Here is an 89,284-nt window from a genome sequence, read left to right as displayed (position 1 = left end):
AACACCACCGCATTCGCCCAGTTTTACGACCCGAGGTTTCCGACCGGCAGGCTTAAACCTATTAATTCGCGTCGGTGTGGCATATATTGCACACCGGCGCGGGTAAATAGTTTTTATACCCGCTATTTAGAGAAGCACAGGGCACTGTCAGCGTGTTTAACTCGGGGTATTTGGGCTGTAGCTGCAAATAATGGCCGCTACAGCCCAAATCCCCCTAGTTAACCACGCTGACAGTGCCCTGAGCTTCTCTAAATAGCTGGGATAAAAACTATTTAAACGCGTCGGTGTGCCATATATGGCACACCGACGCGAATTAATAGGTTTAAGCCTGCCGGTCGGAAACCTCGGGTCGTAAAACTGGGCGAATGCGGTGGTGTTCGCTGATGGTGAACAGTGTGCGGGTGGGCTTGGCGGCAGTGGTGGAGCCGTGTGTGCCACCAAGTGGGAGGGTGGAGGCGTTAAGAAACGGCGCGGTGTGCCGTTTTAGCCGTAACTCATATCAGTGCTGTCGTACCTTGCTTCCCGGTTCGGTGTGGTGTTCGCTGGTGTGTCGGTAGCACCGGCGGTGGCTGGTGAGTTTTGGTGCATGAGCGTTTGGCTGGCCCGTCTGGGGTGGAGACGTCTCTAGCGGTAGCGAAGCATACGTGGGGGACTGATTGGAAGGTTGTGTATGTGGCGTCTAATCGTAATCCGGTGGATGCCCTACCAGCGGCGACTATCGGGGACGGCCCGGTGGTGTTGACTGATGGTAAGAGTCTGAATCTGGGTGGGGTGAAACCCGGCAAGGTTGTGTTGCTTGGTGGTGTGGGTGCGGTGCCTCAGGCTATCGAGGACCAGGCCAAGGGGCAAGGTGTGGAAGTGGTTCGTTTGGCGGGTGCGGATCGTAATGCTACGGCGGTGGCTATCGCGAAACAGTGGGTGAAGGTTAACGGCACCCCGAAGAATGTGTATGTGACGAAGAATGTGGGTTCGGGTTCTCCGGACGCGGTCACAGCGAGCGTGTTGCGTGATGGCCCGATTTTGACGTTTACGTCTGAGGTGTCCGCGGCAGCTTTGCCCGGAGTCGTCTCCGAGCTGAAAGCCAGTAAGGTTACCGCCCTGGGTGGTACGGCTGTTGTGCCGGATTCCATTCTCAACATGGCTGCTGGTGGGAAAGCGACGGCTCGCCTGGCGGGGGCGAACCGGTATGAGACCGCGTTCACTATCGCTAAATACGCGAAAGCCCAAAAGTCCGGCAGTGTGGTGTATTTGGCGTCGGGTACGGCGTTGAAAGACGCGATGGTTGCTGGTGCCGCCAAAGACGGAGTTATCCTACTCAGCCCATCTAACGGGGAGGGCGTGAAAACGAAAGCCGACGCCCTGGGTGCCAGCAAACTGATGATTATCGGCGGAACCGGTGTCATGCCCGATGCTACCGTCCAAGCCGCTGCCACCGGAGTAATCCCCAAACCGAAACTGGAAGACATGACCCTCGCAGAAATGCGCGCCAACTACCCATTAGCAGGCGAACCCGAGCACTTACCGAGCGACATCGCTTCGTATTCGTACTGCCTGGACGATGGAGACGAATTCCGTATTTTCTACGATGCAATTGGGATGCCGATGATTTTTAAAGCCGAACCTTACACTGCCACGACACCGCAAGGTTACCTAGAAAAGTATCCTGGGTGGTTTTTTAAGGATTTGAGCGACGCGCAACGCTGGTTCACCGATCCGAATTACAGAGATTACGGTAATGACACGGATCCATCAATTATCAACGGATGGGGAGGCACTATGGCAGCTCAGGAACATGACCCTCTCAGGTTCTATCCTTCCCAGTGCCGCCCTGGTGCTGAACATCCCGAATGGACCAAACCGTTCCCCATTGGCAAACGGTTGGAACGTACCACTGATGAGGGGGCAAACTACAGCTGTGCAGCTGATGGTGAGGTTCTGAAGTGCTTCTGGTGAGGTAAATATGTGCAAACTGACACTCAGGGGCAGGATGAGAACAACCCATTGTGGTTCACTGCAGAATACAAGCCGGATGAGGAGTAACTGCACCTAAATCAGTTTCATACTGTAAAAAAACAGTGTGGCGGGGAGCGCAAACTCCCCGCCACACTACAGCCGGATACTGTTTAGACCCGCATCTCTGAGTCTTGTTACCAGATATGACGCAAAAGCGCGGATTCAGCTCAATTTGGACACCTGCGTGGAGGAAAGGAATATAGCCTGCGCGATCCTGTGCGGGCGGTGCTCAGCTCGGGTCAGCCTCGCGCAGCATCTTGATATGGGGGATATTGTCCTCCAAGTAGGGCTCAGAAATCTGGCGAAACCCGAGGTTTTCATAGAACCCCTGGGCATAGACCTGTCCCTCCAGATAGATGGCTTCAGCGTGGAAACGCTCTTGGGCCACGCGTATTCCCGCTTTCATGATTTCAGAACCCAGGCCCTGGCCGCGGCGCGCGGCAATGACCCGGCCGATTGCGACATATTCGCTCTCTACGCCGCGATCCAAGACGCGCAGGTAAGCCAGAATTTCGCCGTCCTCTTCCAGCCACACGTGCAGAGAACCCTCATCGCGCCCATCAATTTCCGGGTAGGGGCAAGCCTGTTCGACTACGAAAACATCAACCCTGAGTTTCAAGATCGCATACAGTTCCGTGTTACTAAGCTGTGCAAAAGTCTTAACCTTCAGCTCCAAAGGTGACGCCTCCTGTGTCGTGGGTTTCATGCCTTATCGGCTTTTTAGTCTACCAGCGGTTTACCTGTACCACACAGAGCGAAAACCGAGAGCACGGGGGACAAAAAGCGGGACGCTCGGCAAGGCAACCTGAAACGCGGCGCCGCTATGCATAGGATATAGCCCGTGGTTACAGCAAAAGATGTCTCTGATTACTCCGCCCACCACCTTTCCGTCTTGGAGGGGCTGGAGGCGGTGCGCAAGCGTCCCGCTATGTATATCGGTTCGACCGACAGGCGTGGACTCATGCACTGCCTGTGGGAAATCATCGACAACTCGGTTGATGAGGCTCTGGCGGGGTTCTGCGACCACATCGAAGTCGTGCTTTATCCCGACCATTCGGCGGAAGTGCGCGACAACGGACGCGGGGTGCCGATAGACGAAGTACCCGGCACGGGCTTGAGCGGTGTGGAAGTCGTGTACACAAAACTGCACGCGGGCGGCAAATTCGATGCCGGGCTGTACAAGGTCGCGGGAGGCCTGCACGGAGTGGGAGCCTCGGTGGTCAACGCCCTGTCCGCCCGTATGGACGTGGCGGTAGACCGGGGCGGTTACACTCACGGTCTGCAGTTTCGCCGGGGCGAACCCGGGGTGTTTAGCGACACGGAGGAACTGAACCCCAACAACGCTTTCCAACCTTTCGAGCACTCCTCAAAGCTGACGAAACTCGGCAAGGTTAAGAAAGGCACCACCGGGACGCGGGTCCGCTTCTGGGCGGATTATCAGATTTTCCCCAAGGACGTTGACTTCAGTTACGAGGACCTGTCCAACCGGGCGCGCAAAACGTCGTTCCTGGTTCCCGGATTATCCATCACCGTCACCGACCTGCGCGGGGAGGAAACCCTCACCGACACGTTCTTGCACAAGGGCGGTACGGTCGACTTTGTGGACTATCTCGCGCCGGACCGGGCCATCACTGACACTTGGCAGCTACAGGGGAGCGGCACTTTTACGGAAATCGTGCAAGTGCCGAATCAAAAGACGGGTCACTTGGAACCCAAAGAGATGGAGCGCACCTGCGAGGTCGACGTGGCGTTGCGCTGGGGAGTGGGCTACGACACCGTGGAACAAAGCTACGTGAACATTATCGAGACCCCGGTCGGCGGCACGCATCTGGCTGGCTTCGAGGCGGCACTGGTGAAAACCCTGCGCGCGGCAGTCCAAGCCAACTCGCGGCGCCTAAAGCTGGGCGCTAAAGAATCCAAAATCGAAAAAGAGGACATCCTGGCGGGCATGACCGCCGTCATCACGGTGCGCCTGCCCGAACCCGAATTTGAGGGACAAACGAAAGAAGCCTTGGGCAGCGCAAAAGTCAAGCCAATCGTGACCAAAGTCGTGACTGAGGAGCTGGAAGCAAAGCTAAACTCCCGGAAACGCGAGGACAAGAACCAAGTTTCTGCACTTCTGGACAAAATCGTGGCCGAGATGCGTTCGCGCCTGTCCGCCCGGCTGTCCAAAGAAATTACGCGGCGGAAAAACGCGCTGGAAACCTCGACCCTCCCGACGAAACTTGTGGATTGCCGCAGTGACGACGTCGAGAAATCCGAGCTGTTCATTGTGGAGGGCGATTCCGCGCTCGGCACCGCGAAAGCTGCCCGGAACTCCGAATTCCAAGCCCTGTTCCCGATACGCGGCAAAATCCTCAACGTGCAAAAGACCGGCACCGCCCAAATGTTGGCTAATGCGGAGTGCGCGGCGATTATCCAGGTGCTCGGGGCCGGCTCGGGGCGCACTTTCGACATTTCACAAGCCCGGTACGGCAAAGTCATCATGATGACGGACGCTGACGTGGACGGGGCACATATCCGCACGCTGCTGTTGACCCTGTTCTTCCGCTACATGCGGCCCATGATTGCTGCAGGCCGGGTCTTTGCAGCCGTCCCGCCGCTGCACCGGATTCAGGTCAACGCGAAAGGCAAGACGCCGGGCGAGTTCCGCTACACCTATTCCGAGGACCAGCTCCATAAGGAACTGGGGAAACTGGAGCGGACCGGGCGAACCTATAAGGAACCAATTCAGCGCTACAAGGGCTTGGGCGAAATGGACGCTGACCAGCTGGCGGAAACAACCATGGATCCGCGCCACCGCACGCTGCGGAGAATCCGTTTAAGTGATGAAGCCGCTGTCAACCGGGCGGAAGAAGTCTTTGAACTGTTGATGGGTTCGGCGGTGCCGCCGCGGCGGGAATTCATCATCGAGGGAGCCTCCAAGTTGGACGCCGAGATGATTGACGCCTAGAATCGTCAGATAGGCTCCAGGTTGATATGCGGTTTTTCACCGGTCACATTAACCAAGCTCACGGCAACGGCTCCTAACAAGCGAGGGAGAGATTTGGCTCAACTTTTTGCGTATCCAGCTGCCACTCCAGGCATCACCTGGAAACCGCTGGAAGCCGCGCATAAGCAGGACCTGATGCGGCTCATAGTCGATATGGAACGTATCGACAATCCACCCTATCGCACTTCGCAGGCAGAAGTTGATTCGATTTTTCAATCCGAGTTTTGTGGCCTGAGCGCCTGGGATCAGGACTCGCGGATGGTCGCCTACGCCATCGTGCGTGTCGAGGAAACCGATGGATTCCAGGCGGTTTGCTCCGGGGGCGTGGAGGCGAGTTGGCGGAATCGCGGAGTCGGTTCCATCATTTTCCAATGGGAAGTTCAAACCGCTCACGCCATGCTGGCGGATAAGCCGCGACCAGCCCAGATTGTGTGTTTCGTGGATCGAGCGGCGAGAGATGCTGCGCACCAACTGCAGGAAAATGGTTTTCAGCCCGCCCATACTTACCTGGAACTGCGCCGAGATTTGGCAGCACCGGGGGAACTGGTGGCACCCGGCCAGTATCTGGAAATTATCCCGTGGTCTGCGGATTTCGATGACCATGTGCGCCGGGCTCACAATGAGCTGATGGCTCTGGCGACGGGGGCTCCCGCCCAAGATCTGCAAACGTGGCAGTCGAATCGGCCTTTCTTTGCTCCACAGTGGTCTTTTATCGCCTTGGACAAATCCAGCGATGTCGCCGAGGTCGCGGGTTATCTGCTTTCCGCTCGCTACGAGCAGGACTGGGAGGCGATGGGGTTCACCCAAGGCTATACCGAAATCCTGGGAGTCCTGCCCGATTATGCGGAAACCCAGGTCGCCGCGGCACTGCTGTCACACGCCATTGCGGCTTACCAGGAATCGGGAATGCAGTTCGCGGCGGTGGGGTTGGATCAAGAAAACCCGACTGAAGTCGCAAAACTTTATACTGATTTTGGGTATGAAGTTACGGGAGGCTCGACCGAATGGGTGGTGAACCTGCCTGCCGAGGAACAACAACCCCTGGACCCTACAGTTTTACGCGAAGAAGTCGCCCAGATGAACCGTCAGTCAGCCGCCGCGCTGCCGACTAGAAAAAGAGAGAAATACGGGGCGTAAGACTCCCTAAACTCCGTCGCGAGCGTAACGCTACCTCCCTAGGCGGACTCCACCAGGCCGAAAAGAAAATATATTAAAATCCGGTATCAACCGAAATAGGCGATGTTAGATTTTAAGTTCGAGCCGGAACCGTCGCGGCGTTCATCCAGTTCCGGCAGCTTGACCGGCTTTCCTTTGGCATCTATGGCATGAATCGGATCCGGACCGACAAAGGCCATATCGAGCGCGTACTCGCCCTTGAGGAAACGCTGCACTCGCACCCCTTGTGCGCCCCGCCCCTTCACGGGATAGCAATCTAAAGGCGTGAGCTTAATGGAACTTTGATTTGCTCCGGGCATGGCGTTCATGATGGCGGCGACGGTAGCCACGGTGGTGGCCGCAACCAACTCATCAGGGACGATAGCTCCGGCAATGACCTGCGTATGGTCTTTCAGGCTCATGCCCGCGACCCCGCCCGCGTTGCGGCCTTGGGGACGAACTTTATTTGCTGGGGTGCGCAATAGCTGAGCATCCGTTGAAATCATCACGATTTGGGCGGCGTCCGGGCAAGCTCCGGCGTAGACCAGCTGGTCCGTGCCTTCCAGATTGATGATGGTGAAGCGGTTTTGGGTACTGGGATAGTCTGGCCGCATCCGCTTCACGATGCCCTGTTCGGTCATCATTCCTACCGTTTCATCTTCATCCAAGGTGAGGATGCCGACCACGGTTTCCCCATCCTCCAATCGAGCTGCGGCTGACAGTTGCGGAGCGCCGTCAAAAGACCAGGGGGGTGAGCTTTCTGCGAGGCTCTCCACAACGTTGGCCTCCCCGCTCGCGGTTTGAGCCGAATCTGTGGACCCGGCATCGCCGGAGCTGGCAGAGCCAGCCAGCGGGGACTTTTCCCCCGGAGGAAGATTCAACACGTCCAGACGCACCACAAAACCCGATGAGGTGACGACACCGAAAGACCCGCGTGTATGGGTCAGGATAGAGCCGGCGACTGTGCTGTTGAATCCCTCCAAGCGCGTAACGGGACCGGTATGAGCCAAGCGGATAGCCCGTCCGTCGGCACCCAGGACAATCCGGCACGGCACATCGGGGACCTCCAAGGGCACATCCGTAACCGTCATCGCCCCCAAAACCGGCAGCGCGGCATCTTCGGAGGCCGCCACAGCCGAACCGTCCTCTTCCATCAACACGGTACGCCGCGGCGTGGACAGCTTCGCAGCGGTCTGACGCAAATCAGTTCGCACCACGTCATGCAGTTTTTCCGTGGAGGCCAAAATCTGTTCCAGATCGGTAATCGCTTGGCGCAGCTCGTCAGCTTCCGCCTCCAGTTCCAGCCGGGAAAACTTGGTTAAGCGGCGCAACCGCAACTCGAGGATGAACTCCGCTTGGGCTTCGGACAAATCGAATACCGCCATCAAACGTTGGCGGGCCGCGGTGGAATCATCCGAAGTCCGAATGACCTCGATGACTTCATCCAGGTTCAGTACGGCAATGAGCAACCCATCGACCAGATGCAGGCGTTCTTGCTTTTTCTTTAGGCGGAATTCGCTGCGCCGCCGCGTGACCTCGATACGGTGGTCGACGAACACTTGCAGCGCTGCTTTCAGACCCAGCGTGCGCGGCTGACCATCGACCAAGGCGACTGTATTGATGCCGAAAGATTCCTGCAGGGGAGTGTACTTGTACAGCGAAGCTAAAACAGCTTCGGGATGAAAACCGTTCTTGACTTCGACCACCAGGCGCATTCCGTGAGTCCGGTCGGACAAATCCTGCCAGCCCGAAACGCCTTTGACCTTGCCGGAGCTGACGGTTTCTTTCAGCTTTTCCGCGACCCTTTCGGGGCCGACCTGGTAAGGCAGTTCAGTAATGACAATGCCACGCTTGCGGGCAGTGACTTGCTCGATTGTGGCCCGGGCACGAGTGGTGAAGATACCTCTGCCGGTTTCGTAGGCTTCGCGGATTCCGTCCAGGCCCACAATAATTCCGCCGCCGGGAAGGTCCGGGCCGGGGCAGTATTTCATCAGTTCCGCGGTATCGGCTTGCGGATGATCCAGCAGGTAGATAGCGGCGTTGATGGTTTCGCCTACATTGTGGGGTGGAATGTTGGTGGCCATGCCTACCGCGATACCGTTCGCGCCGTTGACCAGCAGGTTCGGGAAAGCGGCGGGGAGTACCGCGGGCTGGGTCAGCTGATTGTCATAGTTCGGCACAAAGTCGACAACGTCCTCGTCCAAGTCATCCACCAGAGCCAGGGCGGCGGGAGCCAGACGAGCCTCGGTGTAGCGCGCGGCGGCAGGACCGTCATCCAGCGAACCAAAGTTGCCGTGACCATCGATAAGCGGTACGCGCATGGTGAAAGGCTGTGCTAGACGCACCAGGGCATCGTAGATGGCTGAGTCTCCGTGCGGGTGCAGTTTGCCCATGACGTCGCCCACGACGCGCTGCGACTTCACGTGCCCCTTGTCCGGGGTCAAGCCCATCTGTTTCATCTGGAACAGGATGCGGCGCTGGACCGGTTTCAACCCGTCTTTCGCATCGGGCAGGGCGCGCGCGTGAATGACTGAATAGGCATATTCCAGGAAGGAGTGCTCCATTTCCTCGTTAATGTCGATGTCTTGGATGCGTTCGAGGGAGGAGTCAGACATGACACCAATTCTTACGAAGTTTCCAGCTCTTGCGCCGCTTGCCACACCGGCGAGGCCAGAAATGATTGAATGGAAGGGTGAGCGAGACGGAATTTCACACCGAAATCGTGGCTGCGAACGATCCTGATTTATGCCTCGATGCCCTGCTGGAAAGCGAGTTCGCGGCTGCCGGCTGGTCTCCCTTGCCCCAGGGGCTGCCTGTGGAACCCGATGCGGCTGTCAGCCCCGCTGGTGCCCCAATCGTCCTCGTGTTGATTGACGGACTGGGGTGGTGGAACCTGAACGAATATTTGGGACACGCGCCGAACTTACGCGCTTTGGTGAAAAACGCCGCCGCCTCAGGGCAGCCTCCGACTGGCCGCAGCGTGTGCCCCTCCACTACCGCAGCCGCTATTACTTCCACCCTGACCGGGCTGGCCCCCGGACGTCACAATATGTTGTCCTATCAGCTGATAGACCCGGTAGCACGGGCGAAATTCAGCTTGATTACTTTCGAGGAGTACCCGGGAAGGGTGGAGGAATTCCAAACCGAACCGACTTGGTTTGAACGCCTCAACGCCGCGAAAATTCCGGCTTTTGCGCTGGGGCCGAAAAAATTTATCGGCGGTGGACTGACACGAGCTGCCCTGCGGGGCGCCACGTATGTGGCTTCGGAAAACTTGGATGCGCGAGCCCGTGACGCCGCAACCGTGTCCAAGCAGGGCGGACTGACATATTTCTATATGGCAGAAGTCGATCATGCCGGACATGGTTACGGGGTGGGGTCGGATAAATGGGTGAAAAACCTGGAAAAGGCTGATCGCGCCATTGGAATCATGCTGGACAGTCTGGCTCCTGGCGTGAGGGTCATCGTTACCGCGGACCACGGCATGTTAAACACGTCCCCAGAGGTCACCGTGGATTTGGCGAACACTGCGGCGGCAGAATTCATTGCGGACGCCAGCGGAGAGGGACGCGCCTTGCATGTCCACGCCAAACCGGGAGCCGCCGCGGCGCTGCAAGTTAGTCTGCAGACGCTGTTGGGGCCAGCCAAAGTGTTGAATCGCGGCGAAACTGAGACGTTATTTGCCTCCTATAACGGCACCACGGTGCGCCGGGCGGAACTGTTGGGAGACGTGGTCGTATTCGCTGCGGGGACGGGTCAGACCTTGGACTCACGCTTTTTCAAAAGTCAGGTATTCCAGATGAAAGGCCTGCACGGTGGCTTGAGCGAAGCGGAAATGCGCGTCCCGATGCTGCGTTATTGCAGCTGAGAGTCTATCTCAGTCGGCTTTAGAGCCGAATAAAATTTCGTCCCAAGAGGGCATGGCGGCACGTCCCCGACGCGCGGTGTGTTTACCGCTGTCGGCGGGGGCTGAAGCTGGCTTCGGCTGCAAATCTTCCATCCCCGGCAGGACGCCGGTTTCTGTGGGCTGCGCGGGTGGCTGAGCAGATTTGGAGGACTGGCGCTTCGCGGCATCGAGGGGTAGAACGTCTGCATCGGGCTGGGACGAAGCGACGTCTGAGTCGGGGGCGGCTGGCGGCGCGGCCTCAGCATCGGGGGCAAACCCGGAGGCAATAGCGGCTTCCATCGCGGAAACATCGTCCTCTTCATCGCCGGTCACTACGGAAAGACGGGTTCCCCGGGCGGCATTGAGCTCATCGAGCAAGGCTTCGGTAGCGCTGGTTTCCGTAGACTGTGCCGGGACGGGTTTCGTAGCCGTGGTGGGGTGAGCCTCGGCCTCTGGGGTGGAACCGAAATGAAAATGTCCCCGGCTCAACAGAGCGTCAGAACCGGCCGGGGTGGCTGTCTCGGTCAGCCAGCGCGCCTGTTCGTCCAACGCCGTCAACGTGCGGTTTTCGTGGTCAAAGTCCCAGTTCGCCTCCAGCGCTTTGGCATCCTGGACAAACTCCAGGTGGACCAGCCAATTTTCGCCGGGCTGCCGAGTCGCATCCCAAATTAGTGAAGATGGGCTGACCCCGCGGGTGGCCAGGCGGTCTATCACCAGTTCGCCCAAGGCCGGAGCATCTTTGTCCGGAGCTACACGAGTTTCCTGAGCCTGACGGGCGGCATAAATCCGTTCCGCCATAACCGGAGCTTCGTAGCGTTTGACCTGATCCAAGTCCAGACCGGCGCTGGTGGCGACTTCCTGGGCGGTGGCGCCGCCGCGAATCAAGGTTTGGATGTCTTTGGGACGCAAGTCCTGAGTGTCAGAGGCAGACAGGGCTGCCACCACTTTACGTCGCTGTTGGCGCACAATGGAGCGCAGCTCTTCGTCGAGGGGTAAAAGGAAGCGCTCACCGTCTGTGTCAACCAAGACAAGGTGTTCGCCGTCCGTGTGAATTCCAAGCAAAGAAAGACTGCGCATATTTCCTCCTAAACTAAACATTGCCAAATTCATAGGCAGTTTTCACGTCAACCCGCCGTAGCGTTGCCGAGAGGTCGCAATTTCCTTAAAGTAGTGCTAATATCGCGACGCATCAAAACTATTATTTTAAGGGAGTGCAATGGCTACCGATTACGATGCCCCGCGCAAACGAGACGAGGAAAACCCCGAGGAATCTATCGAGGAGTTAAAGACTCAGCGCAAGAACACCGAAGACGCTTCAGTTGATGAGGATGAAAATGAGGCAGCAGATTCCTTCGAGTTACCCGGCGCGGATCTCTCCAATGAAGAACTCTCCGTTCGGGTAGTCCCCAAACAAGACGACGAATTCGTGTGTTCGCAATGCTTTATTGTGCATCATGCGTCCCAGTTGGCCGGGGAAGAAAACGGCCAGCCGGTGTGCATGGATTGTGCGGGTGTAGCCTGATGGGACTGTTCTCTAAGAAACGCAAAACGGATAAAGCCCCCAGTGAGCTCGAGGACGATTCCGCTAGCGAGGTAAAAACGGATACATCCGCCTCGGTGTCGACCGCGTCTGACGCTCCGGGGACAAAAGAACAACCCGCAGGACCTCTGGACATCAAACAACTTGCTGACCAGGACACCTCCCAGTATGCAGACTTTGGAGTGTTCTTGCTGCCCCAGATTCCTGGGTTGGCGGTTCATCCCGAATCCCCCCTGGACGAAAAATCTTTTGGCTCCCTGACCATGCAGTTCGGTAAGGCGGCGGTAGAGCTGCTGGCGGTAGCCGCACCTAAGTCGAAACGCTTGTGGCCCGAACTGCGAGCGCAGGTACGCGGAGAAACCACCGCGGCGGGCAACACTTGTGACGAACGCGAGGGCAGTTTCGGCACCGAACTGTTCGTGCAGCTAGCGGCGCAAGACGCCCAAGGCAACCGGGGGCGCGTGCAGGTTCGCTATTGCGGAGTGGACGGCCCGAACTGGTTTGTGCGCCTGGTCTTTAACGGCATGGTGCAAGCCGATGACCCGGATTTACAAACCCTGGAACAGGCTGTCCGTCAGGTCGTGGTGGTGCGTGGTTCCCGGCCGATGAGCCCCCGCTCGGTCATTCCCGTGGTTTTGCCCGACGACTTGGCACGTCAGCTGGCGGCTCTGCGCGATCAGCAGGCCTAGCCGCAGCGCAAACAAAGCGAGTTCACCATGTCACCGCGTCAACAGATAACCCGGGTCGGCACCGTGCTTTCCAGGTCTTTCCTGTCTCCTTCTGACGTGCCGTCTTTCCGGATTTGCCTGGAGACCGCAGGAGGGTTCATCAACGTGAGCTGGTTGGGACGTATGGAAGTTCCCGGAGTAACCTTGGGACGCCGCCTGCAAGTGTGTGGAATCCCGCTGCAGGGCGAGGACGGGGTGGAACTGATCAACCCTGATTATCACCTTTTGGGAGACAAATGAGCGAGGAAAAAGACCAGGAAGCAGTTACAGCCGGACTCAACGAATTCAAGGATGCCCTGGGTCGAAACATGGGGGGCAGACTGGACGCCGAAGAATTCTCCCTGCGCCAAGCGGTAGGAGGGTGGCGTGGCATAGTCGAGTCCATCGGGCCCACGCTGGTATTCGTGGTGGCGTTCGTGGCTGGCTGGGACGTCATGAAGGCCGGGGCGGTTTCCCTGGGATTTGCCGTGGGCTTGATTATCGCGCGGCTCATTGGGCATTCCTCGATTATGCAGGCGTTTGCGGGATTCTGGGTCGTCATCGTCGGCGTGCTCTGGGCTATGTTCAGCGGAAAAGGTGAGAACTACTTTTTGATGAGCCTGATAATTAACGCGGTTTATGCCAGCGTGATTCTGGTCTCGATTTTAGTGCGTTTTCCCGTTATCGGTCTGCTGGTAGGGTGGTTTCGCTCCCAAGGTTTGAGCTGGCGGACAGATTCGAGACTGAAAGCAGATAAGCAAGCATACTACGCTGTGACCGTCATCTGGCTGGGCGTTTTCCTGCTTCGTCTGGCTGTAAAAACGCCTCTCTACTTGCTTGGAAACGTACCTTGGCTGGGAACTTTCCAAATTTTGTTGGGCTTGCCGCTATTCGCTTTGGCGCTCTATCTCAGCTGGCTCCTGCTGCGCCGCACCCACGGGAAGTTCCTCGACTCAGGCCTTCCCGACATCGACACCCCCGACAGTGCTAGCTGAATCCGTGGTATCCGCGGCCGTCAATAGTTTTCCGACCTGTTCAACGGTATCTTCATTTTGCTCGGGGAACAGGAACAGCAACTTATCTGAGGCGTGTAAGTTCGCGACCTCGTGGGGAGCCAGCGCTTTCCCGTCTTGAATAACCGCAGTCAACAAAACCCCCATCGGCCACTCCAGGTCGCCCGCGGGCCGGCCCAAAACCGGGGAATCAGCGGAGAGGACTATCGAGAACAATCCGTTGCGGGAGTTAAAGAACCGGAAAATCGGCACCAAGGTACCTACGCTCAGAGCCTCCTCGACCAGGGCAGTCATCATCCGGGGGGTAGAAATCGGCACGTCCACGCCCCAAGACTCATTGAACATCCACTCGTTCTTGGGATTATTAATCCGTCCGACCACGCGGGGCACCCCGAACTGAGTCTTGGCCAGCAGCGCAATGACCAGATTAGCCTGGTCATTGCCGGTAGTTGCGACGACCACATCAGCTTGCGCCCCGCCCGCTTGCTCCATCGTTTCGGGAGTGGATAAGTCTCCCAGGATCCAGTTCGCTTCCGGCACGGAGGAAACTTTCATTGCCTCGGGGCTCGAGTCGGCTATTGTGACCTCATGTCCCCTGGCTAGCAGTTCCCTGGCGATGGAGCGGCCGATTGAGCCCGCCCCGGCAATAACAATCAGCATCTTTACTCCTTGAAATTCCGGGACAAACGGGAGGCAACCACTTTGCGTTGAGACTCGGAAACAAAATAGAACAATTCGTCGTTTTCCTGTAACACAGTTGAGGCCTCAACCATCAAAACTTTAGAAAAACGCAGCACATAAGCGACCCGAATCTCCAGTTCAGTCTCTAAGGCAGAAACTTCCTGACCGACCCAGCTGGGTCCCACAGGAACACGGCACAGGCTCAAGTGCCCGGTATCCTCGGTAAACACGACATCTGGGGGTAGCGGTAACACCCTTGCCAGCAATAATGCGGCGGTGCGATCCACAGAACCGACGGTGGGGATACCCAACCGTTCATAAACCTCGGCGCGCCGAGGATCGGAGATGCGTGCCACCACCTTCTTTACGTGATAAATCTCGCGGGCTACGCGTGCCGCCAGGATATTAGCATTGTCATCATCAGCCACCGCCGCAAAAGCGTAGGCATCTTCGATACCGGCCTGCAACTGTGTATTGCGGTCGTAGCCTTCACCAGTCAGCTTTTGCCCTTGAAAATTCTTGTACAATCGGCGGAAAGAATCCGTGTTATTGTCGATAATTGCCAGGGTGTGTCCCCGGTCCTCAATCGCTTTCGCCAGCGTGGTTCCGACGCGGCCACAGCCCATGATTACAAAATGCACCCTTAAAACATAACCTGAAAGGCACAAATTCGGCTACATTTCACGGGTTGGGGAGGGAAATTCTTTCCGGTTTGAATCCGAGCGGCTAAAGTTGAGACGTGCTGAAGAATCTGACTCCGAAGGAGGGTTGGCTGGAGACCTTTACCCAGCTGGCTTTCTTCGCACCAAAATTTTGGTTTCCAGCCCTCATTGCAGCCTCGGTTTTTCCGTCTCTGATTGCGTATTCGGGACCGATTTTTTCCGCGGTGGCCCTGTGGATTGTGGCGTTTGTCCTGATAGCCGGGTTGATAACAACGCTGGCCCACGGGTATTCCCTGGGGCAAACCCACCGTTTAGATTCCACGGCTGCCCTGGTGCAAGCCTACTTGGGGTCTTTCCTCGGAGCTCTCACCGCTGCGGCCTCGCTGCTGGCGATGGTCGTCGCCGTAGCAGCCCTGGTCTCTACCGCTACCACCTTTATCGTGGTTTCCGCGGATTTGCCCGAAAACTATCGCGTGTGGATTCTCATTGCCGGTTTCGTCTTGCTGCTACTGGCGCTGTTTTTCCCCGAACCTATCCGCAGGGCGATCCCGTGGCTTACCCTGGTGATATTCGTAGTGGGTTTCCTGTTGCTGGCCTACGGTTTTTGGCACTACCTGCATGACGGAGCCAAGCCTGGTTTGTTGGAACTGCTTAGTTCCACTACGAAAGCCAAGAACGCGGTCGCCGATGCCAACCTGCAGTCCGGTTGGAAAGCTGCTGCCGTAGCGGCGCTGCTGCTGGTTCCGGTGATCCCGGCGGTGACGCTGTTCCGCAACGAAAGCCGCCAGCCGCTTTCTGGTCTCATGTTCAGAGTTCTGGGCGGTTCCGCCGCCGCCATGTTTGCCGCTACGGTCTATCTGTCTTTTACGGTCGCCGGATTCCATTGGACCCGCCTGGATACGGTCATTCAAGGGCCGGGCAACCTGGCTTTATTGCTGAGGGTTTTGCTGGACGAGAACGGGTGGCTGGTCGTCCCAATCATGTCTCTGTTCGCGCTGGGATGCCTCATCAGCGCCTATATCTATGTCTCCAGTGTCTCCACTTTGCTAACGGATTTGAGCGGTCACGACTTGGCGGTCCATCAGGTTCCCGTGTCTTGGATGCGCCGAGGGCGTTCGGCTTCGATTTTGACGTTCATGATTGTTACGTTCGCGGTGGCGCTGACGGTACACAGCCGTATGGGGGTGGCAGCACTGACCTGGGTGACTTTCGTGGCCATCTCCAGCTTCTTGGGCCAAGTCGCCCGGATGCGCATGTGGCGTTCCCGATTCCACAGAGGGGCAACGTATGTGCAACGTCGCCAATCCAAGCGGTACTACCGCATCGCCATCATCAGCGTCATTATCAGCCTAATTATCCTGATTGTGGTTTCGGTGGCATTCAATTCCATTTTTGAACTTTATGTGCTGGCCGTCTGGGCCGGACTGGGATTGCTGATTTATTGTCTCAACTTATATTACCGGAGGGTGCAAAACAAAATGTCGCAGCTCGAACACGCCGAAACCCCGGTGAAACATACTCTCGCCCTCGTGATGGTGCCGCGTTTTGACGCCTCTGCCCTAAAAACTATTCGTTACGCGTGGGCCGCGCACCACCCTAATGTCGAGGTCGTGCACGTGCTTGAACCAGATGAGGACGAAACTGAGGTCCGCCGCCAGTGGCAGGAGTTGGGAATCACCGCTACGCTGACCCTGATTCCTGACGGGGGAGGCAATCACCTGGGTTCGGTTCAAAAATACCTCAACGCCAAACTCGATATGGATCCTCTGACCTCTATCTCGGTCTATTTGGCGCGGTACGTCCCGAAATGCAGGGCTCTGGGATGGCTGCACAACGCGGCTGAACGTACTTATGCCCGCCATTTGGCACGCCTAGAACGAGTGACGATTACCTGGGTCAGCTTGACGGCTTGAAGGGAAATGTATGCAAACTGAATTAATCGAACTGGGTGGGCCGGCTCACGGCGGATATTGCGTGGGCCGTTTGCCATCAGGAAAAGTCGTTATGGTGCGGGGAGGACTGCCGGGCGAAACCGTCGAGGTCGAGGTCACCTCGGAGCGTTCCAAAGTTGCCTACGGGCGGGTTGTGCAGGTGAAAACAGCCAGCGCGGACCGGGTCGCACATATCTGGCCCGAAGGTGAGGTGAAGGATTTGGGCGGGGTGGAACTGGGACACGTTGCCTATCCAGCCCAGCTGCGCTGGAAGCGTGACGTGGTGCGTGACGCTATCCGGCGAAATGGTAGCCCGGAACTGCTGGAACAGCTGGACCAGGCTCATCCCGGTTGGGAAGTGGAATCGTTGGGACCCGAGCCGGGCCGTACCCGCGTGAGTTTTACGGTCAGCGAGGGCGGGGGACTGGGGATGTATGAAGCTGCGGCCCACAATGTCCATATGGTGCGTTCTTTTCCGCTGATGGTGCCCGAGTTGGTCGACTTGGATTTGTTCCGGCGGCATTGGGAATTTGCGCCGGGAACTCGTCTGCGGGTCATTGCCCCGTCCAGTTCAGCGTCCGTATTGTTCGTTGATGGCCAGACTTTCAGCGTGGACGGCGAGCCGACAACGTCGCGGGTGCGAGAAACGGTCAGCGTCGGGGACCGGACTTTCACGTACCGGGTTTTTGCCGGGTCGTTTTGGCAAACTGACCGGCGAGCTCCCGCGACTCTCGCGTCCGCACTGTTAGGTGCCGTCGGGGAGGTCGAGGGGTTTGAAGCGTGGGAGCTGTATTCCGGTTCGGGGTTGTTTTCGCTGTTCCTGGCTCAGGCCGTGGGTGCAAAAGGGCGTTTTACCACGGTGGAGGGTGACGGTCCAGCGACGAAATCGGCTGCCTATAATTTGGCGAAGGCCGGTTTCGATTGGGTTGAGGTGCGGCGCGGTAACGTCTCTCCGCAGTTGTTGCATGACTTGCCGCTGGGTCAGATGGTCAGTGCCGGCACGTTGGTGGTGGCTGATCCGCCGCGCTCGGGGTTGGGTAAAGCGTTGGCACGAGCGATTTGTCAGCAGAATCCGGATTTGGTGGCGCTGTTTTCCTGCGACCCGGTTAGCTGTGCCAGAGACCTGGAAACCATGCGCCAGTTGGGTTACCGGGTTAAGACCTGGCGAGCTTTCGACCTGTTCCCCTACACCAGCCACGTGGAGACGATGGCCTTGATGTCGACGAGATAACTCAAAATTTGTAAAGAGAACTTAGGAGAACAATGAAGATCTATATTATTGGAGGGTCGGGAAGCTGGGAGACATTTCTTGTGGGAAAGCTTTCCCAAGAATTTAGATTTCGGCATTACATTGGATTGTCGCAAAACAGTGTCGCTTATTAGCGCACTGACAGAGACCCAATAAGCAGGTGATATTGGATGAACAAAGACCCGTTCAAAGAATATATTAGGGAGTCGGAGCCGAACAAACGAGACAAGGGGTATGCGTGGTATACGGCCATCGGTCTGCAGGCTGTTGACGGTCTGAAGACGTCGGACTATCTGGTGCATACGGCTGTACGGAACATCGAAGGCGAGATATCCTTCGAGGAGGCCAATGCGCTCCTGCAGAGTTATTACGAAGAGAATCCTGTGCGTGACGCAGACGACCGCACAGAAGAAGCGGATAAGGTTTCTGCCCGAATTGCAGCGCTTCTTTCTGAGCAGGCCTTCAGCTTCACTCCGAATGAATACCTGTCAATCCATAGAAAACTATTCACCGGCATCTATTCCCACGCTGGACGAGAGTCGTCCGCTTCATAACCGGACATTGCATATCAGAGGTACGTTCAAAGAAATGGTAAAACCGGACATTGAAGAACTGAAAGCGGACATTGAGGGGATGCTTCAGCCCAAAACCGTGAGCCATATACTAAAGCTCCGCGAGGCATTTCCCGGTCAAACAATCTTTGGTCGGTCTAATGTGATGAGTACCATTGGTATTAAGTCGTCCAGAGCATCGGAACTTCTGAAGGAACTAGTCGATAAGGGGATCATTGAACCGGTATTAGGTCACGGAAAAGGGAAATACTGTTTCCGGCAGAAGGGTTGAGGCGGTGGATCTTTTCACCATAACTGCAGTAAATAGTCGGGTGGACGCGCCAATAGAATACATCGAAGATCATCAGTTAGATTCACGGACTCACAATAAGGTAATAACGAAAGCTCGTGAAAGTAACCGCATTACACCGAAACAAAATGAGTATTTACAGTCACTTAAACGATAACATTTTTTGTATGCGGCTGGAAACCCTTACGGTGTTAAAAACTGGATTAAGAGCTCGTTTACAGTATAATGTAGGCAATTGGGAGGTGCAGTAAACTGGATTAATGCCTTTGAAATTATATGCTACCTGCTGACCGCTCTGTTGCTGGGAGACATTGCCAAGCAGCGAAACCGTGTTGAACTGCGTTTATTCCTGGCGGCAACTTTGGCGGGATTTATCCTTGAAATTCTGGCTGTGAGAACCACCGATATCTATCACTACAGCAACGACTATTTTCTCAGCATCGGTGCGCCGCCCAATCAGTTTCCTGTTTTTGGTGGATTGATGTGGGGCGCGTTGGCCGTCTGTGGTTTCAGGATCGCGAGGAAATTTACCGAAAGCTATTTTTGAAATCAGCCTTTTTACTGGCTGGCTGGTCGTTTCGATGGATTTATTACTGGATGTGGCCGCCATCCGACTCAATGGGGGGTTTCTGGATCTGGGACGGACGTGTTCTTTCCTGGGACATCAATCACCATGTGTTCATGAGTGTGATTTGGGTAAACTTCCTGGGCTATCTGTTCGAAACTCCTGCAGTCGTTTACCTAACATTGCGTCTGAATAAACTCGCAGAAAAGTCGCGGCTGATGGCAATCCTCGCCCTCCTCGGCGCCGGGTTGGGAGCAGTGATTACCGTAGGCGTGGGCAGCAGTTTGTCTCTGCTGCTAAATAAAAACAGTGATGAGTGGTTTGCTGTCGTTGCATTTCTGGTACTTTGGGCGGCCATTTTGGTGAAGCTGCTAGCACAGATTGCAAAACGCTGGCACACTTTGACGTTACGAGCGAATCACGACTTCGTTCTGGGGTTTTTTTGGGCCGTAATTTACGGTTACTGCTTGGTTGCGCTGTGGTCTCTGGGCGCGTTCCATACGAACATCGTTTATGCTCTTTTCGCTGCTTTCATAGCATTAGCTACGTTATTAATGTCTTTTGTCAGCACGAATGCCTACACAGAATCAGATTGATTCTTCTGGATGCAACTGCCGACAAGGACGCTGTCTGACAATTACCAGGTTGTCGTTGGAGAATTCCTGAGGTGCATGGGATAGCGAAGAACAAAGGATTAGGATTTGCGCAACAGAAGTTTTGCGAATTGCCCACGTTAGAGAACCGGCAAATCGGCACGCAACGCCCTTGCGAATTCGAGGTGCAGTCAAGCAGTGAGCCATTTTAGGACACATAATCCCAGGTGGAACCCTATTTGCGGTAAGTTCCGGGCTGGAAAACGAAACAATGTCCGCGGCGCAACCTCTAATGTGTTGAGAAATGACGAAATAAAATATATCTTGATGTCGAGATAAATCTTTGTGGCGTTGTTGCCACCCTTTAGGAGGTTATTTATGGCCAGTTTGAACAGCTTAAATGCTCGCAAGACTTTGCAGGTGGGAGGTAAATCTTACGAGATTTTCTCTCTCGATGCCGTGGAAGGCTTAAAAAAGCTTCCTTACGCGCTGCGCATTTTGGGCGAAAACCTGTTGCGTAACGAAGACGGTGCTAACATCACTGCCGACCAAATTAAGGCTCTGGCGGCGTGGAATCCCGATGCGCAGCCCAACACGGAAATCCAGTTCACGCCGGCTCGCGTGGTGATGCAGGACTTCACCGGCGTGCCTTGCGTGGTTGATTTGGCCACTATGCGCGAGGCCGTGAAAGACCTGGGTGGGAACCCGGAGAAAATCAACCCCTTGGCTCCGGCAGAGATGGTCATCGACCACTCGGTCCAGATTGATTACTTTGGCCGCCCTGACGCGCTAAAACTCAACACGGATAAGGAATACGAACGCAACTCGGAACGTTACAAGTTCCTGCGTTGGGGCCAAGGTGCCTTTAACAACTTCCGCGTAGTGCCGCCGGGGACCGGCATTATCCACCAGGTCAACATCGAATACCTGGCGCGTTCCGTGTTCACCAAAGAACTGCCCGACGGCACGGTGCAGGCTTACCCCGACACCTGCGTCGGCACCGACTCCCACACCACGATGGTCAACGGTCTGGGCGTGCTGGGCTGGGGCGTCGGCGGTATCGAAGCCGAGGCCGCTATGCTCGGTCAGCCGGTGTCCATGCTGATTCCGCGCGTGGTCGGATTCAAACTCAAGGGTTCCATCCCTGCCTCCGCTACCGCTACGGACGTGGTGCTCACCATCACCCAGATGCTGCGCGAGCATGGCGTGGTCGGCAAGTTTGTGGAGTTCTATGGCGAGGGTGTTACGCAGGTGCCGCTGGCTAACCGCGCCACCATCGGCAATATGTCTCCCGAATTCGGTTCGACCGCCGCCATCTTCCCGATTGACCAGGTCACCGTGGACTACCTGCGCTTGACCGGACGTGACGAGGAACGTTGCGCTCTGGTGGAGGCTTACGCCAAGGAGCAGGGCTTGTGGCACGATCCGAGCTTCGAGCCCAAGTACTCGGAGTACCTGGAACTCGACCTGTCTACTGTGGTGCCTTCCATTGCCGGTCCGAAGCGTCCGCAAGACCGCATTAAGTTGAGCGAAGCCAAGCAGACCTTCGAGCAGACCCTGGTGCCCACCTATGCTCCTGAAGCGCACAAGGTCGTGGATTTGACCACCGCTGACGGAACCAAGACGAACCTGGATCATGGCCGCGTGGTCATTGCTTCCATCACGTCTTGCACGAACACTTCCAACCCCTCGGTGATGATGGCTGCCGGCATTCTGGCTCGCAACGCTCGCGCCAAGGGACTGAAGTCAAAGCCGTGGGTAAAGACATCGGTGGCGCCCGGTTCCCAAGTCGTCACGGACTACTTTGACCAGGCCGGTCTGTGGGGTCCCCTCGATGAGTTGGGCTTTAACCTGGTGGGTTACGGCTGCGCGACCTGCATCGGTAACTCCGGTCCGGTTCCGCCCGAAATCTCGAAGGTTATTAACGACAACGACCTGGCCGTTACAGCGGTGCTGTCGGGTAACCGTAACTTCGAGGGGCGTATTTCTCCCGACGTTAAGATGAACTACCTGGCTTCACCGCCTCTGGTTGTGGCCTACGCCCTGGCCGGTACTATGGACTTCGATTTTGAGACGGAGCCCCTGGGGCAAGACCTTGACGGCAACGACGTGTTCCTGCGTGACATCTGGCCCGACCCTGCCGAGGTGCAACGGACTATCGACGAAACCATCAACCGCGATATGTACACGAAGGATTATGCAAACGTGTTTGCCGGTGATGAGCGTTGGCAGTCCCTGCCGACTCCGGAAGGCAGCCGCTTCACCTGGGACGATGACTCGACCTATGTGCGCAAGGCACCGTTCTTTGACGGAATGAAGATGGAGCCCGAACCGGTGCGGGACATCCGCGGAGCCAGGGTTTTGTTGAAACTGGGTGATTCCGTCACGACCGACCATATCTCTCCGGCCGGCGCTTTCAAGCCCGAAACTCCTGCGGGCCAGTACCTGATCGGCAACGGGGTGCAGCCCAAGGACTTCAATTCATACGGCTCCCGCCGTGGCAACCATGAAGTCATGATGCGCGGCACCTTTGCCAACATCCGTATCCGCAACCAAATCCTGGACAACGTCGAGGGCGGTTTCACCCGCGACTTTACCCAGGAAGGCGGCCCTCAGGCCTACGTCTATGACGCCTCCATGAACTACCAGGCCGCCGGGATTCCGCTGGTCGTGCTGGGCGGCAAGGAATACGGTACCGGCTCCAGCCGCGACTGGGCCGCAAAAGGCACGCGACTGCTGGGCGTGAAAGCCGTTATCGCCCAGTCCTTCGAGCGCATTCACCGTTCCAACCTGATTGGCATGGGTATCCTGCCGCTACAGTTCCCGGAGGGGCAGTCGGCGGACTCGCTGGGTCTGGACGGGACGGAAACCTTTGACATCAGCGGTGTAACCGCTTTGAACGAAGGCAAGACTCCTGAGACGGTGAAAGTCTGCGCCACCAAGACGGACGGCTCCAAGGTCGAGTTTGACGCGGTGGTACGTATTGACACCCCAGGAGAAGCCGACTACTACCGCAACGATGGCATTCTGCGTTACGTGCTGCGTAACCTGGTGAAAGCCTAAGCGTTAGCGGCTCAACCGTTCATAGCTCCCCGAATTGCCCTCTGGTCAGTTCGGGGAGCTATTTTTACGGTAGACCGACCAAACCGCTACGTGACCACCGCTCCAAACTGGCACGACATGAAAGAAAACGTAAAAACTGGATAGAATAGGACAGTATCTTCATGAGGAGTTTTACGATTTTATGTCCCAACTTGAACCCGTAAGCGCGCAAAACGCTGACTTGATGTCGCTGCGCCTATTGCCGACGATTTCTTCGCCGCGCGATTTGCGGAATCTAAATCACCAGGAAATCAATCGCCTGGCGGAGGAAATTCGTCATTTTTTGGTGCAATCAGTAGCAAAGACCGGGGGACACCTGGGTCCGAACCTCGGCGTGGTCGAACTGACCATCGCCCTGCACCGCGTGTTTAATGTCACCCGAGACACTTTCGTTTTTGACACGGGACACCAAACTTACGTCCACAAACTCCTGACCGGACGCCAAGATTTTTCCCGGCTGCGTCAACGCGGCGGCCTGTCTGGGTATCCCTCGCGGGCGGAATCTGATACGGATGTGCTGGAAAACTCCCACGCTTCAGCCGCGCTGTCCTGGGCGGACGGGATTGCCCGGGCAAACCGCCTGACCGGCAAACGAGGCTGGGTCGTAGCGGTCATTGGCGATGGAGCGATGACCGGCGGTATGGCTTGGGAGGCTCTAAACAACATTGCCGAAGAAAACGAAGGTCGGCTAATCATAGTCTTGAACGACAACGGGCGTTCCTACGCTCCGACCATCGGCGGGCTGGCACATCACCTGGATGCCCTGCGGGTTACACCCCAGTATGACAAAGCCTTGAAGTGGGGCAAACAAACCCTGAAAGGCGGCGGGCCGGTGGGAAATCTGGTGTATTCCGGGTTGCACGCCGCGAAAGCCGGGTTGCGCGACATGGTCGCCTCCGCCGAAGGGGTCCTGTTTGACGAGTTGGGCATTACCTATACCGGCCCCATTGACGGACACGACATTGCTGCCTTGGAGTTTAGTTTCACCAGGGCGAAGGCTGCGAAGAAGCCCGTATTGATACACGTCATCACCCAAAAGGGCCGCGGCTACACCCCGGCGGAAGAAAACGTTTCCGACCACTTCCACGCAATAGGACGGATTCATCCCGAAACCGGCCTGCCCATCGAGCCGGAACGCTTTGAATGGACTCAGGTTTTTGCCGAGGAAATCTGCAGCCTGGCGCGTGAGAACGAAAAAATCGTCGCCCTGACCGCCGCGATGCTTCGCCCCGTAGGGTTGTGCCCGATGCAACGAGAATTCCCCGACCGGGTTTTCGACGTTGGTATCGCGGAAGCGGATGCCCTGGCCACTGCCGCCGGCTTGGCATACGGCGGGATGCACCCGGTCATCGCCCTGTATTCCACGTTCTTAAACCGGGGTTATGACCAGTTGCTGATGGATATCGCGCTACACCGGGCTGGGGTGACGATTGTCGAGGATCGTTCCGGTATTACCGGCAGTGACGGCGCCAGCCACAACGGTATGTGGGACATAGCTCTGGCTGGGACGGTGCCCGGTCTGCGCCTGGCCGCGCCGCGCGATGCCGCGACATTGCGCGAAGAACTGCGGGAGGCTCTCGAAGTTGAGGACGGACCCACCATCGTGCGCTATCCGAAAGGCTCGCTGCCCAAGCCTTTGCCGGCACTGAAACGTGCCCACGGCAGCGATGTGCTGTGGGAATCGGCTGACTTCGTGGCACCATCAGCACCGACCCGCGAGGCAACGGCCAGCTCAAACCGACCCCAGAACCTTTTGATTGTGGCGACCGGAGCGTTTGCCCACCTGGGGGTGGAGGTCGCGAACGAACTCCAGGCCCTCAACAATCTGGTGGTGCGCGTCGTCGATCCGCGGTGGCTCATTCCCGTGCCCGCCGACTTGGTGGCGGCGGTAGGAGCCTACGACCGGGTCGTAACCCTAGAGGACGGCCTGGTGGAAGGCGGTTTTGGGTCTCAGCTACGCAACGCCGCAGCGGCGCAGGACATCTTTACTCCCGTGCTGTCTTACGGGATTCCGCGACAATTTCTGCACCACGCCACGCGCGACGAAATCCGGGAAGAACTGGGGCTGACCCCCCGAGCACTGGCTGATTCCATTAATTCTCGGATTTAAGGGCTTTCACCAGCGAATCCAAAGTATTTTCAATCTGCCAAGGCCGCGCCTGACTGGCCTGCAGTACTTCCAGGACCTGGGACTCCGGAGCATCGTCAGGCAGCACCCAAGCCAGCCGACGGATAGTTTTCGGTTCCAGCATGACCTCGTAGTGGACATCTAACTGGGTAGCCACCGTGGCCACGGTTTCACGCAAACGCCGCCACCGATCGGCCTCCAGGGGGTGATTGTGCGTAAAAGTGCGCGAATCTGGAACCTCCCCGGGGATACGCGGGGCGCGCCGCGGGGGAAGTTCCTTGGCAGACAGTTGATAGGACCTGCGCAAAGCCGCAAACCAGCGGTCGGCTCGTTTCCGACCGACCCGGTCGTGGCGAAAATCCTCCAAAGCCCCCATGTAGCGTTTGCCCTTTGGCAGCCCCACCGCCAAGGCAATCATCGCCGCGTTCGTCAGCACTTTGGTAGGTGCTAGATCCTCGTCCTGGGCCAGTTCATCGCGGGAATACCACAGCTCCCGCAGGGCGGCGAGATTGCGCGGGGCGTGGACTTTTCCAGAACCTGGGACGTGACGCCACGGATCGGGTTTGGGCGCAGGGGGCTGAAAATCCAACAGATAGTCGAATTCTTGCTCCGCCCAGTCGTCTTTATCCTCGTCTTGCAGCCTTAGCCACAGCTCATTGCGCAGGTCAATGAGGTAATCCACGTCCAGGGCGGCGTAGGTCTGCCAATCGGAGGGCAGGGGGCGGGTGGACCAATCCGCCGCGGAATGTTCTTTCGCCAGAGTGATGCCCAGCACCTGCTCCATCACCGCGGCCAGGCCAAACCCCTCAAAGTTCAACAGTTTCGCCGCCAGTTCCGTGTCGAACAGCAGCTGCGGGCGCATTCCCAGTTCCGACAGACAGGGCAAATCTTGGGTAGCGTCGTGCAAAATCCACTCCGCCTTGCCAATAGCCCGGCTTAACGGCTCCAAATCGGGAAAGGCTATCGGGTCGATGAGGACAGTGCCCACGCCCTCGCGACGCAATTGCACCAGGTAGGCACCTTGTGAATAGCGAAACGATCCGGCACGTTCAGTATCGAGCGCCACCGGGCCCGTGGCAGCGGCGACGAGTTCACAGACGTGTTGCAGAGCTGCGGGAGTGTCCACAATCGGAGCTAAAGGCTCGCGAGTACGGGTGACCAGCCGTGGAGATTGCGGTTTTGAGGTAGTGCTCGACATAACGGTTCTATGTTATAACCTGGTGCGGCTGTGCTCGTCCTGCCGCACCGTAGGGGTGCTACCGGTGGGATATCTGTGAGCGCACAAGGGCGGTCGGGAAGGTTCTAATGACGCAGCTGAGTGACGTTTTCCTCGGGGGAGAGCCCGGTCGCCTGCAGCATCGTGTCCAGCCAGGCCAGGAAATGAGCGCTCAAATCGGGACTGCCAGGGGTCCAAGAAGCGCGAATCTCGAGGGTAGCGGAGGTGGCGCGAAGCGCGAAGCCCTCAAAAGAACGGTTGATGGTCGTGGTGGCGGTACCCACCAAATGTCCGTAATCAGCGTCTCGGCTCGCTAAACACTCGCGCAGCCAAGACCAGGCGACTTCCCCGGCTAGCGGATCTTCGCCCAAAGCTAACTCCGTATCGGTCGCCACCAGAGCAATAACCCGAAACTCGCCGCCCCAACCTTCTTGGGTCTGCGGATCATAGAGACACACAAACCGACCGGTAGCGGGAGCCTCCGCCTCCACGTGCAGCGCCGTCTCCGCGCTAATCGCCACTGCATAAGGGGCAATTTTCACCGGGGCAGGCACCTCGTGAATGGAAACGCGGGGCGGTACCGAGGCTTGGCGCAGCGACAAAAGAGCGAGTTCCCACGCTGGGGGTACCTGCGTCTGTGCCGTTGAACTTGCCTCGCTCACCCTCTCAGCGTAAGCGAGAGGGAGGGAAAACCGGCCTTACCACGCCCTGCAGACCCGAAATACCTTTTCGGACTGCCCGTCGCCCAATACTAGAGAGAGGGGTCCGCCAAGGGGGAGGCCAAAACCACAATGGAACGCGAACGTACCGTAACGGTCTCGGGGGAACCCAGCAGCTTGGCCCGCTCGAAATCCGTCTCAATTGGCTGTTCCGCGGTCGTGTCGATGACCCGATACCACTGCAAATCATGAGCCCACTGGGGCATAGTGAACTCCAAGTCCTTTTCGGAGGCGTTGAACATGAGGATAAAATCATCATCTTCCACGCGCTCACCGCGTTTGCCCGGCTCGTCAATAGAAGCCCCGTTTAGGGAAATGGTTAGGGCTTTAGCGTAAGCGGTCGTCCATTCTTCATCGGTCATATGTTCGCCGTTGACGCTAAACCACTCGATGTCGCCACGATCCGATTCTCCGCCGCGAGCCGCGTCCCCAGCCAGGAACCGGCGCCGGCGAAACACCGGGTGCTCGTTGCGCAGGTGAATCAGAGCTCGGGTAAAGTCGAACATCTTATGGTCACGCGCGTCTTCGTTCCAATGAATCCAGGTGGTTTCGTTGTCTTGGCAATACCCGTTGTTGTTACCGCCCTGAGTGCGCCCCAACTCATCGCCGTGAGAAATCATGGGCACGCCTTGGGACAGCAGCAGGGTGGTGAGGAAGTTGAAACGTTGGCGGCGGCGCAGTTCATTAATGGACTCGTCGCTGCTGGGACCTTCCTCCCCGTGATTCCAAGATTTGTTGTTATTGTCTCCGTCAACCCCGCCTTCACCATTGGCTTCATTGTGTTTATCGTTATAGGAGACCAGGTCAAGCAAGGTAAATCCGTCGTGGGCGGTCACAAAGTTGATGGAGGCCACCGGCAGTCGGCCGGTATGGGCATAGAGGTCTGCCGAACCGCTGAACCGGGATGCGAACTCACCCAGTTTTGCTGGCTCGCCACGCCAGTAGTCCCGCACCGTGTCGCGATACTTCCCGTTCCATTCCGACCACAAAATCGGGAAACCACCCACGTTGTAGCCGCCTTCGCCGACGTCCCAAGGCTCGGCAATGAGCTTGACCTGGGAAATAATCGGATCTTGGTGGATGATGTCAAAGAACGCCGAAAGTTTGTCGACTGAGCTGAGTTCCCGGGCCAGGGTTGACGCGAGGTCAAACCGGAAACCATCGACGTGCATCTCGGTAATCCAATAGCGCAGCGAATCCATAATCAGCTGCAGTACCGCGGGGGAGCGCATCAGTAGGGAATTGCCGGTTCCGGTCGTGTCGAAGTAGTGTTCCCGGTCGCCTTCCACCAGGCGGTAGTACACTTCGTTGTCCAAGCCGCGGAAAGACAGCGTCGGTCCCATCTGGTTGCCCTCGGCGGTGTGATTGTACACAACGTCGAGGATGACTTCGATACCGGCTGAATGCAGGTCTTTGACCATCTGTTTAAATTCTTCGACCTGACGGTCGCCCCGGCGATCCGAACAGTAGCCATTATGCGGGGCAAAGTAGCCGATAGTGTTGTAACCCCAATAGTTTTTGAGGCCTTTTGCCTCCAGGGAAGGATCGGTGACGAATTGGTGCACCGGCATGAGTTCCACGGCGTTGACGCCCAAGTGTTTCAGATAGGAAACGTTGTTCGGATGTCCCATTCCCGCGTAAGTGCCCCGCAGCGCTTCGGGAATGGCAGGGTTCAACATGGTCATCCCCTTGACGTGAGTTTCATAGATGACTAGGTCCGGGTAATCCAAGCGGGGATGACGGTCGTTGCCCCAATCAAAGAAGGGGTTGATGACGACTGAATGCATTGTGTGCGCGGCCGAGTCTGCCTCGGAATAGCCGTCTGGATTCCCGGCCGGATAGGCAAAAATGGACATGTCGCCGTCTAAGTCGCCGGCGATGGCTTTGGCATAAGGGTCCAGCAACAGTTTGCTCGGATTGAAGCGCTGCCCATTGGTGGGGTCGTAAGGGCCGTGAACCCGGTATCCGTAGTGTTGCCCGGGACGGAGGTTCGGGATGTAGCCGTGCCACACGTGGGCATCGACTTCTTCCAAAGAGAAACGTTCAGTTTCCCGTCCGTCGTCCTCTACTAAACAGAGTTCCACTTTTTCAGCGTTGGCTGAAAAAAGTGCAAAGTTTGTTCCGCTCCCATCATAAGTTGCCCCCAGCGGATAAGGTTTTCCTGGCCAAATTTCCATAATCCAAATATCTCATACTCCAGCGTGGTGTGCTGAATGTGGGTTATGAGGGCTGTTCCTCGCCGGGTGGGACATCGTCTATTTCGGAGGAATTGAGTTTCAGAAGTCCGCTCAACGGGTTGGAACGACTGGCCTCCGTTTCATCAGGCAGCGGGGGAACTATGTCAGCAGTCGAGGCTTGCCACCAGCCGCGTTCCTGCAGAAGCGGTTCGGCCATGCGCACAAACTCGGCAGCAATCTGGCGATAGGTGTCGGTGTTGGGGTGGAAACCGTCCTCGGCACGAATCATGAGGGTTCTCCACAGAGGCACATCTCCTAAGTGGCGCATGGGAACCAAAATGTGGTCCGACTCGGAAACTGTCTGGATGACGATGTCATTCATCTCGATGGCGCGTTTATCTGCGGGGAGGGGTTTCGCCGGGGGAACCTCAGAAATAAAAGCGCGAGCAGGCAGGCTTTTCAGGATAATTTCCATCTGTTGCTGGAAATCTTCGGCGCTTTGCCCCTCGGAGGCAAACACATCGTTACCGCCAATGTCCAGGGTGATAATGTCCGGCGTTAAGCCCGTGGCCAGCAGCTGCGGAATTTGCGTGTTGACTACGGTCGAGGCGATGGCCCCGGAAATGGAAAAATTCAGCACGATAACCCGTCGCTGCGTGGCACGTCGCAGATAGGAGGCAAACAAAGCCACGTAAGAGTCCTGCACGTTCTCGCAACCCACCCCTTGTGCGGCGGAATCACCGAGAGCGACGTAAACCAGGGGAGGGGCGTTCTTAATTTTCGAGGGACGATGCAGTTTTTGACCGGTTTGCGGGAAAATCGGTTTGTTCGAGTACCAGTCGCTGCGGTGCATATAACGTTGCGCCCCGTTAGAAAACATCTCGAAGCCGGGGGCGTAGATTTCTGGGTTTGCCAGCATCCCCAGTTCGTCCAGCTTTGCTAGCCCGGAGATGACGTGATCCTCCCAGAACCAACGGTGACTGGAAACCTCTTGATGGACTTTCCACATCCCCGCAGCGGTGGTGCCTGCCCAGACCAGGGACGATGACGTTCCCAGTGCGGTGAGGGCGGAAACTTTTGAAGAAGCGGGCAACTCGCGGAACAGTTCAAGCACTGTATCGACAGAAATCTTTTTGGCAGCCATGGCAGAAGTTTACCCGGCTCGAGTCGTTTTAAGCGCGCCAGAAAACAAGTTTGGTGGGCCATACTGGGATCGAACCAGTGACCTCTTCCGTGTGAAGGAAGCGCGCTACCGCTGCGCTAATGGCCCAAGGCTTATCAAGTTTAGCCTTAGGTAGCTCCGAACGCAAAACCTCGGCGTACCGCGGCAGAACGGCAGGTGCCTTCGATTCGGCGCCTTTCGGGAACACTATTGCGAACCTGAGAAAACGCGTTTGGCTGTATCCCCGAGTTTTAGCCAAAGCCGGTCGAAGTTCAAACCAACAAACCGCATATGTTAAGACAAATGCCCAGATAATTTTCAGAAATCCTACAGGGTACGTTTAGAATTCTGACATGTATGAGGTTTCAGATTCTGCTGTTGCCGTCAAAAGGCGCGTGACTTTGGATGATGTGGCAAAGGTGGCACATGTGGCGACCTCTACCGCTTCGCGGGCGTTGAACCGTCCGGGGCGTATCAATGCTGAGACGGAAGCCTTGGTGCACCAAGTTGCGAACGATTTGGGCTATGAACGACCGGAAATTTTTTGGCGACGAACACACGTATTGACCCAAAAAATCGGGGTCACGATTCGTCTCCAGGAGTACCAAATGTTGGCTGCGATACAGGACAAAATGATTCTGGACCAGTACTTACCGGTTTTGTATCCCGCTGTTTCTACGCGAGTCCTGCAGACCGTTAAACGGGAGTTCAATAACGTCGATGGGTTGATTATTGATAATCCGCAGATTCCCGGACGTATTCGCCTGGAAATCCCCAATACCGAGCCTCTGGTAGTGACGAACTGCTTGATGGATGAAACAACTTGCGTCGTGCCGGATACGGAACAAGGGGTTGCAGTCTTGCTGACACATCTGAGTTCGTTGCGGCATCAATCGATAACTTACTTTTACGCCAAAGATAGATGGCTGGACCGAAGTGTTTTGCAGGCTTTGCGGTCTGGGTGTGAAAGGGACGGGTTGGTTCTGCATACGGTGGGAAATGTCGGGGATAGCCTGGAATCAGGCCATCGTGCGGTGTCGGCTTGGCGTAAGCATCTGGACAGTGTGGCGGTCTTTTGTGGGGCACTTTCTGCCATCGGTTTTATGGAAGAGTTAGATCAATCTCTGAGAGTCTCAGTGCCAGACGATGTTTCCGTTGTGGCTATCGGCGATGCTTTTATTGGACGTCTGCACCAGCCCAGAACTACCACCCTCGAAGTTCCTTACCGAAAGATTGGCACGGAAGCCGTGCGTCAGCTAGTCAGTCAGATTCGCCATCGGTCCCGTGTAGAAAAGCGAGTCAAACTTGTGAACATGCGGCTAGTAAACGGCGGTACCACGGGTTTTTTCTAAGTTCCGATTCTCGCGTTTTCTCCGTTGGGTCATTCTGGCGTGTCGAGTATTTGCAACCCCCGCGCACTTATGTGTAAGATACTGAGGTTGGATTTTTCCGGCTTGTCGCGGATGTGGCTCAGTTGGTAGAGCATCACCTTGCCAAGGTGAGGGTCGCGGGTTCGAGTCCCGTCATCCGCTCGGTTTTTGGGGGAATCGAGCCTCGGTTCGGTTCCCCTCAAAAATTGGCTGTCTGAGGGCTCGTGCCGGTTTCGCAACGTGTACCGGGTTCGGGTTCCTTTATGGAGTAAAATACTCAAAACCACATTGGTGGGTTGGCCGAGTGGCTAGGCAGCGGCCTGCAAAGCCGTATACACCGGTTCGAATCCGGTACCCACTTCGACGGGCGGTTGGCGCAGCTGGTTAGCGCGTTTCCTTGACACGGAAGAGGTCGCAGGTTCGAGTCCTGTATCGCCCACCACGACGCAGGTCGAGGATAAAGCCGCGACCTGCGTGTTTTGGTTTTATGAGCCGGGCAAGCTGGCTTGCAAAGGCTCATAAAACCAAAACACGTCAGCGGGGGACCCGCTGGGGGCGTTATCCGAGACCAAGGAAGTGGCGCGCAATTTTGCGTAGCAAAATTGCTGGCACGATGGCGTGTGCTACGCGGAATTTTGCGTTGGCTTTTTCCGATTTTTGTGTCTTTCTCCGGTCGTGTCGTTAGAGGACTGTAGCTAAAACTTTTTCCGTTTAATTCTGTCGCGTATAAGATTGTTTAGTAAACCAAGACTGAGAAAGGCGCAAAGTGTCCGAGATTAACGTCACTATTGACGGGAAAGCAACCCAGATTGAATCCACCATCACCGGCGAGGACCTGTACCGGGATCGCAAAGAAGTCATCGCTTACTTCATCAACGGTCAGGCTCGCGACCTATATCGCGAACTTCACGACGGGGACACAGTCGAAGCCATCACTATTGATTCCGAGATGGGCTTGAACATTTTGCGCCACTCCTGCACTCACGTGATGGCCCAGGCGGTCAAGCAAGTTCGCCCGAACGTAAAGTACGGTATCGGACCCTTCATCGAAAACGGCTTTTACTACGATTTCGGCGTTGACGAGCCTTTCACCCCGGAGGACTTGAAAGCCATTGAAAAATACATGGCGCGAATCTGCAAAGAAGACCAAAAGTTTGTGCGCCGGGTCGTCACCGAAGAGGAAGGCCGCCAGGAACTCGCCGATCAGCCTTACAAGCTGGAATTGATTGGTTTGAAAGGGACGGATGCGGACAATGACCAGGCTGCAGCCGTAGCGTCGGTGGAAGTCGGCGGTAGCGAACTGACGATTTACGATAACGTGCGCAAGAACGGTGAGGTCGCCTGGAAGGACTTGTGCCGCGGGCCGCACGTACCTTCGACCCGTCTGCTGAACGGGGTGTTTAAGCTGATGAAGGTGTCGGCCGCGTACTGGCGCGCCGACCAAGCCAACGACTCCCTGCAACGTATCTACGGAACGGCTTGGGCGACCAAAGACGACCTGAAAGATTACGTGACCCGCATGGAGGAGGCCGCCAAACGCGACCACCGCCGGCTGGGCAATGAGCTCGACCTGTTCAGTTTCCCGGAGGAAATCGGTTCTGGCTTGGCCGTGTTCCACCCCAAGGGGGCGATGGTGCGCATGGAGATGGAAAACTATTCTCGGCGCCGCCACCTGGAGGAGGGGTACTCTTTCGTCTACACTCCGCACGTCACCAAGGGTCAGCTGTTTGAAACGTCAGGGCACTTGGAATGGTACAAAGACGGCATGTTCCCGCCCATGCGCGTGGACGAGGAATGCGACGACCACGGCAACGTTACGAAGGAAGGCTTCGACTATTACTTGAAGCCCATGAACTGCCCCATGCATAACCTCATCTATAAATCCCGCTCGCGTTCCTACCGGGAGCTACCGCTGCGATTGTTCGAATTCGGGACCGTTTACCGTTACGAGAAATCCGGTGTGGTTCACGGCCTGACCCGCGGACGCGGCTTTACCCAGGACGACAGCCACATCTATTGCACGCGTGAACAGATGAAAGACGAGTTGACGAAACTGTTGAACTTCGTGCTGGATTTGCTCAAGGACTACGGTTTGGACGACTTTTACCTGGAGCTTTCTACGAAGGATCCGCACAAGTTCGTGGGCACGGACGAGATTTGGGAGGAGGCGACCAATACGTTGGCGGAAGTCGCCACAGCCTCGGGCTTAGAGTTGGTGCCGGATCCCGAGGGGGCGGCGTTCTACGGTCCCAAGATTTCCGTGCAAGCCCGCGACGCGATTGGGCGGACCTGGCAGATGTCGACCATTCAGCTGGACTTCAACCTGCCTGAACGTTTCGATTTGGAATACACCGCGGCGGATGGCACCCGTCAGCGTCCCGTCATGATTCACCGTGCCCTATTCGGTTCTATCGAACGTTTCTTTGGGGTGCTGACCGAGCACTACGCCGGAGCGTTCCCGGCTTGGCTGGCGCCGGTGCAGGTGCGTTTGGTGCCGGTAGCAGAGGCATTCAATGATTACTGCGAGCACATTGCGGACCGGTTGCGGGCGGAAAGTGTGCGGGTCGAGGTCGATGAGACAGATGACCGTTTCGGCAAGAAGATTCGTAATGCCGCCAAGGACAAGATTCCTTTCACTCTCATTGCTGGTGGCGAGGACGCGCAGGCAAACGCGGTGTCCTTTAGATACCGCGGCGGGGAGCAAAAGAACGGTGTCCCGATTGATCAGGCAATAGCGGAAATCCTGGAGGCCATCCGCAGCCGCAGGAACGATTAATATGACTGACCTACCCGCGGAATCAAGCGAAAACTTTGGTGCGCAAACTGACGGGTTGGAGCGCCTGTGGACGCCTCATCGAATGGTGTACATCGACGATGGGCCGCATCGTGATGTACAAGCGTGCCCGTTTTGCGAGGGCCCGAAAGGGGACGACGAACAGAACCTGATTGTGTATCGGGGCAAGACTTGTTTTGTGGTGATGAACCTGTTTCCATACAATCCCGGTCATGTTTTGGTCTTACCCTACCGGCACGTTCCTGACTACACCGATTTGGACTTTGTCGAACGTATCGAATTCGGCGAGCTGACCGCGCATACTATGGAGGTCATTCGCCAGGTCAAAGCGCCGCAAGGCTTTAACCTGGGGATGAACCAAGGCACGGTCGCGGGTGCCGGAATCGCCGGACACCTGCATCAACACATCGTGCCGCGCTGGGCGGGGGACGCGAATTTCTTTCCCATCGTGGCGCGCACGAAAGCCGTCCCGGAACTGTTGGGTCAGACCCGCCAGGTCCTGGCCCAGGCGTTCGGCGACTGGCAGCCGCGCGAAATCTGAAACCTCTCGGTACCGGACTTGAGAAACTGCAGCTCAATCACGATGAAAACTACCAAGACTAACGCGATGCGACTGTTGGACGGCGCCGGGGTAGCTTACGAAACCTCGAGCTACCCCACGGACGGTGACATCGGTGCGCTGCACACTGCCGAAGTCTTGGGGATTTCTGCCGAACTCATCTACAAGACCCTAGTGTTGGAGGACGGGCAGGGCGGACACTATGTCGCGGTCGTTCCCGCCGATGCCGAACTGGATTTGAAAAAGACCGCCGCGCATTTCGGCGTGAAACATGTCCAGCTCATCAATTGGCGGACGCTGCGGGACGTGACGGGGTATATCCGCGGGGGTTGCTCCCCGTTGGGGATGAAAAAATTGTTCCCCACTGTCATCGAAGAAACCGCCGTATTGCACGATAAGTTCTATGTCTCGGCAGGGTTGCGCGGCCGGCAAATTGTGGTTAATCCTCAGGATTTGGCACAAGTGGTGTCGGCCGGTTTCGCCGATATCGTGCAGTAATCGCTAAAATGGGGGCGACTGAGAAATCGTAACCAGAATTTGAACAAGGAAAGAAGGCAAAATGTCTAATCAACTGGCGCAAGGAACCGGGACTGATTTGGTGAAACGGGGCATGGCTCAGATGCTCAAGGGCGGTGTCATTATGGATGTCGTCAACGCGGAGCAAGCCAAGATTGCCCAAGACGCCGGTGCCGTAGCGGTGATGGCTTTGGAGCGTGTTCCGGCGGATATTCGGGCCGAAGGCGGCGTTGCGCGCATGAGCGACCCGGATTTGATTGACGGAATCATTAACGCGGTGTCTATTCCCGTGATGGCCAAAGCCCGGATTGGTCACTTTGCGGAAGCTCAGGTGTTGCAGAGCTTGGGTGTGGACTACATCGATGAGTCCGAAGTTTTAACCCCGGCGGACTACAAGCATCACATCAACAAGTGGGATTTCACCGTGCCTTTCGTGTGCGGAGCCACTAACCTCGGTGAGGCTTTGCGCCGTATCAGCGAGGGCGCGGCCATGATTCGTTCCAAGGGCGAAGCCGGTACGGGGGACGTGTCCAACGCGGTAACCCATATGCGCACCATGACTTCGCAAATCAACCGGCTGACCACTATGCGTCCCGATGAGCTGTTTGATGCCGCCAAGGAATTGCAGGCTCCCTATCCGCTGGTCAAAGAGGTTGCGGAAACCGGGAAGCTGCCAGTCGTGCTGTTCACCGCGGGCGGTATAGCCACTCCTGCTGACGCGGCGTTGATGATGCAGCTGGGTTCCGAGGGTGTGTTCGTGGGTTCTGGCATCTTTAAGTCGGGCGATCCGGCGAAGCGCGCGGCGGCAATTGTCAAAGCCACAGCCCGCTACAACGAACCAGAAGTCGTTGCTGAGGTGTCCCGTTCCTTGGGCGAAGCTATGGTCGGCATCAATGTTCACGACATTCCCGATGACGCGCGCCTGGCTCAGCGCGGCTGGTAATCCGCGGTATTGCTGAGTTTTGTCAATAAGCCAGAGAAAAGGATGACTTTGAAGCAAAATCAATGGCGCGTGGGTGTCCTTGCTCTGCAGGGTTCGGTGGTCGAGCACGCGCGGGCTCTGCGCGCGCTGGGAGCCGTGCCGGTGGAGGTGAAAGTTCCTTCCCACCTGCAGGATTTGGACGGTCTGATTATTCCGGGCGGGGAATCGACCACCATGTACAAGCTAGCGCGCGCTTTCGACCTGTTTGACCCGTTGAAAGCCTTTGTCCACAGCGGAAAAGCCATTTATGGCAGCTGCGCGGGCATGATTATGCTGGCTGACCACATCGTTGACGGGATAGACGGCCAAGAAACCCTGGGCGGATTGGATGTGGTCGTGCGGCGCAACGCGTTTGGCCGGCAAGTCGATTCGGCGCAGAGTCTCGTTGACCCCGGTTCTTTTGGTGGCGACGAGCCCCTCCCGGCCGTATTCATTCGCGCCCCCTGGGTGGAATCGGTCGGAGCGGGGGTAGAAGTGCTCTCGACCTGGCAGCAGACCCCACAGTCGGCTTCGCGAGTGGTGGCGGTGCGCCAAGGCCCCCTGCTGGCGACCTCATTCCACCCCGAAGTTACCGACGACCTGCGCGTACACCGTTACTTCCTGAACCTTGTGAAAACTCAATCCAACTGAGACGACACCGAAAGGCGAGGGAACAGGCCATGGACGAGGTTTTACACTCCGTCGGGCACGGCGAAACTGCGCCGAGCACCAGACCCGACAACGACACCGAAACCTCTATTGACGACTATTTTCTGCGGGAATGGCCCCGGGACGAGGCCGGCTATTATCATCGCCAAGCGGCGAGAGTCGTGGCTTTCAACAGCCGCGATGAGCTGCTGTTGCTGCGCGGACACGATTTTTCAGACTTCGAGCACTGGTGGTGGTTTACCGTCGGGGGCGGTCTGGAAGCGGGGGAGGACCCGCGAGACGGAGCCGTGCGGGAGTTCTTTGAAGAAACTGGCTACTGTCTAAGTCCAAATGCGCTGGTTGGACCGGTGCTGCGCCGTCACGCCACCTTCGACTTTCACGCCTTGACCTGCCGTCAGGACGAACTTTTCTATTTCACGAGGCTTCCCGGGTCGCCCGTGTTCGTGCGTGATGGTTTTACTGAGGTCGAACGGGAAGTTTTAGATGAACTGAAATGGTGGGACCTCGACGCTTTACAACGTGAAATAGCTGGCGGGGCGGTGGTTTACCCGCTGGATTTGGTTTCCCTGGCTCGCGGATGGGTGCGAGGCTGGGATGGAAGCTGCCCCGAAATCAGCGAAGGCACCGTGGGGAAAAGCCACTGAGCCGGTTAAACGTTTGGTGCCCGGTCAAAGACCAGGCACCAAAAATGATTCAGTTATGTCCGGTTTATGCTTCCGGCGTGGCTTCAGCGGCCGGCGCCGGGCCGGCATCAGCAACGCTCGCGGTATCGTCGATCTTGAATCCGCCAACAATCCCGGTCAGCTGGTTGGAAATGTCCAAAACCGCGTTCATGTTATTTGCCACATTGCCCAATTCCTCGGAGTTGTTCTGGGCGGCATCGGCGATGGTGCTGATGTCCTGGGCGATGCTTTGTGAACCTTCGGCCGCGCTTTGCACGGACTTGGAAATTTCGTTCACGGTGGCGGTCTGTTCCTCCACCGCGGCGGCAATAACCGTCTGGGACTCGTTGATCTTGGAAATAACGTCCGTGATTTCCTGCAGGGCCTGTTCGGCTGACGCGGTGTCTTCCTGGATGGAAAGCACGCGGGCGGAAATATCCGAGGTAGCCGTACCCGTCTGAGCCGCCAAGTCCTTCACCTCACCGGCCACAACCGCAAAGCCCTTGCCGGCGTCACCCGCACGGGCGGCCTCAATGGTAGCGTTCAAAGCCAACAGGTTCGTCTGTTCAGCAATCTGGGTAATCGAGGCAATAACCTCACCGATACGCTGGGACGATTCGGACAACTTGCCCACAATCTCGGTGGTGCGAGCGGCAACTTCCATGGCGTTGTTCGCAACCTCGGCCGCGTTCGTGGCGTTCGAGGAAATCTCGCGGATGGAGGCGCCCATCTGTTCCGAGGCCGCGGCCACCGTGGCGATCGAAGCAGACACCTCGTTGGCGTTCGTGGCCGTGTTGCCGGCATGGACTGCCGCCTGCTGGGCATCATTGTTGGCGCGCTGGGTCGAACCACCAATGGCATCCGTCTGATTCTTCAAAGTCACCGCGGAACTTGCCAGCATGGAAACGACCTCGGCAATGCCGGAGTTCTTGGTGTTGATGGTCTCGGCCAACTGCTGGGTCTCCAACACGCCGCGCGGACGCAAACGCACTGTCAAGTCCTTGGCGTCGCTGGACTCCAGGATGCGGCGAAATTCCTGAATTGGCTTAGCGGTGGTCTCATTGAACAGCGTCAACAGCACAATCAACACGACTACCAGGAGGATGGCCACAATGGTCAACAGCCACAAAGCGGCGTAAGCGCTCTTAGAGGCTTGCGTTTCGGACGAATCCAAACGCTGAGTCATCATGTCAATGCCCTGATTGATCGGGGTCATAATCTTGGTAACTTCTCCGTTGTATTCTTCCCCGAAAATGAGGTCACGCGCCAAGGACTGCTTCGCTGCCGGTTCCAAGGCGGCATCGGCGGGGTCAACCTGCCATCCCGCCACGGCTTCCGGCATATTGCCGGGCGCTACACCCAGGGAGTCCAAAATCAGACGCTGAGCGCGGGTCTCCAAGTTGATGAGGTTATCGGAATTAACCATGCCCTCTTCAATCAGGGCAGTTTCCTCGGTCGGAGCACCCATATCCTTGAGGTTCTGGACCGCATCAGCCTTGTTGTTCGCGGCCACCTCGTCCCAATACATATCCAGCCACTTCTGATCCAGGGTGGTCACATATTCCTGCACGTAGTTAGTCAGGTTTGCCGATGCCGTGGACACTCGAGCTGCCTGGGTCGTCTGCTCTGTTTTCGCAGCCACATCGCTTTGCATCTTTTTGAATTCAACCTGGGTCAAAATGGTTCCAACCAGGACTAATACACCGAATACTGCAACAGCAGTGTAAGCAAGTTTTACAAGAAAGCTGAGCTTCATATCATCTCCTTCTCTTTCTGTCTTAAGACGAAATTAAGTAACCGCAATAAAAAAACTGCTCCGGTTCCAAATTTGAAGTTGATTAATAATAACGAAAACACGCGGGGGGGGGTGCTAAATGTGCTGATTTTCCGTAAATTTACAAAATACTTGCTTTGGCATCGTTGCTTTGAATGTGTGCGGTTAAAACCGGATAAAATCATCTACATGCAAGCCACGCCGCTTTCCGTTCTCGACGTCATCCAGGTGGGGGTCGGTCCTTCCGCCTCGCACACGGTCGGTCCGATGCGTGCCGCGGCGGATTTCGTGAATCACCTGGCGCAATCGGGGGCGGCCTTTGATCGCCTGCAGGTTGAACTCCAGGGTTCGCTGGGTGCGACGGGTCGCGGCCACCTTTCCGATGGTGCGGTTTTGGCTGGCCTTTCGGGTTTTCTTCCGGACACGGTCGAGCCCGGGAGTCTGCCGCGGTTGCTTTCTTCGGTAAAACCCGCGGGTTCAATAGTCCTGCCGGGCGGGTCCTCGGTAGGGTTTCAGTATGACTGGGATATGGTTTTTACCCCTGAAACCGTGGCGCCGTTCCACAATAACTCCCTGGTGATTCGCGCTTCGCAGGGCGATCAGGTGACTTTTGCGCTGCGCTATTACTCGACAGGCGGTGGCTTCGTGACCCGCGATGACGCCATCGAGGGTGAGCCGGGGAACCTGACCCAGCTGGATAAAACCCCCACCACCGTGGACGTTCCCTACCCCTACACTTCCATGGGGGACCTATTGCGGGCGGCGGAAACGAACAACAAAACCATCGGCGAAATCGTGCGCGCAAACGAAAAAACCCGAATGAGCATGGGGGAGTTCGGTAAACGCCTGGATACCCTGCAAAAGCAGATGGGCGCCTGCATTGACCGCGGGTGCGCCACAACCGAAGACGTGTTGCCCGGTGGGCTGGCGGTACCGCGCCGGGCGCGAAAGTTGTTCCTGCGCCTAACCGAGCGCGACGGCAAACCCGGAACTCCTGCCATTTGGCGTAGTTTCGCTCAAGACCCCATGCGGGCAATGGATTGGGTGAACCTGTGGGCGCTGTCGGTGAACGAGGAAAACGCGGCTGGCGGAATGGTGGTACGAGCCCCCACTAACGGCTCGGCGGGTATCGTAGCCGCGGTGGGACGCTACCTGCAGTGGTTTTGTCCTGAAGTGGAAACGAAATGCGGTCCGGCCCAGCGGGACTACCTGACGGTGGCCGGGGCCGTGGGCGGAATCATTAAAACGAATGCCTCCGTGGCCGGGGCCGAAGTTGGTTGCCAAGGCGAAGTCGGTTCCGCGGCGGCGATGGCCGCGGGAGGCTTAGCGGCGGCTCTGGGGGGCAGTCCCCATCAGATTGAGAACGCAGCTGAAATCGCCATGGAGCATCATCTGGGCTTGACCTGCGACCCTATTGGGGGACTGGTGCAGGTGCCCTGCATCGAACGCAATGCGATTGCCGCGGTCAAAGCCATTAATGCCGCCCGCATGAGCTTGTGGGGAGACGGAACGCATCGGGTCAGCTTTGACGAAGTCATTGAAACGATGTACGAAACCGGCTTGGATATGAGCTCAAAATACAAAGAAACCGCCACCGGGGGACTGGCGGTCAACGTTGTGGAATGCTGAGAAAGGTTCGCTGGGGAACTGACTTTTAGGTTTGGCGCGACTGCGGTTCGGGAATTAAGTCGGATTTGCGGTAACCTCAGTTAGACGATTCGAGGAATGTTTTATTAAAATGTCTTCGTTATAGGCAAGAAGTTTAAGGAGATACACCAATGTCGGGTCACTCAAAATGGGCCACCACGAAACATAAGAAGGCTGCCATTGACGCCAAGCGCGGCAAGCTGTTTGCGCGCCTGATTAAGAACATCGAAGTGGCGGCGCGTACCGGCGGCGGCGATCCTGCAGGCAATCCGACCCTCTTTGACGCCATTCAGAAAGCTAAGAAATCTTCCGTTCCTGCGGATAACATCGATCGCGCGGTGAAGCGCGGTTCCGGTGCTGAATCTGGCGGTGCCGACTGGCAGTCCATCACTTATGAAGGCTACGGTCCCAGCGGTGTGGGCTTCATCGTGGAGTGCCTGACCGACAACAAGAATCGTGCCGTGTCCGAAGTGCGTACCATCTTTAGCAGAAACGGCGGCAATATCGCTGATTCTGGTTCAGTTTCTTACCAGTTTGCCCGCCGCGGGATTATTGAGGTTGCCAAAGTCGATGGCTTGGACGAAGACAAGATTCTTGACGCAGTGCTGGCGGCCGGTGCCGATGACGTGGAAGATGCCGGTGAACTCTTTATTATCGAAACCGAACCGACGGATTTGGTGGCGGTGCGCACCGCTTTGCAGGAAGCAGGGATTGACTACGATTCGGCTGAATCCCAGTTCGTTCCTTCAGTTAAGGTTGACCTGGATTTGGAAGCCTATCGCAAGGTCATGCGCCTGTTCGACGCTCTGGAAGACAGTGATGACGTCCAGAATGTGTTTATGAACGGCGATGCTTCCGATGACGTCATTGAGCAATACGAAGCCGAAGAGTAAACGTCTACATGAGAGTTTTGGGCATCGACCCCGGTATCACCAGGTGTGGTATCGGGGTCGTTGACTTTGACACGAGCCGGCAGTGTACCTTGGTGTATGTCGATGTGGTGCGCAGCGACCCGAACACTGCCACTCAGTTTCGACTGTTGAAAATTTCGCAGGGCATAGCGGAGGCAATCGCCCGCTTTCAGCCAGACATTGTGGCTTTGGAGCGTCCTTTCGCGAAAGAAAATCGTCAATCCGTGGCTACCACTATGCAGGCTATGGGAATCGCGATGGTCGAGGCAGCGCGTCAAGGTCTGCCCGTGGCGGTGCACACTCCCTCGGAAGTGAAAGCGGCCGTGAGTGGCAACGGGAGTGCCTCGAAAGCGCAGGTGAAAGCCATGGTGGCGCGAATCCTGCGACTGGATAAACCCCCAAAACCCGCCGATGCGGCAGATGCGTTGGCTATCGCCATCACCCAAGCCTGGCGTGGCACGGGGATTCTCGGTGCCAGTTCAGATGGAGACTTTAGCGTCAGCCTCAGTGGGAAAGTGAAAACTCCGGCCGGAACCCACTTGACCGCCGCCCAACGCTTGTGGGCGGAAGCGGAAGCGAAAACTCGACGTTCCGGCGCGGTGGATCCGCGGCGGCGCCAGAAACCGCTATAGTACAAGTGTTCGAATTGCCAACCGCGAGGACAATCAGTGATTTCGATAATTAAAGGGGAAGTCGTCTCCAAGACGCTGGACCGTGCCACGGTGCTGGTGGGGGGACTGGGGCTGGAATTCTTTGCTACCCCCAATACTCTGTCCGCCTTGGTTCCAGATACGGTCGCCACGGTGCAAACCTACTTGGTGGTACGCGAAGATTCCCTCACTCTCTACGGATTTGCCACAGCCTCAGAACGCGATACTTTTGCGACTCTGATGCAGGTTAAAGGTATAGGTCCCAAACTCGGTTTGGCCGCCCTGTCGGTTTTGAGTCCCGAGGCTTTGGCTGGGGCGGTGGCTAACAGTGACGTGACCACGTTGCAAAGCATTCCCGGAGTCGGCAAGAAATCTGCCGAACGAATGATTCTGGAAATCGGGGATAAACTCGGTGGCGTTCCCGGCGCAGTGGCGCTCGCGGGGACGGCATCTGGGTTTAACGCCAGCACCGTTGTGGAAGCGCTGAGCAATCTGGGTTACAACCAAGCCCTCGCCACCGAAGCAGTCAACGCGGTGCAGGCCAGTGATGCCCCCACCGCGCTGCGGGAAGCCTTAAAGTACCTGGGGAGCAAACGTGGCTGAAGATACAGATTTTTCCTACGAGCAGCGTTTGGTCGATTCCTCCGCCCCCGATGCGGAACGCGCTGCAGAAGCAGCTTTGCGACCAAAGACGCTCAGCGATTTCATCGGTCAGGAAACGGTCAAAACTCAGCTGCAACTGGTCCTCTCAGCGGCCAAAGAACGCGGCGAAGCCGCTGACCATGTATTGTTAGCGGGTCCTCCCGGACTGGGCAAGACGACTCTGGCAATGATTATCGCCGCGGAAATGTCCTCCTCGCTGCGCCTGACTTCCGGGCCAGCAATCGGTCACGCTGGGGATTTAGCAGCCATACTGTCCTCCCTGCAAGAGGGCGACGTGTTGTTTATTGACGAAATTCATCGGTTGGCGCGTCCCGCCGAAGAAATGCTGTACCTGGCGATGGAGGATTTTCGGGTCGACGTCGTGGTGGGCAAGGGACCAGGAGCGACTTCGATTCCTTTGACTCTGCCGCCCTTTACGCTGGTCGGAGCCACGACCCGGGCGGGGTTGTTACCTGCCCCGCTGCGCGACCGTTTCGGCTTTACCGCCCATCTGGAGCCTTACCAGCCACCGGATTTGGCTCTCATCGTGAAGCGTTCCGCCAGTTTGCTTGGTGCTGAAATCACCGAAGACGCAGCAGAGGAGATTGCCCGGCGGTCACGCGGTACGCCGCGGGTGGCAAATCGCTTGTTGCGCCGGGTCATTGACTTCGCCCTGGTTCACGACCATCCCCGGTGCGACCTGGAATCGGCTCGCCGCGCCCTGGAACTTTTTGAGGTCGATCAACTCGGCTTGGATCGCTTGGACCGCAGTGTTTTACGGGCGGTAATAGAGAGGTTTGCCGGCGGGCCAGTCGGGCTGCACACCCTCGCGGTGTCGGTCGGGGAGGAACCGGAGACGATTGAAGAAGTCGTGGAACCGTTCTTAGTTCGCGAAGGTCTCCTGGTGCGCACCAACCGGGGACGTGCCATTACTCCGAAGGGTTGCGAACACCTCGGGGTCACCCCGCCGGCAGGAAATGCCCTGTTTTAGAGGGTATATTTTCCGTTTTTAACCCGCAGGCTTTAGACTTGGACGGTCGCCTATTTTAAGGAAGGTTTATCTGTGCTGCCATTTCAAACTGCTGCAACCAACGCCCAAAATCCCATTATTACCTGGGTGATACTCGGCCTCGCGTTTGTGTTGATTATTGTTTTTATGCGCCGCTCCGGCCAGAAACGTGTGTCTCAGATGGAAGAACAGCGCAAGAGCATGGAACAAATGATGACTCCGGGAACCTGGGTGCGTACCACTTCGGGGTTCTTTGGAAAAGTCGTTGAAGTCAGTGGGGAAGTCATTACCTTGGCTAATCTGACCGGTGAGGAAACCTTGTGGGATCTCAAGGCTATCGCCAAAGTTGAGGATCCGAATTTTGGAACGGTCGCCGACTCTGATTCCGATTCCGCAGTGGAAGCGGAGGCAGACCCGGTGGCTGAGTCCACCCCGGAAACGCCTGACACCGAGCCGGAAGAACCCGGTTTCGGCTCCAATATGGGGGAAGATTCCCCGTCAGGAGATGACACCGAAAAAGGTGAGGGTCACACCTATTGACCCGAAGAAACGTTATAACAGCTAGTGAAAGTTAGATAAAAGAAGGATAATCTGTGGCTGCCAAGAAGACAAAGAACAAGGCGTTGCGCACACTCATTTTTTTCGCCGTGATTGTGGTGGCTCTGACTGGGACCTTGGTCGGTTCGACCATATTTTCAGATGGCTCGTACGCCCCGAAACTGGCAATCGACCTCGAAGGTGGAACCCAGCTGATTCTCACCCCGAAGAATACAGAAGCCAAAGCGAAGGCCATCTCAGACGCTGATATTGAACAAGCCATTGAGGTTATTCGCCAACGTATCGACGCCTCCGGTGTGGCCGAGGCTGAGATTGCGCGAAATGGTCAGGAAAATATCTCGGTTGGTATTCCAGGCAACCCCAGTGAAGAAACTTTAGCTCTGATTCAGCAGTCCGCGGTCATGCGTTTCCGTACCGTGCTGCTCAGCGCACCCGGCAACGCTACCAACAATGAAGATCCCCAAGCGCTCTTGGGACAACTGACCGGTACCGCGGCTCCTGCCGGACAAAACCAGCCAGCAGCTGGCGAAACTGGTGGCCAAGAGACTCAGACCACCGTGGGTGAAGGCAACAATACGGTGACGATTCCGCCGTCTGCACCTGCCGAGACAGGTCAGACACAGTCCCTGGTGTTCAACTCAACGGACCCCAGTGCCACACCCACGCCGAGCGAGCCGAACCAGACTGCACCTGATATTGCCCCGGCCGCTAAACAGCCGTCCTCTGCGGCGATTCCGTTCGACAAACTCATGAAAGAGGCGGAAAAATATCCCGATACCCCGGCTGGCCAGTCCAATGTCATCAACGACCGAAAACACATTACTGTGCGGGACATGTTCATCTTTAACCACCTGGATTGCACCGACCCAGCCTCTCTCAAGGGCGGCTCATTGGACGATCCGAAAAAGAACCTGGTCGCCTGCTCTAAGGAAGGCTACGAGAAATACATCTTGGGCCCCGAAGTCCTCTCCGGCACCGACCTGGTTTCCGCGTCTTCCGGGATGGGAACCAACCAGCAGGGCAACGCCACCGGTCAGTGGGAAGTCGCGCTGAAACTCGATGCTGATGGCGCCAAGAAATTCGACGAAGTGGCCAAGGTGCTGTACCCAAACCAATCCAAGGGGACGAACCGCAATCCTGACAATAACCGTTTCGCCATTGTGCTGGACTCCTTAGTCGTCAGCGCGCCGGGGGTCAACGCCCCGGCCTTCGGCGGATCCGCATCTATTTCTGGTTCCTTGACACGGGAATCTTCCGCAACTTTGGCTAACCAGCTCCAGTTTGGTTCTCTGCCTTTGAACTTTGAACAGCAGTCCAAGCAGACCATCTCGGCGACCTTGGGCGGGGAACACCTGAAAGTCGGCTTCTATGCCGCTATCGTTGGTTTGGTTCTGGTCGTGCTGTATCTGCTCCAGCAATACCACGCTTTGGCAGGTTTGGCGACAGCCTCCCTGTTCCTGGCGGGTGGTATCGTGTACCTAGCCGTCGCCATCCTCTCTTGGGCGATGGGATATCGTTTGTCTCTGGCGGGCGTGGTCGGTTTGATTGTGGCCGTCGGTGTGACCATGGACTCATTCATCATCTATTTCGAACGTATTCGAGACGAGGTACGCGATGGTAAGCCCTTGGCTACCGCGGTGGAAACCGGCTGGGATCGTGCGAAACGAACCATCGTGGTGTCCGACATCGTGAACATTGTGGCTGCGGTGGTCCTTTACGTTCTGGCTGTTGGTGGCGTACAGGGCTTCGCCTTCACCTTGGGCTTGACCACTCTGGTTGACCTGGGAATAATCTTCCTGTTCACCCACCCGATGATGTCGTTGCTCATCAAGACCCGTTACTTTGGTGAAGGCCGGAAGTTCAGTGGTCTGGATCCGCTGCACCTCGGTGCCAGCAGCGACCGCATCTATATGCAGTCTGCCTCGACGGCGTCTTCGCCTCGTAAAAAGAAGTCTGCGCAAAAGGTCGCCGCTCCAGCCATTTCTTTGGCTCGCCAAAAGGCCGGTCTGCCTCAGGCTGATGAGGAGGACGAAATCGAGGAAACGTCTGCGGCTCCGGCTGAGAACACCGAGCCGGAAACTCCCGCGAAAGAACCTGAATCGGACACTTTCCCGGAAGAACCCACTTCCGAAACTGCGGAATCCGACGGAAGCGAGGAGACCGCCCCGAAAGATGAACCCACCCAGACAGAGGAGGACGCGAAATGATGAGTTATGCCCAGTGGGGTAATGCGCTTTACTCCGGGAAAAAGTCTTACGGAATCATTAAGAATCGCCGAATTCCGCTCACTGTCGGAGCTATTTTGATGGCTATTTCCGTCATCGGAATTGCAATTTTTGGGTTGAATCCGTCTATCGAGTTCACCGGTGGTGCCGAGTTCGTAGTCACTAACGCAGCATCGAATCCGCCGCAGCAACCCGCCTACGATGCGGTGAAAGCCGCCGGCCTGAACGAACAGACCAAGGTTGCCCAGATGGGCACGAACGGTCTGCGCGTCCAAACCAGTCAGCAACCCACCGACGTGGAACTGAAGATTCAAAAGGAGCTGGCCAAAGCCTACAACGTGGACATTTCGAAAGTCTCTAAGACTTCGATTGGTCCGTCATGGGGGGCTTCGGTGTCCAAGCAGGCTTTGTTTGGTTTGCTGGTATTCATGGGCATGATTGCACTGCTGCTGATGGCGTACTTCCGCACCTGGACCATGTCATTCTCAGCACTGTTTGCGTTGATGCATGACTTCCTGATTACTTTGGGCGTGTTTGCCTACACGCAGATTGAGATTACTCCGGCAACGATTATCGGTTTGCTGACCATCTTGGGTTACTCCCTGTACGACACGGTGGTGGTTTTCGATAAAATCCGCGAAAACACCCGCGATATGTTCAATCAGTCGCGCTCCAAGTATAACGAGCTGGCGAACCTGTCCATCAACCAAACGATGGTGCGTTCCATCAACACCTCTATCACCGGTATTTTGCCGGTGTCAGCGATTCTGTTCCTGGGCGCGGCATTGCTGGGTACCTCCACTCTGTTGGATATTTCGATGCCGCTGTTCATCGGCATGATTGTGGGTACTTTCAGTTCTATATTCATCGCCACCCCGATGCTGACCCTGGTTCGTGGTCGTTCGCAAGCTATCAAAGATCACAACGCCAAGGTTGACAAGGCTCGTGCCGCCGCTGTGGAATCGGGTGCCGCCACTCTCAACGAGGACGGCTCGTTCAAGGAGGTCACGCCTGCCGTGGTGGCGGCCCCCATGGTTCCTGGACACCATAAGGGGCAGGCTGCACAACCGAAACGGAAGAAGACCAAGAAATGAATTTCCCCGTTGACTTCGACTCGCGTCTGCACGAGATTATCGTTACGCACCTGACTGAGATTCCTGATTTTCCCCAGCCCGGTATCCTGTTTCGGGATTTTTCCCCGCTGCTCGCTTCCGGGGAGCCTTTTCAGGAATTGATTCAAGGAATTGCCCAGCACTATCGGGGGCGAATCAACGCGGTAGCCGGATTGGAGTCACGCGGGTTTATCCTGTCCTCTCCTCTGGCTGTCGAACTGGGTGTGCCCATGATTATGGTGCGTAAGGCCGGAAAGCTGCCCGGACACGTGGTTAGTGAATCCTACGATTTGGAATACGGTTCCGCGACGATTCAAGTCCAACCGGAAACGGTGCAAGGCTTTGACAACATTCTGGTGGTTGATGACCTCTTGGCAACGGGAGGAACCGCCGCCGCTTCCGTGAAACTCTTGGAAAAAGCCGGGGGACACGTCTGCGAAATTATGGTGTTGATGGAGTTGAAAGCCCTCAACGGACGCACTCACCTGGGCAATACGCCTTTCCACTCCCTCGTGGAACTGTAAACGCACGCTTATCACCTGTGACCTGTAGGGTGATAGCTGAGGAATTCGGTGATTTCGCGCTCGATTTTTGGAAAAGAATCCAGGTCACGCCCAATTAAACTAACGTTTACCGGGCAAAAGATTTAGAATCTCTGTATGGAGCAAGCGCCGGAGATTGTCAACGAGCCCAGTGAGAATACTGGTGCTCTGCGCGGCTCTCTGTTTCGATTGGTTCGTTCCCGTAGTTCATACCGCGAGCTAGAACCCGTGTTGCGGGCAGTCAAGGAAAACCATCCCAAAGCTGACTTTGACCTTTTGGAGCGGGCTTATGTGACCGCTGAACGTTACCACCAGGGACAATTCCGGAAGTCGGGAGAGCCCTACATTACGCATCCGGTCGCGGTCGCGACTATCCTGGCCGAACTGGGCATGTCGGAAACAACGGTTGCGGCGGGGCTGCTGCACGACACCGTAGAGGACACCGACTATTCTTTGGAACAATGTCGGCGTGACTTTGGCGAGGATATTGCCGCTTTGGTCGACGGGGTCACCAAACTCGATAAAGTGAAATATGGCGATTCCGCCCCGGCAGAGACTATCCGAAAAATGCTGGTCGCGATGGCTAAGGATATCCGAGTCCTGCTCATCAAACTCTCTGACCGTCTGCATAACGCACGTACCTGGCGATACGTCAGTAAAGAAAGTGCCGCGCGCAAAGCTAAGGAAACCCTGGAAATTTATGCCCCGCTGGCTCACCGGATGGGGCTCAATGCCATTAAATGGGAGCTGGAGGACCTGGCGTTTAAAACCCTCTATCCTCAGATTTACCAAGAAATCGACAAGCTCATTCAGGAGGCCGCGCCCCGCCGGGAGGAACAGCTCAGCGCCATCATCCAGACTATTGAAGGCGACTTACGAGATGCGAAAATCAAGGGGACTGTGACCGGGCGCCCGAAACATCACTACTCGATTTATCAAAAGATGATTGTGCGCGGTCGTGATTTCAACGATATTTACGACTTGGTGGCGGTGCGCGTGCTGGTGGAATCCGTGCGGGATTGCTACGCCGTGCTGGGACTGATGCACTCGCGGTGGTCTCCGATGCTGGGTCGATTCAAGGACTATATCGCGATGCCGAAATACAACCTGTACCAGTCGTTGCACACCACGGTTATCGGTCCTAAGGGAAAACCCGTAGAGATTCAAATTCGCACCTATGAAATGCACCGCCGTGCCGAATTCGGGATTGCTGCCCACTGGAAATACAAAGAAAACCCCAACGCCAAATCGTTGAAAAAGTCCGAGGGCGGCAAGGTCTTGGACTTGGAAAATGAAATGGGCTGGCTGCGCCAACTGGTTGATTGGCAAAAGCAAACCCAAGACTCAGGGGAGTTCCTAGACTCACTGCGTTACGAAATTAACTCCGCCCAGGTCTATGTGTTCACCCCGAAAGGCCAGGTAGTAGTGCTCGCTGCCGGATCCACTCCGGTCGATTTCGCCTATTCCGTACACACCGAAGTGGGAAACAAGACGGTCGGCGCCAAGGTCAACGGCAAGCTGGTTCCCCTGGAATCAAAACTGGAAAACGGCGACACGGTGGAAATCTTTACGTCCAAGTCTCCCGGTGCGTCCCCCAGTCGGGACTGGTTGTCCTTCGTGGCCACCCCGCGCGCAAAATCAAAGATAAAAGCCTGGTTTTCAAAGGAACGCCGCGAGGAATCTATCGATAAAGGCCGGGAAATTCTGGCAAAAGAAATTCGTAAACAAAAGTTGCCGATTCATCAACTTGCCAGCCATGAATTTTTGGAATCCGTAGCGAAACAGTTGGGATTACCCAACGTCGACACTCTCTATGCGACCATCGGAGATTCCCACGTCAGCGCCCAAAATGTGGTGGAACGCCTGCTGAGCTTTACCGGTTCCCTGGCAGAAGATGACGATGAGGAGGTTTTGTCCGAGGAAGAAGCCGTCCCCACTCATACGCCTACGACTGAATCTCGTGCCGGGGGCTCCGGGGTATTGGTCGATGGTCAGGACGCTGACGATTTGTGGGTTAAGCTGGCCAAGTGCTGCACCCCGGTTCCCGGAGATGAGATCATGGGATTTGTCACACGGGGTCATGGGGTTTCCGTACACCGCGTTGATTGCGTGAATGCCAAGAATCTCAGCGTGGCTCAACAGGAACGCGTCATTTCCGTCAAGTGGGCGCAGCATTCCAAGACACCGTTCCTCGTCCAGGTGCAAATTGAGGCTCTGGATCGAGGAGGGCTATTGAGCGACGTGACCAGGGTTCTCACCGACAATCACGTAAACATTCTCTCGGGCAATATTTCCACCACACGCGACCGGGTGGCGTATTCCCGTTGGGCTTTTGAGCTCGCCGAGCCTTCCCATCTGCAAGACATTCTCAATGACTTGGGACGCATTTCAGGGGTATATTCCGCAACTCGAGTGACACCCGGACAAAACGTGGCCGCAGAGCCGACCCCGCAGCCTTAGACTGGGGGAGATAACCCAGAAAGATACGGGATTCTCGCGGCGGATTATTCCGCTGCGGCTTTACGAGCCTGGTCGAGCCAGCCCTTGCGGGCCTGCAAATCCTCTTCGAGTTTTTTGGTGTCCTTGCCGTCTTGCTTCGCAGCGGCAATCTCAGCTTCGAGTTTGGCGATTTTCTCTTCGAGCTGCCCGACCAGACCCTCAGCGCGAGCTTTCGTTTCCGGATTGGACTTAATCCACGCCTCGTTTTCAGCTTTCGCAATAGCCTGTTCCACGGAACGCAAACCGTTTTCCAAACGCTGTATATCTCCGCGGGGTACCCGCCCGGCTTCATCCCACTTATCCAGCAGGTCGCGGAATTTTGCCTTGGTGGTTTCCAAGTCTTTCACCGGCATGAGGGCTTTCGCCTGTTCCAGCAGCTTTTCTTTCACCTCAAGGTTGGATTGTTCCTCGGTACTGGTCTTGGCGTTGTCGGCGCTGCGAGCATCGAAAAAGACCTGCTGAGCAGCGCGGAAACGTTCCCACAGCGCGTCGTCGTCTTTGCGGGAAGCCCGCCCGGCAGCTTTCCATTCCGTCATCAAATCCCGGTAAGCTGCGGAGGTTCGCGCCCAATCGGTCGAATTTGCCAGCTCCTCAGCGCGTTTAATCAGGGCTTCTTTCGTACTGCGAACTTCTGCCCTTTTGGTATCAAGCTGTGAGAAGAATGACTTACGATGCCTGTCAAAAGATGTGCGGGCTGCTGAAAAACGCTTCCACAAAGCGTCCTCGGTGGTGCGATCGATACGCGGTCCCTTGCGCTGGGATTCTTTCCATGATTCCAGCAGTTCGCGCAAGCGTTCCCCGGATTGCTTCCACTGGGTGCGTTCCGGATCTTGGGCGGCAATTTTTTCGGCTGCCTCCACAATCTTGTTGCGTGTCTCAAGGGCTTGCGCCTTGGCGACTTCGCGTTCCTCAGCCAGCTGTTCCTTGCGAGCTGCACCCAGTTCCCGCAGTTTTTCAATGCGAGAACGCAAACCGTCGAGGTTGCCCACCACCATGGGGGACTCCATCGCCTTGTCTAAGGACTTTAGGGTGGCATCGATATCGTGAGCCTTTAACGTTGCCAAACGTGCTTGAGCCAAATCGACTTGGGCTTGCAGATCGAGGAAACGACGTACGTAAAGCGCTAAGGGTTGCTCCGGGATTCCGTCCGCGTATTGGCCGACTTCCCGCTCGGTATCGCCGTCTTTGACAAAAACCCGACCCTGGTCATCAACGCGCCCGTATTTGGAGGCTTCGTCCATAGCGATTTTCTCGATGGGTCCCAGGGGCTTGTTTTTATTGGTATCTTCCAGGTGTACCGGCGTGATTTGCGGGGTATTTTCACCAGTTTGGGGCGCGGATGCTGCGGGAGATGCTTCAGTCGGTGTTGGTGCAGGAGCGGTGGGAGGTTCCGATGCCGCCGTGGGCTCCGGGAGGGAAGCGGCTGGCGATTCAGTCTGAGGTAAGCTATCGGCCTCAGCTGCTGTCTGGGCAGGTCCTGTTGAGGTTTTACCAGGTTGGTTTTCCTGCGTTTCCTTGATTTCGCTGGTGATGGATTCCTGTTCAGACGTGGCCATGAATTTTTCCTCCTGACGGGGTTGGTGCCGCGGCACGTTCCGTTCGCGTTGGTAAGTATATTTCCAGGATTACTTTACTTGAAAAGACACGGTTTCGGGAAACTGGGTGAAAGAAAATTCGTGACGGAAAAAATCAGTTAGCCTTGAACTATGGATGTGTTACGGATTGTTTCGCCGATTTACGGAGAAAATTGCTATGTTTTGGTCACTGCGAACAAATCCGCTTTGGTTATTGATCCCGGCGCGAAAACCGCCACGCGAATCAAGGAACTTTTGACACAGCTCAATGCTGAGTTGGCTGCAATCTTGCTGACTCACGGCCATGCTGACCACCTGTGGAATACGGCTCAGGTCGCTGCCTGCAACCCCGAGGCACCCGTTTATCTGGCAAAACCGGATCATTTCTGGATGGATGCTCCCGGTCCGGGCGTTCAGCTAGGTGTTAACAATTACTTCACCGAAATGGACGGGGCGTGGGAACCGGTTACGGTTCAAGCTCCGCCCGATGCGCTGTTTGCCGGTGGGGGAGCGCAAATTATTCCCGATTTAATGTTGCGTGCCCTACCGGCTCCGGGACATTCGCCCGGATGCACCATGTTCTTTGGCGCTGACAAAGGCGAGGACCACGGTCAGGGACTCGGTTTTGACGGCCGCGACGACCAGGCATTTTGTTTCTCCGGGGACGTAGTTTTCAAAGGCTCGATTGGTCGTACCGACCTGCCCCATTCCGACGCTGAGGTGATGACGGAAACTTTGCGAACCCTCAAAATCAGCGTCAACCCCGACACTCTGCTGCTGCCCGGTCACGGAGAGACGACCACCTGGGCGGCAGAGCTCGCGAACAACCCATTTCTGAGATGACTTGGGAAAATGAGAGAATATGCCCATGATGACATCACTTTCAGGTTTTCCCGAGTTCACCCCGGAGGAAAAAATCCTTGAGGACGAGTTGATTTCCCGTCTGACTAGGGTATTTGAACTGCACGGATTTTCCCACCTGGAGACGCGTGCCATCGAACCTCTCAGCGAGCTGGAACGCAAGGGAGAAACTTCCAAAGAGGTCTACGTACTGTCTCGGCTGCAGGATAAGGAAGGCAAAGAGGATCGCAAGAACGGGCTTCACTTTGACCTGACCGTGCCGTTGGCTCGTTACGTGCTGGAAAATTCCCACCTGTTGCGTTTCCCCTTTAAGCGTTACCAAATTCAAAAGGTGTGGCGCGGCGAACGACCCCAGGAAGGTCGTTTCCGCGAGTTTGTCCAGGCCGACATCGATATGGTTGCTGCGGAAACTTTACCGCCCCAGTTTGAGATTGAAGCCCCGCTGATTATGGCTCAAGCGCTGGAATCTCTGCCGATTCCCACCCCGGTGGTGCACGTGAATTCCCGTAAGATTTTGCAGGGAGTCTGCAATGCTCTAGGTATCACGCAAGTGGACGAGGTTCTGCAAGTCATCGATAAACATGACAAGGTGCGCCCCGAAGACTTCACACAGATGCTCAGCGAACTTGGCCTCGATGCGCCTCAGATACAAACTCTGGTCAGTCTGGCAGACATCAGCGGAGCCGACGAACGCGTCATCCAGCAGGTGCGCGATTTGGGACTGCACGATGACCTGCTGGAGGAAGGTCTGTCGGACGTGGCGCGAATGCTGCGTAGCGTTCCTGATCATGAGAAAGGCAACGTGGTAGCGGACTTTAAGATTGCTCGCGGGCTGGATTACTACACCGGCATGGTCTACGAAACGTTTATTACAGGGGCTGAATCTTATGGTTCGATCTGTTCCGGGGGGCGCTACGATAACTTGGTTTCCCAAGGTAAGCGTCACTTTCCCGGGGTGGGGATGTCTATCGGTTTGACCCGGCTCATCTCGATTATTCTGGCTAATGATTGGGCTAAAGTGTCCCGTCCGGTTCCGACCTGTGTTTTGGTTGCGGTGGACAGCGAGGATACACGGGGACAAGCCGAGGCGGTGGCTTGGCAGTTGCGGGCTCGCGGCATCAGCACGGAAGTCAGCCCCACCGCCGCCAAGTATGGGAAACAAATCAAATACGCGGTGACCCGCGGCATTCCCTACGTGTGGTTTGTGGAATCCGGGGAAGTAAAGAATCTCATTAGCGAGACCCAGGAAAGTGCTCAAGCCGACACGTTTACCCCCGCCCCCGAACTTTTGAAACCGCAGGTGATTGCCAACTATGAGTAGATCGCCATCGAAGAGTTTGGATGAGTTAGCGCAGCAGCTGGAGGACCTAATCTTTGGTTTTCCGGTGGCGCAGGCTCCTGCCGTAAAGCTGCGAAACACGGCAGTCTCCCGGCTTCGCGAGCATTTGCGCGCGCGGGGTACTGACCTGGACGGTCCCCTTGTCGCGGTACTGGCCGGTTCTACCGGGGTGGGCAAATCGACGCTCCTGAACTCTTTGGTCGGTGCGCAAGTTCCGACTTCCGTGAGGCGTCCTACGACTATGACCCCGGTACTCGTGTACCATCCTGACGACGAGTTGTGGCTGGCGGCAGACCGCATCTTGGGAGGATTTGAAAAGATACGTCTGTTAGACGATGATGCCTGGGACGATTCCGCCGTCGCGTCTGCCGTACCGGAACGTGTGCCAGCGGGCGAGGAGGCTGCGACAGCACCGGCGCCGCAGCTCATCTTGCGTTCGACTCCCAAGATGTCTCCGGGAATGTGCCTCATCGATTGTCCCGATTTGGATTCCTATTTGGACACGAACCGTGAATTAGCTCAGCACCTGTTGGAAGTCGCTGACTTGTGGATTTTTGTGACTACCGCCAACCGTTACCGGGACGAGCCGGGGCTGGAACTGTTGCGGAAGGCTGCCCGGCGTGATGTCGCTATCGGGGCGGTGCTGAACAGGGTTACACAAGGTTCCCTCCTGGCGGCTAAGCAGGATCTCAGCGCGGAAATCTCTGCTAGCAACCTCAAAGATGTTCCGATTTTTGCCATTATGGAAACTCAGATTGCTGACGGAGAGCTGCCCGCTGAAGATTTAGTTTCCCTGCGTAACTGGCTCGATAACCTGGCTGGTGACGCCTTGATGCATTCTGCCATGGCGCGTCAGACCCTGTTTGGTTCTCTGCATGAAGTCCTGGATTTGAGCGAAAAAGTGTTCGATGCTGCCGCCGCTGAGGGACAAATGCGCAGTGATGCCCAGCAAACCGTGGATCGGTTGGAACAGCAACTGTTGGACTTTGTTGAGGCTCAGATTACCACGCCCACGTGGTTCCAAGGTGAGCCTGCCGACCTTTTGGAGCCCTGCGTGCGCTGCCAACTCGAGGAGTACCAAGCTGAAAACAGTTGGATACGCCAGCGGCTGAAATGGAAAAATGTCTGGCTCAATCAGCAACCCCAACCCGATGCGGCACTGGATGCTGTAAAGCGGGCGGTGGCGAGTAGCGTGTCGAACCTCGACTTTCAGATGGAGCAAATGATTGCTGACGCTATTCAGGACTCTGTATTGCCCGACTCCGGTCAGATTGTAGACGAAACCTCACAGCCCTTGGACGGTAGCGAACTCTTAGAGCAGTGGTCTCTGACCCCAGCGGAATGTTGCCGCCAAGCTGGCTGGAATCGGGATGAGAAGCTCTCGACAGACGATGCCCAGACGCTTTTCCTGTCGGTTCTCTTTGCCGGAATGGCCTCGCCCGAAACTTGCCAGTTCACCAGGATTGACGAGCTTTTGGGAGCTTTTTTTGATATCTCGACACGTTTGCGACTGCGGTCGTGGAGCCGATCCACGCTTCGCCGCGGGCTGCACGCTCGGGTCAACCAGCGCATCGCCACCTTGCGTCAAAGCATTCCTGATTACGACAACTCTGAACTAATCGCCGCGGGACGAAAAACGCTGCGTACCCTGCGAGAGGAGTGGTCCTAGTGCCGCGGAATAATCCCGAACAACGCAAAACTCGAATGCAAGCAGCCCTGCACCGCGCGGCGGAGTGTCTCGATGTCGTTCAGGGAACGCGTGGCTCCGAGACGTTCCTGGTTCAGGCTCGCGAAGATTTGCGCCGTTTAGAGAACCAGCTAGAACGCCGGGATGCCTTAGACCCCCGAGTAACCGTGATAGCGGTAGCCGGACCGAGCGGCACCGGAAAATCCACGGTGGTAAACACCTTGGCCCGTCGCGACAGCTTGGTGCCAACGGGGATGCACCGACCGACCACAACTGAGCTGGTGGCCTATGTCGACGCGGAGGTGACTGCCGCACCGTTTTTAGAACTGAGCGGAATTCCGCGCAGTGTCAGCGTGGAGTTTTGTACCACCCGTTCCAATCCACTCCGGGACAGTTTGGGAATGGTAGGCGAGGGTCACCAGGTACGGTCGGCTCTTACACAGTGCGGTCACCCGATTGTGGTCGAAGTTCCCGATACACTGCTGGTTCCCGAACTGACCTCAGCGGCGTCCCAGGTCCTAGAAACAGCGGATCTCATCTTGTGGACTACGGATTCCCAAAAATATGCCGATGCCGCTTTCCACAGCCGAATTTCGGCGTTCCCAAGTCACCCGAACTCGTACTTTGTCCTGACCCACACCGAGGGCTTGACTGAGTCTCAGCTACAAACCCTGAACCAGGAGCTGTCCGCCATTGCCGAACGGATAGGGGTCAGTCCTGAAATTTTGCAGATTTCGCTTTACGATGAGTCCAGTTTGGCACGATTCCGCGAAACCGTAGCCGAGTTGTCCCACGCGCCGGAAGCTCGTTGGAGAGGCGAACAAGCCGCGATTCATCATGCCGCCACGAAGCTAGGCCAAGATTTGGAACTGGATGTGACCGGACAGTTCTCAACGCAGCCCGTTCAGGCTCCGTCTGTTGCTTCGCCACCGTCCCCAGCCGAAACAAAACTGGTGGACCAGGTGACCCAGGTCAGCGGTCTGTCGGCCGTGGAAGCGAACTTTTCCAAACAATACCTGAGGGCGGGAGGCTTTTGGACGCTGTGGCCGGTGCTGAACTGGTTGGCGGGAATCAAACCGTTGGCACATGTCAATCAGGATAATTCGACCACGCCCGGCGAACCTGAAGCGGACAAACCCGTCGGCCCTTCTGCGGACCCCTCCCCAGAACAAACCGCCGACGAGAGCGCGACCCCAGCCGTAGCTGACTCCACTCCAGACCCAGACCTTCCTTCGGTAGCCCCGCAAGCCGACTCGCTCAACCGTTTCTTCCCCCGCGTCAACGTGGCGGGAATTACCAGCGCGGCTCGCACCTACGCGGCGACCGCCAGTGCGCACCGCCCGTCCAAATGGGTGGACTTTGCCCAGCTCAAGGCCGTGGAACTGTCCGGAAACCTGGTCAGCGCCCTCAACCTAGCTTTGGAATCCTGGAAATTCCCGGCTCGTCCCGCCCGGACCTGGTGGCGGATTTGGCGACTCGGACATTGGTTCTGGCTAGCTGCGTTAGTGGTGGGACTGCTGTGGAGTCTCGTTGCGGGGGTGGCGTTCCTAGGCGGGGCTGGCACCAGTGCGGCCGTGTGGATGGTCGGACCGGTGCCGTTCCCTCTCCTGGTCTTGGTTGCCGCAGTTGCGGGCACCCTGGTGTGGAGCCTGGTGGGAACTAAGATACTGCACTGCGGGGCGCGAAACTACGGGAGAGAATGTGCCGACAAATTCCGCTCGCTGATCCAGGAAGTGACTCGTCAGGGTTTCCTGGTCAAAATGAACCAGAATTTGGATTTATACCCCCAGCTGTCCGAACTGGTTTCAGAAATGCGTTTGCGAGACACCCAATCGCGTTAGCTTTCGTCTCACCAGTTCAAGGAACAGCTTCCAGGGTTTCCCCTCAGCTCAGATAGGCGTTAAACTTTAGAGAGCCCACTTATGGGAACGGGGTGTCGCACCCCGATTGACTTGAGACGAATTTTCAAAGGAAGGCATAAGTTGCTGCGAACTCACAAATGTGCGGAATTGAACCTGAAACACGATGGTCAGACCGTCACCCTCTGCGGTTGGGTGGATCGTCGCCGAGACCACGGCGGGGTAGCTTTCATGGACTTGCGCGATGCCTCCGGAATTGTCCAGCTGGTCGTCAGTGAAGAAGTGGTCCGGGAAGTCCGTAACGAATACGTGCTCAAGGTCACCGGCAAGGTGCGCAAACGCCCCGAAGGCAACGAAAACCCCGAAATCGTCACCGGCGATATTGAGGTTATGGCCGATGATGTCGAAATTTTGAACTCCTGCGCGACGCTGCCTTTCCAAGTTTCCGAACATGCCGAGGACTCCAATGTCGGTGAGGATATCCGGTTGCGTTACCGTTTCGTTGATCTGCGCCGCCGTCAGCTGCACGACAATCTGGTGCTGCGCTCGCGGATTTCTCAGATTGCCCGGCGGGTTATGGAAGAACACGAATTTATTGAGATTGAAACCCCAACTTTGACGCGTTCCACCCCGGAAGGGGCGCGGGACTTCGTAGTCCCGGCGCGGATTCGGCCCGGTTCGTGGTACGCCTTGCCGCAGTCGCCCCAGCTGTTTAAACAGCTGCTGATGGTCGGCGGTATGGAACGCTACTTCCAGTTGGCTCGCTGCTACCGTGACGAAGATTCCCGCGCTGATCGCCAACCCGAATTTACGCAGCTCGATTTGGAAATGAGTTTCGTCGACCAAGACGATGTCATCGAGGTAACCGAACACCTGCTGAAAGAGATTTGGAAAGTTATCGGCTATGACCTGACCACTCCGATTCCGCGGATGCCTTTCCAGGAAGCCATGGATCGTTTCGGTTCGGATAAACCGGATTTGCGTTTTGGCTACGAACTCGTTGATTTGACCGAATTCTTTAAAGACACCCCGTTTAAGATCTTCCAAGCACCCTACGTGGGGGCAGTGGTCATGCCCGGTGGCGGTTCCCAGCCGCGGCGTACTTTTGACAAGTGGCAGGAATGGGCGAAAGCCCGCGGTGCGAAGGGTCTGGCCTACGTGACGTTGAATGAAAAGGGCGAAACTGCCGGCCCGGTAGCCAAAAATATTTCTGACGCGGAAAAGGCCGGTCTGGCTGCTGCCACCGGAGCCCAGCCGGGGGACTGCATTTTCTTTGCCGCCGGGGACAAGACCGCTTCGCAAACGTTGCTGGGTGCAGCTCGCCTGGAGATTGGGAAGCGTTGCGACCTCATCGATGAAAAGGCGTGGGCCTTCACTTGGGTGGTCGACGCGCCGCTGTTCAAGCCCTCCGGCGAGGCAGTAGCGGAAGGCGACGTGGCGCTGGGCCACTCCGCTTGGACCGCCGTACACCACGCTTTTACTTCGCCGAAACCGGAATGTCTCGATACCTTCGATACCGACCCCGGCAATGCCTTGGCGTACGCGTATGACATCGTGTGCAATGGGGTGGAACTTGGCGGTGGTTCTATCCGTATCCATCGCCGCGATGTTCAGGAACGGGTGTTCAAGGTTATGGGCTTTTCGCAGGAGGAGGCGCAGGCACGCTTCGGATTCCTGCTCGACGCTTTCAAGTACGGCGCTCCACCGCATGGCGGTCTGGCTTTGGGGTGGGATCGCATTGCCGGAATGCTGACGGGTTCCCCGTCGATTCGCGATGTTATCGCCTTCCCGAAGGCTGGCGACGGCTTAGATCCGCTCACCGGTGCGCCCGCCCCGATTACGGACGAACAGCGCAAAGAAACCGGCGTGGATTACGTGCCGGAAGATGACGAATACGCCGAGGACGCTGAGGAAGCCGAGGACAGCGAAAAAACGCCGTAAAAGCTACTTCTGAGGAAAATCACCGCGAGTTGTCTCTCAACTGCCAACTGTCCCCTCTACAATAGATGGGATAGTTGGCAGGGTTTCACCAAGGGGGTAATTATGAGCGCAAAAATTTTTGAACTGCACCCGGAAAATCCGCAGACTCGTTCGTTGAACCAGATTGTGGAGATTATCCAGGACGGCGGCATAATGGCGTATCCCACTGATTCGGGATACGCGCTAGGCTGTGCTTTGGCCAACGGTGCTGGCCTGGAACGCATCCGGAAAATCCGCCAGCTCGATGACAAGCACCATTTCACGCTGGTGTGCCACGATTTCGCCCAGCTGGGTCAGCTGGTGATGGTGTCGAATTCCCAGTACCGGCTGATTAAATCGCTGACTCCGGGGCCATACACGTTTATTTTGAAAGGTACCAAGGAAGTTCCGCGCGCCACGCTGAACAAAAAGAAGCACACTGTCGGCGTGCGGATTCCCGTGCACAAGGTCGCCTTATCTCTGGTAGAAGCCTTGGGGGAGGCTATCTTATCCTGTACCCTGCTGTTGCCCGGAGATACGGAACCACTGAGCGATCCGGTCGAGGTCATCGCCAAGCTGGGGCACCTGCTAGATATTATCGTCGATGCGCCGATTGGTTCGGATCAGGCCACTACCGTTATCAACATGGAGGACGACGTCCCGGTGGTAACCCGAGAGGGAGCCGGTCCGGTTGATTTCTTGCAGTAGGTTACTCGCCGGTGCTCTCGGCGGTGTCACTGTGCTGATTGTGTGCAAGCGCGGTTGAGTCGTCCACCGTGTCGGAATCGGCCAGATTAGGAAGGTCGTCTTCCCACACCAAACCGGGGTCTTGCGGTTTTTGATCTGGGTAGGGCTCCAGGAGGGGAGAGAGAAACAGGCGGCTGAACAGCACGTTGAGCAGCACCACGATAACCAGGGCAAAAGCCGACTGTTTCACGGGCATGGCGTTCATTGGCAGGAAAGCCAGGAAAATCGCCAGGTGGATGACTGAGCGTGTCCACAGTGCTCCGCGGGTTTGGGTCAACTCGTTCAGCAGCGGGTCGTCGTCCAGTTCCGCCAGTTCCTCCGGCAGATGATGTTTCGCTCTATTCATGGCATAGAACTGGTAATCCAGGGATAGCGCGAAACCGAAACCCGCCAGCAACACTGCCACGTTAGGGTCGACACCTCCGGAACGCGCCAGTTTGGGCAAGAACGCGCCCCACCCGTCTTGGAACACCAACGCCGTCAGCCCCAAAGCCACCAATAGGTTCAGGGAGTTCAATAAAGTCGCCCACACCGCTGCCGAAGCACGCCTGGTGGCGCGCAAAATGACCAGAAAAGTCGCCAGCACCATGATTCCGGCCAGCGGGGGAACAAACTTAGTGAGTTGGTAGGCAAAGTCAACCTGGTTAGCAGCCTGGCCGGTGGTCCACTTGGGGAAATCCGAAGGTAAGCTGCGAATAGTTTTCACGATTTCACCGGCTTGACGATTGGTGACGCCCGGCTTCAAATCTACGTCCAAAACGCTATAGTCCCCAGCAATTTCAGTGTTTCCGGCAGTCATCGCATCGACACCGGGAATCTTGCCCACCGCAACAGACCAGCTTTGCATATTTGCGGCGGTGGTTTTCCCTAATATCTGGATATCCGGAGTGGCTGCGGTAGTGCCGTAGTGAGCTGCGCGTAGAGCTTCAAACTTCGCGGCATTCGTTCCTGGAGGAAAAGTCGTCTGCCCTGAGGTGTGCCAGGTAATTCCGAAGGCGGGAATCGCCATCACTAACAGAAAAACTACCAGGACACCGGTCAAAATTGGTTTGGCAGGTTTCCGTGAGCCGAAAAGTTTCCGTAGCCGGTCGTTCAGAGAACGGAACCAGGAGGAAATCGTGGTAAAAATCCGCCGATGCCATTGCGGACGCGGGTATTCCAGCCACCTGATGCCGAGGTACAGCAGCGAGGGAATCAACGTAGTCCCAATTGCGTAGCATCCCAGGATGGAGAACATACTGACCAGAGCCACCCAGCGCAGGCTGCTAGCGGGAAAGATAGCTACCATAATCAGACCCAGCACAATTAGCGCCGTGGAAATAAGCATAGCCGGAGCCGAGTGGGTAAACACCTCGTCTAAGGGCGTGAGAGAGTCACGGCGCTTGCGCAACCGACGTTCATGTGGCTTGGAAATACGCGGAATCTCGGCGGTGTATTTGACCACTGCCAGACGGGTGCGGCTGCGGCTGATGAGAAACACCGTATAACTGGTCACCACACCTAGTGAAAGCATGGTGACCAGGGCAGAGTCACCGGGAGCGGGCTTGACGATGAGGGAAGCCAGGGTGGCGATGGTCCGCGTCACAATCCATCCGCAAAAGGTCGGAATGAAAGCGAGAAAAGCCAGGCGCAGACGTCCCATAGCCCCGAACAGCACCACAAAAATCATCAGCAAGGCAATGAGATTCGCTTTGAGAGAATCATGGTGTGCAATCGCGGCAACTTCTTGATTGTTCAGGTCTTCATCCGTGACGATGCCCTCGGCGTGAGGCGCGAAAGAACGCATATCGCCGGCAATTTGGCTCAAAGCATTCTCAGTCATGGCGCGGATGTCGTCGGCGCGTTGGGGAAACTGGGTCAAGTCCAGCAGCACCACCATCATGAAACCCTGCTTATCCGCGGCAATAAATTTGTCCATCAAAGTTTTTGCATCGGGGTTATTAACATCGTCGCCTTTCGCAAACGGATACAGCACCCCCGCCGGAATAACCCCCGGAACCTCACTGAAACTCGCCGCCGCGGAGTCCAGCACGTTCTTGACTTCCGCGCGCTGTTTATCCATATCCACCCCGGTGACGATGAGGTAAGCCTGATAGTTGGAACTGCGGCTGTCATTCAGGATTTGTGACGCGACGTAGGATTCCGAACTGGGGATAGAAACCAGGCGGTTTTCAACACGATTCCACATATTTCCGAAGCCAAAACCGGTCAATGTAAAGGCTGCACAGATGACTATCACCAAATCCCAAATCAACACCGTGGGCAGAGGGCGTCGATTCAAACGGCGATATAGTTTCAGGAACATGTTATGCATTGTCTCACACACTTTAGGGTAATTTTCACTAGGGTGGTTTCATGGACTTGTTTGATTCCTTGAGCGATACCGGCAGAGGAGTTCCGGAGTTTCGTCCGGATGCTCCTCTGGCGGTGCGGATGCGTCCACGTAACGTAGCAGAATTGGTGGGACAGTCACACCTTTTGGCACCCAATTCGCCGTTACAGCGGCTGTTGCGGGCAGACACCGAGATGACTTCCTCCGTGATTCTCTACGGTCCGCCCGGAACTGGCAAAACATCCTTGGCATATATGGTGGCGCAGGCAGGGGGCCGGGAATACGCCCAGCTTTCCGCCATCAACGCGGGAGTCAAGGAAGTCCGTGAGGTCATTAACGCGGCGAAGCAACGGCTGAGCCTGAGCGGTCAAGAAACCATTTTATTTTTAGACGAGGTTCATCGTTTTTCTAAATCGCAGCAGGACTCGCTGCTGCCGGCAGTGGAAAACCGGTGGGTTATCCTTGTCGCAGCCACCACCGAAAATCCGGCTTTTTCCGTCATTTCTCCACTGTTGTCCCGATCCCTGCTGTTGACGTTGAAACCACTGACAAACCAGGATATCGAGACCATTATGGACCGGGCTTTGGCGGACGAACGCGGACTGGCTGGAAAGTACACACTGACCTCGGACGCTAGGGAAAGCCTCATCAGATTGGCCGGCGCGGACGGGCGTAAAGCCTTGACCCTGTTGGAAGCTGCAGCCGGGGGAGCGGATTCCCGCGAGGCCAGCGAGATTACCGAAGATGATGTTGCGGTTGCGGCAGACACGGCCGTGGTGCGTTACGGCATTGACGAGCATTATGACGTGGCTTCGGCGTTTATCAAGTCGATGCGCGGTTCCGACCCCGATGCCGCCCTGCACTATTTGGCGCGAATGATTAAGGCCGGGGAAGATCCGCGCTTCATCGCCCGCCGAGTCGTCATTGCGGCGGCAGAAGACGTTGGGTTGGCTGATCCGACCGTGCTGCCCCTCGCGGTCGCGGCGGCACAAGCGGTGCAGTTGATTGGGATGCCGGAAGGGCGGATTCCGCTAGCTGAGGCGGTGGTCGCGGTAGCGACGGCCCCGAAGTCGAATCGGGCTTATGTCGGCATCAACACCGCGGTGGCTGACGTGGAGTCCGGAAACATTGGTACCGTTCCTTCCTATCTGCGTGACCAGCATTATCCGGGGGCTGACGCCGACAGGAAAGATCTGGGGACATATAGCTATCCCCACGACGACACCCGCGGGATAGTCGCGCAGCAATACCTGCCTGACCCGCTGAAAGACAAGATTTATTACGAACCTTCCGCCCACGGGTGGGAAGTCACGTTGGGCGAGAGACTGGCCAAAATACGCAAGATTCAAAAAATGCGGTAAGATAGCCAAGTTGCCCGGTGTTTTGTCCAACCCTCGGTTGGTTGACGCCCGGACACCTGGGGTCTTAGCCAAAAAGGTGACCCCTCCCCGCCGAGATGCCCTCGCGGGGTGACTTTGAAATAAGACAGGAAGAATATAAATGGGAAACCGTTCTCGGAAAATGGTGCGTTTGTCGCGCGCCTTGGGGATGCCGCTAACCCCGAAAGCTAAGCGGTACTTTGAACGTCGTCCTTACGGACCCGGTGAACACGGCCGTGCCCGCCGCCGCAGCGAATCTGACTACGCGGTGCGTTTGAAGGAAAAGCAGCGTTTGCGCGCCCAATACGCGATTCGTGAGGCGCAACTGGTCAAGACCTTCCAGGAGGCGCGCCGGATGGAAGGCCAAACCGGTGACAACCTGGTGGAACTGTTGGAAACGCGGCTTGATGCTCTGGTGTTGCGTGCCGGTTTCGGCCGCACCATGTTCCAGGCTCGTCAGGCGGTAACCCACCGTCACATCTTGGTCGACGGCAAGATTGTGGATCGCCCCTCTTACAAGGTGCGCCCCGGCCAGACCGTCCAGGTCAAGCCGTCCTCCCAGGTCAAGGACCCCTTCGTGGTGGCTGCCCGCGGTTCTCACCGCGATGTGCTGCCTCCCGTGCCGGACTACCTCAAGGTCGATTTGGAAAAGCTGCGTTTTACTCTGGATCGCCAGCCTAAGCGTGAAGAAGTCCCGATTCAGTGTGAAGTGCAACTGGTTGTGGAGCACTATTCCCGCTAAAACTTTCAGTGACCCCGGGATTTTCCCGGGGTCAATTGTTTAAAGTTAGAATATCACGGTGTGTTTCGCGCAGACTGCGCAGAATTCGGTCGCTACACCGGGACAGGAGAATGACATGATTGGTGAAATTGCCGGGATTATTGCCGCCGTGGCTTTCGCGGTATTGGTGCTATTTTTAGCAGTGCCACTGTGGAAACTGGGTGGGGTGTTTTCCCAACTGGAGCAATCCATCAAAACTGTCGCCGACGAAACTGTGGTGGCGGTCAAACAGGGGCAGACGTCTTTGGACCAGGTTAACAATCAGTTGGAACGGGTCGATTCCATGACCTCGGCGGCAAATCGTTCCGTCGAGGATCTCTCGGCTCTGACGACCTTGTTTACGGCAACGCTGGGCCGGCCGCTCATTAAAGTCGCCGCGTTTAACTATGCGGTGCGTAAAGCTATGGGCATTGACGCGAAGAAAGCGAAGTAGGGGGATCGATGTCAAATACAGCAAAAGCAGTTGGGACGACGCTGCTACTTTCCGCGGGGGCGGCGCTGGCTGCGTACTTTACCGTGACCCCGTTTCGGCAGACTGTCGATCAGATGACCCAGGGATTTCGTGCGGATATGTCGCAGCGCGAGGGAGAACTCATCGAGGCTCTGAGCTCCAGCGATTCAGAAATCGAGCAAGCCCGCGACACTTGGAGCGCCCGGAAGGAAGATCGCGGCGGCTTTAAAGTCGGACGTGGACGTCACCGTGACTCCACGCTGGACGACGAACTAGCCTTTTAGCGAAACTAACTGACAATAAACGAAAGTTGCCCGGAGCAAACTGACCGGGGGGACCAGGACAGATAATCCGGGAACTGCCCGGACACGAAGGAAAGATACATATACATGCGTACTGCGGAAGTTCGTCAGCGTTGGCTGGATTTTTTTGCAAAGAACGGTCATGAGGTTCGCCCCTCGGTGCCGCTCATTTCGCCCGACCCCTCGATTTTGTTCACCATCGCGGGCATGGTTCCGTTCATTCCCTACATTGTGGGAACCGAACCGGCGCCGTGGCCGCGAGCCACCTCGGTACAAAAATGTATCCGCACCAACGACATCGACGAGGTCGGGAAAACCACGCGTCACGGTACTTTCTTTCAGATGTGCGGGAACTTTTCTTTCGGTGACTACTTTAAGGAAGGCGCGTCTCAGTATGCCTGGGATTTGCTGACCGGTAGTCAAAAGGACGGTGGCTATGGCCTGGACGGCGACAAGCTCTGGGTCACGATTTGGGACCAAGACGAGGCCGCTTGGGACATCTGGACTCGGCAAATCGGTTTGGATCCGACCCACGTCCAAAAACTTCCGCGCGAAGAAATCTTTTGGGATACCGGCCAGCCCGGCCCCGCCGGCCCTTGTGCGGAAATCCACCTGGATCGCGGATCTGAATACGGTCCCGAGGGCGGTCCTGAAGTTGACACGCAAGGCGACCGTTACCTGGAACTGTGGAACCTGGTTTTTGATGAATTCCTGCGTGGCGAAGGCTCCGGCAAAGACTACCCACTGTTGGGCAAGCTGGACCAAACCGCTATCGATACGGGCTTGGGCCTGGAACGTCTGGCCTTTGTCCTCCAGGGCAAAGACAATATGTACGAAATTGACGAGGTGTTCCCCGTCATCGAAGTCGCTCAGGAAATGTCTGGGCGCCGCTACACTTCCGGCCCCGACCCGATGGACGTTCACTTCCGTATCGTGGCTGACCACGTGCGTTCCAGCCTGATGCTGATTGGCGATGGGGTTCGTCCCAGCAATGAGGGACGGGGCTACGTGCTGCGCCGCCTCATGCGCCGCGCGGTGCGTTCCATGCGGCTGTTGGGTGTGACCGAGGCAGTAATGCCGCAGCTGTTGCCTGCTTCGATGAATGTGATGAAAGCCTCCTATCCCGAGCTGGAAAAGGAATGGAACACCATTTCTGACGTGGCTTACGCTGAAGAAGACGCTTTCCGCCGCACCCTCGACGCCGGAACCCTCATCTTGGATACCGCGGTGACGAAAGCGAAACAGTTGGGCGCGGCCCTGAGCGGCGACGACGCTTTCCAACTGCACGATACCTACGGTTTCCCGTTGTCTCTGACGCTGGAAATGGCGGCGGAAGCCGGGGTCAAGGTGGACGAAAAGCGTTTCACAGAGTTGATGAACGCACAGAAGCAGCGCGCCCGGGCGGACGCGGTGGCCAAGAAAACCGGACACGTCGATGCTCACGTCTATCACGAGCTGGCGGCGAAACTTGGTGAGAACAACACGGTGGAGTTCCTGGGATACACCGAGACCAGCGCTCCGGCGCGGGTGGTCGGTATTTTGCAGGACGGCAAACCGGTACCGGTCGCAACAGCCCCGGCTACCGTTGAGGTCCTGCTGGACCGGACCCCGTTCTATGCGGAGGCCGGCGGACAGCTCGCTGACCAAGGGCAGGTAACGTTCGCGGGTGGCGGAGTGCTGGATGTGGCTGATGTGCAGGCTCCGGTGAAGGGACTGCCCATGCATCGGGGGACTTTGACGGAAGGTCAGGTTACTCTCGGTGAGGACGCCCAAGCTACGATTGATGTTGAGCGTCGCGGCGCGATTGCCCGAGCCCACACGTCTACCCACGTCATTCACCAGATTCTGTTGGATTCCCTGGGACAGGGCGCGACCCAAGCAGGGTCGGAAAATGCCCCGTGGCACGTCCGTTTCGATTTCCGCAACGCGACGGCTTTGCCGGATTCTTTGGTGGCGGACATTGAGGCGGAAGCAAACGAACGAGTCCAGACCAATATGACTGTTACCGACTATCAGATGCCCATTGAGGAGGCGCGAAAGACTGGCGCGCAGGCCATTTTCGGGGAAAAGTACGGCAAGATTGTGCGCATCGTTGATATTGGCGATGGTTGGTCTCGAGAGTTCTGCGGCGGCACCCACGTGCCGCTGACTGGGCATATCGGCTCTATAGCGGTGTTGGGAGAATCCTCGATTGGTTCCGGAGTGCGGCGTATTGAAGCGCTGGTCGGAAATGGTGCTTCCGGATTCCAAGCTAAAGAGCACGCCTTGGTGTCTCAGATCACCCAGCTGGTCGGCGCCAAGCCGGAAACCCTGGTGGAGCGCATTACTTCCCTGATGGATCGGCTCAAGGCCGCGGAAAAAGAACTCGAAAAGACCCGGTTGGCAGCTTTGCTGTCCAATCTGGACGATTACGTAAAATCCGCCGAAGCGCTCCGTGGCGTGCAGGTCATTCACCAGGTAGCTCAGGCAGGTTCCGTGGACGATTTGCGTCAGGCAGCCACCACTTTGCGCGGGCGGTTCTCTAACGCGGATCCGGTGGTCGTTGCGCTGGCGGCCGATATCGGTGGAAAACCGATGCTGGTCGTGGCCAGTAACGAAGCGGCTCGCGACAAAGGTGTGAAGGCCGGGGCATTGGTTAAGGCCGGTGCCGCGGCCATGGGTGGTGGCGGCGGCGGCAAGGACGACTTGGCGCAAGGTGGCGGAGCTCCCGCAGGCAAACCGGAAAACGGTTTGGATGCCGTAGTGGCCGCACTGCAGTCAGTACTCGCCAAGTAAACAACTGCCGGTTCGGGGCTTTTCGCCGAGCCGTCACACCGATAGGGGATAACGCACAGGATGGTCGCTGGAAACTTTCTCGCCATAGACGTGGGTAAGGCGCGCGTGGGTGTCGCCCGCTCGGTAGCGGGTACGTCCCTGGCGTTGCCAGTGAAAACCTTGCAGGTTCGGCCGGACGGTTCCGAGCTGGACGAACTGGTGGGAATCATCGAGGAAAGCGATCCTCGGGCCGTATTCGTGGGTTTACCGAAATTGATGAGCGGCAAGGAGGGCGAGGCTGCCCGGATGGCGCGGTCTTACGCCCGACGTCTGGTCAGACGGCTTGACACACTGCCGGTTCATCTCATTGATGAACGGTTGAGCTCGGCTGACGCCCACTCCAAACTGCGCGATGCCGGGGTCAGTACCCGCCGGCAAAAGGAGATGGTTGACCAACTCGCCGCTGTGGCCATCCTCACTCGAGCTTTAGAAACTTTGACTCAAACAGGGAACTTACCTGGCGAGTTGGTTATTATTGAGTAAACCACGTAACGAGGGAAGTACATGTCAGACACTGAAGATCTAGCATCGATGGGACCGCGGCGCCGACGTCGGTATTTAGCGCAGCACGGTCAAGCCGCCTTAACCCAGACTGACTCGCCATCCCCCTCGAACCCGGAACTTCCGCCCCAGGCGGCACCCTCTCAATCCCCCAATCCCGCGATTGAACCAACGCCGCGCACACTTCCCAGCCGCCGCAATCGCCCAGAGGAACTCGACACCCCGTCTTTTCCCCGCGTGACCTCTGGAGTATCCCAGGCCGCGGACACAACCGTAGAATCTCTATTGCAAGAGACGCAGGTTGCCTCCGCTGAACAACCGGAAGTAACCCCGAGCGAACACCATCGGCGTGACAAACGTTCTCGAATTCGGCGCCGTAAGACCATGCGGAATCGCACGTTTGTCGTCCTGGCGATTGTGGTCACGCTGCTGGTAGTAGCCATTGTTTTTGGCGCAATCATTTTCAATCGTTGGCTCAGCGCCAAGGGGGCCGATTACGAAGGTAGCGGTACCGGTCAGGTGATGGTAACAGTTCCCGAGGGTGCGCTGGGCTCAGACATTGGCAATATTCTAGCTAAAGCGCAGGTCGTAGCGTCCTCGCAGGCGTTCTTTAACGCGTGCCGCGACCAGGAAGCCGCCTGCTCGGCGATTCAGCCCGGAACCTACGCGATGGCCAAACACATGTCTGCCGTCAATGCTTTGTCCATCTTGATTGACAAAGCGAACCGGGTTGACGATCAGATTACGATTGGTCCGGGTCTGACAAAGTGGCAGGTCAAAGAGCAACTGGTGACGAATGCAGGTTTTAGTGATGCTGACGTGGAAGCTGCTTTTGCCAACGCTCCGGGACTGCCCAAAGTCGCCGGTGGAAACATCGAGGGGTGGCTAGCACCCGGAACTTACCTGGTGGGACCCGGTCAGGACGCAACCGAAACAGTGCGTCAGATGGTAGCCGCCAATGTCAAGCGACTGCGGGACGCGGGAATCCCCGAGACCCAGTGGGAAACGTTCCTAACCAAGGCTTCTATCGTCCAGCGTGAGGGCAGCGACCTGCAAAAACAGGACTACGCGAAGATTGCACGAGTGTTAGAAAACCGGATGGATACCGGCAAGGAAACTGTTGGATTTATGAATATGGACTCCACGGTTATCTACGGTTTGGGCGAAGCCTCGAAGTCACGCAAAATTCCGACCGCCGCCGAGGTCGCTGACGCTTCGAATCCGTACAATACCTATCGTCACAAGGGGCTGCCGCCCGGGCCTATCGGGGTCGTGGGTCAGGACGCTTTTGACGGCACCCGCAACCCGCCACCGGGGGATTGGCTGTACTTCACCACGGTGGATTTGAATACGGGTGAAACTCGCTTCAGCGCGACTCTGGAGGAACAGAAAGCCAACGTAGAGTTGTTGAAACAATTTTGTAAGGACCACCCCGAAATCTGTAAAGGGTAGCGGGTAGTGCCGTATTGTCTGGTTGTGGGAGATCCGATTGCGCACTCCTTGTCTCCCGTAATTCATCTGGCTGCGTATCGTGAGCTGGGCCTGAACTGGGATTTTCGCTGCCAGCGCGTTCGGTCAGGAACGCTCAACGCATTCCTAACCGAGGCGGATGCACAGCTACGCGGCTTGGCAGTGACTATGCCTTTGAAACCGGAGGCACTGCAGGCTGCGACTTTCGCTGACGGCTTGGCCAAGGTCACCGGAGCGGTGAATACGCTGATTCCCGCCGCGGGAGGAGATTGGACCGGATTCAACACTGATGTCCGCGGCGTCGTCGAGGCTTTCCGCCAAGGTGGCGCGACGAATCTACCGTACGGGGGCAGCGGGGTTATCTTCGGTTCGGGTTCCACAGCGGCTTCGGCCTTGGCGGCTTTCACCGAGTTGGGACTCACAGAGCTGACGGTCATTTCCCGGACTACTGCCCAAACGGGCGCGGCTTTTCAGGCGGCAAAACGGATGGGCTTGAGCGTCCGGGCGGTGGCATGGCACCAGGTTGAGGACGTTAACCGGGCACTGCGCGCGGCACAGCTGGTGATGGGCACTGTGCCCGCCCCCGTACAAGATGCTCTGCCCCTGTCACAGCTACAGATTATCTCCCACGCATTTTTTCTTGATGCGGCATATGCGCCGTGGCCAACCCCGCTTGCCAGTTGGGCACAGAGGTGTGGAGCGCAGGTCATTCCCGGATGGGAAATGCTGTTGCACCAGGGCGTCGCCCAGGTAAAGCTGTTTACGGGACAGGAAGTCAACGCCGAAATTTTGCGTCCCGCTTTGCATAAATACGTCAACTCGGCGGATTAGAATAACGGCGGCGTGAATTGTCTTAACCATTGCCGGCTCCCTATAAAGTCACAGTGTCGTAACGGGAAGGGGAAGGAACCTTATGCTCTGGCATGTCCTGGCGTGGATTCTCAGCGGAATCTGGGGTTACGCGGTGGGCGCGGTCACGACCAAAATTCTGCGCGAGCGTAGCATCGAATTGTCGGATCTGTTCTACCTACCTTTCTCGTTGTGCCTCACCTTGGTTACGGTTTTCCTCAATGTAATCCAGTGGTTCATCCTCAACTACTTTTCCCACGGTTTGTGTTTCACCCATTTCCTCGTCACCTTGCCGGTGTACCTGGGGACCGCCCCATTTTGTGCGATGCTTCTGACTGATGCCCGTTTTCGACTGTTGCCCAATCGGCTACTGGGCCTGGGGGCTGTGATGCTGTTGCCCGTACTGAGCATTGTCGCCTTGATTCTGCGTAGCCCCGAAGCGCTGGCGCGAGTTTGGGTTTTGGGGCTAGCCATGGGGCTGGTTCTGGCTCTAGCCACGTATCTCGGTTTAGGGATGGGAGATGTCAAGCTCGCAGCGCTGCTCAGTGCGTGGCTAGGTCTTTATAACTGGTTCGCGCCCCTAGCGATGCTGCTACTGGCCTCACTCTTGGGTGGCGCGTTTGCCTTAATCCAGGTCATCCGTAAAAAACTTGATTTAGATAAAGACATTGCTTTTGGCCCGTGGCTTATCACGGGCGCCTACATCACGTGGGTGGTGTATCTGCCCTCGATATTGGTGGGCATCTAGCCGCTTTCTCACCGCCCAGGCCGAGTAACCCGGTTCGGGATGTGTGGCGAAATGTGGCAAGATGAACTCATGTTGGAATGTGTCACTGCCGGGGAATCACACGGCGCCGCCCTGATAGCCGTACTCAGTGGACTGCCGGCAGGGATAGAAATCACCACCAATACCCTGACCAAAGCCCTCGCGCAGCGACGGAAGGGCTACGGCAGGGGAACGCGCCAAAAATTTGAGCAAGACGCGGTGACCATCCTTTCGGGACTGCGTCACGGGAAAACCCTGGGCTCCCCGGTCGCGGTTGAAATCAAGAACACCGAATGGCCCAAGTGGCAAACGGTTATGAGTCCCGACCCGGTGTCTCGTCAGGCGCTGCTGCGGGACGCGGGTCGAGGTGACGCGCGCGAATTAGCGCGGAACCTGCAGCTTACGAAGCCGCGGCCGGGACACGCCGATTTTGCCGGCATGATGAAGTACGGTTTCACAGATGCTCGTAACGTGTTGGAGCGTTCTTCCGCTCGGGAAACGGCCGCCAGAGTGGCTTTGGGGGCTTTCGCACAAGCATTGTTGGATCAGGTCGCGGGGATTCGTTTAGTGTCTCACGTCACGTCCGTTGGTTCAGTTTCCGTTCCACTAGACGCGCCGGTGCCGCGGCCAGAAGATGCGGATTATCTCGATAGTGACCCGGTGCGCTGCCTCGATGCGCATACGGCTGAACAGATGGTGCAGGCTATCGACAACGCGCAGCATACGGGCGACACGTTGGGAGGAGTGGTGCAGGTCATCGCCTACGGGGTGCCTATCGGTTTAGGCTCTCACGTGAGCCGTGACCGCCGACTGGACGCGCGCCTGGCCGCTGCCCTCGTTTCTATTCAAGCCGTAAAAGGGGTGGAAATCGGCGCGGCTTTTCTGCAAGCCTCCCTGCCGGGCAGCGAAGCCCACGACCCCCTCTACCGCGGTGACCAGCCAGCTGACGCAAACACGGGCTTGGGCACGATAGCGCGACCGACTAACCTGGCGGGTGGCATCGAAGGCGGGATGTCCAACGGCAATCCCATCGTGGTTTCCGCCGCCGTGAAACCTATCTCTACCGTACCCCACGCTCTGCCGACCCTGGATTTGGCTGATGGCAGCGTGGCGACTGGGCTGCACCAGCGTTCGGACACGACCGCGGTGGTGCCGGCAGCCGTCATCGCCCAGGCCGAGGTCGCGCTGGTGCTGGCAGACGCTTTGCTGGAAAAAACGGGCGGGGACTCGGTGGCGGAATGCTCGCGAAACTTGTGGGCCTACCTGGACGAGGTTACGCAAAGGACGACTTTTTCATGACACGTAAAATCGTTCTGATGGGATTGCCCACTTCCGGTAAATCGAAAACTGCCGGGATTTTGGCCCAAATTTTGCACACCACCTGGCTTGACACTGACCTGGAAATCGAGCGGCGTTTCGGCCAATCCGTTCCCTGGATTTTTAAGGAACTCGGAGAACAGGGGTTTCGCGCCCTCGAATACGCGGTCGTTCGGGATGCGTTACAGGGCTCAGCCCGGATTGTTTCCCTGGGCGGCGGTGCCCCGACATACGCTCCGACCCGCGAGCTGTTGCGCGAACACACCGTTTACTACTTGAAAGCGGACCCGGACTTCCTGGTGAACCGGCAAATCCAACGCTCCGAGCGCTCTGGCCAGAAAAAGGATGCGCAAGTCCGTCCCTTGCTGGAAGGCAACCTGCGGGAAAGGATGCACGAGCTGTATCGGGAGCGAAAAGACATCTATGAGAGTACCGCCACGGTCATTATTGACGCACAGAGCAAACGTAGCGAAATGGCTGGGAAAATCATCGCTCATGAAGAACGCCTGGGTGACCGCATCTGGGTATCCACCCCCGGCGAACCCTATGCCGTCAGCTTTGGTGAAGACCTGAACGCGCAGGTCGCAGCCTTGATGAAGACGCACACAAACAAAGTCCTGTTGCTCAGCGCGCCCCCGGTAGCGTCGGCGGCTAACAGTTTGGCACAGCACTTGGACTCGCTGGGTAAACAAACCACAGTGAAAGTGCTGCCTGACGGAGAAGCCGCGAAACAGCTCACGGTGCTTTCCGAGGTGTGGGAGGCGGCAGCCAGCGCGGGTCTGGAACGCCGTGATGCGATTGTTGCTCTCGGTGGGGGAGCTACCACTGACCTGGGAGGTTTCGCAGCGGCGACCTGGCTGCGCGGCGTTGACCTCATTACGGTACCGACGACCTTGTTGGCGATGGTTGATGCCGCTGTCGGAGGCAAGACCGGCATTGATTGGAGTACCGGGAAAAATTTGGTGGGGGCGTTTTATCCTCCTCTCGGGGTGGCAGTGGATTTCACGACTTTGCGGACCCTGTCGCCAGACCACCTCCGAGAGGGGCTGGCGGAGGCATTGAAGTGCGGGTTTATCCGTGACCAACAGATTTTAGACATTGCCCAGGACCACGCGTCGGTGCTGCTGAATCCGGATTCCCCTCAGCTTCGCAACATCATTCGCCGAGCCGTGAAGGTGAAAGCCGACGTTGTTTCCACCGATTTGTATGAATCGGGTCAGCGGGAGTACTTGAACTACGGACATACTCTGGCTCACGCCATAGAACGCGTGGAGGACTACCGTTTTCCCCACGGTTTAGCGGTCTCTATCGGTATGGTCTATGCCGCGAACCTCGCCACGGTGCTGGGGATAGGTCCCAAAGACTTGGTTGTGCGGCTGCGTAATCAGCTGGAAGCGGTTGGCCTACCCGCCACCTATACTGCCCACACTTTTGCGGAACTGTTACCCATCATGTTTAGCGATAAAAAAGTTCGCGGCGGGCAGCTGCGGTTCGTCCTGCTGGAGGATTGGGGCAAACCTGTGGTCACTGCCGTGGCTGATTCTGAGGCTCTGACCAAAGCCGCCGAAATGACAGGAATTGCCCTGTGAGCTCACGCTGTTCACTGGCTTTAGTATCCCTGCCGGGAGCCCGTTTGCAAGAGTTAGCCCAATCGATTTCACCGGACATCGGCCTGCCCGTGGCTTCCGATTCAGGCCTTGACGCTTGGTCGTCGCACAGCGCACCAGCCATTTTTGTTCTGCCCTCTGACGTGCTCGAGAGTGGTTCATCCGCCCTGGTCGGGAACTTTCGACAGGCCGGGAACCGGGTATTTTTCCTAGATTTGCCCTGGGAGGAGTCATGGCAGGCCATGAACCCAGAACAACTCAGCGACCCTAACGGCCTGCCTTGGCGCGCCACCTATCGCCGTCTGGCCCAAAAACGCCGTGATGACCTAATAGCACACAGTGACTACACGGTGCCGACCGAGGGAACCTTGACCGAACTGGCACAGCGACTGTTGACAGTTATCGCTGAAAACGGCTGCAGTTAGCCAACGGCACGCTTTTTCGGTAGACTATTCGAGTTGATTTGCTAACTGTTAAGACTGTGAAGGATGAAACGTGGCAACGACTAATGATTTGAAAAACGGCTTGGTAATGAAGATTGACAACCAGTTGTGGCAGGTTGTCGAATTTCAACATGTGAAGCCCGGCAAGGGGCCGGCTTTCGTGCGCACCAAGATAAAAAACATCCTTTCGGGCAAGATTGTCGACCGCACCTTTAACGCGGGACTAAAGATTGAAACCGCTACCGTGGACCGCCGCGACATGACCTACTCTTACAACGACGGTACCGACTACGTGTTTATGGACGAAAAAACCTTTGAAATGGTCAGTGTCACTCCCGAAATCGTTGGTGACGCCGCGCACTTCCTGCTGGAAAACCAGAAATGCATTTTGGCTTTCAACGAAGGTAACGTTTTGTTCATCGAACTGCCGGCCTCGGTTGTCTTAGAGATTTCGCACACGGAACCGGGCTTGCAGGGCGATCGCTCCAATGCGGGCACCAAGCCGGCGACCCTGGAGACGGGCTGGGATATTCAAGTGCCGCTGTTCCTGAATATCGGCGACAAGGTGAAGGTTGATACCCGCTCTGGCGAATACGTTTCGCGGGTTACCGATTAAGACTGAGGCGGACGCGAGTCGGGGCGCAGGCTTCCGGCTCGCGTTACGCATTTCGTGAGGGGACAAGACAGTGGGACATAAATTGCCGCGGCGTACGCGGGAGCGGGTTCGAGCCGTAGATGTGCTTTATGAGGCGCACGCGCGTGGCTGGGACACTCCCGAAGGCATTTTTTCCCTAGCCCAAATTCGTCAAGATGAGACGACCGCCCAGACCGCGCTTCCGGCCTATGCCATCGACATTTTGGAAGGCGTGGCCCAGCATTTAGAGCGGATTGATGCGGCTTTAACGACATATTCAAAAGCGTGGCCGCTGCACCGGATGCCCGAGGTCGACCTGGCGATTATGCGAGTTGCGACTTGGGAGATTCTGTTCAATCCCGATGTGGAAGGAGCTGTAGCCATCACCGCCGCTATGCAAATCGCGGAGGAACGTTCTACTGACGAGTCGCCGAAGTTTATCAACGGTTTGCTGGGTGCCATCAACGATATGAAAGACGCGTTGAGTAAAACCGAGGCTGAGCAAGCCTTGAGCGGTGAAGCGAGTGCCAAACTCGAGTCCTCGATGCCACAGAGCTTTGACACTGCCGCAAAAACGGCAGCGGCGGGCGGTGTCTTGGAGCAGATTGACTTAGACACCCTGGAATAGCCTCCGCGGTTAGTTGCGGTTCATCATTTCGCGCAGGATATCTGCGGATTTTTCCGAGTTGTCCAAAGTTTCGTTGATAGTTTGGGCTTTCTGTTGCGCTTTTGCCCACTTTTGGAAACGAGCCGCGGCCTCGGGAGAGTTGTCGGGTTGCGTGACCTCATCCTGGTTCAGCTCCGGCGTGTCGTCGTTGCCAAAGAGAAGCTGCATTAATAGCTCGCGTTTTTCATCCATAACCCTATTATCGGCGATTTTTCCCCGGAGTTTAGCTCGAAAACGCCCGTGTTCAGAAATTGCCTCATAACCTGGAGGAATTCAACATTCCCGACCCAATTATCGGCGGCGCGGGCGCGGGATTCGGTGGAGCGGGAAAAAACGTGTACTATTAAGCCGCATTAAAACCTTTAATTTCGCCCTGTGAGGCAGAAAGGAAAAATATGGAAAAAACAGTGTTGGGCAGTGCTGACATTGCCCGTTCGCTGAAACGACTGGCCTTCGAGATAATGGAGAAAAACCAGGGTCTTGAAGATGTCGTTCTGTTAGGAATCCCCACCCGTGGCGTTGAGCTAGCCAATCGGTTGGGGACTTTTTTAAAGGAAAATAATCCCGATACAGACGTCCCGATTGGCACCCTGGACATCACCCTGTACCGCGATGATCTTTCCCGTCAACCGATACGAGTACCTAAACCCACCGTGATGCCTCAGACCGGCATTGACGGCAAAACGGTCATCCTCGTCGACGACGTGCTCTATTCCGGACGCACGATTCGGGCTGCGCTCGATGCGTTGAACGATCACGGCCGACCTGCCCAAGTGCAGCTAGCCGTGCTGGTGGACCGCGGTCACCGGGAACTTCCGATTCGTGCAGACTACATCGGCAAGAATCTGCCCACGTCACGGACGGAACAAATACTCGTAAAACTTCAAGACAGTGACGGCGAAGACGCCGTGATTATTGCAGACGGGAAGGAATAAAAATCATGCGACATTTACTCTCTGCGGCTGATTTGAGCCACGAAGATGTCCTGAAAATTTTGGATACTGCCGAAGCCATGGCGATGACCCAGGCTCAAAAGGTGAAAAAACTGCCGACCTTGCGCGGCAAAACCGTGGTCAACCTCTTTTTTGAGAACTCCACCCGGACCCGGATTTCTTTTGAAACCGCGGCCAAGCGTCTCAGCGCGGACGTCATCAACTTTTCCGCGAAAGGTTCCTCGGTAGCGAAAGGCGAATCCCTGAAAGATACGGCTTTGACCCTGCAGGCTATGCGGGTTGACGGCATCGTTATCCGCCATTCCTCCTCCGGAGCGGCCTACCGTTTGGCTAACGCCGGCTGGTCTGACGTGCCCGTGCTCAACGCGGGGGATGGGGAACACCAACACCCCACTCAGGCTCTGCTCGACGCGATGACCCTGCGCCGGCACTATCTGGGCTTGAGCGGCGGCGACCTGGCCGGTAAAGACCTCAACGGTGCTCACGTGGTCATTGTGGGCGATATCCTGCACTCTCGCGTAGCCCGTTCCAACGTGGACTTGATGTCGACTTTGGGCGCTCACGTGACCCTGGTCGGTCCGCCGACCCTGATGCCGGTCGGGGTGGAAGATTGGAAGTGCGATGTGTCCTACGACTTGGATGCGGCTCTGGCCACCAATCCCGATGCGGTGATGATGCTGCGGGTGCAGCGCGAGCGTATGAGTTCTGCCGGCGGGGGCTACTTCCCGTCCGTGGTCGAGTATCACCGGGCTTACGGTTTGAACAACACCCGTTTCACTAACCTGCCAGAACGTACGGTTATCATGCACCCCGGTCCGATGAACCGTGGTATGGAAATCTGCGCCCAAGCCGCAGATTCCGCAAAGTCTGTCATTGTTGAACAAGTTGGAAACGGCGTGAGTGTCCGGATGGCTGCCCTTTACCTTTTGCTCGCGCCGGAAGGAGGCCTGCTGTGAAGGAATATTTGATTAAGAACGTGACCCTGCCGAACGGTGAGGGGGCTGACATTGCTGTCAAGGACGGCATTTTTGCGGGTGTAGGCGCGAATGCGGCGGATGCTGTTTCCGCTGGCGCTACCACCATTGATGGCAACGGCTTGGTGGCTTTGCCCGGCCTGGTTGATATGCACACTCACCTGCGCGAACCTGGCGACGAGGACGCGGAAACGGTCGCTTCCGGCACGCTTTCAGCGGCTTACGGCGGTTATACCTGTGTTCACGCGATGGCTAACACCAATCCCGTCCAGGACAACGCCGGTATCGTCGAGCAGGTCGTGCACTTGGGGAACCTCGCGGGCTGGGTACAGGTGTGCCCGGTCGGTGCCGTTTCCGCCGGTCTGCAAGGTGAACACCTGGCCGACTTGGGGTCCATGAACCGTTCAGACGCGCACGTCACGGTGTTTTCTGACGACGGAAAATGCGTTTCCGACCCGGTATTGATGCGCCGTGCTCTGGAATACGTAAAGACCTTTGACGGGGTGGTTGCTCAGCACGCCCAAGACCCGCGTCTGACTGAAAACGCACAAATGAACGAGTCTCCGCTGTCTGCGGTTATGGGTATGCCCGGTTGGCCGGCGGTTGCGGAAGAAGCCATTATTCTGCGCGATATTCAGTTGGCTTCCCACGTGGGTTCGCGCGTCCACATCTGTCACGTGTCCACCGCAGGCTCGGTCGACATCGTGCGGTGGGCCAAGAGCCGCGGCATCGCCGTGACTGCCGAAGCCACCCCGCACCACATCCTGCTGACCGAGGAAATGGCTCAGACCTACGACCCGCGCTACAAGGTCAACCCGCCGCTGCGCACTGCTGCGGACACTGAAGCCTTGGTGGCTGGTCTGATGGATGGCACTATTGACTGTATCGGTACCGACCACGCGCCCCATCCTTTGGAGGAAAAGGACTGCGAGTGGCAAGCCGGGGCTTTCGGCATGATTGGTTTGGAAACCGCTCTGCCGGTGGTTCAGAAAGTCATGGTCGATACTGGCAAGTTCACGTGGGAGGACGTGGCGCGAGTCATGTCTACCGCGCCGGCGCATATTGGCCGAGTCAAGGAACAGGGTCAGGGCATCGTCACCGGCAAACCGGCGAACCTGACCTTGTGGGATCCATCCACGCGCCGCACCATTGACCTGGAGTCGCAGCATTCCCTGTCCACAAACACCCCTTACCTCGGCATGGAACTGCCCGGTCAGGCGCGGTACACCATGTGGAAGGGCGAGTTCACGATTATGGACGCCACGGCTATCCCGCTCGATCAGCGCTAAGAATATGACAACGATGGAAATGCCTGGTCAAGGCCATAATCCACAAAGTGGCGCCCGCCCCGCGCTCCCGATGGATCGGGGAGACGCGGTGCTGGTTCTGGAGGATGGTTTTGCCCTGTCGGGCAAGGCTTTCGGAGCCAGCGGGCGAACCTTGGGTGAAGTCGTGTTTTCCACTGGAATGACCGGCTATCAAGAATCCCTCACGGATCCTTCCTATCATCGACAAATCTTGGTCATGACCGCACCGCATATCGGCAACACCGGCATGAACACGACCGACCCGGAATCTAACCAGATTTGGGTGGCGGGTTATGTGGTGCGAGATCCGGCTCGCCGAGCCTCGAACTGGCGTGCCGAAAGTGACCTGGAAGATGAGCTGGTGCGTCACGGCATCGTGGGAATCAGTGATGTGGATACGCGAGCCTTGACTTTGCATATTCGTCAAGCCGGTGCCCTGCGGGGTGGCATTTTTTCGGGCGACGCCATGCCGGTCGGCGCCGAAAACTTGGAACCCCACGCGGTCGCGGCTTTAAGATCCATCATTCAAGACTCCCCGCAGATGACGGGGGCGGCGCTCAGCGCCGAAGTCTCTACCAAAACACCCTATGTGATTGCTCCCACCGGTGAATTCGCCGGTGGGAGCCCACGGGCGGTGTTGGCGGCATTGGACTTGGGGGTTAAGTCTCGCACCCCGGAAATTTTGGCTTCCCTAGGCGTGGAAGTTCACGTGTTTCCCGCGGACTCGACCCTGAAAGACCTGCAGTCCATCAACCCCGACGGGGTATTTTTCTCAAACGGCCCCGGCGACCCCAGCGCAGCCACTCATGAAATTGAGCTGCTACGCGAGGTGCTGGACGCGGGACTGCCGTACTTCGGAATCTGTTTCGGCAATCAGCTGTTGGGACGCGCCCTAGGCTACGGAACTTACAAGCTCGTTTACGGTCACCGGGGAGTGAACCAGCCCGTGCTGGACAGACGCACCGGTAAAGTCGAAATCACCGCCCACAACCACGGTTTTGCGGTAGATATGCCGCTGGGAGAAGCCTCGGTAACGCCCTTTTGCAACGGGAAATACGGCCGAGCGGAAGTTACCCACATCGGACTGAACGACAATGTCGTAGAAGGTCTGAGGTGCCTGGACATCCCGGCCTTTTCCGTGCAATATCACCCCGAAGCTGCCGCCGGTCCGCACGATGCCTCACACCTGTTCAACGACTTTTTACAGATGATGCTGCAACATCGCTGTGAAAATACCACCGGGAAGGCGGATTCCTGATGCCGCTGCGTCAAGATTTACAATCTGTTATGGTCATCGGCTCCGGGCCGATTGTCATCGGTCAAGCGGCCGAGTTCGACTATTCGGGTACGCAAGCCTGTCGAGTGCTGCGTAATGAGGGCTTGAAAGTTATTTTGGTCAACTCCAACCCCGCCACCATTATGACTGACCCGGAGGTCGCCGACTGCACCTATATCGAACCGATTACCACCGAATTCTTGGAATCTATTATCGCCAAGGAACGTCCCGATGCGCTGCTGCCCACGCTGGGCGGACAAACGGCCTTGAACGCGGCGGTTAATCTGAGCGAAGCCGGGATTTTGGACAAATACCAGGTCGAACTCATCGGCGCTAATGCGGCGGCCATCAACGCGGGCGAGGACCGGGAAGAATTTAAGAAAGTCGTGGAACGCTGCGGTGCGGAAGTGGCCCGGTCTTTCATTGCTCATTCCCTAGAGGAGGTCAACGCCGCGGTCGCGCAGCTCGGTTTTCCCGTCGTGGTGCGCCCGTCCTTTACTATGGGGGGCTTGGGTTCCGGGATTGCCTATAATCAACAGGATTTGGAACGGATTGCCACGGCGGGTCTGTCCGATTCGCTGACGAACGAAGTTCTGTTGGAAGAAGCCATCATCGGGTGGAAAGAATATGAGCTCGAACTGATGCGGGACCGCGCCGATAACGTCGTGGTCGTGTGTTCTATCGAGAACCTGGATCCGGTTGGGGTGCATACGGGGGATTCCATCACGGTGGCACCCGCCATGACTTTGACCGATCGGGAAATGCAACGGTTGCGCGATATCGGGATTGCCGTCATTCGCGAGGTCGGTGTGGACACGGGCGGGTGCAATATCCAGTTCGCCGTCCACCCCCAGACCGGCCGGATTATCGTCATTGAAATGAACCCGCGCGTGTCGCGTTCTTCGGCTCTGGCATCAAAGGCAACAGGTTTCCCGATTGCAAAAATCGCCGCGCGGCTGGCAGTGGGGTACACCTTGGACGAGATTCCCAACGACATTACGCTGTCCACCCCGGCGTCGTTCGAGCCCACCTTGGATTATGTGGTGGTGAAAGCCCCGCGGTTTGCTTTTGAAAAGTTCCCCGCGGCCGACCCGACACTGACCACCACCATGAAATCGGTGGGCGAAGCGATGGCTATCGGCAGAAACTTTACCGAGGCCCTGCAAAAGGCGTTACGCTCCCTGGACAAGCGCGGATCCAGCTTTGACTTCGCTCAGCCCGCTCCCAACCCGGAGCAAACCGCACAACTCCTGGAACAAATGGCTACACCGACGGAGCGACGCTTGACCCAGGTGGTGCAGGCAATCCGTGGGGGAGCGTCGGCTGCAGACATCTATGCTGCAACCAAAATAGACCCGTGGTTTATCGACCAGTTGTTTATCCTCTGCGAGGTGGCCCAGCGTCTGCGGGAAGCTCCCGCTTTGCAACCCCAGTTACTGCGCGAAGCGAAACGTCATGGATTCTCAGACCTGCAAATTGCCCAGATTAGGGGCATTTCAGAGGACACCGTGCGGGAAGTTCGCGACGCTTTTGGCCTGCACCCGGTGTACAAGAAAGTCGACACCTGCGCCGGGGAATTCGCCGCGAACACGCCATATCATTATTCGTCCTACGACCTCAGTACCGAGGTGCAGCCGCGTGAGAAGCCGGCGGTCATCATCTTGGGTTCCGGACCGAATCGAATCGGGCAGGGTATCGAATTCGACTACTCTTGCGTGCACGCTGCCCTGACGCTGAAAGACGACTACGACACGATTATGGTCAACTGTAACCCCGAGACCGTGTCGACCGACTACGACATCGCCTCGCGGCTCTACTTTGAACCCTTGACCTTTGAAGACGTCTATGAGGTGTACCGGGCGGAACTTGCTTGCGGGCCGGTAGCCGGGATGATTGTCCAGTTGGGAGGCCAAACCCCGCTGTCTCTGGCGCGGCGCCTCACCGATGCCGGAGTGCCAATTTTGGGCACCCAGGCGCGTGCGATTGACTTAGCCGAGGACCGGCAAGAGTTCGAACGGGTCTATACCGCCGCCGGAGTGGCTGCCCCCGCCCACGGCACTGCCACCACGAATGCCGGAGCGCGAGACATCGCCGCCGAGATTGGGTTTCCCCTGCTGGCCCGCCCCTCCTACGTGCTGGGGGGTCGAGGCATGGAAATAATTTTCAACGCCGACCATTTTGAGGATTACCTCAGTCGATTGGGGCCGGATTCGGCCGGAGTTGGCGCCGGACCGCTGCTCATTGACCATTTCATGGACGATGCCATCGAAATCGATGTGGATGCGCTCTATGACGGACACGAGCTGTACCTGGCTGGTGTGATGGAACACATCGAAGAGGCGGGTATTCACTCCGGAGACTCGGCTTGCGTACTGCCCCCTGCCACGCTCTCGGGCACGATAATTAACCAGATACGCGCCGCGACCGAATCTATTGCTCAAGGCGTGGGCACTGTCGGGCTCATCAACATTCAGTTCGCGCTGGCGGCGGGAGTGCTCAACATTATCGAAGCGAACCCCAGGGCGTCGCGCACCGTTCCGTTCGTGGCGAAAGCGACCGGGGTTCCCCTGGCGAAGGCGGCCGCCAAAGTCATGACCGGCACCACCATTGCCCAGTTGCGTGAATGCGGCATGCTGCCGGGCGTGGACTTTGCCCAGTGGAGTAGCTTTCCCGACATCGCCGTCAAGGAAGTGGTCCTTCCTTTCAAGCGTTTCCGCACCTTTAGCGGCACGATGGTCGATACGATTCTGGGACCGGAAATGCGTTCGACCGGCGAGGCGATGGGCTTGGGAATGAATCTGCCCATGGCCTATGCTAAGTCCGAGCTGGCTACAGTAGGAGCGCTGCCCAAACCGGGCAAGACTATCGTGGTGACAGTGTCTGACCGGGATAAACGCCACATTATTCTGCCGTGTTCACGCCTCCACCAGCTAGGTTACAAGCTGGTGGCTACCGAGGGGACGGCTTCGGTCTTGGAACGCAATGGGATTCCGGTCACCCGGGTGGAAAAGGATCGGCAACTCACCGACGGGTCAGCCGACACGTCCTTCAGCTCTTTCGTGAAATCTGCGGAAGTTGGCATGGTCGTCAACACTCCGGAACGCGGCAAGGGCACTCGCGAAGCGGGATACCGGATTCGCACCGCGGCCGCTACCGCCAACAAGGTCATCATCACAACTATGCGCACCCTCCAGGTCGCCGTACAGGTGATGGATTTCCTCAGCCAGGGACAGACTTTCACGGTGCGGTCTTTGCAGGAACGACAAATTGAAATGGAAAAGTCCGGTACTCGGATGCCCGGTAAGGCATAAAATGGCTTTTCAGGGAGCTCGGATTTTTGCTCTGAGCGAGTTCCTGATGTCACTTGAGAAAGGGAAGTCATGAGCGCTGCGCCAGAAGCAAATCCTGTCGAACCGTTTGGAAAACGTTGCCTCGAAACCATTGCAGACCGGGGATCTCTCTGTGTGGGGATAGATCCTCACCCGGAGCTATTAGAAGCCTGGGGTTTGCCGCGCAGCGGGGCTGGCGTATGGGATTTTTCCATGCGTGTGCTGGACGCACTGGGCGATTTGTGTGGATTCTTTAAGCCGCAATCGGCGCTGTTCGAGGAATATGGTGCTTCCGGCATTTCCGCGCTCACCGCGACTTTGCGGGCAATTCATGACGTTGGCGCAATCAGCATTGTGGATGTGAAGCGCGGCGACATCGGTTCCACCATGAGCGCCTACGCGAGGGCGTACCTGTCAGAAGGTCCGTTGGAGGCTGACGCGATGACGCTGAGTCCGTTCTTGGGATTCGAGTCCCTGCGTCCCGCGCTGGACCTGGCAAAACAGAACGGCAAGGGGACGTTTGTACTGGCGTTAACCTCAAACCCGGAGTCCGCCTCAATCCAATCAGCGATGATTTTGAATGAGGGTGGAACACCTGAGAAGTCCCTGGCTGCGGATATTATGCAACGTGCGGGTGAGGAAAATCGTCAGGCGGCACAAGCGGGGTACTGGGGTCACGTAGGTTTGGTCGTGGGAGCCACCGTCGGGGAGCGTATGCGCGGTTTAGAGTCTCTCCTTGACGAAGCGAATGCGCCGCTGCTGGTGCCCGGCTTTGGCGCTCAGGGTGGAAACCCGGAAAGTATCGCCAAAGTCTTTGGGAAAGCCACAGACCGGATTATAGTTTCGAGTTCTCGCGGGATTTTGCGCCGCGGTCCCGAGGCAGGTGCGCTACAAGCCGCCTTCGGAGAAAATTTAGATTCCCTTAAATCCCTAATTTCGTGAAGCAATACTGTATAGAATGCTCTCTAGGGTTGGTCGTTGACCAATTCGGGTCCACAAATAAGACAGAAAACAGGAGTATAGCAAATGGCACTTCCTCCACTTACCGCTGAACAGCGTGCGGAAGCCTTGAAAAAGGCCGCGGCGGCGCGTAAACATCGTGCTGAAGTCAAAGCTGATTTAAAGAACCGCAAAAAGACGCTGTCCCAAGTTTTGAAGGCTGCCGAAAAGGACGAAGCCCTGGCAAAGATGAAAGTTCAGTCTTTGCTGGAGTCGCTTCCTCGCGTCGGCGCTAAGACCGCCGCCTTGGCAATGGAAGAAATCGGGATTTCTCCGGCTCGTCGCATCCGTGGTCTTGGTCCCCACCAGACCGCCGAACTCATCAAGCGTTTCGGCTGATGGCGGACGCCGGCGCTACTGCCCGGCTGTTCATACTTAGCGGACCCACCGCTGTTGGAAAGGGAACAGTGGTGGGTTCTCTCTGTGCGACTTTTCCGGGAGAGTTTTACCTGTCCATTTCTGCCACCACTCGAGATCCTCGACCGGGAGAAGTCGATGGACAGTCCTATATTTTCATGACGAAACCCCAGTTCGAACAGCTAATCGAAACCGGGGGACTGTTGGAGTGGGCACAGGTTCACGGCAAAAACTACTACGGTACCCCAGCCGCCCCTGTCGATGAGGCTTTACGTCAGGGCAAACCGGTTCTGTTGGAAATCGACTTGGCGGGAGCCCGGCAGGTAAAAGCTCTGCGTCCAGATGCGCACACCATTTTCCTCAAGCCCCCGTCTTGGGAGGAGCTGGTGCGCCGTTTGCAGGGGCGTGGCACGGAGTCCTCGGAAGAGCAGCGCCTGCGCTTGGATACGGCGCGCACCGAGTTGGCTGCCGCTGAGGAATTTGACGAAATCGTGGTCAATGACGAAGTGCCTAACGCTACCGCGCAACTGGCTAAAATTATGGGTTTGCGCTAGGATAGCTGGGCTGAAGAAACCAAAAATCACTATTGAGGGGGATTTTTTATGACCGGAACCGTCGCTCACCCCGAGGGTATCACTGACCCGCCTATTGACGACCTGCTGGAAAACGTTGATTCTAAGTACGCCCTGGTGGCTTTCGCGGCTGCTCGCGCACGCCAGATTAACACCTATAACCAGCAGCTGGAAGCGGGCCTGTTGGACACTATCGGCCCGCTGGTTGATCACGGTCCGCGGGAAAAGCCCCTGTCTATTGCCATGCATGAAATCGCGCAGGGCATGTTGGATATGCAGTTAAAGGGCGATGAGCCAGAAGACGAGGCTCCTGAGGAGGATACCTCGGAACCGGTAAATCCGCTGGAAGCCTTGGCGGTCTCTTTCTCCGAGGGCCTGGCGAAAGATGACAACGCCTGAACTTGACGCCCCCCACGGTCCAGAGAAAACCGTCATCTTGGGGGTGGGAGCCTCCGTGGCCGCGTTTAAAGCCATTGAGGTGCTGCGCAGTCTCATCGCTGCCGGGGTTAACGTGTGGGTTTGTCCCACGGTTGATTCGCTCAATTTTGTGGGGAAGGCGACCTGGGAATCCCTGAGCAATCACCCGATTCATACGGACGTGTTCCAGACCCCTGACTTCATTACCCACGTAACCCTAGCCAGCCAAGCAGACCTGTTCCTGACGGTGGGAGCTTCCGCCGATTTGATGGCACGTTTCCGCATGGGTCTAGCTGACGAGTTCCTCACCCTAGTTGCAATCACGGTCGACTGCCCGCGTCTCATCGCTCCGTCAATGCACCCCACAATGTGGGAAAACGCGGCGACCCAGGACAACGTGGCGGTGCTGCGTGAACGGGGCTGGCGCTTTATCGGTCCCGAAACCGGCAAGCTGGCCGACAACTCCCATGGCATCGGACGCCTCAGTCAACCAGACGTCATTTGTGATGCGGTTTTGGCACAGCTCGGTATGAGTGCCCCCGGTTCTATCGAATAGTTTTCACAAGGCCGCCACATGAGTTTTCGTTCCGTAGTGGTTTCCGCCGGGGGGACTCGCGAGCCCTGGGACGAAGTGCGCTTCTTGGGGAATCGTTCTACGGGACGCCAGGGCTGTGAGGTGGCTCGGGCAGCTCTAAAGACCGGAGCCGACGTCACGTTAGTGGCCGCCAACGTGGAAGCAGCCCTCATTCCTCGCGGGGTCAAGGTCACGGAGGCCCCTACAGCGGAAGAGATGCTTCGCCAAATGAACGCCGCCGCCACGGGGGCAGACTTGATAGTCATGTGCGCTGCCGTAGCAGACTTTCGCCCTATCCAAGTCTCGGGAAAGATAACCCGCCACGCCGACACTATCCCCACCTTGCAGTTGGAACGCACCCCCGACGTCCTGATGAATCTCATTAAGCACCGCCACGTGGGCCAGACCATTGTCGGCTTTGGGGCGCTGACCGGCAGTGAGGCGCAGGTGCGGGAACAAGGCCGTAAGAAAGCCCTGGACAAAGGTGCCGACCTGCTGTGCGTCAATCGAGTCGGGGACGGCCACGGTTTTGCAGCCGCCAGGAATACCTTGTTCTTTTTCGATTCGAAAGGTAACGAACGAGGTCAAGCCAGCGGCACGAAACTTGAAGTCGCCGAGGTCCTGCTCCAACTAGCTGGAGAAATCTCGCAAAGTCACTAGAATTCTTTTATGAGTAAAAAAGTCACTTTCACATCTGAATCTGTCACTGAAGGACATCCCGATAAGGTTTGCGAC

The 89,284-nt window shown here is 56.9% G+C and carries 75 protein-coding genes, 4 tRNA genes and 2 pseudogenes (1 of these 81 cut by a window edge); 67 read left to right on the top strand and 14 right to left on the bottom strand.

Features of this window, described 5'->3' with window-relative positions; all coding sequences use genetic code 11:
• Positions 1 to 547: 547 nt before the first annotated feature.
• Positions 548 to 1,953 (top strand): annotated as a pseudogene (locus SPI05_RS03620) (cell wall-binding repeat-containing protein).
• Positions 1,954 to 2,242: 289 nt separating this feature from the next.
• Here the strand turns inward: SPI05_RS03620 and SPI05_RS03615 are convergent.
• A complete protein-coding gene (locus SPI05_RS03615; RefSeq protein WP_321076257.1) occupies positions 2,243 to 2,719 on the bottom strand; it encodes a GNAT family N-acetyltransferase in 477 nt (158 codons plus the stop codon).
• A gap of 135 nt (positions 2,720 to 2,854) precedes the next feature.
• On the opposite strand from SPI05_RS03615, the gene SPI05_RS03610 reads away from it, so the two are divergent.
• Positions 2,855 to 4,966 carry a DNA topoisomerase IV subunit B gene (locus tag SPI05_RS03610; RefSeq protein WP_321076255.1) on the top strand — a complete coding sequence of 704 codons (2,112 nt, stop codon included), beginning with the start codon at positions 2,855 to 2,857 and terminating at the stop codon, positions 4,964 to 4,966.
• A gap of 93 nt (positions 4,967 to 5,059) precedes the next feature.
• The gene (locus tag SPI05_RS03605) at positions 5,060 to 6,142 is read left to right on the top strand and encodes an N-acetyltransferase (RefSeq protein WP_321076253.1); all 1,083 of its coding nucleotides are present in this window, start codon (positions 5,060 to 5,062) and stop codon (positions 6,140 to 6,142) included.
• Positions 6,143 to 6,228: 86 nt separating this feature from the next.
• On the opposite strand, the gene SPI05_RS03600 is transcribed toward SPI05_RS03605, so the two are convergent.
• Positions 6,229 to 8,775, bottom strand: coding sequence for a DNA topoisomerase IV subunit A (locus tag SPI05_RS03600; protein ID WP_321076251.1), 2,547 nt, complete (start codon positions 8,773 to 8,775; stop codon positions 6,229 to 6,231).
• Between the two features lie 77 nt (positions 8,776 to 8,852).
• Between SPI05_RS03600 and SPI05_RS03595 the strand changes: the two genes are divergently transcribed.
• Positions 8,853 to 10,028: an alkaline phosphatase family protein gene (locus SPI05_RS03595; RefSeq protein WP_321076249.1), complete on the top strand. Its 1,176-nt coding sequence runs from the start codon at positions 8,853 to 8,855 to the stop codon at positions 10,026 to 10,028.
• A 9-nt stretch (positions 10,029 to 10,037) separates the two neighbouring features.
• Here SPI05_RS03595 and sepH read toward each other — a convergent pair whose 3' ends face one another.
• Positions 10,038 to 11,123, bottom strand: coding sequence for a septation protein SepH (gene sepH / locus SPI05_RS03590; RefSeq protein ID WP_321076246.1), 1,086 nt, complete (start codon positions 11,121 to 11,123; stop codon positions 10,038 to 10,040).
• Between the two features lie 139 nt (positions 11,124 to 11,262).
• On the opposite strand from sepH, the gene SPI05_RS03585 reads away from it, so the two are divergent.
• From SPI05_RS03585 to SPI05_RS03570, 4 genes are read left to right on the top strand one after another with little or no spacing between them, the layout of a single operon-like run.
• Complete coding sequence (locus tag SPI05_RS03585; RefSeq protein WP_321076244.1) at positions 11,263 to 11,568, top strand: DUF4193 domain-containing protein; 306 nt, start codon at positions 11,263 to 11,265, stop codon at positions 11,566 to 11,568.
• Entirely contained in the window at positions 11,568 to 12,275 is a 708-nt protein-coding gene (locus SPI05_RS03580) for a DUF3710 domain-containing protein (RefSeq protein ID WP_321076242.1), read from the top strand. The genes SPI05_RS03585 and SPI05_RS03580 overlap by 1 nt, the downstream gene beginning before the upstream one ends.
• Before the next feature lie 27 nt (positions 12,276 to 12,302).
• Positions 12,303 to 12,554: a hypothetical protein gene (locus tag SPI05_RS03575; protein ID WP_321076240.1), complete on the top strand. Its 252-nt coding sequence runs from the start codon at positions 12,303 to 12,305 to the stop codon at positions 12,552 to 12,554.
• The gene (locus SPI05_RS03570; protein WP_321076238.1) at positions 12,551 to 13,288 is read left to right on the top strand and encodes a DUF3159 domain-containing protein; all 738 of its coding nucleotides are present in this window, start codon (positions 12,551 to 12,553) and stop codon (positions 13,286 to 13,288) included. Before SPI05_RS03575 ends, SPI05_RS03570 begins: the two co-directional genes overlap by 4 nt.
• Here the strand turns inward: SPI05_RS03570 and SPI05_RS03565 are convergent.
• Together SPI05_RS03565 and SPI05_RS03560 are read right to left on the bottom strand one after the other, a co-directional pair.
• Positions 13,247 to 13,966 (bottom strand): TrkA family potassium uptake protein, encoded by a 720-nt coding sequence (locus tag SPI05_RS03565; protein WP_321076236.1) that lies wholly within the window; start codon positions 13,964 to 13,966, stop codon positions 13,247 to 13,249. The genes SPI05_RS03570 and SPI05_RS03565 overlap by 42 nt on opposite strands.
• Before the next feature lie 2 nt (positions 13,967 to 13,968).
• Entirely contained in the window at positions 13,969 to 14,628 is a 660-nt protein-coding gene (locus SPI05_RS03560) for a TrkA family potassium uptake protein (RefSeq protein ID WP_321076234.1), read from the bottom strand.
• Positions 14,629 to 14,726: 98 nt separating this feature from the next.
• Here SPI05_RS03560 and SPI05_RS03555 point away from each other — a divergent pair, with 98 nt between their 5' ends.
• The 7 genes from SPI05_RS03555 to dxs all read left to right on the top strand — a co-directional run bounded on the left by SPI05_RS03555 (position 14,727) and on the right by dxs (position 25,060).
• A complete protein-coding gene (locus tag SPI05_RS03555; RefSeq protein ID WP_321076232.1) occupies positions 14,727 to 16,562 on the top strand; it encodes an amino acid transporter in 1,836 nt (611 codons plus the stop codon).
• A gap of 10 nt (positions 16,563 to 16,572) precedes the next feature.
• Positions 16,573 to 17,811 (top strand): class I SAM-dependent RNA methyltransferase, encoded by a 1,239-nt coding sequence (locus SPI05_RS03550; RefSeq protein WP_321076231.1) that lies wholly within the window; start codon positions 16,573 to 16,575, stop codon positions 17,809 to 17,811.
• Positions 17,812 to 17,999: 188 nt separating this feature from the next.
• Entirely contained in the window at positions 18,000 to 18,383 is a 384-nt protein-coding gene (locus SPI05_RS03545; RefSeq protein WP_321076230.1) for an antitoxin VbhA family protein, read from the top strand.
• Between the two features lie 542 nt (positions 18,384 to 18,925).
• On the top strand, positions 18,926 to 19,237 hold the full coding sequence (locus SPI05_RS03540; RefSeq protein WP_321076228.1) for a hypothetical protein: 312 nt from the start codon (positions 18,926 to 18,928) through the stop codon (positions 19,235 to 19,237).
• Entirely contained in the window at positions 19,174 to 19,851 is a 678-nt protein-coding gene (locus SPI05_RS03535; RefSeq protein ID WP_321076226.1) for a hypothetical protein, read from the top strand. The genes SPI05_RS03540 and SPI05_RS03535 overlap by 64 nt, the downstream gene beginning before the upstream one ends.
• 375 nt (positions 19,852 to 20,226) lie before the next feature.
• Positions 20,227 to 22,911, top strand: coding sequence for an aconitate hydratase AcnA (acnA, locus tag SPI05_RS03530; protein ID WP_321076224.1), 2,685 nt, complete (start codon positions 20,227 to 20,229; stop codon positions 22,909 to 22,911).
• A gap of 181 nt (positions 22,912 to 23,092) precedes the next feature.
• Positions 23,093 to 25,060 (top strand): 1-deoxy-D-xylulose-5-phosphate synthase, encoded by a 1,968-nt coding sequence (gene dxs / locus SPI05_RS03525; protein WP_321076223.1) that lies wholly within the window; start codon positions 23,093 to 23,095, stop codon positions 25,058 to 25,060.
• On the opposite strand, the gene SPI05_RS03520 is transcribed toward dxs, so the two are convergent.
• The 5 genes from SPI05_RS03520 to SPI05_RS03500 all read right to left on the bottom strand — a co-directional run bounded on the left by SPI05_RS03520 (position 25,044) and on the right by SPI05_RS03500 (position 30,460).
• Positions 25,044 to 26,276, bottom strand: coding sequence for an HRDC domain-containing protein (locus SPI05_RS03520; protein WP_321076220.1), 1,233 nt, complete (start codon positions 26,274 to 26,276; stop codon positions 25,044 to 25,046). The genes dxs and SPI05_RS03520 overlap by 17 nt on opposite strands.
• Before the next feature lie 104 nt (positions 26,277 to 26,380).
• Complete coding sequence (locus tag SPI05_RS03515) at positions 26,381 to 26,956, bottom strand: DUF3000 domain-containing protein (RefSeq protein WP_295027816.1); 576 nt, start codon at positions 26,954 to 26,956, stop codon at positions 26,381 to 26,383.
• Between the two features lie 89 nt (positions 26,957 to 27,045).
• Positions 27,046 to 29,190 carry a glycogen debranching protein GlgX gene (gene glgX, locus SPI05_RS03510; protein WP_321076217.1) on the bottom strand — a complete coding sequence of 715 codons (2,145 nt, stop codon included), beginning with the start codon at positions 29,188 to 29,190 and terminating at the stop codon, positions 27,046 to 27,048.
• A gap of 43 nt (positions 29,191 to 29,233) precedes the next feature.
• On the bottom strand, positions 29,234 to 30,334 hold the full coding sequence (locus SPI05_RS03505) for an SGNH/GDSL hydrolase family protein (protein ID WP_321076216.1): 1,101 nt from the start codon (positions 30,332 to 30,334) through the stop codon (positions 29,234 to 29,236).
• Positions 30,335 to 30,385: 51 nt separating this feature from the next.
• Positions 30,386 to 30,460 (bottom strand) — tRNA-Val (locus SPI05_RS03500).
• 245 nt (positions 30,461 to 30,705) lie between these two features.
• On the opposite strand from SPI05_RS03500, the gene SPI05_RS03495 reads away from it, so the two are divergent.
• The 10 genes from SPI05_RS03495 to SPI05_RS03450 all read left to right on the top strand — a co-directional run bounded on the left by SPI05_RS03495 (position 30,706) and on the right by SPI05_RS03450 (position 37,865).
• Positions 30,706 to 31,704, top strand: a complete 999-nt coding sequence (locus SPI05_RS03495) for a LacI family DNA-binding transcriptional regulator (RefSeq protein ID WP_321076214.1) — start codon at positions 30,706 to 30,708, stop codon at positions 31,702 to 31,704.
• 107 nt (positions 31,705 to 31,811) lie between these two features.
• A tRNA-Gly gene (locus SPI05_RS03490) sits at positions 31,812 to 31,884 on the top strand.
• A gap of 128 nt (positions 31,885 to 32,012) precedes the next feature.
• Positions 32,013 to 32,083 (top strand) — tRNA-Cys (locus SPI05_RS03485).
• Between the two features lie 4 nt (positions 32,084 to 32,087).
• A tRNA-Val gene (locus SPI05_RS03480) sits at positions 32,088 to 32,164 on the top strand.
• Between the two features lie 324 nt (positions 32,165 to 32,488).
• Positions 32,489 to 34,498: a threonine--tRNA ligase gene (gene thrS / locus SPI05_RS03475; protein ID WP_321076213.1), complete on the top strand. Its 2,010-nt coding sequence runs from the start codon at positions 32,489 to 32,491 to the stop codon at positions 34,496 to 34,498.
• 1 nt (position 34,499) lies between these two features.
• Positions 34,500 to 35,057, top strand: a complete 558-nt coding sequence (locus SPI05_RS03470; RefSeq protein WP_321076211.1) for an HIT domain-containing protein — start codon at positions 34,500 to 34,502, stop codon at positions 35,055 to 35,057.
• 66 nt (positions 35,058 to 35,123) lie between these two features.
• The gene (gene ybaK, locus SPI05_RS03465) at positions 35,124 to 35,573 is read left to right on the top strand and encodes a Cys-tRNA(Pro) deacylase (RefSeq protein WP_321076209.1); all 450 of its coding nucleotides are present in this window, start codon (positions 35,124 to 35,126) and stop codon (positions 35,571 to 35,573) included.
• 61 nt (positions 35,574 to 35,634) lie between these two features.
• Positions 35,635 to 36,534 (top strand): pyridoxal 5'-phosphate synthase lyase subunit PdxS, encoded by a 900-nt coding sequence (gene pdxS, locus SPI05_RS03460; protein WP_321076207.1) that lies wholly within the window; start codon positions 35,635 to 35,637, stop codon positions 36,532 to 36,534.
• 42 nt (positions 36,535 to 36,576) lie between these two features.
• Positions 36,577 to 37,203 carry a pyridoxal 5'-phosphate synthase glutaminase subunit PdxT gene (gene pdxT / locus SPI05_RS03455; protein ID WP_321076205.1) on the top strand — a complete coding sequence of 209 codons (627 nt, stop codon included), beginning with the start codon at positions 36,577 to 36,579 and terminating at the stop codon, positions 37,201 to 37,203.
• Between the two features lie 29 nt (positions 37,204 to 37,232).
• Positions 37,233 to 37,865, top strand: a complete 633-nt coding sequence (locus SPI05_RS03450; RefSeq protein WP_321076203.1) for an NUDIX hydrolase — start codon at positions 37,233 to 37,235, stop codon at positions 37,863 to 37,865.
• Positions 37,866 to 37,929: 64 nt separating this feature from the next.
• Here the strand turns inward: SPI05_RS03450 and SPI05_RS03445 are convergent, their stop codons facing one another.
• Entirely contained in the window at positions 37,930 to 39,639 is a 1,710-nt protein-coding gene (locus SPI05_RS03445; protein WP_321076201.1) for a methyl-accepting chemotaxis protein, read from the bottom strand.
• Between the two features lie 207 nt (positions 39,640 to 39,846).
• Here SPI05_RS03445 and SPI05_RS03440 point away from each other — a divergent pair, with 207 nt between their 5' ends.
• The 10 genes from SPI05_RS03440 to SPI05_RS03395 all read left to right on the top strand — a co-directional run bounded on the left by SPI05_RS03440 (position 39,847) and on the right by SPI05_RS03395 (position 51,413).
• Positions 39,847 to 41,286, top strand: a complete 1,440-nt coding sequence (locus tag SPI05_RS03440; RefSeq protein ID WP_321076199.1) for an L-serine ammonia-lyase — start codon at positions 39,847 to 39,849, stop codon at positions 41,284 to 41,286.
• Positions 41,287 to 41,435: 149 nt separating this feature from the next.
• Complete coding sequence (locus SPI05_RS03435) at positions 41,436 to 42,197, top strand: YebC/PmpR family DNA-binding transcriptional regulator (protein ID WP_321076197.1); 762 nt, start codon at positions 41,436 to 41,438, stop codon at positions 42,195 to 42,197.
• Positions 42,198 to 42,205: 8 nt separating this feature from the next.
• The gene (ruvC, locus tag SPI05_RS03430; RefSeq protein WP_321076196.1) at positions 42,206 to 42,847 is read left to right on the top strand and encodes a crossover junction endodeoxyribonuclease RuvC; all 642 of its coding nucleotides are present in this window, start codon (positions 42,206 to 42,208) and stop codon (positions 42,845 to 42,847) included.
• Positions 42,848 to 42,883: 36 nt separating this feature from the next.
• Positions 42,884 to 43,468 (top strand): Holliday junction branch migration protein RuvA, encoded by a 585-nt coding sequence (ruvA, locus tag SPI05_RS03425; protein WP_321076194.1) that lies wholly within the window; start codon positions 42,884 to 42,886, stop codon positions 43,466 to 43,468.
• The gene (gene ruvB / locus SPI05_RS03420) at positions 43,461 to 44,498 is read left to right on the top strand and encodes a Holliday junction branch migration DNA helicase RuvB (protein WP_321076192.1); all 1,038 of its coding nucleotides are present in this window, start codon (positions 43,461 to 43,463) and stop codon (positions 44,496 to 44,498) included. The genes ruvA and ruvB overlap by 8 nt, the downstream gene beginning before the upstream one ends.
• 72 nt (positions 44,499 to 44,570) lie before the next feature.
• Positions 44,571 to 45,056, top strand: coding sequence for a preprotein translocase subunit YajC (locus SPI05_RS03415; RefSeq protein ID WP_321076190.1), 486 nt, complete (start codon positions 44,571 to 44,573; stop codon positions 45,054 to 45,056).
• A gap of 53 nt (positions 45,057 to 45,109) precedes the next feature.
• A complete protein-coding gene (gene secD / locus SPI05_RS03410) occupies positions 45,110 to 47,281 on the top strand; it encodes a protein translocase subunit SecD (RefSeq protein WP_321076189.1) in 2,172 nt (723 codons plus the stop codon).
• Entirely contained in the window at positions 47,278 to 48,393 is a 1,116-nt protein-coding gene (secF, locus tag SPI05_RS03405) for a protein translocase subunit SecF (RefSeq protein WP_321076187.1), read from the top strand. The genes secD and secF overlap by 4 nt, the downstream gene beginning before the upstream one ends.
• The gene (locus SPI05_RS03400; protein WP_282921632.1) at positions 48,390 to 48,935 is read left to right on the top strand and encodes an adenine phosphoribosyltransferase; all 546 of its coding nucleotides are present in this window, start codon (positions 48,390 to 48,392) and stop codon (positions 48,933 to 48,935) included. Before secF ends, SPI05_RS03400 begins: the two co-directional genes overlap by 4 nt.
• 135 nt (positions 48,936 to 49,070) lie before the next feature.
• Entirely contained in the window at positions 49,071 to 51,413 is a 2,343-nt protein-coding gene (locus SPI05_RS03395) for a bifunctional (p)ppGpp synthetase/guanosine-3',5'-bis(diphosphate) 3'-pyrophosphohydrolase (RefSeq protein ID WP_321076185.1), read from the top strand.
• A 44-nt stretch (positions 51,414 to 51,457) separates the two neighbouring features.
• On the opposite strand, the gene SPI05_RS03390 is transcribed toward SPI05_RS03395, so the two are convergent.
• Positions 51,458 to 53,008 carry a DUF349 domain-containing protein gene (locus SPI05_RS03390; RefSeq protein WP_321076184.1) on the bottom strand — a complete coding sequence of 517 codons (1,551 nt, stop codon included), beginning with the start codon at positions 53,006 to 53,008 and terminating at the stop codon, positions 51,458 to 51,460.
• A gap of 150 nt (positions 53,009 to 53,158) precedes the next feature.
• On the opposite strand from SPI05_RS03390, the gene SPI05_RS03385 reads away from it, so the two are divergent.
• From SPI05_RS03385 to SPI05_RS03360, 6 genes are all read left to right on the top strand, one after another.
• Positions 53,159 to 53,869, top strand: coding sequence for an MBL fold metallo-hydrolase (locus tag SPI05_RS03385; RefSeq protein ID WP_321076182.1), 711 nt, complete (start codon positions 53,159 to 53,161; stop codon positions 53,867 to 53,869).
• Between the two features lie 19 nt (positions 53,870 to 53,888).
• Entirely contained in the window at positions 53,889 to 55,208 is a 1,320-nt protein-coding gene (hisS, locus tag SPI05_RS03380; protein WP_321076180.1) for a histidine--tRNA ligase, read from the top strand.
• A gap of 16 nt (positions 55,209 to 55,224) precedes the next feature.
• Positions 55,225 to 56,895 carry a dynamin family protein gene (locus SPI05_RS03375; RefSeq protein ID WP_321076178.1) on the top strand — a complete coding sequence of 557 codons (1,671 nt, stop codon included), beginning with the start codon at positions 55,225 to 55,227 and terminating at the stop codon, positions 56,893 to 56,895.
• Positions 56,895 to 58,754, top strand: a complete 1,860-nt coding sequence (locus tag SPI05_RS03370; protein WP_321076176.1) for an ABC transporter — start codon at positions 56,895 to 56,897, stop codon at positions 58,752 to 58,754. The genes SPI05_RS03375 and SPI05_RS03370 overlap by 1 nt, the downstream gene beginning before the upstream one ends.
• 141 nt (positions 58,755 to 58,895) lie before the next feature.
• Entirely contained in the window at positions 58,896 to 60,713 is a 1,818-nt protein-coding gene (gene aspS, locus SPI05_RS03365) for an aspartate--tRNA ligase (RefSeq protein WP_321076173.1), read from the top strand.
• Positions 60,714 to 60,815: 102 nt separating this feature from the next.
• Positions 60,816 to 61,439: an L-threonylcarbamoyladenylate synthase gene (locus tag SPI05_RS03360; RefSeq protein ID WP_321076170.1), complete on the top strand. Its 624-nt coding sequence runs from the start codon at positions 60,816 to 60,818 to the stop codon at positions 61,437 to 61,439.
• A gap of 1 nt (position 61,440) precedes the next feature.
• Here SPI05_RS03360 and SPI05_RS03355 read toward each other — a convergent pair whose 3' ends face one another.
• A complete protein-coding gene (locus SPI05_RS03355) occupies positions 61,441 to 63,783 on the bottom strand; it encodes an MMPL family transporter (RefSeq protein WP_321076168.1) in 2,343 nt (780 codons plus the stop codon).
• Between the two features lie 50 nt (positions 63,784 to 63,833).
• Between SPI05_RS03355 and SPI05_RS03350 the strand changes: the two genes are divergently transcribed.
• The 14 genes from SPI05_RS03350 (at position 63,834) to nusB (ending at position 77,752) form a co-directional block, all read left to right on the top strand.
• Positions 63,834 to 65,171: a replication-associated recombination protein A gene (locus SPI05_RS03350; protein WP_321076166.1), complete on the top strand. Its 1,338-nt coding sequence runs from the start codon at positions 63,834 to 63,836 to the stop codon at positions 65,169 to 65,171.
• A gap of 139 nt (positions 65,172 to 65,310) precedes the next feature.
• Positions 65,311 to 65,931, top strand: coding sequence for a 30S ribosomal protein S4 (gene rpsD, locus SPI05_RS03345; protein ID WP_297588253.1), 621 nt, complete (start codon positions 65,311 to 65,313; stop codon positions 65,929 to 65,931).
• A 115-nt stretch (positions 65,932 to 66,046) separates the two neighbouring features.
• A complete protein-coding gene (locus SPI05_RS03340) occupies positions 66,047 to 66,403 on the top strand; it encodes a DUF948 domain-containing protein (protein ID WP_321076162.1) in 357 nt (118 codons plus the stop codon).
• Positions 66,404 to 66,411: 8 nt separating this feature from the next.
• The gene (locus SPI05_RS03335) at positions 66,412 to 66,705 is read left to right on the top strand and encodes a hypothetical protein (RefSeq protein ID WP_321076160.1); all 294 of its coding nucleotides are present in this window, start codon (positions 66,412 to 66,414) and stop codon (positions 66,703 to 66,705) included.
• Between the two features lie 105 nt (positions 66,706 to 66,810).
• The gene (gene alaS / locus SPI05_RS03330) at positions 66,811 to 69,498 is read left to right on the top strand and encodes an alanine--tRNA ligase (RefSeq protein ID WP_321076158.1); all 2,688 of its coding nucleotides are present in this window, start codon (positions 66,811 to 66,813) and stop codon (positions 69,496 to 69,498) included.
• A gap of 60 nt (positions 69,499 to 69,558) precedes the next feature.
• Positions 69,559 to 70,020, top strand: a complete 462-nt coding sequence (gene ruvX, locus SPI05_RS03325; protein WP_321076156.1) for a Holliday junction resolvase RuvX — start codon at positions 69,559 to 69,561, stop codon at positions 70,018 to 70,020.
• Between the two features lie 21 nt (positions 70,021 to 70,041).
• Positions 70,042 to 71,490 (top strand): endolytic transglycosylase MltG, encoded by a 1,449-nt coding sequence (gene mltG / locus SPI05_RS03320; RefSeq protein ID WP_321076152.1) that lies wholly within the window; start codon positions 70,042 to 70,044, stop codon positions 71,488 to 71,490.
• A 6-nt stretch (positions 71,491 to 71,496) separates the two neighbouring features.
• Positions 71,497 to 72,339 carry a shikimate dehydrogenase gene (locus SPI05_RS03315; RefSeq protein ID WP_321076151.1) on the top strand — a complete coding sequence of 281 codons (843 nt, stop codon included), beginning with the start codon at positions 71,497 to 71,499 and terminating at the stop codon, positions 72,337 to 72,339.
• Positions 72,340 to 72,421: 82 nt separating this feature from the next.
• Positions 72,422 to 73,105, top strand: coding sequence for a prepilin peptidase (locus SPI05_RS03310; RefSeq protein ID WP_321076149.1), 684 nt, complete (start codon positions 72,422 to 72,424; stop codon positions 73,103 to 73,105).
• A 69-nt stretch (positions 73,106 to 73,174) separates the two neighbouring features.
• Entirely contained in the window at positions 73,175 to 74,422 is a 1,248-nt protein-coding gene (aroC, locus tag SPI05_RS03305) for a chorismate synthase (protein WP_414601961.1), read from the top strand.
• On the top strand, positions 74,419 to 76,029 hold the full coding sequence (aroB, locus tag SPI05_RS03300) for a 3-dehydroquinate synthase (RefSeq protein ID WP_321076146.1): 1,611 nt from the start codon (positions 74,419 to 74,421) through the stop codon (positions 76,027 to 76,029). The genes aroC and aroB overlap by 4 nt, the downstream gene beginning before the upstream one ends.
• Positions 76,026 to 76,472, top strand: coding sequence for a hypothetical protein (locus tag SPI05_RS03295; RefSeq protein WP_321076144.1), 447 nt, complete (start codon positions 76,026 to 76,028; stop codon positions 76,470 to 76,472). The genes aroB and SPI05_RS03295 overlap by 4 nt, the downstream gene beginning before the upstream one ends.
• A 70-nt stretch (positions 76,473 to 76,542) precedes the next feature.
• Positions 76,543 to 77,106, top strand: coding sequence for an elongation factor P (gene efp, locus SPI05_RS03290; protein ID WP_282921604.1), 564 nt, complete (start codon positions 76,543 to 76,545; stop codon positions 77,104 to 77,106).
• Positions 77,107 to 77,176: 70 nt separating this feature from the next.
• Entirely contained in the window at positions 77,177 to 77,752 is a 576-nt protein-coding gene (gene nusB, locus SPI05_RS03285) for a transcription antitermination factor NusB (RefSeq protein ID WP_321076142.1), read from the top strand.
• A gap of 9 nt (positions 77,753 to 77,761) precedes the next feature.
• Here nusB and SPI05_RS03280 read toward each other — a convergent pair whose 3' ends face one another.
• Positions 77,762 to 77,983 (bottom strand): hypothetical protein, encoded by a 222-nt coding sequence (locus SPI05_RS03280; protein ID WP_321076140.1) that lies wholly within the window; start codon positions 77,981 to 77,983, stop codon positions 77,762 to 77,764.
• A gap of 173 nt (positions 77,984 to 78,156) precedes the next feature.
• On the opposite strand from SPI05_RS03280, the gene pyrR reads away from it, so the two are divergent.
• From pyrR to metK, 12 genes and pseudogenes are all read left to right on the top strand, one after another.
• Positions 78,157 to 78,726 (top strand): bifunctional pyr operon transcriptional regulator/uracil phosphoribosyltransferase PyrR, encoded by a 570-nt coding sequence (gene pyrR, locus SPI05_RS03275; protein ID WP_282922657.1) that lies wholly within the window; start codon positions 78,157 to 78,159, stop codon positions 78,724 to 78,726.
• A 5-nt stretch (positions 78,727 to 78,731) separates the two neighbouring features.
• Complete coding sequence (locus tag SPI05_RS03270) at positions 78,732 to 79,700, top strand: aspartate carbamoyltransferase catalytic subunit (protein WP_282921601.1); 969 nt, start codon at positions 78,732 to 78,734, stop codon at positions 79,698 to 79,700.
• Positions 79,697 to 81,007 (top strand): dihydroorotase, encoded by a 1,311-nt coding sequence (locus SPI05_RS03265; RefSeq protein WP_321076136.1) that lies wholly within the window; start codon positions 79,697 to 79,699, stop codon positions 81,005 to 81,007. Before SPI05_RS03270 ends, SPI05_RS03265 begins: the two co-directional genes overlap by 4 nt.
• Positions 81,008 to 81,011: 4 nt before the next feature.
• Positions 81,012 to 82,283: a glutamine-hydrolyzing carbamoyl-phosphate synthase small subunit gene (carA, locus tag SPI05_RS03260; RefSeq protein ID WP_414601960.1), complete on the top strand. Its 1,272-nt coding sequence runs from the start codon at positions 81,012 to 81,014 to the stop codon at positions 82,281 to 82,283.
• The gene (carB, locus tag SPI05_RS03255) at positions 82,283 to 85,612 is read left to right on the top strand and encodes a carbamoyl-phosphate synthase large subunit (RefSeq protein ID WP_321076134.1); all 3,330 of its coding nucleotides are present in this window, start codon (positions 82,283 to 82,285) and stop codon (positions 85,610 to 85,612) included. Before carA ends, carB begins: the two co-directional genes overlap by 1 nt.
• A 69-nt stretch (positions 85,613 to 85,681) precedes the next feature.
• Complete coding sequence (gene pyrF, locus SPI05_RS03250) at positions 85,682 to 86,572, top strand: orotidine-5'-phosphate decarboxylase (protein WP_321076133.1); 891 nt, start codon at positions 85,682 to 85,684, stop codon at positions 86,570 to 86,572.
• A gap of 84 nt (positions 86,573 to 86,656) precedes the next feature.
• Positions 86,657 to 86,968, top strand: coding sequence for an integration host factor, actinobacterial type (gene mihF / locus SPI05_RS03245; protein WP_295026758.1), 312 nt, complete (start codon positions 86,657 to 86,659; stop codon positions 86,966 to 86,968).
• A complete protein-coding gene (gene gmk, locus SPI05_RS03240; protein WP_321076131.1) occupies positions 86,968 to 87,540 on the top strand; it encodes a guanylate kinase in 573 nt (190 codons plus the stop codon). The genes mihF and gmk overlap by 1 nt, the downstream gene beginning before the upstream one ends.
• 48 nt (positions 87,541 to 87,588) lie before the next feature.
• Positions 87,589 to 87,837: pseudogene (gene rpoZ / locus SPI05_RS03235) on the top strand (DNA-directed RNA polymerase subunit omega); the annotation flags it as partial.
• Positions 87,838 to 87,943: 106 nt separating this feature from the next.
• Positions 87,944 to 88,531: a flavoprotein gene (locus SPI05_RS03230; RefSeq protein ID WP_321076129.1), complete on the top strand. Its 588-nt coding sequence runs from the start codon at positions 87,944 to 87,946 to the stop codon at positions 88,529 to 88,531.
• Between the two features lie 18 nt (positions 88,532 to 88,549).
• The gene (locus SPI05_RS03225) at positions 88,550 to 89,209 is read left to right on the top strand and encodes a phosphopantothenoylcysteine decarboxylase (protein ID WP_321076126.1); all 660 of its coding nucleotides are present in this window, start codon (positions 88,550 to 88,552) and stop codon (positions 89,207 to 89,209) included.
• 9 nt (positions 89,210 to 89,218) lie between these two features.
• Positions 89,219 to 89,284, top strand: partial view of a methionine adenosyltransferase gene (metK, locus tag SPI05_RS03220; RefSeq protein WP_321076124.1) — the beginning only. The gene runs 1,128 nt beyond the window's last position; 66 of the gene's 1,194 nt are visible here — the first part of the coding sequence; its start codon is at positions 89,219 to 89,221; the stop codon falls past the right edge of the window.

Origin of the sequence: Mobiluncus sp. (assembly GCF_034180645.1) — a bacterium.
Classification (GTDB): Bacteria; Actinomycetota; Actinomycetes; order Actinomycetales; family Actinomycetaceae; genus Mobiluncus.
Note: the sequence above shows the minus strand (reverse complement) of the source record. Positions and strands in the feature narration are given on the sequence as shown.

What these genes read in the sequence shown, in the direction of transcription:
- SPI05_RS03615 (WP_321076257.1), bottom strand. Translation starts at nt 2,719, where the DNA reads ATGAAACCCACGACACAGGAGGCGTCACCTTTGGAGCTGAAGGTTAAG.
- SPI05_RS03600 (WP_321076251.1), bottom strand. Translation starts at nt 8,775, where the DNA reads ATGTCTGACTCCTCCCTCGAACGCATCCAAGACATCGACATTAACGAG.
- sepH (WP_321076246.1), bottom strand. Translation starts at nt 11,123, where the DNA reads ATGCGCAGTCTTTCTTTGCTTGGAATTCACACGGACGGCGAACACCTT.
- SPI05_RS03585 (WP_321076244.1), top strand. Translation starts at nt 11,263, where the DNA reads ATGGCTACCGATTACGATGCCCCGCGCAAACGAGACGAGGAAAACCCC.
- SPI05_RS03580 (WP_321076242.1), top strand. Translation starts at nt 11,568, where the DNA reads ATGGGACTGTTCTCTAAGAAACGCAAAACGGATAAAGCCCCCAGTGAG.
- SPI05_RS03575 (WP_321076240.1), top strand. Translation starts at nt 12,303, where the DNA reads ATGTCACCGCGTCAACAGATAACCCGGGTCGGCACCGTGCTTTCCAGG.
- SPI05_RS03570 (WP_321076238.1), top strand. Translation starts at nt 12,551, where the DNA reads ATGAGCGAGGAAAAAGACCAGGAAGCAGTTACAGCCGGACTCAACGAA.
- SPI05_RS03565 (WP_321076236.1), bottom strand. Translation starts at nt 13,966, where the DNA reads ATGCTGATTGTTATTGCCGGGGCGGGCTCAATCGGCCGCTCCATCGCC.
- SPI05_RS03550 (WP_321076231.1), top strand. Translation starts at nt 16,573, where the DNA reads ATGCAAACTGAATTAATCGAACTGGGTGGGCCGGCTCACGGCGGATAT.
- SPI05_RS03545 (WP_321076230.1), top strand. Translation starts at nt 18,000, where the DNA reads ATGAACAAAGACCCGTTCAAAGAATATATTAGGGAGTCGGAGCCGAAC.
- acnA (WP_321076224.1), top strand. Translation starts at nt 20,227, where the DNA reads ATGGCCAGTTTGAACAGCTTAAATGCTCGCAAGACTTTGCAGGTGGGA.
- dxs (WP_321076223.1), top strand. Translation starts at nt 23,093, where the DNA reads ATGTCCCAACTTGAACCCGTAAGCGCGCAAAACGCTGACTTGATGTCG.
- SPI05_RS03520 (WP_321076220.1), bottom strand. Translation starts at nt 26,276, where the DNA reads ATGTCGAGCACTACCTCAAAACCGCAATCTCCACGGCTGGTCACCCGT.
- glgX (WP_321076217.1), bottom strand. Translation starts at nt 29,190, where the DNA reads ATGGAAATTTGGCCAGGAAAACCTTATCCGCTGGGGGCAACTTATGAT.
- SPI05_RS03505 (WP_321076216.1), bottom strand. Translation starts at nt 30,334, where the DNA reads ATGGCTGCCAAAAAGATTTCTGTCGATACAGTGCTTGAACTGTTCCGC.
- SPI05_RS03495 (WP_321076214.1), top strand. Translation starts at nt 30,706, where the DNA reads ATGTATGAGGTTTCAGATTCTGCTGTTGCCGTCAAAAGGCGCGTGACT.
- SPI05_RS03470 (WP_321076211.1), top strand. Translation starts at nt 34,500, where the DNA reads ATGACTGACCTACCCGCGGAATCAAGCGAAAACTTTGGTGCGCAAACT.
- ybaK (WP_321076209.1), top strand. Translation starts at nt 35,124, where the DNA reads ATGCGACTGTTGGACGGCGCCGGGGTAGCTTACGAAACCTCGAGCTAC.
- pdxS (WP_321076207.1), top strand. Translation starts at nt 35,635, where the DNA reads ATGTCTAATCAACTGGCGCAAGGAACCGGGACTGATTTGGTGAAACGG.
- pdxT (WP_321076205.1), top strand. Translation starts at nt 36,577, where the DNA reads ATGACTTTGAAGCAAAATCAATGGCGCGTGGGTGTCCTTGCTCTGCAG.
- SPI05_RS03450 (WP_321076203.1), top strand. Translation starts at nt 37,233, where the DNA reads ATGGACGAGGTTTTACACTCCGTCGGGCACGGCGAAACTGCGCCGAGC.
- SPI05_RS03445 (WP_321076201.1), bottom strand. Translation starts at nt 39,639, where the DNA reads ATGAAGCTCAGCTTTCTTGTAAAACTTGCTTACACTGCTGTTGCAGTA.
- SPI05_RS03440 (WP_321076199.1), top strand. Translation starts at nt 39,847, where the DNA reads ATGCAAGCCACGCCGCTTTCCGTTCTCGACGTCATCCAGGTGGGGGTC.
- SPI05_RS03435 (WP_321076197.1), top strand. Translation starts at nt 41,436, where the DNA reads ATGTCGGGTCACTCAAAATGGGCCACCACGAAACATAAGAAGGCTGCC.
- ruvC (WP_321076196.1), top strand. Translation starts at nt 42,206, where the DNA reads ATGAGAGTTTTGGGCATCGACCCCGGTATCACCAGGTGTGGTATCGGG.
- secF (WP_321076187.1), top strand. Translation starts at nt 47,278, where the DNA reads ATGATGAGTTATGCCCAGTGGGGTAATGCGCTTTACTCCGGGAAAAAG.
- SPI05_RS03400 (WP_282921632.1), top strand. Translation starts at nt 48,390, where the DNA reads ATGAATTTCCCCGTTGACTTCGACTCGCGTCTGCACGAGATTATCGTT.
- SPI05_RS03395 (WP_321076185.1), top strand. Translation starts at nt 49,071, where the DNA reads ATGGAGCAAGCGCCGGAGATTGTCAACGAGCCCAGTGAGAATACTGGT.
- SPI05_RS03390 (WP_321076184.1), bottom strand. Translation starts at nt 53,008, where the DNA reads ATGGCCACGTCTGAACAGGAATCCATCACCAGCGAAATCAAGGAAACG.
- SPI05_RS03385 (WP_321076182.1), top strand. Translation starts at nt 53,159, where the DNA reads ATGGATGTGTTACGGATTGTTTCGCCGATTTACGGAGAAAATTGCTAT.
- hisS (WP_321076180.1), top strand. Translation starts at nt 53,889, where the DNA reads ATGCCCATGATGACATCACTTTCAGGTTTTCCCGAGTTCACCCCGGAG.
- SPI05_RS03360 (WP_321076170.1), top strand. Translation starts at nt 60,816, where the DNA reads ATGAGCGCAAAAATTTTTGAACTGCACCCGGAAAATCCGCAGACTCGT.
- SPI05_RS03355 (WP_321076168.1), bottom strand. Translation starts at nt 63,783, where the DNA reads ATGTTCCTGAAACTATATCGCCGTTTGAATCGACGCCCTCTGCCCACG.
- SPI05_RS03350 (WP_321076166.1), top strand. Translation starts at nt 63,834, where the DNA reads ATGGACTTGTTTGATTCCTTGAGCGATACCGGCAGAGGAGTTCCGGAG.
- rpsD (WP_297588253.1), top strand. Translation starts at nt 65,311, where the DNA reads ATGGGAAACCGTTCTCGGAAAATGGTGCGTTTGTCGCGCGCCTTGGGG.
- SPI05_RS03340 (WP_321076162.1), top strand. Translation starts at nt 66,047, where the DNA reads ATGATTGGTGAAATTGCCGGGATTATTGCCGCCGTGGCTTTCGCGGTA.
- SPI05_RS03335 (WP_321076160.1), top strand. Translation starts at nt 66,412, where the DNA reads ATGTCAAATACAGCAAAAGCAGTTGGGACGACGCTGCTACTTTCCGCG.
- alaS (WP_321076158.1), top strand. Translation starts at nt 66,811, where the DNA reads ATGCGTACTGCGGAAGTTCGTCAGCGTTGGCTGGATTTTTTTGCAAAG.
- ruvX (WP_321076156.1), top strand. Translation starts at nt 69,559, where the DNA reads ATGGTCGCTGGAAACTTTCTCGCCATAGACGTGGGTAAGGCGCGCGTG.
- mltG (WP_321076152.1), top strand. Translation starts at nt 70,042, where the DNA reads ATGTCAGACACTGAAGATCTAGCATCGATGGGACCGCGGCGCCGACGT.
- SPI05_RS03310 (WP_321076149.1), top strand. Translation starts at nt 72,422, where the DNA reads ATGCTCTGGCATGTCCTGGCGTGGATTCTCAGCGGAATCTGGGGTTAC.
- aroC (WP_414601961.1), top strand. Translation starts at nt 73,175, where the DNA reads ATGTTGGAATGTGTCACTGCCGGGGAATCACACGGCGCCGCCCTGATA.
- aroB (WP_321076146.1), top strand. Translation starts at nt 74,419, where the DNA reads ATGACACGTAAAATCGTTCTGATGGGATTGCCCACTTCCGGTAAATCG.
- SPI05_RS03280 (WP_321076140.1), bottom strand. Translation starts at nt 77,983, where the DNA reads ATGGATGAAAAACGCGAGCTATTAATGCAGCTTCTCTTTGGCAACGAC.
- SPI05_RS03270 (WP_282921601.1), top strand. Translation starts at nt 78,732, where the DNA reads ATGCGACATTTACTCTCTGCGGCTGATTTGAGCCACGAAGATGTCCTG.
- carA (WP_414601960.1), top strand. Translation starts at nt 81,012, where the DNA reads ATGACAACGATGGAAATGCCTGGTCAAGGCCATAATCCACAAAGTGGC.
- carB (WP_321076134.1), top strand. Translation starts at nt 82,283, where the DNA reads ATGCCGCTGCGTCAAGATTTACAATCTGTTATGGTCATCGGCTCCGGG.
- pyrF (WP_321076133.1), top strand. Translation starts at nt 85,682, where the DNA reads ATGAGCGCTGCGCCAGAAGCAAATCCTGTCGAACCGTTTGGAAAACGT.
- mihF (WP_295026758.1), top strand. Translation starts at nt 86,657, where the DNA reads ATGGCACTTCCTCCACTTACCGCTGAACAGCGTGCGGAAGCCTTGAAA.
- gmk (WP_321076131.1), top strand. Translation starts at nt 86,968, where the DNA reads ATGGCGGACGCCGGCGCTACTGCCCGGCTGTTCATACTTAGCGGACCC.
- SPI05_RS03230 (WP_321076129.1), top strand. Translation starts at nt 87,944, where the DNA reads ATGACAACGCCTGAACTTGACGCCCCCCACGGTCCAGAGAAAACCGTC.
- SPI05_RS03225 (WP_321076126.1), top strand. Translation starts at nt 88,550, where the DNA reads ATGAGTTTTCGTTCCGTAGTGGTTTCCGCCGGGGGGACTCGCGAGCCC.